A 115,343-nucleotide genomic window follows, 5' to 3' on the forward strand; every position below is an offset into this window, starting at 1 on the left:
GGAACGGACACTTCCTTCGTACTCACCCGAGAGACTCTCTCAGGCTTTCCTCCGGGCGTTTCCCTTCGGTCTTGCGTTTCCGACTCTATCAGACCCTTTCGGGCCTGATTCCCAGTCAGCGGGGTTTGTCTTTGCGGCCGTTGGGCCGTTCCGACGTCTCAAACTTTAGCGGATCCTCGCGGCAGCTCCTAATCGAGCTGTCGCGCCCAAATCGAATTGAATTCGGGCACACCGAATTGAACCCCGGTGGGAGATCGTACTGGTGGTTTGGTTGCCGCTTTTGCGGCGAAGGTGTTACCGCAGAACCGTTACGGCTCCGTGGCAACTCGAAGAACCTTACGCGTCGGGCGTGGGGGTGTCAACCTGCCCTGTCAAGATCTTTAATCCAGGTCGGTGAGACGGCCGCCGGCATCCGGCTGGGCGTGCTCCACACGGCGGAGGAGGCGGGTCAGAACCTCGCCGAGGACACCGCGTTCCTCGGCGGAGAGGTCCTGGAGCAGCTCCTCCTCGAAGCCCGAGGCGAGGCGCATGACCTCCAGCCACTTCTCGCGGCCCTCGTCGGTGAGCTCCACGATGACGCGTACGCGGTTCGACTCGTCGCGCTCCCGGGTGACCAGCCCCTCTCCGACCATGCGGTCGATGCGGTGGGTCATCGCGGCCGGGGTCAGACCCAGCACCTTGGCGAGGTCGCTCGGGCCCATGCGGTAGGGGGCACCGGAAACAACCAGGGCCTTGAGCACCTCCCACTCGGCGTTGCTGATGCCGAGTGCCGCGGTCTGGCGTCCATAGGCGACGTTCATCCGCCGGTTGAGGCGGGAGAGGGCCGAGACGATCTTCTCGACCTGGGGGTCGAGGTCCCGGAACTCTCGCTGGTACGCGGCGATCTGCTCGTCGAGTGTCGGCTCGCTGACGCCGGGGGTGTCGCCCATGGGGCGAAGTATCGCACGGGCTCGCTTGCCGTTGAAGTCCTTCGATGTGTATTGTTTAGATCCTAACTTTAGCTTTGAAGTCTTCAGGTCTGCACCCTTGCACGGTCATGCGCTCTGAGGACCTCACGACCAGGGCAGGTGAAAAGTGACCAGGGCGATGGGCGCAGCGATGCGCCGGATCCATGTGGGCAACGCACTCAGCGCGTTCGGGCTCGGCTTTACCGTCCCCTTCCTCTACGTCTACGTGGCGCAGGTGCGGGGACTCGGCTCCATGACGGCGGGCGTCGTGCTCGCCGTCTTCGCCGTGGCCGCTCTCGTCGTACTGCCGTTCGCCGGGCGGGCCATCGTCCGGCGCGGCCCGCTGCCGGTCCTGCTCGTCGCCCTGGTCACGGCCTCCCTCGGAGCGCTGAGCCTCGGGCTCGCGAACAGTGCCACGACCGTGGTGCTGTCGGCGGCCACGCTCGGTGCCGGCCAGGCCGTGATGTCGCCGGCGCTCGCGACGATGATCGTGGACTGCTCCTCGGCGGACACCCGGTCGCGTGCGTTCGCGACGCAGTTCTTCCTGCAGAACCTGGGACTCGGCGTCGGAGGACTCATCGGCGGCCATATCGTCGACACCTCGCGCGCGAGTTCGTTCACGCTGCTTTTCTCGATCGAGGCGGCGATGTTCCTGCTGCTGGTCGTGATCATGTCGACCGTGCGGTTGCCGCACACACCGAAGATCGAGGGTGCGCCGCAGGCCAGGGGCGGCAGTTGGAAGCAGCTGCTCGGCAACCGGGCCATGGTGCAGCTGTCCGTGCTGGGCTTCGTGTTGTTCTTCGCCTGCTACGGACAGTTCGAGTCGGGGCTCTCCGCGTACGGCGTCGAGGCGGCCGGGATCTCCACCTCCGCGCTCGGTACGGCGATGGCGGCGAACACCGCGATGATCGTGGTCGCGCAGTTCGCGGTCCTCAAGTTCGTGGAGCGCCGGAAGCGGTCGCGGGTGATCGCCGCGGTGGGGCTCATCTGGGCGGTCGCATGGCTGACGGCCGGCTATGCGGGCCTCGGGCACGGCAGCCAGACCATGGCCACCGCCGCGTTCGTCTCGACGTACGCCCTCTTCGGGCTTGGTGAGGCGATGCTGTCGCCGACCGTCGCGCCGCTGGTCGCCGATCTGGCGCCGGCGGGCATGGCGGGGCAGTACAACTCGGCCTTCGCGCTGGTGAAGCAGCTCGCGCTGGCGGTCGGTCCGGCGGTGGGCGGTCCGATGGGGGCCTCGCTGCACGGGCCGTACGTCGTGACGTTTCTACTGTTCTCGCTAGGCATCACCTACCTCGCGATCCGGCTGGGCCGGCAGCTCACGCCCGTACAGAATCAGCCGTCGCTCGCGAGGAGCCGGGTGGTCGCGCAGGGTGGAGTTCCGGCGGAGCCGGTGCGGGCCGCGGCCTGACGGACGGACACACAACGGCCGCCACCACTTCTCGAAGTGGTGGCGGCCGTTTCGCTTGTCGTCAGCGGATCCCGGTCACCAGGTTGGCCGCGAAGGGGAGGGTCGCACTGCCGTCCGGGGCGGTGCGGTCCTTGAGGTGGGTGTGGACCGCTCGGCCTGCCTGTACGAGGGCTTCGTGGCCGCCGTGGTCGACGATCGCCTGGCCCCAGGGCACCGAGGAGAGCTGGCCCGCGGCGTAGTCGGCGAGGGGCGGGAGGGCGATGCCGAAGGTGACCTCGTGGACGGTGACATCGTGGAAGCCGGCCTCGCGGAGGGTGGTGGTGAGGCCGTCGGGGGTGCCGGAGAAGGCGGCTTCGTAGCTCGCGACGACTTCCGGAGCCAAATGTGGAGCCACGTACTTCTTGACCGCTTCGTACTGGGCCACGAAGTACGGGATCAGCTTCCTGTCCGCCCAGGCGGTGGCCGCGAAGTGTCCGCCGGGGCGGGTGACCCGGGCCGCCTCCGTGAGGGCCGCACGCAGGTCGGGGAAGAACTGGACTCCCTGCTGGCAGACGACCGCGTCGAAGGTGGCGTCCTGGTAGGGGAGTTCGTCCGCGGAGGCCTCCGTGAACTCGATGTCCGGGTACATGCGGGGTGCGCGTGCCTTCGCGACCCTCAGCATGCCTTCGTTGATGTCCGCGCCCGAGACGCGGCCGGCGGGGCCGACCCGGGCGGCTGCGGCGCGGGCCACGAAGCCGGTGCCGCAGGCGAGGTCGAGGACCGTGGCGCCCGGGGTCAGGTCCGCTGCGTCGAGGATCGCCGCGACGAAGGGCGCCATGATCGGCGCGGCGTACTGCTCGTATCGCTCAGGCGCGCTGCCGCTGAGCTGAAAACCCGTTTCGTCTGCCATGGGTGAGCTACTAGCACCGGGTGGGGTGGGGGGCTAGGTGGCGCGCAGGGATGGGTGCCGGGGGTGGGTGCCGGGGGTGGGTGCCGGAGGTGGGTGCCGGAGGTGGGTGCCGGAGGTGGGTGCCGGAGGTGGGTTTTTCGCCCCCTCCGCCCCTGCCCGTCCCGTACCTGGGGGCTGCCGCCCCCAGACCCTCGCTTCGCGCTCACGCGCTCGTGCTCAAACGCCGGACGGGCTGACTACTTCAACGCGAACTCGCACCACACCGCCTTCCCCCCGCCCGGGGTACGCCGCGACCCCCAGCCGGAGGCGATCGTGGCGACGATGGCGATGCCGCGGCCTGCCTCGTCGGCGGGTTCGGCGCGGCGGCGGCGGGGGAGGTGGTCGTCGCCGTCGGTGACCTCGATGATCAGGCGGCGGTCGGTGCGGCGCAGCCGCAGGCGCATGGGCGGGGTGCCGTGCTGGAGGGAGTTGGCGACAAGTTCGCTGGCGGCGAGGACGCCGAGGTCCTGGAGGTCGGCCGGGAAGCGCCAGCTCGTCAGGACGCCGGAGGCGAAGGCACGCGCGCGTGGAGCGGCTTCCACGCCGCCGAGCAGCTCCAGGGCGGCGTTGCGGAAGAGGTCGCCGTCCGGGCCCGTACGGGCGGGGTGCTGGAGGACCAGGACGGCCACGTCGTCGTCGTGGTCGGCGGTGACGCCCAACGAGCGGACCAGTCGGTCGCAGACGACCTGGGGGGTGCCGGTGGCACCGGAGAGGGCACGCTCCAGGGAGGCGATTCCCTCGTCGAGGTCCTCGTCGCGGCGCTCGACGAGGCCGTCGGTGTAGAGGACGGCCGTCGAGCCGGGGCCGAGTGGGACCGAGCCGGAGGCGTGCAGCCAGCCGCCGGTGCCGAGCGGCGGTCCTGTGGGTTCGTCGGCGCGCACGACGGTGCCGCTCTCGTCCCGGACGAGAATCGGGAGGTGGCCCGCGGAAGCGTAGATCAGCCGCCCCTCGTTCGGGTCGTGGACGGCGTACACGCAGGTGGCGATCTGGTTGGCGTCGATCTCAGTCGCGAGGCCGTCGAGGAGTTGCAGGACCTCGTGCGGGGGCAGGTCGAGGCGGGCGTACGCGCGTACGGCGGTGCGCAGCTGGCCCATGACCGCCGCGGCGCGCACCCCGCGGCCCATGACGTCGCCGATGACGAGCGCGGTGCGGCCGCCGCCGAGGGTGATCACGTCGTACCAGTCGCCGCCGACCGCGGCCTCCGTGCCGCCGGGCTGGTAGGTGGCCGCGATGCGCAGGTCGTCGGGCTCCTCCAGCTCCTGCGGGAGCAGCGAGCGCTGGAGGGTGACGGCGGTCTCGCGCTGGCTGCGCTCGCTGGCGCGCAGCCGCTCGGCGGCCTCGGCGTGGTCGGTGACGTCGGTCGCGAAGATCAGTACGCCGCCGCCGTGGCCCTTGGGGGAGGTGTCGACGGGGGTGCAGGTGAAGGTGTACGAGCGGCCGTTGGAGGTCTTGCGGGACTTGACCGTGCGGGACTTGGCGCTGCGCAGGACCTGGTCCAGGAGCGGGAGCAGGCCGAGCTCGTCCAGCTCGGGGAGCGCCTCGCAGGCGGGCTCGCCGACCGGTCGTACGCCGAAGGCCGCCGTGTAGGAGTCGTTGACGTACGCGACGCGGTGTTCGGGGCCGTGGACGAGAGCGACGAGGGCCGGGACGCGGTCGAGGACGTCGCGGACCGGCAGTTCGTCGACGGCGGGCACGGGCGGCGCGTCGTCGGTCAGCTGCTCGGCGCGGGCCGCCGGCACGGGAGCGCCTTCCCCTCGCAGGTCCGGGGAGACCGGGTGTTCGGTCTGCGCCGCGGTGCGGCGCTGCGTTCCGGGGAGCCGGGCGCTCCAGCGCGTGAAGTTCACTGTGGGAAGGGCCTCGTGGGTTAGAAGGGCGAGCGGTGGGCCCGCCTGGGTCGTGGACCAGTCTGGCCGACCGGACCGACATCCGTCAGACGCCGGCCTGACCGGTGGAGTTCCAGGGTCCGGTCAGGACGACCCCTTCGGGCCGAGCTTCGGGTCGAGAGGATGCTTTCCACCGGCCGCGAGTTCGAACTCCGCGCGGGGATGTTCGAGCGAACCGAGAGAGACGATCTCCCTCTTGAAGAGCCCCGACAGGATCCATTCGGCGAGCACACGGGCCTTGCGGTTGAAGGTGGGCACCCTGCTCAGGTGGTAGACGCGGTGCATGAACCAGGCAGGATAGCCCTTCAGCTTGCGCCCGTAGACGTACGCGACACCCTTGTGCAGCCCGAGGGAGGCGACCGAACCGACGTACTTGTGGGAGTACGTTTCGAGCTCCTCGCCGCGCAGGGAGTGCACGATGTTGTCGCCGAGGACCCTGGCCTGGCGTACCGCGTGCTGGGCGTTGGGGGCCGTCTCGGTGCCGGGCTCCGCGGTGACGTCGGGGACGGCGGCGGCGTCTCCCGCGGCCCACGCGTGCGTGGTGCCGTCGACGGTCAGCTGGGGGGTGCACTTGAGGCGGCCGCGCTCGTTCAGCGGGAGATCGCTCGCGGCGAGGACCGGGTGCGGTTTCACTCCGGCGGTCCACACGACCGTACGGGTCGGGAAGCGGGCGCCATCGCTGAGGACGGCGATCCGGTCCGCGCAGGAGTCGAGGCGGGTGTCCAGTCGTACGTCGATGTTGCGGCGGCGCAGCTGGGTGACCGTGTACTTGCCCATCTCCTCGCCGACCTCGGGGAGGATGCGGTTCGAGGCCTCGACGAGGATCCACTTCATGTCCTCGGGCTGGACGTTGTGGTAGTAGCGCGCGGTGTAGCGGGCCATGTCCTCCAGCTCGCCGAGGGCCTCCACGCCCGCGTAGCCGCCTCCTACGAAGACGAAGGTCAGGGCCGCGTCGCGGATCGCGGGGTCGCGGGTGGAGGACGCGATGTCCATCTGCTCGATGACGTGGTTGCGCAGGCCGATGGCCTCCTCGACGGTCTTGAAGCCGATGGCGTACTCGGCGAGACCGGGGATCGGGAGGGTGCGCGAGATCGAGCCGGGGGCGAGGACCAGTTCGTCGTACGAGAGGTGTTCCGCGCCGGCGCCCTCTTCCTCGCCGGCGAGGGTCGTGAGGGTCACGGTGCGCTTGGCGTGGTCGATCGACTGGGCCTCGCCGATGACGATCCGGCACCGGTCCAGGACCCGGCGCAGCGGGACGACCACGTGGCGCGGCGAGATCGAGCCCGCGGCGGCCTCCGGGAGGAACGGCTGATAGGTCATATACGGGTCCGGGGTGACGACGGTGATCTCGACCTCGCCCCGTTTAAGTTCGGACTTCAACTTCTGCTGGAGCCGCAGAGCGGTGTACATCCCGACGTAGCCGCCGCCGACCATGAGAATGCGCGCACGTTCCTTCACCACCCCATGACGCACCCGGCACTGGAGTTTGTCCACAGCCTCGACAATTTGTGTGACCGGCCACCGCCGACGCGGAGGGCGGCCCGAATTGCCGACTTATGAGGAAGAAGCGCAGGTCAGCGAGGATGTAAGGGGTACCTGAGGGAGGAGCAATGGGGACGTAAACGACCCGTACTCCGATCGGGGGGCGCTCCGTGCGGAACCTGCCCCTTCTGAATTGACCCCCTCTCAACTATGTTCGTGTGTCGACGGGGTGTAGGGGGATGCGCTCGACGAGTTCGTACGACGGACTCGTGCACACAAGCTTGTTCCGCGCGCTCCGGCTGCCGATGGCGGGGAGAGTCTCCGGGGGGAGACGTCATTACCGGGGGAACGCTTATGCACATTCAGGAATCTCATTGGTCATCCGCGTCTGCCACCGCGTCCGGTGGCATCGTCGGCGCGGCAGCGGGCGGCGACGGCCGCGGTCCGGGCACCGGATCGCGTACGACACCGCTTCGCGTGGACGCACAGCGCAATCTGGAACACGTACTGCGCGCGGCGCGCGAGGTCTTCGGCGAGCTGGGATACGGCGCGCCCATGGAGGACGTGGCGCGGCGCGCCCGGGTCGGCGTGGGCACGGTGTACCGACGCTTCCCGAGCAAGGACGTCCTGGTCCGCCGGATAGCCGAGGAGGAGACCTCCCGGCTGACGGACCAGGCGCGGGCGGCGCTCGGGCAGGAGGACGAGCCGTGGTCGGCGCTCTCGCGCTTCCTGCGCACGTCGGTGGCCTCGGGCGCCGGGCGGCTGCTGCCGCCGCAGGTGCTGCGGGTCGGCGTCGCGGAGGACGGCACGGAGGCGGAGGACGCACGGGTGCCGCAGCAGCGGTCCCAACCCGCCTCCGAACTGCGGCTCGTCGAGCAGCGGCCGGTGCCCGCGGAGGAGGTACTGATCGCGGGGGCGGACGACGCGGGTGCGGCGCAACTGCTGGACGTGGTGGGCCGGCTGGTGGAGCGGGCGCGTGCGGCGGGCGAGCTGCGGGCGGACGTGACCGTGGCGGACGTACTGCTGGTGATCGCGACGGCGGCGCCCTCGCTGCCGGACGCCGCTCAGCAGGCGGCTGCCTCGGCCCGGCTCCTCGACATCCTGCTGGAGGGGCTGCGCTCACGCCCGGCGTGAGCGGCACCAACCACCACCGACCGCCACCACCAACCACCAACCACCACCGACCGCCGCCACCACCAACCACCCACGACCAGCCACTGACCACCAGCCACCACGAGCACCTGGTTCTGTCCGGGCGCGGGTGCTGCGTCACTTCGTCACTCGCGCACCGGGTCCACCGGGTCCACCGGGTCCACCGGGCCCACCGGGCCCACCGGGCCCACCGGGCCCACCGGTCACGCTTCGGACATTCCAGGCGCGGCGCCAACTCCCTGCCGGGAGCCGTTTGTTGACTATTCCCCAAAAGAGTGACGGCTAGTGCTGGCGTATGGGAAGTCCCCACGGACGAGTGGTAGGTCCCCACGGGGGCGTCAAGCCCCTTGTGCCTGTGGCAGTCTTGCCCGTATTCGGGTCCGAGTGTGCAGGCGGGGGCTTTCCGCGATGAGCTTTGACGGGCGGGACGAGTCACTCGGTGACGGTGGCGCGGACGGCGGCACGGAGACCGGCGGGCTGCCGTCGCAACAGGTACCCAGCCAGGGTGGTCCGCAAGATGGTCCACAGGGCGGTCCACAGGGCGGTCCGCAGGGCGGCACTCCGGGTGCCGCGCCCTCGGACAGCGGGACCGATCCCAGCGTTCCGCCGCAGCGGGACCGGTTCGACCGGCGGGACGGCGGCAGCGTCCTGCCCCCTCCGTTCGACCCGCCTCCGTTCGATCCGTCGTCTCCGGCCGATCTCTCTCCGATCGATCTCTCTCCGGCCGATCTGCCGTCGTCCGACGCCGATCTGATCGAGCGGATGCGCGCGGGTGACGACACGGCGTACGAGGGGCTGTACCGGCGCCATGCCGAGGCCGTGCGCCGGTACGCCCGCACCTGCTGCCGTGACACGCACACCGCGGACGACCTCACGGCCGAGGTGTTCGCCCGCATGCTGCAGGCCGTACGCGGCGGCAGTGGCCCCGAGCACGCCGTACGCGCGTATCTGCTCACGACCGTCCGCCGGGTCGCCGCGAACTGGACGAAGACGGCGAAGCGGGAGCAACTGGTCGAGGACTTCGCGGTGTTCGCCGCGCAGGCCGCCCGGAGCTCGGAGGTGTCCGACGACGACACTCTCGACCTCGGCGCGGATGTGCGCGCGATGCACGAGGCCGAGCAGTCCATGGCCATGCAGGCGTTCCGGTCGCTGCCGGAGCGCTGGCAGGCCGTGCTGTGGCACACCGAGGTCGAGGACGAGTCGCCGAGCGATGTCGCCACCCTCTTCGGGCTCGACGCCAACGGCACGCGGGTGCTGGCCAGTCGCGCCCGCGAAGGCCTCAAGCAGGCCTACCTCCAGGCGCATGTGAGCGCCACGCTCACCATGGACGAGGAGTGCGCGCGCTACGCCGACCGGCTCGGCGCCCACGCCCGCGGCGGGCTGCGGATGCGCGCCGAGCGCGGGCTGCGCAAGCACTTGGATGAGTGCGCCAAGTGCCGCCTGGCGGCGGGCCAGATCAAGGAAGTCGCCAGCGGGATCCCGTCGCTCGTGCCGATCGCGGTCATCGGCTGGTTCGGTGCCGCCGGGTACGCAAAGGCCGCCGCGCTCATCGCCGGTGGGGCCGGCGCGGGTGCGGCAGGTGCGGCCGCCGCGGCGGGCGGCAGCTCCGGCGGGGCGAGCGCGGGTGGCGGCGCGGCCGCCTCGGAGGGGCTGGGCGCGCCGGTCAAGGCCGGTATCGCCGCGGGTGTCGTCGCGGTGGCCGCGGCGGCGCTGGCGCTCGCCCTGGCCGGCAACGAGACACCGCCCAAGAAGCCCGAGGCCAAGCCGGCCACCTCGCCCGCCGCCGAGGTACCCCTGCCGTCGCCCAAGCCGCCGAAGAAGGCACCCGCGCCCAAGCCGCCTGTGGTGGCGGCACCTGAACCCACCCCCACTCCGACGCCCACCCCCACCCCGAAGCCCACACCCACGCCCAAGCCGTCGCCCACCCCGGCGAAGCCGAAGCCCACGCCCAGGCCGACGCCTCCCCCGCCCCCCACTCCGACACCGCCGCCTCCGCCCGCGCCGGTCGTCTACCAGTGGAGCGAGCTGGACTACAACGTCAACGGCGACGGCACCAAGCCCGAGATGCGGCTCGGCGAGAGCAGTTGGGTGTGGCAGCGCTTCGGGGTGTCGATCGCGGACAAGCAGTACGTGCACGGGGTGACCGTCCACGGCCACTCCTCCGTCACCATCGACCTCAACCGCAACTGCTCGGCGTACGACGCCGTGGTCGGCATCGACGACATGACACTGGGCCTGGGCCAGGTGCGCTTCTCCGTGTACGCGGACGGCTCCCGCATGTGGCAGTCGCCGCTCGTCAAGGGCGGCGACCAGGCGATCCCCCTCCATGTGAACCTCGCCGGCCGCAAGACCATCCGCCTCGTCGTCGAGCCCCACTCCGTCCTCGACTCGACGGCACTGGCGGACTGGGCGGAGTCGAAGTTCCTGTGCGAGTGAGTTCGGGTGGGTGGGCGGCGCGAACAGGGGTAGCGGTCGGCGAGGTGCTCCGCCCAGCCGCGCGGTCAGGCGTCGGGTGCTCCGCAGAGCCGGCTAGCCACGCGTCGGCGAAGTGCTTCTCAAATCCGCATAGCTAGACGTCGACGGGATACTCCGTCGACGGAATGCTCCTCCGAGCCAGCCAACTAGACGTCGGCGGGATATTCCTTCAGCGCCCCGGCCATGTCCCGCTGGGCGTCGTCCCGGGTGAAGTCGGCGCCCGCGGCGCGCTCGGACCTGTAGCGGACGGGGCCGAGGGCTGTGATCGCGGCGGCCTCCGTGCGCTCGGCCGCCGTACGCTCCTGGGCACACCGGGGATGGCCGCCCCGCCATCGCGTACCGACACCGAGCAGACGGGCCGCACGCGGATGGTCGCCCAGCTCGGAGAGAAGGCCGGCGGCGCAGTCGACGAGGGCGGCCAGCACCACATCGGCGCAGCGTCCGGACACCGCCGCCGGCAGGGCGTCGGACAGCTTCCGCAGACCGTGCTCCGGGCCGCACCGGGCGGCCGTGATGACCGCGTCGACCAAGTCCAGTGCCGCCATGAACTGCGGAGGCGGGGTACCGCGGAAGCCCTCCACGCGTGCCTGCTCGTACATTTCGTGGGCGAGGGCGACCTCCCCGTCGTCCAGGGCGACCTGGGCCCGCAGCAGGTGGACGAACGCACGGGCGTCCGGCACCCCGTACCGATCGGACGCGGCGCTCGCCTCGTCCAGAGCCGCCAGCGCCCGGGAACGATCGCCCTCGCGATAGGCGATCTCGGCCAGCCGCGCCGTGAGGAAGGGCGTCTCGGCGTACGCGCCCACCTCGAAGGAGAGCCGCAGCGCCTCCTCGTACTCCCCCTTCGCCTCGTCGAAGAGACTGCGTGACATGGCCGCCTCACCGGCCGCGCTGCACACCAGGGCCCGCATCCAGCGGTCGCCCACCCGGCGGCTGAGCACGCGCAGCTCGGCCAGGTCGTCGTCCACGCCGGGCATCCCGCCGGGGGCGTCGACGGCCAGGTGCGTACGGAACATCAGGATGAAGCCGACCTCCCACTCACCGCCGTACAGACGGCAGTTGGCGATCGCGGCGTCCATGGCGGGCCGCAGGTCCTCCGTGCTGCCCATGTAGTAGGCGGCCAGTGGCCAGATGATGCCAGGGAGAATTGCCGCTTCCGGGCCACCCTTTTCGAAGACGGACCGCACACGCGCGGTGTACTCCCGCATCGGCCCGTCCTCCTGCCCGGCCAGCGGGTCGATCTCCACCTTCATGAACAGGTACAGCATGCGCAGCCTCATCCGCATGGCGTACAGCGGGTGATGCTCGTCGTGGTCGGGGGCGGATGCGGGGGCTTCGAGGAAGGCCGCCACCGGGTCGACGGCGGCCAGGAAGGCGAGGGGTGCGTCCTGGTCGCGGTCGGGAGAGTCGCCCGGCCTGCCGCACCGACCGGGGGCGGACGGAGTGACGCCGGCGCTGACCGCGCACAGCCGCAGCACCAGGTCCGTCCACTCCGCGCCCTCGCGGCGGAAGTTGCGCAGCCACCAGAACCAGCCCATGGCGAGGACGAGGGCGCCGGCCTCCTCCTCGTCACGGACGAGAACGGTGCGGTAGACGGCCGCCCGGATGTTGTCGAGCTCGGTCTCCAGCCGCCGGATCCACGGCAGTTGCTCGGCGGAGCGCAGCAGCGGCTCGGCCTCCTCGACCAGCGCGCGCACCCACGCGCGATGGCGCCGCTCGGCCTCGGCACGCTGCTCGGGAACCTCGGCGGCGCGCTCGGCGGCGTACTCATGGATCGTCTCCAGCATGCGATACCTCATGCCGCCGCCTCCCCCGCCTTCCTCCCCGCCTCCGTCGTACGCCGTTGCGACGATCAGGGACTTGTCCACGAGCGAGCCGACGAGGTCGGCTGCGGGGCCGGTACACACCGCCTCCGCGGCCACCAGGTCCCAGCCGCCCGCGAAGACGGACGCCTCGCGCAGAACGGTCCGCTCCCGCTCGTCGAGCAGGTCCCAGGACCAGTCGACGACGGCGCGCAGGGTCTGCTGGCGGGGCAGCACCGTGCGGCTTCCGGAGGTGAGGAGCCGGAAGCGGTCGTCGAGCCGGTCGGCGATCTGCCGGGCCGTGAGCAGCCGTAGCCGCGCGGCAGCCAGCTCGATGGCCAGGGGCAGACCGTCGAGCCGCCGACAGATCTCGTCCACCGCCGCCGAGTCGTGGAACTCGGCGTCCGCGTCGGGACGGACGGCCGACGCCCGCTCCAGGAAGAGGCGGCGCGCCGGATCGGGCGGCAGGGGCTCGACCGGGCGCAGCAACTCGCCCGGCACGCCAAGGGGTTCACGACTGGTGGCGAGGATCGTGAGCCCGGGGCAGTGCGTCAGCAGGGTTTCGGCGAGTTCGGCGGCGGCGCCTATGACGTGTTCACAGTTGTCAAGGATCAGGAGCTGGTTGCGCGGCGCGCAGTACTCGACGAGCAGGGCGACCGGGTCGTCCTGAGGTCCCGCCATCTCGTTGGTGATCAGCACGGTTTCGCGCAGACCGAGGGCGCTGACCACGGCACCGGGGACCGCCTCCGGCCGGTCGAGCGGCGCGAGCTCGACCAGCCACGCCTGGGGAAGCCCGGCGGCGGCTTCCTCGGCGAGACGGGTCTTGCCCGAACCCCCCGGTCCGGTCAGTGTGACCAGTCGTGCCCTCTGCACATCCGAACGGATGGCGTCGATTTCGGGTTCCCGCCCCACGAACGAGTTCAGACGCGGACGAATGTTGCCGTTCCGGGCGGAACGCGAGGGGTCGCCGGGCGCCGGATTCTGAGCCACCGCGTCCTGAGCCGTCGGCTGCTGAGCCCGCCGCTCCGCACCCGCCGTCCGGGGCGGTCTCCCGTTCCCCGACCTCACCCCGGCCTCGGCCCCGGATTCCAGCAACTCCCCGTGCAGCGCGCGGAGTTCCGGCCCAGGATCCGTTCCCAGCCCGTCCGTCAGGCGGCGCCGCGTCCTCTCGAACGCGGCCAGGGCGTCCGCGCCACGGCCGGCGTCGCGCAGGGCGCGGATGAGCAGGGCGTGCAGCGCTTCGTCGTACGGGTGAGCCTCCGTCAGTTCCTTCAACTCCGGTACGACGTCATCGGCGCGGCCGAGTCGCAGGTCGGCCTCGACACGGGTCCGGGTCGCCTCCGCGCGCAGGGCTTCCGGGCGGGTCGCGGCGGTGCGGTCGGGGAGGTCCGCGAGGGCGGGGCCCCGCCAGAGGGCGAGGGCGTCGCGCAGGTGGGTGGCGGCGGTCGTGGCGTCGTCGCTTGCGAGTGCGGACCTGCCCTTTGCCACGAGGTGCTCGAAGACGAACAGGTCCACGTCGTCCTTGGCGGCCCTCAGGCGGTAGCCGCCTGCCTCCGAGGTGACCGTGTCCTTGCCGATCGCCCGGCGCAGGCGGCCGACCAGGGCCTGTAGTGCGGCGGGCGCGTCCTGTGGGGGCTCGGCGGCCCACACCTCGTCGATCAGGGTCTCCGGGGTGACCGTGCGGTCGGGGCGTTGGGCCAGGGCTGCGAGCAGTGCGCGGACCCGGGGGCCGCCCACCGCCACCAGGGCCCCCCGGTCGTCCTCCACCTGGGTCACCCCCAGAATCCCGTACCGCACCCACCCATTCTCCCCGCCCCCACCCCTCCGCAGCACCGCCTTTTCTCCGGCGAGCCCCCGAGATACCCCGACGCGGACGACCAACCACAACCTTCTTTCGCCCCCTCCGCCCCTACCCGTCCCGTACCTGGAGGCTGCCGCCCCCAGACCCCCGCATCGCGCTGAACACGCTCGTCCTCAAACGCCGGACAGGCTGAAAATCTCTCCCCGACCCACGACGGCACAGGAAAACTCCCTCAGGTGGGTGGGACCCGGGATGGCACCACCTCGACCTCAAGCTCCGAACCCCGCGGATGGATGGGTGGGTGGAAACGCAAGTGGGGCGGCGATCGGAACCCCCACGGCCCGCAGCCGAACGACGACGGAAGGGGGCGTGCCGGTACGTCCACATGCCCGTCGCGTACGCCCGCGTCACCGGACCCGCCACCCCTTGCCCAACGTCTGATCCGGCGGCGACGGGCGGGACGTACCGGCACGCCCCCGACCCACCCACCAGACGGCACACGCACCCGCACCGGACAGCGCGCACCCACGGGCACCGGCACAAGGCACCGGCCAGCTAACCCCGGCGGGCAGCCCCCGCACCCAACGCCCGCCCCTGCGGCACAATCCCCGCCGGCACCGCCCGCTGCCGAGCGGGCGTCCCCGTCCAACAGGTCCCCCGCCGACCCAGCAACCGCCGCAACCACACCTCAAGGGAGACGAGATCCGCCAGCCCGTCCAAGGGCAGCGGCTCCCCCGAGGCGGCCGCGCGCAGCGCCTTGCGGACGACGCGTGCCTCCACCAGCCCGGCCTGCGCCAGCAGAGGCGTGTCGAACAGAGCGATCAGGGAATCCGCGGCGACCCGCAGCCCCGTACGTGCGGCAGCCGCCGAGGAGGCGTGGGACGGCGCGCCCCATCCGGGCGGCAGATCCCCCACCCCGGCCCCCTCCAGCACCGTACGGAGGATCGCGGCCCGGGCGCCGGGCTGAACCCGCAGTGCCTCTGGAAGGGCACGGCACGCGCGGACGACCTGGTTGTCGAGGAACGGCGTGTGCAGCCGCTGGAAACGGACCTCGGCGGCCTGCTCCAGGACGCGCAGATCGGACGCGTGGCGCGCGAGGGCGGCTCGCGCGCGGAAGTCGCCCGGCCGCTGCCCGGGACCGACGCCGGCCCGGCCCGAGACAACCTGTAGGCGAACCGATACTTCAGCCAGCGCCTCACCGGTGAGCCAGCGCGCGGCGGGCCCGGGTCTGGCCCAGGTGAGCGCCGCGAGCGAGGCCCCGACGGCACCGCCCGGCTCGTCGAACCGGCGCTGCATCAGGCGGTCGGCGAGGACGTCGACCCCGGTGCGGTACGGCGTACGGGCGAGCTTGCGTGCCGCGCCGTACACGCGCGCGGGGACCATGACGGACCCGTCCGCCTTGGTGAGCGCGGCGACGGGCTTCACCAGGTGACGGCGTTTGCGGTCCATCAGGAGGTCGGCGAGCCGGGCCGGGTGGGCGTCCATGACCTGCCGGGCGCCGTACCCCGTGAAGTGATCCGCGCTCCCGGAGGACAGCCGGGCCCGGTGCCGCGCGGCGGTCACGAGGGACGGCCCCGGCTCGTCGGTGAGCGGCCCCTCCAGGTCGGCGTAAGGGAGCGTCTCCTCGCCCCCGGTGACCACCACATGGTGGAGCCGGGGATTCGCGGCCAGCGAGCCCGCCCGTTCCAGCTCCGATTCCCGCCCGCCGACGGCGAGGTCGTTGAAAGTGACCGCCAGGAGACGCTCACCGGCGCCCGTGCCGTGCCCCAGGACTGTCCCGGGCGCCCCAGGGAGCCCCGCCGCGAGCAGCGCCAGCGTGGCCGAGGCAGGCCCTCCGGAGAGGTCGGCGCCGATCCCCGGGACGGGCATCCCGCGCGCGGCCCGCCGCTCGGCGGGCCCCATGCCGGGCACGGGCCCGGGGTCCACATCGGTCCCCGGCACGTGCCGGGGCGCGGCGAGACGGGCGCGTACGGCCTCTACAAGGGCGTCGCGTACGGCGTCCACCGCGCTGATGGGATCGGCCGAGGGGGTGGCGACGGCGAGGGAGGTGGTCTGCTCGTAGCTTGCGATCTCGCGCGCCCCGGCGCGCAGGATCAGCGCATGCCCCGGCGGAATGCGCCGTACGCCCTCGTACGGGGTCGAGTCCTGCACCGCGGCCGGTACGTCGGGGGCGGCCAGCATCGCCGCCAGGTGCCCGAAGTCGAGGTTGGCCTCGATGAGGTCGGCCAGCGGCAGGGCGGCGGTCGCGTACGCCGTACCGCCCGCCCAGGGGGTGTAGAAGACGGGCCTTGCGCCCGCGAGGTCGCCCGCGACCATGAGGCGGCGGCCGACCTGGACGACGGCGGTGTAGCTGCCGGACCAGGCGGTGAGATGGCGAAGTGCGCCGCCGCGCGCGGCGAAGAGTCCCACCCGCAGTTCTTCGTCGGAGGCTCCGCAGACGCCGAGGACGGCCATCCGGTTCTGCTCGTCGGCCTTCACGACGCGGACCTCGTCGGGGCGCCAGTCGCCGACGGCCCAGAGCGGATCGGGGTCGCCCCACAGGAGTTGGGAACCCACCGGGTGAACGGTCTCCCCGTCGCTTCCCGTGGCACCCGCCGAGCCGATTTCAGGCGCTCTGGCGACGGTGCTGCTCCACCCCACCAACCATCGCATCGCCGCCTCCACAGGCTGTGGACAACCAGTGCACCGTACGAACGGGCACCATGCTGCCACGAAGGAGGCACACGGGAGGGCACCTGGGGCGGCTTGCGCTCCCTGAAGTGCGCCCCCGTAGGGGTGTATTGAGCCCGTCAGGAGCAAGTCGACAGCAAGACACCGAGGACATACCGGCACCGAACGATCGACGGACGAGCGACGGACGAGCGAGCGACGGAACGAGGACCGACCCGCGACCGACCGGCAACCGACCAACGACCGACCGCAGCGGACCCGCGACCGTCGGGCAGCAGATCCGCGACCGTCCGGAGACGGACCGATAACCAACCACCACCGAATCTGCGACGTGAATGCGCCCCCGATACACTCCCCAAAAACACCCCGTGCGCCCTCAAGTGACGTGGTAGGAGCGCTAATTGCCCGCAAAGACCACCGTTGATTTTCAGCCAAATCGGCTTTTGGCGGTCAGGTCCGCACACGCTCCGTACAGGCCTTCCGCACCGCTTCGCCAACGCACAGTCCGGGAGGCGGAGTTCGCCTCCCGGACCGGTCCGCCGCCCGCGGGGATGTAGGCGGCGGTGTCCCCCAGCCCACTGGATCCAGTACAGCGGGCCGACCCACGCATCATCCATGGAAGCGCTCCCCCGGTGGCCGGAGAAGAGCGCACGGACGGGCGCACAGCCACACAACGGGAGCACACCGCAACCGTCCGTACTGTCGTACGGACCACAATCCCGCCATCCGGAACTACGCCCCTTAACGCTTGGGATGCAGCGAACTACGCTGGGTTTACGAATGCCGGGTGGTTATGCCAGCGCGGCAGCCGTCTGTGTCGAGGGGTGGCGCATGTCCAGGGAGCAACGCGGGCCGAACGAAAAACTCGGCACCGTTCTCGCCCTCGCGGGAATCAGCAACGCAGGACTCGCGCGTCGCGTCAACGATCTTGGCGCTCAACGCGGGTTGACTCTTCGCTACGACAAGACGTCGGTGGCGCGCTGGGTGTCGAAGGGAATGGTGCCCCAAGGTGCCGCGCCGCACCTCATCGCGGCCGCGATCGGCCAGAAACTCGGCCGTCCCGTGCCGCTCCACGAGATCGGCCTGGCGGACGCGGATCCCGCGCCGGAGGTGGGTCTCGCCTTCCCTCGTGACGTCGGGCAGGCGGTGCGGTCGGCGACGGAGCTGTACCGCCTCGACCTCGCCGGGCGCCGGGCCGGCGGCGGTATCTGGCAGTCGCTCGCCGGATCGTTCGCAGTGAGCGCTTACGCAACTCCCGCTTCGCGGTGGCTGATAACCCCGGCCGACAGCTCGGTGGCGCGCGAGGCGAGCCCCGGTGAGGGCTCCGGAGCGCCGCAGAAAGTCGGCCACAGCGATGTGCTGAAGCTGCGCGAGGCAGCCGAGGACGCCAGGCGCTGGGACTCCAAGTACGGGGGCGGCGACTGGCGTTCCTCCATGGTGCCCGAGTGCTTGAGGGTGGAGGCGGCGCCGCTGCTGCTCGGCTCGTACTCCGACGAGGTCGGCAGGGCCCTGTTCGGGGCGAGTGCCGAACTCACCCGCCTCGCCGGGTGGATGGCCTTCGACACCGGCCAGCAGGAAGCCGCCCAGCGCTACTACATCCAGGCCCTGCGGCTGGCCCGGGCGGCCGCCGACGTGCCCCTGGGGGGCTACGTACTGGCCTCCATGTCCCTCCAGGCGACCTACCGCGGCTTCGGCGACGAGGGCGTCGACCTCGCCCAGGCCGCCCTGGAGCGCAACCGCGGCCTGGCCACCGCCCGCAACATGAGCTTCTTCCGGCTCGTCGAGGCACGCGCGCACGCACGCACCGGTGACGCCCATGCGGCCGGCGCGGCCCTGCGGGCCGCCGAAGGCTGGCTGGAGCGGGCCCGGGACGGTGACAACGACCCTTCCTGGCTCGGCTTCTACTCGTACGACCGTTTCGCCGCCGACGCCGCCGAGTGCTACCGCGATCTCAAGGCACCACGCCAGGTGCGCCGCTTCACCGAGCAGGCGCTGTCGCAGCCGACCGAGGAGTTCGTACGCTCCCACGGTCTGCGGCTGGTGGTCTCGGCGGTCGCCGAACTGGAGTCGGGCAATCTGGACGCGGCCTGCGAGCAGGGCGTCCGAGCGGTGGAGGTCGCCGGGCGCATCTCCTCCGCGCGCACCACGGAGTACGTGAAGGACCTCCTGCACCGGCTGGAGCCCTACGGCGACGAACCGCGCGTGGTGGAGCTGCGGGAGCGGGCGCGGCCGCTGCTCATGGCACCGGCCTAGGTCCTGTGAGGTTGGGGACGCGTCTGCCTGGCTGGTGCCGCCTTCGGAGCGCGGGTGATCAGTGGCTGGTCGCGAGGTTCCCCGCGCCCCTGGTCGCCCCTGCGGGGCTCCTTGGGCCGCCTCCCCTGGTTTGAAGGCATTGTCAGTGGCGCAGTGCACTCTTGAAGCCGGGAGGTGGTGCGGGTGCGGAGCGGGTACGACTGCGATGTGCTGGTGATCGGCGGCGGGATCGTCGGGCTGTCCACGGCGTATGCGATCACGCGCGCGGCGCCCGGCACCCGGGTCACGGTGCTGGAGAAGGAGCGTGCCCCGGCCCGCCACCAGACGGGGCGCAACAGCGGGGTGATCCACAGCGGGATCTACTACCGCCCGGGCTCCCTGAAGGCGCGGTACGCGGTGCGGGGCGCCGCCGAGATGGTCAAGTTCTGTGCGGAGTACGACATCGCGCACGCCGTCACCGGCAAGCTGATCGTCGCCACCGAGAAGGCCGAGCTGCCCCGGCTGCACGGACTGGTCCAGCGCGGCCGGGAGAACGGCATTCCGGTGCGGGAGCTGGGCCCCGCCCAGATAGCGGAGTATGAGCCCGAGGTGCGCGGGCTCGCCGCCATCCATGTCGGCACGACCGGGATCTGCGACTTCGTCGCGGTGGCACGGCAGCTCGCGGAGTCCTCCGGCGCGGAGATCCGGTACGGCGCGGACGTCGTCCGTATCGACCGGCGCTCCGGACTCGGCGCCGCCGTCCGCATGGCCGACGGGGCGGTTGTCCGCGGGCGCGTGCTGGTCAACTGCGCGGGGCTGCACTGCGACGAGATCGCCCGGCTTGCGGGAGACGATCCCGGGATGCGGATCGTGCCCTTCCGTGGCGAGTACTACACGCTGGCGCGGCCCGAGCTCGTCCATGGGCTGGTGTATCCCGTGCCCGACCCGGCGTTCCCCTTCCTCGGGGTGCATCTCACCCGGGGAATCGACGGGGGCGTGCACATCGGACCCAACGCGGTGCCCGCGCTCGCCCGGGAGGGGTACGGGTGGGGTGTCGTACGTCCGCTTGAGCTGGGCGCGACACTGGCGTGGCCCGGGGCCTGGCGGATAGCGCGGCGGCACTGGCGGTACGGGGTGGGGGAGCTACGGCGGTCGGTGTCCAAGCGCGCGTTCACGGGGGCCGTGCGGCGGCTGTTGCCCGCGGTGACCGAGGGCGACCTTGTGGCCGCCCGTGCCGGGGTCCGGGCGCAGGCGGTGCTCCGTGACGGCACCCTGGTGGACGACTTCCTCATCCGGGAGGGGCCCCGGACGGTACACGTGCTGAACGCGCCGTCGCCCGCGGCCACGGCTTCGCTGCCGATCGGGCGGGAGGTTGCCCGGCGGGCACTGGGGGCGCTGGCGGGGACGTGAGGGCGGCCCGGGCCCCGCGGCGGAACCGCTCATGGACGCTGGTTCGCCGCCCGGGCCCTGCGGCGGAACCGCTCATGGACGCTGGTTCGCCCTTCCGCCCCTACCCGTCCCGTACCTGGGGGCTGCCGCCCCCAGACCCCCACCCTCGGCCTGAACGGCCTCGTCCTCAAACGCCGGACGGGCTGAAACCCCCAGCCCCCGCCCCCCGTAAAATGAACCCCACTGTGTCTGAGCCCAACGCCTCCCCCCAAGTCCCCCGCCCCAAGGGCGAGCCCCGTTTCCCCGACGGGCCGAAGCCCGATCCCGCCGGGTCCCACTTCGAGCGGCGGATTCGGAGTTTTCAGCCGCGCCGGAGCCGGGTGACGATCGGGCAGGCGGACGCGTTGCAGCGGCTGTGGCCCAAATGGGGCCTGGATATCGACGGGCAGCGCACGCTGGACCTCGCGGAGCTGTTCGGCGGCGAGGGTCCCGTCGTACTGGAGATCGGGTTCGGGATGGGCGAGGCCACCGCGCAGATGGCGGCCGAGGACCCGGAGACCGGGATCCTGGCGGTCGACGTCCACACCCCCGGCCAGGGCAACCTGCTCAATCTCGCGGACCGGAACGGGCTGTCCAACATCCGGGTGGCCAACGGCGACGCGATCATCCTGCTCAGGGAGATGCTCACACCGGACTCCCTGAGTGGCCTGCGCGTGTACTTCCCCGACCCCTGGCCCAAGAAGCGGCACCACAAGCGGCGGCTGATCCAGCCGGAGTTCCTCGGTCTCGCCGCGACCCGCCTCCGACCGGGCGCCGTGATCCACTGCGCGACCGACTGGGAACCGTACGCCGAACAGATGCTCGAAGTGCTGAGTGCGCACCCCGACTTCGAGAACACCCGGCCCGACGGCGGTTACGCGCCACGTCCGGACTTCCGGCCGCTGACCCGTTTCGAGGGCCAGGGACTGGACAAGGGTCATGTGGTGAACGACCTGCTGTTCCGGCGCGTACAGCACCGGGACCAGCAATCCGTCGGCGACTGATCCCCCAAGACGGCACCGGCCACCACACCGGACACCATGCACCGTCGCGGGCAGCGCCCCTCCCTCGTTAGGGTCGATGCCGTGGCCACCAGCCCTCCGTACCCGACGCACCCCGCCGGCCCCGCCGACGGTGCACCGCGGCAGCGTGCGCACTGGTGGCGGAGAAGGTGGGTGCGTTACGGCGCGCTGGTCACCCTGCTCGCGATATCCGGGCTGGTGATCCTTGCCCTCGTCCGCCAGCAGACCGGCACCGAGGGCTTCCTGGTCGGCCTCGGTCTCGCCGTACTCCCCGTCCCACTCCTGATCGCCGCGTTCCGCTGGCTGGACCGCGTCGACCCGGGCCCCTGGCGGAACCTGCTCTTCGCCTTCGCCTGGGGTGCCTGCGCCGCCGCGCTCATAGCGATCGTCGCCAACAGTTTCGCGACGCGATGGATAGCGACGGCCACCGCCGACCCGACGAATGCCGACACCCTCGGCGCGACCGTCATAGCGCCCATCGTGGAGGAGTCCGCGAAGGCGGCTGCCGTCCTGCTGGTCTTCCTCTTCCGCAGGCGGGACTTCACCGGGATCGTCGACGGGGTCGTCATAGCCGGGGTCACCGCCACCGGCTTCGCCTTCACCGAGAACATCCTCTACCTCGGCACCGCCTTCGGCACCGACCAGCTCAGCGGCGACCGCGGGCTCATGTCGGTCACCGCCGCCACCTTCTTCGTCCGCGTGGTGATGTCACCCTTCGCGCACCCGCTGTTCACGGTCCTGACCGGCATCGGCTTCGGCATCGCGGCCCTGTCCGCCGAACGCCACCATGTGCGCCGCGTCCTGCTGCCCCTCGCCGGGCTCCTGCTCGCCATGGGCATGCACGCTATGTGGAACGGCTCGTCGAGTTTCGGCGAGTTCGGCTTCTTCGCGGTGTACGCCACGTTCATGGTGCCCGCGTTCGCCCTGCTGACCGGGCTGATCATCTGGACCCGGCAGCGGGAACTGCGCACCGTGCGTGCGGAACTGCCCGCGTACGCCGCCGCCGGCTGGCTGTCCGTGCCCGAGCCGTACGCGCTCGGCTCGATGCAGGCGCGCCGGATCGCCCGCAGGTACGCCGCCCGCCATCTCGGCAAGCCCGCCGCCCGCTCCGTCGCCGAGTACGAGGCGTACGCGACCTCGCTGGCGTTCCTGCGGCACCGGGGGCGCGACGGCCGCGCGGGCGCCGACTTCGTCGTACGGGAGCGGGAGTTGCTCCACGAGCTGTGGCGCCGCCGCGAGATCGCCCGCCCGGCCCTGGCGTACGCGGCCCGGGCAGCGGCAGCGGTCCCGCCGCCGCCCTGGCCCACGTACGGGTACGCGCCCGCGCACACCGAGCCCTACTGGCAGCCCTACGGGACGGCGACGCCGTACCCCGCGTACAACCCGTACCGCTCGTAGTACGTCAGGTACCGCGGCGACTGATTACGCCGACGCCTCCGTCAGCCTGCCCAGCTCCGCGTCCGTGAGGACGAGGTCCGCCACTCCCAGCAGTGCCGAAAGCTGCTCCACGGACCGCGCGGAGGCGATCGGCGCCGCGACCGTCGGCTGGGCGGCGAGCCAGGCCAGGGCGACGGTGGCGACCGGGACGTCGTGGGTCTGGGCGACCTCGTCGAGGGCGGCCAGCACACGCGGGCCCCGGTCGGTCTCCAGGTGCTTGGCCGCGCCCGCCGCACGCGGCGAGTCGACCGTCGTACCCGGGCGGTACTTGCCGGTGAGGAAGCCGGACGCGAGGCCGTAGTACGGGACGGCCGCCAGGCCCGAGCGGGAGGCGATGTCGCGGAGCGGACCCTCGTAGGTGTCGCGCGAGACCAGGTTGTACTCCGGCTGGAGGGCGACGTAGCGGGCGAGGCCCTCGCGGTCGGAGAGGTCCAGGGACTCCTGGAGCCGCTCGGGCGAGATGTTGGATGCCGCGATGTTGAGCACCTTGCCGGCCTTCACCAGCTCGTCGAGGGCGCCGATGATCTCCTCGACCGGCACCTCGGGCTTGTCGAAGTGCGTGAAGTAGAGGTCGATGTAGTCGGTGTCCAGACGGCGCAGCGACGCGTCGGCCGCGGCCTTGATGTTGTCGCCGGACAGCCCCGGGTAGTCGGGGTGCTGGCTGACCTTGGTGGCGATCACGATGTCGGAGCGGTTGCCGCGCGCCTTGACCCACTTGCCGATGATGGTCTCGGACTCACCGCCCTTGTGTCCCTCGATCCACGCCGAGTACGAGTCGGCGGTGTCGAGGAAGTTGCCGCCGGCGGCCGCGTACGCGTCGAGCACGGCGAAGGACTGTGCCTCGTCGACGGTCCAGCCCCAGATGTTGCCGCCGAGGGCGAGCGGGAAGACCTCGAGGTCCGACGAACCAAGCTTGCGAAGAGAAGTCATGCCAGGATTCAACGCCCTGAGCGGATGACTGTATTCCGCACGTACCTGACCGGCAGCCCTGACGTCGGGGGGATGACGTCAGGGCTGCCGGGGATCAGGGAACAACGCACGTACGCGCCTGTACGGCACCGTACGCGTCAGGGGTTGAGCCCCTTGCTCTGCAGCCACGCCATCGGGTCGATCCCGGTCTCGGAGCCGTCCGGGTGAACCTCCAGGTGCAGATGCGCCCCGGTGACGTTGCCCGTCGCACCCACGCGCCCGATGACATCACCGGTGGCGACCTTCTGCCCCACGCTGACGCTGATCGACGACTGGTGGCAGAACCACAGCTCCGTGCCGTCGTCGAGGGTGAGGATCGTGCGGTAGCCGTACGACCCGGCCCAGCCCGCCTCCGTGACGGTGCCGCTGTGGACCGCCTTGATCAGCGTGCCCGTGGGAGCGGCGAAGTCGAGGCCGGTGTGGTAGCCGGAGGACCACAGCGCGCCGGCCTGACCGAAGGTCGAGGTGATGGTGTACGAGGAGGTCGGCAGCGTGTAGCTCTTGGCGAGCTCGGCGAGGCGCTCGGCCTCCGCCTTGGCCGCGGCCTCCTCCTCCGCCTTCTTCTTCGCGGCGGTTTCCTTGGCCTCGGCCGCCTTCTGCTCCGCGGCGGCGGCGTCGGCTGCCTTCTTCACGGCGGCTGTCTGGGCGGCCTGCTGGGCCGCGGTGTCCGCCTGGTCCTTCTGGACCTCGGCCTGCTGCATGATGCGCGAACGCAGGACCTCGCCGGCGTCCGTGGCGCCCTGCTCGGTGTCGGCGGTCGTCAGACCGGCGCTGGTGAGCGGGGTGGTGGAGCCCTTGGCCTCGTCGCCGGAGCTGTCGTCCGAGAGGATCGAGCCGACGGACGGCAGGTCGGGTACCGAGATCGACACCGGCGGCTTACCGGGCGCCGCGGTGGCCATGCCGCCCGCGCCGACGGCGGCTATGACGCCGACGCCCAGAACGGTGGAGCTGCGAGCGAGTCCGCCGCCTCCGCGCTGCTTGGAGACGCGGTGCCGGCCGCGGATGGGAGGGAGGGATTCCTCGGTGGGATTCCACTCCTCCCGGGGGCCCTCGTCGTCCATGCCGTAACCGAAGGTGTGCGTTTGGCTCGGCGGGTACGAGGGTGCCTGGGCAGGCGGGTTGGACGCCACGTGGGCGTGCTCCTTTCCTTCCTTCTCGCCTACCGGGTTAGCTGACGGGTTCGGAGCAGGAAGGTCTCCTACGCGCGTCAACCGCTGGTGTTCCCACCGCGGAAGACGCTCGATTCACCCCAAGTTGGTGGTTCCCCGGTTCCCTTGCGGGATTCGGCGCGTGCGCACGGAGCCGACTCTTGTGACGGCTGGGACTACCGCGCTGCGTTATCGAACGTTAATAGACGCGGGCACCGGATTCCAAGCCGTTCTGACTGATCATTAACGCTTCTGGCCAGGACTTACAGGTCATCACCACCGTAAAACGGGCGAGTTGACCATCACTTGTCGGTCACCGGATTTCTGACGGTGTATCAGATGTTATGCGGAGGGACGCCATCCGATCACCCCTGGTGACAACGCGACCGAAGGCTTTCACGGACGCCGTACGGCGAGCAGCGCCATGTCGTCCGTCGTGCCGCCGCCGGAGTGCCGGCGGACCTCCTCGGCAAGGGTGGTCAACAGCGCCTCGGGCGCCGGGAAGGTCCGTCCGGCGAGGGCCGCCGCAGGATCGTAGAAGCGCCCGCGTTCGTCGCGGGCCTCGGACAGCCCGTCCGTATGGAAAAGCAGCATGGCCCCCCGCGGGAACTCCGCCTGCTGCGCGCGGTCGGGCCACATGCCCAACTCGCCCATTCCGAGGGGCAGTGCGGGATCTTCGGCGTCGAGCGAGACGAGCGTGCCGTCCGCGCGCAGGAGCAGCGGCGGGGGATGGCCGCGGTTGACGATCCGTACGATCTCCTCGCCGTGCGGGATCTCCGCCAGCACCGCCGTGGTGAACCCCTCGAAGGCGTCGAGGCTTTCGCGCCGGGTGCCCTCGCGTGCCAGGGCCCGCTCCAGGCGTCCCGCGACCGCCTCCAGCGTCGCCTCCTGCTCGGCCGCCTCGCGGAACGCCCCGATGACGACGGCGACGGCGGCCACCGCACCGATGCCCTTGCCGCGTACGTCGCCCACGATCAGCCGTACGCCGTACGGGGAGTCCTGCACCGCGTAGAGGTCACCGCCGATGAACGCGTCCTCCTGCGCCGCCTCGTACCGCGCCGCGACGTCGAGCCCGTCGATCCGCTCCTCGGGCTGCGGCAGTACGGCGCGCTGGGCGGCCTCGGCGATCTCACGGACGGAGGCGAGCCGCTCGTTGCCGCGCCGGACGACGACGTTGATGAAGGCGGCCAGTGCGGCGGCCGTCGCCACCGTGATCGCTTCGGTGACCGACTCGGCGTGCAGGACCACCCCGAGCTTCATCTGGACCGCGACGGCCCCCACGACGGCCAGGGCTCCGGTCACCACGGTGCGGCGCAGCGAGTAGAGGGGCGCCGCCACGAGCACGGCGGCCGTGAAGAGGGGGGCGCCGGTGAAGTCCTTCGGCGTGAAGTACTCGTAGAGAATCCCGGCGACGATGAGCAGTGCGGGGAACACCCGGACGAACCTCTGGGTGTACGAGACCCTCCGCCCGTCCGTTCCCGCCGGTCCGGGCGGCGCCGCGCCCGCAAGCCCGGGGTCGGGCACGGGATCGCCCGGCAACCGCCCACCGGACCGGTCGTACGACGGGTCGAGCGGCCGGTCGGGCGAACCCTCGTACGGATCGCCGTGTCGGTCGCCGCTCCGGTCGCCGGACGGATTGCTCCGGTCGTGCGGATCCCCCGCCCGCTGCTCGCCTGCTTGCTGCCCCACCCGTCCAGATTTCCCGGAGCGGGGCCGGGGGGCGACCGGTGTGAGCCGACCGGGGGACGCCGGCGTCCCCCGGGGTACAGGAAAACACCAAGGGCCGGAACTCGTGAATCCGAGTTCCGGCCCTTGGCCTTGAGTAGCGGGGACAGGATTTGAACCTGCGACCTCTGGGTTATGAGCCCAGCGAGCTACCGAGCTGCTCCACCCCGCGCCGTTGAATGCAACTATACGCCATCAGCGGGACCCCCAGGACCAGCATGGATGCCCACCCCTCAGGCGGCCGGATTCCCGGCGTGCGTGAGCGTCTCCCAGGACACGAAGAGATCGTCCGTGCCGGCCGGCCGGGTCTGCTCGGCCAGCCGGTGGGCGGCCGGGACGTGCACGTCGAGCCGGTCCTCCAGGTGGTTGAGCGCGACCTCCAGGTCAGGCCCCATGTTCCGGTCGACCCGCCCGCCGCACAGCCACGCGGGCGCCGTCTCCCCCATCTGGTATCTGGAGTGGAAGTCGAGCGCGGCCTTCAGCCGGTCCTTGACGCCGCTGTAGAGGTCGACGCCCTGGTGCCAGGCGGTCTCGGCGATGTGCGCGGTGGCGGCGAGCGAGTACCCGACGTGCTTGAAGTTGCGGCAGGTCTCCTGCGAGACCCCGTCCGTGTAGCGCTGCTGCCCGAACCAGTACGTGGTCAGCTTCTGCGGGGTGTCGACGGTGCTGCCGACGGGTGTCAGCGGCACCTTCCCGTCCTTCGCGAGGTAGAAGTACGCGGGCACGCGCTGGCGGAACCGCTCGACGGCGTCGTCGAAGGCCTTGTGGTCGTCGAGGAACACCGCGATCCCGATGGCGGCGTCGGTCATGACGAGGTCCCAGTTCCCGTTGTAGTCCGGGACCTTCCTGCTGACTTCGGGGAGGTAGGCGGTCCGCAGCATGCCCTGGAACCGTGCCACGCTCGCCGTCGGCCAGGTGGCTCCGGTGTGCCGCACGATCTCCCCGGCCCGCGCCCAGGTGGACCCGGCCCACGCGGTCTGTAGGCCGGCGTTCCCCTCCGTGTGCCTCTTCACCTTCCCCGACCAGGCGTCCATGATCTGAACCGCCTTGTCGGCGTGCTCCTGCTTGCCCGTGATGCTCCACAGCAGCGCCTGCGTGTACGCCGCGATCGCGTCCTCGCGCTCCTCGACACAGCCGTGCCCGGCCCGGGTGCCGGGCGGGCACTCGACGGTGGCGTACGGCTTCGCCTCGTACTTGTACGACCCGTACTTGCTGTCCCGCATGTCCAGGAACGCCTGCAGCCACGGCTGCTCCCCGGCGTCCACATGCCTGCGTACGGCGGTCAACTGGTCCTTGCTGACCAGCACCCCGGGGTGCTCGAACGCCGCGTCCTTCGCCCGCGCCCGCACCGTCCGCCCCTGCGACGACATCCCGCACGACGCCACCAGCCCCACCAACAGCGGCGCCACCAGCACCGCCGCCACCCGCCGCCCCACTGAACCCATCGCTGCTCCTACCTCTGTCCTCTGTGCCGGCTCAGGAGCAGCTTTACGTGTGGGGCGAGGGGGCGCAGGATCTCTTAGGCCGCCTGAGATCTTTTAGCCCGTCCGGCACTTGAGGACGGGGCCGTTCAGGCCGACTGCGGGGGTCTGGGGGCGGCAGCCCCCAGGAAGAAGGAACGGGTAGGGGGCGGCGGGGGCGAAAAAACGCACGGCCGCACCATCCACCCCGCCGCGAGCTACCCCAGCAGATGCCGATTGGGCGCCACCGCGAGCTCCTCGTACTCAGGAAGCACGACGACCTCGGCCCCCGCCGCCGCCAGAACCCCGTTCCCGTCGGCCCCCGCCACGAACGTGTCCGGCTCCCGCCAAGCGGTGACAACCCTCCGCACCCCGGCATCAAGAATGAGCCGCGCACACGGCACGGCCCGCGAAGCCCGCCGAGCACACGGCTCAAGGCTGCTGTACACGGTGGCGGACGCGAGCCGGGGATCGGCAGGATCGACCTTGGCGAGCGCAGCCTCCTCAGCGTGCACCAGGGGATCACCACCCTCCCGGGAGTACCCGCGCGCCAGCTCGGTCCCGTCCGCGGCCACCACGACCGCCCCCACACTGAACGCGCTCTCCGACGCCGGACACAAGGCCGCCAGCTCGCAGGCAACCCCCAGCCAGCGCCGGTCGGCGGCGGAGGCGAGCCCACCGGCTCCGGGCGAGGTGGGAACGTACCGAATGAGTACGACGTCCCCGACGGCCCGCGTCTCCACCATCCTCAGCCGCCCGGCGGGGTACGGGCCGGGCCCGAAGAGCCGGGGCGCGTCCGTCTCCCCGACGAACAGCGGCGCGACGGCGAGCTGGATCTCGTCCGCGAGCCCCTCCCGTACCAACTGCGTGTGCACCCGGCCGCCCCCCTCGACCATGAGGCGCCGCACACCTCGTACGTCATGGAGGTGTGCGAGGACGGCCCGCCAGTCCAGTTCGGCGCCGACCGGGACGACCTCGGTGTCCGGCCCCAGCCCCAGACCGCGCAGCCGCCCGGCGCCCTTGTCGGTCGTGTAGACGACCTTCTCGCCGCCGGTGTGCCAGAACCGCGCGCCGGGATCGAGGTCACCGGACCCACTGACCGTGACCTTCAACGGGTACGCGGAGCGCCCCGCGGCCACCCGGGCCGCGCGCCGCTCGGCCGAGTTGACCAGCAGCCGCGGGTTGTCCGTGCGGAGGGTGCCGGCGCCGACCAGGATCGCGTCACTGGACGCCCGTACCTCGTCGACGCGGTCGAAGTCGGCCGCACCGGAGAGGAGCAGCCGTTCGGGACCGGTGTCGTCGAGGAAGCCGTCGAGGGAGACGGCGGCGGACAACAGGACGTAGGGGTGGGGCATGGGGCGCACACTCCAACTCGCGACAGCTCGATACGACTCAATGGTGGCCTGTGGCCGACCGTCTCCGGTCCGCTCGACTCATGGTGGTTCAACTTTTAAACAATACCTACACTGGCGGCATGACGACCCGCTGGCTCTCCCCCGCAGAACAGCGCGCCTGGCGCTCGTACATCTCCGCGACCTCCCTCGTCGGCGACGCGATCGACCGCGGACTCCAGGCACAGGCAGGCATGCCGCACCTCTACTACTCCATCCTCGCCATGCTCTCCGAGGCGCCGGACCGGCGGCTGCGGATGACCGAGCTCGCGGAGATCCTGAAGATCACCCGCAGCCGTCTGACGTACGCCGTGACCCGGCTGGAGAACGACGGCACGGTACGCCGCGAGGGCTGCCCCAGCGACAAACGCGGCCATGTCGCCGTCCTCACGGACGAGGGCATGACCGTCCTGGAGCGGGCGGCGCCGGGGCATGTGGAGACGGTACGGAGTGCGCTCTTCGACCAGTTGACCGCCGAGGAGGTCGGACAGTTGGAGGAGATCTGCCGGAAGGTCACGCGGGCGATCGAGGGCGAGAATGCCACGGCTTCTCGGGAAGATCTGCCGTGGCGGCGGCGTTCATCCACACCATGAGGCGCGAGACGCGTGAGGCGCGTAGTACCACGAACCCCATTGCTTGAACTTTAAAGCACCATGTAGTGTGCGTTTCCAAGGATATGTTTCAAATCTTAAGCACTGGGCCGATGTACGAACCCGCTGGACCGGACCGGAGAGACAACATGCGCGACTACCCCACCGCCACGGTGCGCACCCGAGTCACCGTGCCCCTGCGTTTCGGCGACGGTTACTCGGTCGACGGGGAACTGGTCACCTTCCACGGCCTCGCCGACGGCCTGGAACACCTGGCCGTAGTCCTGGGCGAACCCGGAGCGGACCCGCTGGTGCGGCTGCACTCCGAGTGCCTGACCGGCGATGTCTTCGGCTCGGCCCGCTGCGACTGCGGCCCGCAGCTGCGCGAGGCGGTGGAACGGATCGCGGACCGCGGCGGTGTCCTGCTCTACCTCCGCCAGGAGGGCCGCGGCATCGGCCTCTACAACAAGCTCGACGCGTACGCCCTCCAGGACCAGGGCCTCGACACCTACGCCGCGAACGCCGCGCTCGGCCTCCCCGAGGACGGCCGCGACTACACCGCGGCCGCCCAGATGCTCCGGGCCCTCGGCATCGACTCCCTGGACCTGCTCTCCAACAACCCCGACAAGGCCGACCAGCTCCGCGACCTGGGTATCACGGTCGCCCACCGCGTTCCCACGGGCGTCTTCACCACCGCCCACAACGTCCGCTACCTCCGAGCCAAGGTCCTCCAGACCCAGCACACACTGCCGCTGACGGAGCTGACGGCGGGCTGACAGCCCCGCCGTCTCCGGCCGACTCCCGAAGTCGCCGCGTCCATGCCCTTGTCCTCAAGGGCATGGACGACCAGGTATGCGGAGACGGAGAGGAGCCCGTCGGCATGGGGGTACCGACGGGCTCCTCGGTCTGCGGTTCTACCGGCTCACCGAGCGCTCCGGCTCACACCGTGGCGCCGGCGAAGGTCCGGCCGAGTGCGCGTACGGTCCACCCCGCCGCCTGCCACCGCTCCACCGGCAACGCGTTGCGGCCGTCGAGGATCCGTGTGCTGCGCACCGTCGCGGCCAGCGCCTCGGGGTCGAGGTCGCGGTACTCCTGCCATTCGGTGAGATGGAGGATCAGGTCGGCCTGTTCGCACGCCTTGTCGACGTCGAGGGCGTAGTCCAGGCTCGGGAACACGGCGCGGGCGTTGTCGATCGCGGCGGGATCGTGGACGCGGACCCGGCCGCCCTGCAGCTGGATCGCGGCGGCGACATTGAGCGCGGGGGAGTCCCGTACGTCGTCGCTGTTGGGCTTGAAGGCCGCGCCGAGCACCGCGATGTTGCGGCCGAGGAAGGAGCCGCCGACGAGTTCGCGGGCCAGGTCGACGGTACGCAGCCGTCGCCCCATGTTGATCTCGTCGACCTCCTTGAGGAAGCCCAGCGACTCCTCTACCCCGAGCTCCTGCGCGCGGGCGAAGAAGGCGCGGATGTCCTTGGGCAGGCAGCCGCCGCCGAAGCCCAGGCCCGCGGAGAGGAAGCGCGGGCCGATGCGGGCGTCGTAACCGATGGCCTTTGCCACGGTGGTGACATCGCCGCCAGCGGCATCGCAGACGTCCGCGATGGCGTTGATGAAGGAGATCTTGGTGGCGAGGAAGGCGTTGGCGGACACCTTGACCAGTTCGGCCGTGGCGAGGTCGGTGGAGATCCACGGTGTGTCGTCGCTGTCCAGAACGGGGGCGTAGACGGCACGCAGGAGGATTTCGGCTGCCGGTGAGGTGACGCCGACGACCAGCCGGTCCGGGTGCAGGGTGTCCTGCACCGCGAATCCCTCACGGAGGAACTCGGGGTTCCAGGCCAGCGCGGCGGCCGCGCCGACCGGGGCGAGGGCGCGGATCCGCTCGGTGAGGCGGGCCGCGGTGCCGACGGGGACGGTGGACTTCCCGACGACCAGCGTGTCGCGGTGCAGGTGCGGGGCGAGGCCATCGACGACGGCGTCGATGTAGCGCATGTCGGCGGCGTTGGACCCGGGCTTCTGCGGGGTGCCGACGCAGATGAAGTGGACGTCACCGAACTCGGCGGCCTCAGTGAGCGAGGTGGAGAAGCGCAGCCTGCCCGCTTCGACGTTGCGGGCCAGTATCTCGTCCAGACCCGGCTCGTGGAACGGGGTCCGGCCGGCGGCCAGTGCTTCGATCTTGGCGGTGTCGACATCGACACCGAGGACGTCATGACCGATCTCGGCCATGCAGGCGGCGTGGACGGCACCGAGATATCCGGTGCCTATGACGGTGAGACGCATGTGGGGGGCCTCCTCGTAATGCGGATCAGACGGTGGGGGAACCGCTGGAGTAGCCGTTGGGGTGGAGCTGCTGGAAACGCCAGGCATCGGCGCACATGGCGGTGAGGTCGCGGGTGGTCCGCCAGCCCCAGGCGCGCTCGACGCGGCCGGGGTCGGCGATGAGGGTGGGCACGTCACCGGCGCGGCGTGCCTGGATGCGGTACGGGATGGGGGCACCGACGGCCTTGGTGAACTCGGCCAGGAGCTCCAGGACCGATGCGCCGGTCCCGGTGCCGAGGTTGAACACCCGCAGGCCCTGCTCGTCGTCGAGGTGGTCGAGGGCGACACGGTGGCCGTCGGCGACATCGGAGACGTGGATGTAGTCGCGTACTCCGGTGCCGTCGGGGGTGGGGTAGTCGTCGCCGAAGACGGGCAGTTCGGTGAGGCGGCCGACGGCGACCTGGGCCATGTAGGGCAGCACGTTGTTCGGTATGCCGGTCGGGTCCTCGCCGATCTCGCCGCTCGGGTGGGCGCCGATCGGATTGAAGTAGCGCAGGGCGATCACCGACAGCTCGGGGTACCTCGCGCACGCGTCGGCGAGCAGTTGTTCACAGAGGTACTTGGTCCGGGCGTACGGGTTGGCGGGGGCGGCGGGGTCGTCCTCGTCCAGCGGGACCTTCGGGGTCTCGCCGTAGATCGAGCAGGACGAGGAGAACACCAGTCGGCGCACTCCGTGCCGGGTCATGGCCCGGAGCAGGGTGACGGTGCCGCTGACGTTGATGTCGTAGTACTCCAGCGGGATACGGGTCGATTCGCCCACGGCCTTCTTGGCGGCGAAGTGGATGACCGAGTCGATCTCGTGGGCGGTGAACACGGCGTCCAGCGCCGCGCCGTCCCGCAGATCGGCCTGGTGGAACACCAGGGGCCGGCCTGCCAGCTTCTGCACCGCGTCCAGGGCCGGGGGCGAGCTGTTGGAGAAGTCATCGACGACGATGACCTCGTGACCGTACTGGAGGAGCTCCACACAGGTGTGGCTGCCGATGAAGCCGGCGCCACCGGTGACAAGGACAGTCTGGGGCACAGGGGTTCTCGCTTTCGTCGGGCGCGGCTACCAGCCGAGGAACGCGCTGGCGTAGGCGGGGTAGCGGGCGATGGCGATGGCGACGGGCACGGCCGCGAGCAGGGCCGCCACCAGCGGGACCGCCACGGTGCTGCGCACCGCGATGCGCAGCCGGACTCCGGCGGCGCGGGCGGCTTCCCCGGCGTGCAGCAGCGGAACGAGGAGTCCCACGACCGTGTAGGTCGTCGATCCCAGCAGGCACAGGAAGACGTAGCCGGCCGCGTGTGTCCAGCTCTCCGCGTAGAGGGCAGCGGCTGCCAGCAGCACGTTCGTCGTCAGGTAGGGGAGCGTCAGCCGCAGGGGGAGGGGTTCCAGGCCTAGGGCGGACTTGGGAGTGACCTTGAAGGTGATCTGCCGGGGCCTGATCCGCTGGAGGACCGCCGCTGTCACTCCCCAGGCGATCAGTGGCCAGCGCGTCAGGCAGTAGAGGTTGTTCTCCCAGCTGATGACAGGAGCGCGCCGGGGACGCAGCAGTCCTCGGCGCCGCAGCAGAAGTGCCAGCGCGAGCACCCAGGCCGAGATCGACCACCAGCGCAGCAGGAACTCGACGTAGTCGACGTGAATCCACGGGGTGCCGGTGACCGCGGCGACGGGCGCCAGAGCCATACCGGCCACCGTGGTCGTCGCCAGCAGCACGTAGTACGACAGGGCGTACAGGAACCGCAGCCGCAGTTTCCACGGCAGCCTGGGCAGGTGCCGGGGAACGAGGTCGAGCAGGACGGTGGTCAGGCTGCGCGACCACTGGAACTCCTGGACCAGCATGGCCGAGAAGGTCAGCGGACCGTCACCGTGCGCTTCGGCGTCGATGGCGAAGGCACCGTGCCAGCCTGCGGAGTTGAGCAGGAAGCTGGTCGAGAAGTCCTCTGCCAGCTCCGGGCCGATGCCGCCGATGGAACGCAGTGCCTGGGTACGCACCGCGTAGTGCGAGCCGATGCACGCCGGCGCCAGCCCCGCACTGTGTCCCAGCTGCGCCGGGCCGTGGAACGTCGCCTCCCGGTGCAGCCGGCCGCGCGCCGCCCAGGACAGCTCGGCGTTGGAGTCGCACACGCTCGGTGCGGCGACGTAGCCGATCGCCTCGTCGGCGAAGGGCCGGACCATCTCGGCGAGGTAGCCGGGCTCGGGGACGTGGTCACAGTCGAGCTGCGCCACCACGTCGTATTCCCAGTAGCCGATCTGGTCGTAGAAGTAGGCGAGGTTGCCTTCCTTGCACCGGGTCCTGCGGGGCCAGGTGGTCCGGTGGTAGTCCGGCACCTCGAAGCGGGTCGCCACGCCGACGTCGTTGTCGTCGCACCAGACACGTATCTCGTCGGTCGGCGACTCGTCGCACAGCCACACGTCGAAGGGGTGGGGGTAGCGCTGGTCGAGCATCGCCCGGAGGGTGGTCCTGGCGACGTCCCACGGTTCGGACGGCGCCCGCGTCACGACGAAGGCCACCCGCAGCTGCGGGATGCCGATCGAAGGGTCCACCCGCTTGAGCCGGTTGACACCGACCATGAAGTAGACGGGCATCACGGACAGGTAGAGCAGCACCGTGCCGTTGATCGCGAGACCCGGCCAGCCGACCCGGTGCGACGGCTGGAGCAGCCAGACCCAGAACAGCCCCAGGCAGGTCAGCCAGCCGGCGGTCAACACGGCGACCACGATCCGGTCGGCACGGCCCAGCACCGGTACGAACGTACTGCTGAGAAGCCGGCGCGGCCGGCCGGAGGAACGGTCGAACACCGGCCCGCTCGACGGGATCCCGACGACGTGGCCGTCGGAGAGTGTGAGCACGGCCTCGGCCAGCTGTTTGCCGTCCAGTGCGGGGGCAACGAGGGAGCTGCCGCCGCGGACCGCGGGGAGGAGGGAAGACGCCGTGGAGGTGGAGGAATCGGTACTGGAACCGGAACTGGAAGGGGACGGTCCGGCGCCTGGACGCAGAACGCTCATCTGCTGGACTCCGAGGATGTCGCTCCCGCCGGCCGCAGGGGGGAGGCGGCCGGCGGGGAAGAAGGGGACGTGAGATGACGGAAGGGCCTCAGGCGGCCTGTACGACGCCGGCCGTGCCCTGCGCGGGAACCACCGCGCCGTCGAGTTGCCCTCCCGCGATCGCCTCGCGAGCGGCCTCGACCTCTTCGGGCCGGCCCTGGAAGTACTGCACGGTGCGGCGGAGCCCGTCCTCGTCGGAGACGACCGGCTCCCAGCCCAGTACTTGCTGCGCCCGGGTGATCAGGGGACGGCGGCGGGCGGGGTCGTCGACCGGCAGCGGGTGGTACTCGATGGTGCTCTCGGCCTTGGTCAGCCGCAGTACCAGCTCGGCGAGTTCGGCCACCGTGCGCTCATGCGGATTGCCCAGGTTGACGGGGCCCGGGTCGGTGGAGTCGATCATCGCGACGATGCCACGGATGAGATCGTCGACGTAGCAGAAACTGCGGGTCTGCGAGCCGTCGCCGTAGATCGTGAGCGGATCACCGTTCAGCGCCTGCGAGATGAAGCTGGTCACCACCCGGCCGTCGTGCGGGCGCATCCGGGGGCCGTAGGTGTTGAAGATCCGGACGATCCCGGTGTTGGCCTGGGAAGTTCGCCGGTGCGCGCTGGTCAGCGCCTCTGCGAAGCGCTTCGCCTCGTCGTAGATGCTGCGTGGACCGATGGGGTTCACATGTCCCCAGTAGTCCTCGGTCTGCGGGTGGACCTGCGGGTCGCCGTAGACCTCGCTCGTGGAGGCCAGCACGAAGCGTGCTCCGCTGCGTTGGGCCAGCGCCAGTCCCTGCTCGGTGCCGCGACTGCCGACCGCCATCGTCTCCAGGGGCATGCGGTGGTAGTCGGGCGGGGAGGCGGGGCTCGCAAGGTGGGCCACGGCGTCCACAGGAACCGTGACGGGTATTTCCTCGGACACATCGGCCATGATGAATTCGAATTCATCATGGCTCATCAGGTGTTCTATGTTTTCGCGCCGACCAGTTGACAGATTGTCGACGCAGATGACCGAATCACCGCGATTGATCAGGGCATCGCACAAATGCGACCCCAGGAATCCGGCGCCTCCGGTGACGACGATACGCACGATTCTCCTCGAAATATGGGGGGAGGGAGGTGTGAGGGCGAGGGTGATTTCCCGTAGCAAAGGAAGCATCTATGCAGGAATGAGAGTTCCCGTGCAGTAATGGAAATACCCGTCGTGCTCGGTAACTATCTCACTCCAAGGAGTTAGTGGTCTAGGCCTTTTCGGGTGTGATGGTCGTCACATTACCCACCCGACTCGGCGCCAACCTCTTGCATTCACTGGACCCGCCATCTATGTTGCGCCCTTGTTTCCGGAGTGCTGCTTTCTGTGCGTACGCTTAGAATTCGAACGGGAGTCCGTCGGCGGTCACGCCGGCCCGCCATCCGGAAATGGTGTCCATTCGCTCCAGAATACGAGGAGGTGTGAAATGGCGCCTTTTCTGCCTGGTCGCCAATCAGGGTGCAGGTGTTGTACCGTTAATGTGGCGGACGGCCGTTGCCGCATTCCCTGTCGTATGGAAACCTTCGGACCGGAGTGAGCGTGCTGTCACGGAGAAGAGTGCTGGCCGCGCTGCCTTTGCTGGCCGCACCGGTGGGCCTCGGTTGCCAGGCGAAGGGTGAGACCGAGCTGGCCCCGATCGCGATGACCTCGCCGGCTCCCCCACTGCGCGGCGTGGACCTGTCCAGCACTCTGCAGGCGGAGTCCGCGGGCCAGAAGTACAAGGACAAGGGGAAGTCCGCTCCGGTGGAGCGCCTCCTCGCCGCTCGCGGCGCGAACCTGATGCGCCTGCGGGTCTGGGTCGATCCCTCGTCCGGCGGCTACGACCTCGCCTCGGCCATCGAGTTGGCCCGACGGGCCCGCAGCGCCGGCATGGGTGTGCTGCTCGACCTGCACTACTCCGACACCTGGGCCGACAACGCCCACCAGAGGACGCCCGCCGCGTGGGCGGGCATGGACTGGCATGCGCTCGCCGCCACCGTCCGCACCTACACGCGCGACACCGTGCGGGCGTTCGCCGCGCAGGGCATCCCGCTGGACATGGTCCAGATCGGCAACGAGGTCACCAACGGCATGTTGTGGCCCAACGGCCGGGTCCGCTACACGCAGGGAGATCACTGGGACGGCTTCGTCGAGCTGCTCCGGGCCGGTCTTCAGGGAGCCGCGGAGGGCTCGTCGTCCGAGCTGCGCACCCTCGTCCACGTGGACAACTCCGGCGCGGGCGTCGACATCTACTCTTTCTACGACCACCTCGCCGCGGCCGACATCCGGTTCGACGTGATCGCTCTCTCGTACTACCCCTTCTGGCACGGTTCGCTGGCCGCCCTACAGACCAACCTGAACGACCTCGCGAACCGTTACGGCAAGGACGTGCTCGTGGTGGAGACGGCCTATCCGTGGAAACTGCCGCCCGAGGGCGACGAGGGACAGCACCTCGTGACGAAGGTCGGCCAGTTGCCGGACGGTGCCCGCTTCCCGCCCACCCCCCAGGGGCAGGCCGCCTTCTTCGACGCCCTGCGCACCGTGATCGCGCGGGTGCCCGGGGGGCACGGCCTGGGCTTTCTGGCGTGGGAGCCCGCCTGGGTACCTGGGGTGCCCTGGACATTCGGCGGGGTGAACCCCTACAGCAACCTCACCATGTTCGACTGGTCGGGAACCGGGCTCCCGTCCCTTTCCACCTTCGGCGGCTGAGTGCCTCGCTCCGGGCGGGCCAGGGAGTGTCGTTCGGATCGCCTCGGTTCAGGCCGCGGCGCCTGGTGCGGTGCATCGCAAGGCGGAGCATGACCCGCGTACTGGGTGTACTCGGGTGATGCGACAACGCAGCGAGGTGCCGTGCCAGGCGCCGCGGGCCCGAGGTGATCCACACGGCGCCCCCTAGCTAGGTGGTGCCAGGTCAGCCGGGGTGGTCCAGGTCGTGGGCGAGCGCCCGCAGGACCGGCCCGTACTCCGGGTGCGACAGGGCGGACGCGAACTGCGCGACCAGGTAGTCGGCCGGGTTGCCGGTGTCGTACCAACGGCCCTGGATGACCTGCCCGTACACCGCGCGGCTGCTCGCGTAGGCGTTGATGGCGTCGGCCAGATACACCTCGCCGGTGCGGTGCTCGTACCAGCGCGCGGTCTGCTCCCGCAGCTCGTCGATGATGCCGGGGGTGATCACGTAGCCACCGATGGCGGCGTACGCGGAGGGAGCGTCCGCCGCCTTGGGCTTCTCGACCAGGCCGACGATCCGCAGCAGTCCGTCGTCCAGGTCCTCCTTGACCACGGGCACGCCGTAGCGCTCGGAGTCCCCCGGGGCGATGGGCAGCAGGGCCAGCACCGGGGCGTTGGTCACCTCGTAGGCGCGGATCAGTTGCTGCGCCCGGGGTACTTCGGCCACGAAGACGTCGTCCGGCCAGAGAACGATGATCGGCTCATCGCCGAAATTCCGGGCGGCGTTCAGAACGGGGGTGCCGTTGCCATAAGGACCGTGCTGGTCGAGGTAGGTGATATGACCTTGCCGGGACAGCTCTCCGACTTCCTCCACGGCGTCCGCGTAGGCGGTCTTGCCGTCGGCACGCAGCCGGTCGACAAGGTCGGGGCTGGGGCGGAAATGGTCCTGGATCACGGATTTTCCGCCGGAGACCACAATGGTGATGTCCGTGATCCCCGACGCCACGAGTTCGCGCACCGTGTGCTCGATCACGGGTTTGTCGCCGACCGGCAGCATTTCCTTGGGTATTGCTTTGGTGAGGGGCAACAGGCGGGATCCGAGCCCGGCGGCAGGGATCACCGCGCGGCGAATGGTGGGGGGCACGGTATCTCTCTCCGTAAAGTGGGATGCCACGCCGAATCGGCCACGGGAATGGCATGGCGTGGCAAGGCTGAAGTACGGCTGACGAACGCGCGGAACAAGTGGGGTGTGCCGCCCGCCGAAGGGAACGTCCATGTTCCCCGGCAGGCCGTTGCGGATCGCAACGGCCGCCCATGACCCGACTGGTCGGCTTTTCGCTGAGCGTCCGTATGTCGGCTGAGCGCGCCTTTGCGTTCATGATCCCGAAGGGGCGATTTTGGTGGGGTACTGATTCGACCCCAGGTATCAATTGAACCGGCGGCCGCAGCGGCCCGTCAAGGGCCTACATCAGATGCGTGGATGGTCGGGAGTGGGGTGAACTGCGCTCTTCACGCCGGGTATACGCCATCGCTGACGGGCCGTTCACTCCGGAGAAGCCGTCCCGGTGACCCGGAGCGTCTCGGGCTGCGGGGGCCTGGCTGCCCGGCTGCCTCGGCCGCTGCGGTGGGGCCTGTGACAGTGCCGGTGCCGCAGTGCGTATCGGGCGATCCGGAGCAGGGCCTCGCTCGTCCAGTGGAGGCACCTCGTCGAGGTCGGGCTCGCAAGGGCCGACGGGCATGAGCAGCACGCGGTAGGAGTGGCAGGACGGCGGGAGCGGCTCCCGCCACCTGCAACGCGTCGCCGACAACGGCACGTACAACGGCGTGCATGCCGCATGCATGCCGCGACTGCCTCAGTTACTTCTCCACGACCCCAAAACATGCAGAAGGCCCAGGCCAGGTCGCCTCTGGCCTGGGCCTTGTCGGTAGACCCTGTGGGACTCGAACCCACAACCAATGGATTAGAGGCGCTGGCGCTGGCCAAAGCTTGCCGGGTGGTTCCGGACGGTTCTTCGGTGTCCGGAACCACCTGGTCAGGGCAGGTGCTACTCCTCGCTCAGTCCACGCCGTGATGACCTCTGCCACATCATCCGCTCACGCATCGCTCACGCACGGCCGGCCGGCCGCTGAGCAGCAGCTTTTCGGTCTACAGGAGAACGACGCAGCCTCGCCGCTCCAGTTCGGCCAGCAGCGACGGCGAGGGCTCGCAGGGGTTCCAGCGCACGTCCAGCTTCTCCAGCGCGGGCATGTCGACGACCCAGTGCGGCAGCCGCGTGAGGCGGTTGCTCCGCACGTCGAGCTGGCGCAGTCGGGGCAGGCCGCCCAGCGTCTCCGGGAGTTCGGTGAGGGCGTTCTCCCTCAGGTCCAGGTGGCGCAGTTCGCGAAGGTCGGCCATGGAGGGCGGCAGGCTTTCGACCGCGTTGCCCCGGAGCCAGAGTTCGCGCAGGTTGCGGAGGTCTCCGATGCTGTCGGGCAAGGTGGTGAGTCGGTTGTGCTGCGTCCGGAGTTCGATGAGTCCGGACATGCGGCCGATGGCCTCGGGCAGGACGGTGAGCGTGTTCTCGCCGACATTGAGGTAACGCAGCCGCGTCAGGTTTCCCAGCGAGTCCGGGATCTCCGACAACTTGTTGTCGTGCAGGTAGAGGCAGCCGCTGAGTTCGGCCAAGTCGCCCAGTTCGGCGGGCACCGAGGTGAGGTGGTTGTGGCCGAGGTCCAGGGTGGCAAGCCGGTGCAGCCGTCCGATCTCGGGCGGGAGGTCGGTGAGCCCGTTGTCCGCGAGGATCAGCACCTGGAGCTCGGTGCGCCGCCAGACAGACTCAGGTACTTGTCCCAGCTGTTGACGCCAGAGGTTCAGCACGTGTGGCACGGCGCGATCCCTTCCCCGGTCCTTCAGTGCCCGTAGGGAGGCTCGAAGCAGCCTGTCTCCAGGTACGGGCCGTTGGTCTGCACGCCGTAGTTGGACTTCTGCACGAACGCGGTGACGCAGGCGTCGGGGTGGACGCGCAGGCCGACCGAGGCCCCCTCGGGGGTGTGGTACTCGTTGTCCTTGAAACGCGGGAGCATCTCCCGGACGGTCAGCGCGTCGTCCCCCTCCTCGTACCCGAGCTCGAGAAGCGCCGTGCGCACGGTCGCGGGGTCCCACTTCCCCTGCTCCCACAGCCGCTTGAGCACCGGCTCGATACGGACGGCCTCCCGCTCGGCATCCCGCTCATGGGCCGGGGACATCTCGCCCGTTCGCCGGTAGGCGTTGTTCTCGTTGTAGTGCGGGGCACCGTCACCGGCCCCCGGCTCCACGTACGGAGAGGCTCCCGGGGCGCTGGGCGAGGCGCTGGAACCGGCCCCGGCTCCAGCCCCGGCTCCAGCTCCGGCCGCCAAGTCCGAGGCCCTCTGCTGACCGCAGGCGCCGAGCGTCAGAATGAGGATCGCACCGACAAGTACCGTGCGCTGGACGGACGTTGAAGTGGGCATGGAGCAACTCTGTCATCCAGGCGGACGGCGGCGGTTGAGTACGCGTACTCAATCCGACAGGTCACGGCGTCTGCGGCCCCTCCCGGGATCCGCCGCCCGGCATCCGGGTCACCGTCCCGGGCGAAAGCTCCGCCGTCGGCCGGCATCCGCCCCCACAGGGCATCGGCCAGGGCCTCACCGAACTCGGCAAGGATGTCGGACTCGGGGAAGACCTGGGAAGCGCCCGGTCGCTCATCGCCGAGGTGGACCGCCTGGAGGAGAGCCATGGCGACAAAGACTGAACCATCCATGATCGCCAGCACTCCGGCTGAGCCAACGATCACCCAGCCCCCGAGAACGACACAAGCCCCAGTCCAGATGTCCTCTGAACTGGGGCTTCCCGGTAGACCCTGTGGGACTCGAACCCACAACCAATGGATTAAAAGTCCACTGCTCTGCCAATTGAGCTAAGGGTCCACGCATCGGTCCACGGGGATCCGGTTGGGGATCCTGTGGCGATGCATCCCCGAGCATAGCCGGACGTGGCCGGGACTCCGATCGGGTATCGGGGCCCGGCCGCGCCAAAAGCGGACACGGCTGGGGATCAACAGCGCACAAGGTTACGGATCGACCGGTTCGGGCGGGCCCTTGCGGGCCGCTTCGCGGGCGAGGGTGCGTTCGTGGGCGGGGTTGAGGAACCAGTGGCGGGCCGAGGCGAGCCACCAGGTGGTGGCGAAGCCGAGGACGACGAGGACGGCGACCGGGGCGTAGTTGAAGGTCTCCCAGGTGACCGGGGAGACCTGGGGGAGCATGAAGAGGATCGTGATGGCCACCACCCAGGCGACGGACACGACGCCGATCGGGCGCGACCAGCGGCCCAGGTGCCAGGGGCCGCGTTCGAAGGCCTCGCCCTTGCGGATCCGCAGCAGGGTGGGGATGACGTACGCGATGTAGAGGCCGATGACGGCGATGGAGGTCACCGCCGCGTACGCCGTGACGTTGATCAGGTACGGGAGGCCGAGGACCAGGGCGCCCAGCGCGGCCAGCCAGACCGCCGCCACCGGCGTCCGCGTGCGCGGGTTCACGGTGTGCCAGAGGTGCGAGAAGGGCAGCGCGCCGTCGCGTGAAAAGGCGTAGATCATGCGGGAGTTGGCCGTGACCGACGCCATACCGCAGAACAGCTGCGCGCCGATCACCACGAGCAGGAGCAGTTTGCCGGTCGTCGCGCCCAGCGCATCTAGCAGGATCTGGGCCGGCGGCACCCCCGTCGGCGACTCGAGGGCACCGTCGTAGGACTGGATCGCGAAGGTGAAGCCGAGGAGGAGGACGAAGCCCGCTATCCACGAGGTCCAGATCGAGCGGACGATGCCCTTGGGGCCGGCCGTCGACGCGTCGTGCGTCTCCTCCGTCATGTGGGCGGAGGCGTCGTAGCCGGTGAAGGTGTACTGCGCCATCAGCAGGCCGAGGGCGACGACGTACACGCCGCTGCCCCAGCCCGTGTTGTTCACGAACTCCGTGAACACGAAGGAGGCGGACTGGTGTTCGTCCGGGACGAAGGTCAGCGCGCCGACGATGACCAGCACGCCCAGTACGTGCCACCACACGCTGACGTTGTTGAGGAGGCCGACGATGCGGACGCCGAAGGTGTTCAACAGGCCGTGCAGGACCAGGATTCCGGCGAAGAGGAGCACGGTGCGGCCGGGGGTGACCCCGAAGTCGAACTGGAGGTTCAGGTAGGCGCCCAGGAAGGACGCGGCGCCGAAGTCGATGCCGGCGGTCACCGCGACCTGGCCGAGGACGTTGAACCAGCCCGTGAACCAGGCCCAGGCGGCGGCCGTACGGGGCGGGGCCAGGCGGTGGGCCCAGAAGTACAGGCCCGCGGACGTCGGGTACGCCGAACAGATCTCGGCCATCGCGAGGCCGACGAACAGCGTCATCAGGCCGACGGCGACCCAGCCCCAGGTGATCACGGCGGGGCCGCCGGTGTTCATGCCGAACAGGTAGAGCGTCAGGCAGCCCGACAGGACCGAGATGATCGTGAAGGAGACCGCGTAGTTGGAGAACGCCGACATGCGGCGGGCGAGAACCTGCGTGTAGCCGAGCTGGGCAAGCCGTTCTTCGTCCGACAGCCCACTCGCTCCGGCATCACGCGCGGATTGCGCGGAGTTTGTCATGCCCCCAGCGATTCCCTCGCCGGGGGCGTGACATGCGTCGGACCGTGGCCGAAAACTGCGCCTAGAAGATCCCCTTGTATCCCTGCCAGCCGGTGGCGATCTTCACGCGCGCGGCGAACGAGCCCTTGCCGTTACCGGTCTGGCGGTAGAGATTGCCCGCGGTGTCCCGCGCGACCAGGTCGTTCTTCCCGTCCCCCGTGATGTCACCGGCACCGACGACCGCGTTGTACGTAGCCCCCCAGTTGGAGAAGACCTTCACGCGCTCCTTCACCTGGCCCGTGCCCGTGCCGTCGTAGCGCCACAGCGTTCCGGCCTTGTCCAGCGCCAGCACGTCCCCGAAGCCGTCGCCGGTCAGGTCACCGGCGCCGACGATCTTCTTGTACGTCGGCCACGTACGGATCTTGACGCCCGCCTTGAGCTTGCCGGCACCGTTGTTGGCGAACAGGTAGATGTCGCCGGTCGACGTCTTGCGTGCCAGCAGGTCGGTACGGCCGTCTCCGGTCAGGTCGCCGGGCGCGGTGAGGACGTTGTACGCGTTCCAGCCCGTGCCGAGTGAGGTGTGGCTGTTCGACGGGGTGTACGCCGCACCGCACCGGCCGGCGTAGCGGCGCAGCTCACCGTTCGGCATCTTGACCAGCATCTCGGCGCACCGGTCGGTCCCCATGTCGCCGAACGGCACGGCAACGGTCCCGGCGGGCCAGCCGGACCCGGACGCCTTCCAGTCGAAGGTGCCCTTGCCCTTGGTGTAGTTCAGGGCCAGGGCGCCCGAAGAGTTGAGCGTGACGAGTTCGCCGTAGCTGTAGCCGCCCTGGTCGTGGTGGCCCTGCCGACCGCCGTTGAGCCCGATCGTGCCGCTCGTGGTGTAGGTGCCCGAACCCTCGGTGGCCTTGGCGGTCAGGGCCCAGGTGAAGCCGCCGTTGTACGCGTACGTGCCCGCGTCCGTCTTCCCGTCCCAGGCGACGTCGATGTCAGCGCCGGTGCCGGTGAGAGTTCGCACGGCCCGTCCCGCGGAGTCCTTCACCGTGAAGGTCCAGGCGGCCTGCTTGTTGAGCTGCCAGGTGCTGTTCCAGAAGTTGTCCTTGGCGTCCAGGTAGGTGTCGTCCACCTCGGACTCGATCGCCCCCAGCGGCTGCGACGGCACCCCGCTCTGCACGATCCGGACCGCCTTGTCCTGGTCGACGTACGCGATGTCGCCGCCGAACTTGTCCACCGACCAGCTCAGCCGTCGCTGGTCGGCCGTGTTCCCGGCGGGCAGGTCGGCGATGGCGCGCGCGGCCGCGGAGGTGCCGGAGTGGTAGTCCGTCAGCATCAGCTTGCCGGCGCCCCGGTCGTGCTGGACGAGGTAGCCGTCACCGACCAGCGCGGGGCCGGAGGGCACCGTGATGTTCTTCTTCGCCGTACGGTCGTACACACCCGCGGCTCCCGTCGGACCGCAGTTCCAGTACATCCAACGGCCGACGACCTGAAGCTCCTTGACCGTGCAGGGCGCGCCCGTGGCGACCGTCTGCACCGTCTTCTTCGTCTCCAGGTTGTACGCCGTGACGACCCCGTTGCCCGAGCCGGGCGTCCACAGCGTCGAGCCCCACACGGAGGCCGCGGTGATGGAACGGGTCAGCCGCACGTCCTCGTAGAAGTACGGGTTGACGGAGTCGACGTACTGCTTGCCGGTGGAGGCCGCGTTGTAGACGTAGAACCGGCCGGTCGCGTCGACGAAACGGCCGCCGGTCACCGCCGGTTCCTCCGTCCCGCTCAGCGAGCTCTCCGTCATGTACAGCTGGGCGACCTGCTTGCCGACGGCGTCCTCCATGAAGTAGCCGACGAACGTGTTGCCGAGGGAGCGCATCGGTACGCAGCCCTCCGCACCCGCGTCGCAGGGCACCCGTTCCACATGGTCGCCGCCCGCGTAGGTCTCGGCATATCCGCGGCTGGTCTTCTCCAGCACCGTGGAGCCGTCGGCCGAGATCCGGCGGCCGATCACCCACTGGTAGCCGCTCGGGGTGTTCTCCACGGTGGTCAGGAAACCGCCCGCGTAGTCGACGCCCCACACGCCGTCCGTCTGGACGGGCATCGGCGTGGTGTCCGCGGACACGGGCGTCGCGGTGGTCAGTGAGCCGGCGGCCAGAGCGGCCAGGCCCACCAGAGAGCGTGCGAAGACACGCCAGGTCAAGGGTCCCTCCCCAGGGAAGTGAGAACGGCATGACGGCCGGAGGCACACACCCCCGGATCTCGTGCGCGGCAACACCGAGTCCCCCTCGACCGCGCCCCTCCATGCAAAGTCAGATATGAACGATCTTAACAACTTCCACACAGGTTTCGGCAGTGAATTGACCGCGAACAGAAGGCCGTTGCGGCGGCGGCGCCCCTGACGCACCGAAACCGCTGAGAACGCCGAACCGGCCGAACCCGCCGAGAACGCCCGGAACACCCGGAACGCCGTAAGGGCTCGTACGACCGGAGTCGTACGAGCCCTTACGGATCAGTTGGTCAAGCGGTGTCAGCCGTTGCGCTTCCAGCGCGGCTTGTCGTCGCGGCGGCCGAAGGAACCGGTGGCGGTACCGGTGCCGGTGCCACCGCGGTGGTCGTCGCGGCGGCCGGTCGGGCGGTCGTGGCCGCCGGCGCGGAGGCCGCCGGTGGGGCGGTCGCTCTGACGGTCACGGTTGAAGGGACGGTCGCTGCCACGGTGGGTGGACGGACGCTCGTCACGACGGTCACGGTTGAAGCCACCCGAACCCGCCGAACCGGCCGAACCACCCGACGGGCGGTCGTCACGGCGGAAGCCGCCCGAGTTGCCCGAGGGACGCTCGTCACGACGGTCACGGTTGAAGCCGCCGGAGCTGCCCGAGCCACCGGACGGGCGGTCGTCGCGACGGAAGCCGCCCGAGGGACGGTCGTCACGACGCTCGAAGGAACGGCCGCCACGGTCGTCACGACGGTCACGGTTGAAGCCACCGGAGCTGCCCGAGCCACCCGACGGGCGGTCGTCACGGCGGAAGCCGCCGGAGGGACGGTCGTCACGGCGGTCGTCGCGACGGAAGCCACCCGAGTTGCCCGAGGGACGGTCGTCACGGCGGAAGCCACCACGGTCACCGCCACGGTCGCGGTTGAAGCCACCCGAGTTGCCCGAAGGACGCTCGCGGCGCTCGTAGCTGCCACGGTCGTCACGGCGCGGACGCTCCTCGCGCACCGGTGCCGCGGCGACAGCCGCCTGCTCCACCACGGCGGCCTCGGCAGCGGCTGCCTCCACGACGAGGGCGGCCTCGGCCAGCGCGACCTCCGGGTCCTCGCCCCGCTCACGCGCGGCACGGGCGACCAGGCGGTCGGCCTCGCCACGCAGCTCGGCGGCACGACGCTGCGCGCGCTCCAGCTCCTTCGTGAGGCTCAAGACCTCACGCTCGGCCTGCTGCGCCGAGTTGCCCGCGGACTCGGCCTGGACCTCGGTCATCGAGCGGGCGCCGGTGATCTCGGCGACCTCGGGCTCGAAGGCCGTACCGGAGTTGATGATGTGACGCGAGGCGTCGACGCCCGCGTCCTCCATCAGCCGGAAGATCTGGCGGCGCTGGTGCGGCAGCGAGAGGGATACGACGGTGCCGCTGCGGCCCGCGCGGGCGGTACGGCCGGAGCGGTGCAGGTAGTCCTTGTGGTCACCGGCCGGGTCCACGTTCAGGACCAGGTCGATGCCGTCGACGTGGATGCCGCGGGCGGCGACGTCGGTCGCGACGAGCGCGTTGACGTGGCCCTTCTTGAAGTCCTCGAGGACGCGGGTACGCGCGCCCTGCGTCATGCCGCCGTGCAGTGCGTCGGCCTTCACGCCGGACTCGCAGAGCTGCTCGGCGATGCGGTCGGCGCCCAGCTGGGTGCGGACGAAGATGATCGTGCGGCCCTTGCGGGAGGCGATCGCGGAGGTGACCGGCGCCTTGTCCTTGGGCTTCACGATGAGGATGTGGTGCGTCATGGTCGTGACGTTGCCCTGGGCGCTGTCGACCTCGTGCGTGACGGGGTTGCTCAGGTAGCGCTTGACCAGCGTGGAGATCTCGTTCTCCATGGTGGCCGAGAACAGCATGCGCTGGCCGCCGCCCGGGATCTGGTCGAGCAGCTCGGTGACCTCGGGCAGGAAGCCCAGGTCGGACATCTGGTCGGCCTCGTCGAGTACGGCGACCTGGACGTTCTCCAGCGAGCAGGCGCCGCGGTTGATGAGGTCGCGCAGTCGGCCCGGGGTGGCGACGAGGACGTCGACGCCGCGCTCCAGGGCGTACATCTGGTTGCTCATGGACGTACCGCCGCAGACGACCTTCATCTTCAGGCCGAGTACGTCGCCGTACGGCTGAAGCGCGTCCGCGACCTGCATCGCGAGCTCACGCGTCGGCGTGAGGATGATGCCGCGGGGCTTCTTCTTGTCGGTGTGACCGCCGGACAGCGACGCCAGCAGCGGCAGACCGAACGAGAGGGTCTTGCCGGAGCCGGTGCGGCCGCGGCCGAGGATGTCCTTGCCGGCCAGGGCGTCCGGGATGGTCGCGGCCTGGATCGGGAAGGGGGCGGTCACGCCGTTCTGCGCGAGCTTGCGGACGATTCCGTCGGGGAGACCGAGGGAGCCGAAGGTGATCGCGGGGGTGCCGTTCTCGGTCGCCCCGGTCTCGGTCTCGGTCGCGTTCTCGGCCTCGGCCTCGGCCTCGGAGGTGTCGGACGCCGCGGACGCCTCAGGCGCCTCGGTCCGCTCGATCTTCTCGGCGGTCTCGGGAGCGATCACGACTGTGGCCGTGACGGTCTCGGGAGCGGACACGACGGTCGTCGTGACGGCCTCGGCCGCCTCGACGATCCGGGCGCCCTCGGTGTCGGCCACGGGGTTCTCGTTGTTCTCGGGCACGACGACGTGATCAGTACTGGAAACAGACATGCGAAATGCGAACCTTCCGGAGTTCTACGGCACGCGCCCAAACTCCGTGAAGTCGCAATCGACCGCCTCTATGCGGTCCGGCCACGGTAAGGGAGAGTACGCGCCACGCGGCGCTCTCTTCATCGGCGCCAGGCAATTGGTATCAAACGATCTACTACCATACGCATCACTGCCCCCTGAAGGCAAACCAGGCGCATAAGCGCAGGTCAGGGGGATCCCGCAGTCCCGTCCACGCCGTCTACACCGGCTCCCCGGCCCGAGGCGCCGGCTCCCGTTCCCTCAGTTGTGTGACCTGCTCGTGCGCCGACGACGACGGCTCAGCCGTGCTCGGCTCGACCACCGGCGGCGTCGAAGCCGGGGGTGGGGGCGGCTCGGGCGTCGGCTCCGCCGTGGTATGCGTGGGACTCGGCTCCCCCTTGGTCGGCGCGGGCTCCACCGGCTTGCCCGGCCCGTCCTTCGCCGTGGCCTTGGCGGACGGCTTCGCGCCCGCGGACGGCGACGCGGACGGAGACGCCGACCCGGACGCGGACTCGCCGGGTTTCGGCGAACCACCGTCCTCCTTGGCCCCTTTCGCCCCGTGGAACCCGGTGCCGCCCCCGCTCACCGCCGTGCCCCCGTCCGGCGCCTCTCCACCCTGCTCCCCCGCCGAATGCGAGGGCGCGGGCCGGTCCGCGTCGTCACCCACGCTCATACAGCCGGCTGCCGCGGCGACGGCCATGACCGTGGCGGCCAGACGGACGGGTACGTACAAGGCGCGCACGGGCAGCCACCTCCGATTGGGGTCTCCCCTCTTCGAACGAAGCCGAGAACTCGGGAATGGTTCGGGGAGTCCCCCTGCCCAACTCCCGCCGCCCGCAAGAGGACACGCGCGGTCTTCGAACGACCTGCCGTTACGTGTCGCCGCCACATATCTACGCGTGGCTCTGCATGTCCCTGCCACATGTGTCCGTCGCGCGTCCACCTATGGCTCCGCATGTATCCGCCACCGGCACGCTGTCCCTGACAATGGCCTTGTGCTGGAGATGACGCGCGAAACCTTCGAAGAGCTCGTGAGCCAGGCCCTCGACCGGATCCCGCCCGAACTGACCCGGGTGATGGACAACGTCGCCGTGTTCGTCGAGGACGAGCCCGCGGCCGACGATCCCGAGCTGCTGGGCCTCTACGAGGGCACCCCGCTCACGGACCGGGGCGAGTGGTACGCGGGCGTACTCCCCGACCGCATCTCGATCTACATGGGCCCCACACTGCGGATGTGCCAGACCCCGGACGAGGTCGTCCACGAGGTCGCCGTGACCGTGATCCACGAGATCGCCCACCATTTCGGCATCGACGACGAGCGGCTTCACGAACTGGGCTGGGGCTGAGCCCGGGGCCCGCCCCCGCATACCCACCCCCGCACTTGGGCATACGCGACCAATGGCCCGCGTCCTCGCTGCCGTGACCACCGCCCTGCACCGCATACGAAAGCTACGAACGACCCGAAGAAGCCAAGGGATCCGAGGGACCCGAGGGACCCGAACGAACCGCATCCGCCGCCCGCGGACGGCACCCCGCGTCCTCGCCCTCACCCGCCGCTACCGCGTCCGCCGCCCCCACCCGGCGTCCGAACTCGTCCACCAGCCCCACCCGTACGCCCGGGTCCTGGGGCTCATGACCGTCGTCCTGTTCGGCGCCTGGCTGGGGCTGCTGATCGTGGGGAACGTACGCGTGCCGGTCGGCCCCATGGACACCACCATGACGCTGCGGCCCTCCCTCGACGGCGGCACGAAGATCAACGTCGCCCCGCTGGGCGCCCTGGAACTGCGCAGCCACGAGGCCCCGCTGCGCCTGGACGTGGACGTGGACCGGCTCGACCCGGTGCGCTCGCAGGCGCTGGTCGATCATCCGGAGCGGATCTCCGGGCTCCAGGACGAGGTCGCGCGGGATGTGGAGCACGGCACGCTCGATCTGGCCGTACGGTCCAGCGTGGCCGTCGTGTCCGGGGCCACAGCACTCGGCCTCGCGGTCTACCGCCGGCCCCGCCGCGCCCTCGCGGCGGGCGGCCTGGCCCTCACCCTCCTCGCCGCCTGCGGAGGGACGGCCTTCGCCACCTGGAACCCCAACTCGGTCCTGGAGCCGAAGTTCTCCGGGCTGCTCTCCTCCGCCCCCTCCCTGGTCGGCAACGCCCGCAGCATCGTCAGCGAATTCGACGTCTACCAGAAGGAGTTGGCGCGCCTGGTGACGAACGTGACGAAGCTGTACGACGTCACCTCCACGCTTCCCGGCTACGAACCGGACCCGACCACCATCCGGGTCCTGCACGTCTCCGACATCCACCTCAACCCGGCGAGCTGGAAGATCATCGCGTCGCTCGTGGAGCAGTACGACATCAATGTGATCGTCGACTCCGGCGACACGATGGATCACGGTACGGCGGCCGAGAACGGCTTCCTGGACCCGATCGCGGACCTGGGGGCGCCGTACGTCTGGGTCCGGGGCAACCACGACTCCCTCATCACCCAGCACTACCTCGAAAAGATCAAGAACGTGCGCGTCCTGGACAAGGGCCGGGCGGTCACGGTCGCGGGCCTGCGTTTCGCGGGCATCGGCGACCCGTCGTTCACCCCTGACCGGGCGGTCGACCCGGGGGGCGTCCAGGCGCAGCAACTGGCGGGCGATCAGCTGGCGTCGGTGCTGCGCGACCAGCGGGTGGCGGGCACGCCCGTCGACATCGCCATCGCCCACGAGCCGGACGCCGCCCGCCGGACGGACGGCGAGGTGCCACTGGTCCTGGCGGGGCATCTGCACCACCAGGAGATGGAGGTCATGAAGGGCGGAACGCGGCTGCGCATCGAGGGGTCGACGGGCGGCAGCGGTCTGCGCGCCCTGGAGGGCAAGTACCCCGACCCCATCGAGGCCTCCGTCCTCTACCTCGACCGGGACACCCGTCGGCTCCAGGCCTGGGACGAGATCAGGCTCGGCGGGCTGGGCCTGACGACGGCGGAGGTCAGCCGCCACCTCCCCGAGGAGAACAAGCCCGGTGCCGCGCCCCCGTCCCCCACTCCCTCCGGGGAAGGCTCGTCCCCCACCCCGCCCGACGAAGGCTCGACCCCGGCCCCCTCGGGGAGCACCCCCTGAAACCGTTTTGGCGATACCTCCCGCCATCCCATATGCTTCGGACGTCCCCGACGCGCTGCAAAGCGCCCAGGCGGGCCGATAGCCCTCATCGTCTAGCGGCCTAGGACGCCGCCCTTTCAAGGCGGTAGCACGGGTTCGAATCCCGTTGGGGGCACCAGCTACTCATAGGTATCGCAGGCCAAAGCATGTCTTTGGCCTGCGATTTCTTTTTGCGCCCAGCGCGTCGAAGATGTCTCGAAGCCGGTTCGAAGACGGTTCGAAGACGAGCTCGGCGATCTCCAGCTTGTCGAGGTGTTCTGCGACTCTCGCCCGGTCGATCGTCACGGTGTGGTACCTGGTTTCGGTCCTTGGTGTGGTTCTGCGGGGCGACGGACGCCGGCGCGGCCGGGGAAGGGCGGCGGGGTCAGGAGTCCGGCCCGAGCGGAAGGGCCGCGACCGACGAGCCGACGAGCAGGCAGGGTTCGCTCGACCTGTTGCTCCAGGCGTGGTTGGTCCCCCGGATCACGACGGTGTCACCCGGCGTGAGCTTGACCTCGTCGACATCGGTCAGGAGGTAGACCTCACCCCGTACGCAGGTGATGCAGTCGAGGGTGTCGGTGCGGTGCATGCTCGGGTGGCGGCTTCGATCCTCGTCGGTGGCCTTGATGGTCTGCCCGGCCTGCGCACTGAGCTCGTCGAAGACCTGCGCGGATCGCGCGGCGTCCGGGTCGTCCGGCTGCAGTTCGAGCGCACGGCACAGCAGGCCGTTGGGCAGCGGTTCGCGGCGCGGGCCGACGAGAGACCTGTCGCCCTCGATCGAGTTGTCGGCAGGCGTCTCCGCGGTGGCCCACAAGGTCGCTCGCCAGAAGTAGCCTTCCCGCTCCTGGACGTTGCTCAGCTTGTCGTCCAGCACGGCCGAGCGCCCGTGCTCATCGCTGCCGATGACGTAGCGATTGATACGCGACATCGCTCTCCCTCTCTGTTGCGGCTCAGCGGGGTTGTGTCGGTTGCGGCTCAGCGGGCGGGGAATCCGCTCGGCGGCGGAGTCGGACGCGAGAGCTTGGACTTCTGCGACGCCGTGTAGAGGTCGTTGACCATTCCCTCGCAGGCACGCCGGAAGGCCATGATGTCGAGTCCGAGGGTGAAGACCTTGACGCCCATCTCGAGTGCGTCGAGGCAGGTTTCCGGAGTCGGATCGAGGTTGGGCCCACCGATCACCGGGACGTCGTACTTGGCCGCGGCGTCCATCACCCGGCGGTAAGCGGCCTGCACTTTGGGGCTGCGCAGCTGCTCGACCCCCTCGCCCATCGCGAAGGAGAGGTCGCCCACGCCGAAGATCACCATGCTCACTTCGGGCAGTGCGCAGATCTCCTCGATGTTCTCGACCGCGTCGGGGTGTTCGATCAGCGGAACCAGGATGGTCGACTCGTTGTTGCGCCGCGCGTACTCGTTGAAGTCGCTGAACGCATAGCCGGTCGCCCGCACGGCCGGACAGATACCGCGCTTTCCCAGCGGCGGGAAGAACGCGGCGTCAGCGGCCGTCCTGATGTCCGCCGCCGACTTGACCATCGGCAGGAAGATGCCCTCGGCGCCGGCTTCGAGAGCACGGCGGATGGAAGCCTCGTCGTCGAAGCTGGGCACCCGGACCACCGGAACCATGTTCACGTGGTTGGCCGCCCGGATGCTGTCCTCGAGCGCTCGCGGATTGTTCGGCGAATGCTCCGTGTCCAGCATGACGAAGTCGTATCCGGTCAGCCCGAGAACCTCGATCAGCGCACCGTTTCCGGTGAAGCACTGCATTCCCAACGGCACGATTCCCTGGTCGACCATTTCCAGCAGTCGATTGCGGTATGCGCTCACGTCATCCCCTTTTCGTTGGCCACCGCGAGCGTAGACCCAAAGGCAACAAGTCAGCAAGTGACTTGGGGATCTGAAGTCTTCCTGTGAGGGCGGGCGACCCCGCCTCACGGTCGACTCCACGGGCTCCCGCCTTGCGGTACGATCCACAAAGAAGACTTTTAGTCACCTGATGAGTTCGAGGCTGATCAGCCGACCCATGAGGTGGCGGACGATGACGAGGAGAGGGCAGACGGTGACGGCGTTTGTTGCAGACGGTGGCTTCGACCGAAACCGCGCGAGTGTCGCCGATCGCGTACTGCGCGACCTGGAGTCGGGCATCCTGTCGGGCCGCCTGAAGCGCGGCTCCAAGCTCCCCTCCGAGAAGGAGCTGGCCTCCTACTACGGCGTCAGCTCACCGACGATCCGCGAAGCCATCCGGGCGCTCAGCGCGATGCGCCTCGTGGAGGTGCGGCACGGCTCGGGGATGACGGTGATCGCGGACTCCTCCACGCTGATGGCCTCGGCGATGCGGTCGGTGGTCGAGCTGGAGAACATCGACCTGGAGAGCATCCTGAAGCTGGCGGAGACGCTGAACCTCCAGGCGGTCGATCTCGCGATCACGACCGCCACTCCCGAGGAGATCGACGCCGTACTCGACACCGCGAAGTCGTTCAACGACTCCATGTCCAGCGAGGAGTTCACGCAGACTCTGCAGGACTTCCTCAGGGGACTCATCGCCCTGTCCCACAACAAGCTGCTCGAAGTGGTGGCGTCCTTCGTCATCTCGACACACCTGTCGCTGGCCCGCCGGATCCGTCAGGGCCCGGAATCGACGTGGGCATCGGACGTCGCGCGGCTGCGTGGCGTACGTATCGCCATCGTGGAGGCGGTCGCCGCACATGACCGGCAGGCAGCGTCCAAGGCCGTACGGGAGTACACCGCGCAGACGCTCGCGATCGCCGGAGCGACCGTTGACGATCAGCGCGTCGGAGTCGACGACCTGCGCTGAATCCGACGGGGGCCGCCCCTGGCGCACGCCTTCGCGGAGGCGTACGGAAACGTCTGCACGGGCCTTGCACCTAAGTCACCTGGTGACCTAATGTGACAGCCGTGTTAAGGGGCCTCGGACATCCGAACGCCTCTCGACACCGCTCGCAGCCACGCAGAACAACGCGGCCAAAAACCGAGGGTGCGCTCCATGGCGGATCACATATACAAAAGCCAGGATTTCCACAGAGTTGAGCGCGGCCGGGTCGCCGACCGCATTTTCGACGACTTGCGGAATCAAATCCTTCACGGAGCGCTGCCCGACGGATCACGCCTCCCGCCGGAACGGATTCTCGCCGAGCGGTACGGCGTCAGCAGCGCCACGGTGCGCGAATCGGTTCGTGCCCTGACGGCCATGGGCCTGGTCAGTGTCCGGCACGGCAGCGGAACATATGTCACCGCTTCGACCGACACCATGATCGCTGTGTCACTCGCTTCGGTGATCAAGCTGAAGGACGTCGGCGCAGTCGAATTCCTCGGCCTCCAGGCCGCGTTGAATGCCTACGCGGTCGAGTTGGCGGCGCGCTGCGCCTCCGACGAGGAGATCGCCTCGCTCAGAGCGGCTGCCGAGAAACTGGCTGCCATCCGGAGTGTGGACCGGGCCGCGGCCGATCTCAGGCACTACCTCCACCGGCTCTCCGAGATCTCCCACAGCGCGCTCCTCGCGTCGTTGTGCGGATTCTTCGCCGACGTCCAGGTGCAGTTGGCGTTCGAACTGTCCGGTGGTCCCAAGCTCGCCGACTGGCAGCGCATCGCGGGCGCCCTCCATCCGCAGCGCATTGCCGTCGTGGAAGCCCTTGAGGCCCGGGACGGCGAGCGGGCGGCGAAGATGGTCCGAATCCACCATGCCCGCGCACTCGAACTGATCACTTCCTCGCCGCGCGGCGCCGAGATCAGAGCCTCGGGCCCCCTCTATTCACAGCTGATCGCATCCCTCCTGAACACCCGGACCGAAGCACATCCGAGTGACGGGGCCCCTGAGCCGCAATAGCGCATGCCCGAGCGAGCCCCACCGAGCCCGAACACCACGGAACTGAGCCCGAATTCAGCAGAAATGGAAAGGGATGACCCATGAGTACTGGTGCGCGCGTCGAGGTCGGCTCGGTTCTTGACACGGGGCGTATGTCACGCCCCACCCTGACCGTCATCCTCCTGTGCGCGGCGGTCGCGCTACTGGACGGGCTCGATACCCAGTTGATCTCCCTCGCGGCCCCCGCCATGGGGCCCGACCTGCATCTGAAGCCCTCGGGATTCGGCACCGTGTTCGGCATCGGGCTCTTCGGCGGACTGATCGGGGCCACGGTGGCCGGAGTGATCGGCGACCGCGTGGGCCGCAGGCCGTTGGTGACCTTCGGGGTCCTGGCGTTCGGCGTCGTCACCCTCGTGACGCCGTTCGTCGGCTCGGTCGGTGCGCTGGAGACCGTTCGGTTCTTCACCGGAATCGGTCTCGGCGCCGCCCTGCCCGGCATCATCTCGCTCGCCTCGGAGTACGCACCCGCGAAGTCCCGGGCGACGGTCGTCGGGCTGATGTTCTGCGGCTTTCCGATGGGCGCGGTGATCGGCGGAGTCCTGGCGAACTGGCTGATCCCCGCGCACGGTTGGCAGAGCGTCTTCTACGTCGGCGGTGTCGTACCGCTGCTGTTGCTGCCGCTGCTTGTGTTCCGGTTGCCCGAGTCCGCCCGGTTCCTCGCCGCACGCGGCGACGGCGTGGCGGCGGCCAGGATCCTGGAACGGCTGGGGATCCCGGCCGACGGCGCCGGCGCGAGGGACGAAGGCCCCGCGGAGAGCCGGTCTCCCGTGGCGGCCCTGTTCAAAGAGGGCAGGGGCCCGGGCACGGTCCTGCTGTGGGCCGCGATGTTCCTGACCTTGCTCATGACGTACTTTCTGGTCACGTGGTTGCCCAGCGTCGCCATCGCGGCCGGGGCGGACAGCGGCCTGCTCGCCGTCTCCACACTGAATCTCGGAGGCATCCTCGGGTGCCTGGTGATCGGCCGGCTCGCGGACCGGGGCCGCCCGCCCCTCGTGATCGGCGGCGCGTACACCCTGGGTGCCGTCGCCGTCGCCCTCATCGGCTGGGCCACCGCGTCGGACGGCATGCTGCTCGTCGTCACCTTCGTCGCCGGTCTGCTCAGCCTGGGCGCGCAGATGTGCACGATTCCGCTGATCCCCCAGTTCTACGACACGGCTCAGCGCGCCACCGGCGTCGGCTGGTCCATGGGCTGGGGGCGACTGGGCGGCATCGCGGGCCCGGTGGTGGGCGGGTGGCTGATCGCCGCGGAGCTCACCACGTCCTCTCTCTTCGTCCTCGCGGGCGGCGTCTCCCTCTGCGCCGCGGCGGTGCTGTTCGGGTTCGGCATGCTCAAGCGGAGCACCGCGGGTCCCGCCACGGTGATCGCTCCCGTCCAGGACGCCGTCGGCCCGGCCTGATCACAGGCTCACCCGCCCGACCGGTGCGCACAGCAAAACCGCATACGGTGCCGTGCCCGCTGTTTGCCCCTCACCACGTCAAGGAACGGAACCATGGAAGTTCTCCTGCTCAAGCACGCCTCGCAGATGGTCGACGGCGCACTGGAACACGGACGCGCCCTGGAGTGCCATCCGCTGACCGTCGCCGTCCTCGACCCAGGGGGTCATCTGCTCGCCCTCAAGCGCGAGGACGACAGCGGGATCCTGCGGCCGGACATCGCCACGGCCAAGGCGTGGGGAGCGCTGGGCATGGGCGCCGGAGGCCGCGATCTGGCGCGGCGGGCCGCCACGGCACCCGCCTTCTTCGAGGCCCTGAGCGCCATCTCCGGCGGACGGATCGCCCCGGTTCCCGGTGGCGTACTCGTCCGCGACGCGGCGGGCCACATCATCGGCGCGGTGGGGATCAGCGGAGATCACCCCGACAAGGACGAGGCGTGCGCGGTGCACGCCATCGAGAGCGCCGGCTTCACAGCAGACTGCGGCTGACAGCTACCTGGGAGTTCGGGAGGCATCTCATGCGGACGGTGCGCGTCGAGCAGGGATCGGTGACGGGCAAGGAGATCGGCGAAGTGCACGCCTTCCTGGGCCTGCCCTACGCGGCCCCACCGGTCGGCGCGCTGCGGTGGCGACCGCCGGCCCCGCCCGCGCCGTGGTCCGGGGTGCGTGCGGCGACGGCGTTCGGCGCGGCAGCGATCCAGACGGCGGGCAACGGGCGCGGGCCCGGCCTGGGCGTCGAGCAGAGCGAGGACTGCCTGTACCTGAACGTCTGGACCCCCGAAGCGGACGGCGCCGCGCGCCTGCCGGTCATGGTGTGGATCCACGGCGGCGGATTCATCGGCGGCTCGGCATCGGATCCGTCGTTCTCGGGCGAGACCCTGGCACGCGGCGGTGTGGTCGTCGTCTCGCTCAACTACCGGCTGGGAGCCTTCGGCTTCCTGACCGATCCGCGGACCGGCACCAACTTCGCGGTGGGCGACTGGGTCGCGGCCCTGACCTGGGTGGCGGACAACATCACCGCCTTCGGGGGCGACCCGGGCAACGTGACCGTCTTCGGCCAGTCCGCCGGCGCCGTCGCGGTGCGCACACTGTTGTCCACGCCTTTTGCCCGGGGCCTGTTCCACCGGGGAATCATCCAGAGCGCGGGCTTCGAGGACTACGCCGTGGTCGCCTCGCCGTCCTACGAGCGTGCCGCGCGGGCGACGCAGGAGGTCTTCGGCCTCCTGGGCAGCCAAGACCCCGACGAGCTGCGGCAGTTGTCCGCCGAGCGGGTGCGTGAGGCTTCCTGGGCGATGGCCGGCACCACGGCGCCCCCTGGCCAGCTGCACACACCCGCGAACCTCGTGTGGTACCCGACGGTGGACGGCGAGGTCGTGACGCGGGACTTCGCCAACTGGCCCGCGAACCTGCCCGTGATGCTCGGCAGCACCCAGGACGAGGCACGGTTCTTCCACCGGCCGGACGGCTTGCACGGCGGCCGCCGCGGTCTCGACCCGGCCGAGGTCTACACACCCCGTACGCTCGCCGCGATGGCCGACAGGCTGGGCGGCTCCCGCGCCGACGACATCCTCGCCCACTTCGACGACAGCGGACTGACGACGTACGAGGCGCTGGCCGAGCTGTCCACCAGCGCCGTCTGGCACGAGCCGGAGCTGGCCTCCTACGAGCGCTTCGCCGCCCTGGGCCGTACGTGCTACTCGTACCGCTTCGCGCGCGTCTCACCGTCCGCCCGCCGCTCGGGCCTGCTCGCCTTCCACACGGCCGAGCTTCCGTATCTCTTCCGCCGGATCGCTCCGGGCGAGGAGTACGACGAGACCGATGCCGGGATCGGCGACGTGATGCGGCACGCCTGGACGGAGTTCGCCCGCACCGGCGTTCCGCGGGGCCCCGACGGCGGGGCGTGGCCGGCCTGGGACACGTCGGCTCCGCGGCAGACGGTGATCGCGGACACCGTACGCAGCGCGGCGCTGCACGTCGGCCCCGTCACCGAGTTGATCCACTCGCTCCGCAAGACGCCCGACGAGGTCACCTTCGCCGACTCCCCGGACGTGCATCCCCGGGCATGATCCATCGGCCGGTGCTCAGCCCAGACCGTCCGCACCGACCTGGACGGCGGACTCGTCGAGCAGTGTCTCGGTGACCGGCTGCGGCGAGCCGTCGAGGCCGAGGACGGGGCTGGCCTCCTTGTACCAGGACTCGATGACCGCGCTTCCCCAGAAGTCGCGGCGGCGGTCGTCGTGGACGTTCCACCGGTAGGTCTCGTGGCCGGGGTCACCGGTGTAGTAGTCGGAGGTGTAGATCTCCACCCGGTGTCCGTCGGGGTCACGCAGGTAGAGATAGAAGGCGTTGGAGACGCCGTGGCGGCCGGGTCCGCGTTCGATGTGGTGCTCCTTGCGGAGCGCACCGAAGATGTCCGCGGTGTGCAGCACGTGGTGGGACTCGTGCGTGGCCACGCCCACGTGGTGCAGCCGCGGACCGGCGCCACCGGTGAAGGCGACGTCGTGGACGGTCTGTTTGCGGTACATCCAGGCGGCGTACAGCTCGTGCTCGTCGCCTTCGATGGTCTCCGAGCAGCCGAAACCGAGCGCCTTGTAGTGCGCGTACGCGGCCGGGATGTCCGGGGTGCAGATGTTGAAGTGGTCCAGGCGGGCGACCTGGGCTCCGCGGTGCAGGTCGTAGCGCTGGATGAGCCGTTCCGCCTGCTCGATGTCGTGGAAGAACTCCACCGGGAAGCCCAGCGGGTCCAGGACCCGCACCGAGTCACCGACACCCTGGGTGCCCGCGCCCTTGGGGACGCGGCGCACCGGGCAGCCGAGGCGGGTGAAGTACCGCTCGGCCCTGTCGACGTCCTCCGGGGTGCGGACGCGGTAGGCGATGTGGTCGAGGGCGGCGACCTCGCCCTGGCGCAGCACGAGCGAGTGGTGGGTCAGTTCGTCGGTGCCGCGCAGGCAGAGGCTCCCGGCGTCCTCGTACTGCACGTGGAAGCCGAGCATGTCCACCCAGAACCACCGGGCTCTGGCCAGGTCGGTGACCACGAGCTGGGCGTAGGCGGAGCGGACGACATCGGGTGCCGGGGTGTTCATGTGGTGGCTCCGAAGCGGGGGGTGTGCACCTCTCCGAGCGCCACGTGCACGATCTTCGACTCGGTGTAGAAGTCGATGCTGTGCGCGCCGCCCTCCCGGCCCAGACCGCTGGACTTGACGCCGCCGAAGGGGGTGCGCAGGTCGCGTACGTTGTGGGAGTTGATCCACACCATGCCGGACTGGACGGCGTGCGCGATGCGGTGACCGCGTTTCAGGTCGGACGTCCATATGTAGGCGGCGAGGCCGTACTGGGTGGCGTTGGCCAGCTCGACCGCCTCGTCCTCGGTGTCGAAGGGGGCGACCGCGACGACCGGGCCGAAGATCTCCTCCTGGAAGATCCGGGCGTCCCGGGAGACGTCGGCGAAGACGGTGGGCTGAAGGTAGTTGCCCTCCGGAAGGTGATCCGGGCGCCGGCCGCCGGCGACCAGGCGGGCCTCCTTCTCACCGACCTCCACATAGTCAAGGACCCGGGCGTAGTGCTCGGGATGGACGAGGGCGCCGACCTCGGTGGCGGGGTCCGACGGCGGGCCGACGCGTACGTTCGCGGCGCGCTCGGCGAGGCGGCGGGTGAACTCCTCGTACACCGGCCGCTGCACCAGCACCCGTGAACCGGCGGTGCAGCGCTCGCCGTTGAGGGAGAAGACGCCGAAGACCACCGAGTCCAGGGCGGCTTCGAGGTCGGCGTCCGCGAAGACGACGACCGGCGACTTGCCGCCCAGCTCCATCGACGTGGTTTTGAGGTGCTGGGCACTTGACCGGACGATGTGGCGGCCGGTGTCCGTGGAGCCGGTGAAGGAGATCAGCGGCACGTCCGGATGGTCGACCAGGGCCTGCCCGGCCTCCTCGCCGATGCCGTGCACGATGTTCACCACACCGGCCGGGACGCCTGCCTCGGCGAGGATCTCCGGCCAGAGGGAGGCCGACAGCGGGGTCCACTCGGCGGGCTTGAGGATGAGCGTGCAGCCGGAGGCCAGCGCCGGGGCGAGCTTCCAGCTTTCCAGCATGAACGGGGTGTTCCACGGCGTGATCAGCCCGGCCACCCCGACCGGGGAACGGACCACGTAACTGAACTGCTCCTCGCCCTGGCGGTACGCCTCCTCGCCGAGGGTCACGATGACATCGGCGAAGTAGCGGAAGTTCTCCGCCGCTCGGCGGGCCTGGCCGCGCGCCTGGGTGAGGGGCAGCCCGGAGTCGTATGACTCGAATGCGGCCAGTTGCTCATGGCGTGCCTCGACGGCGTCCGCGATGCGGTTCAGGGCGGTGGCCCGGGCCCGGTTCGACAGTCCGGACCAGGCGGGGAACGCCGACCTGGCGGCGGCCACCGCACGGTCGATGTCCGGTGGGCCGCCCGCGGCGGCCTGGGCGTACCCGGTGTTCGAGACCGGGTCGGCCACCTCGAAGGTGCGGCCGTCGGCGCTGTCGACGGCTTCGCCGCCTATCCAGTGCCGGATGGTGCCGGGCAGTCCTGCCGGGCGGGTGCGGGGCATGGCTCCTCCGTAGGTTGTTCGGCGGCTCAGACGGGTTGGAGCAGGTCGGTGCCCTCGGCGAGATACGCCCTGATGCGGGCCAGGCCGGGCTCGGTGGGGGTGATGAGCGGTGGCCGTACATGGGCGGAGGCGATGCGCCCCTGCTGGTGCAGCACCCACTTGGCGGGCGCCGGATTGGTCTCGACGAAGAGCAGGTCGACCAACGGATGCAGGCGGAAGTGCAGTTCGCGGGCGGCTGCCTGGCTCTCGGGGTCGCCCGCCTCCCACAGCTCGTACATACGGGCCACCGCGGCCGGAGCCAGGTTGGCCACGGCGCTGACGAAACCCGCCCCGCCCAGCGCCATCAGCGGCAGGCAGAGCAGCTCGATGCCCGACCAGACCAGCAGTTCGGGGCCGCAGAGGTGCAGCACCCGCGAGAAGTGCTCGAAGTCCTTGGTGGTCTCCTTGACGCCGACGATGTTGTCGAAGTCGGCGAAGAGCCGCCCGACGGTGTCCGGCGCGATGTCGACCGCCGTGCGCGACGGCACGTTGTAGACGACCAGCGGCAGGTCGGGGAACTCCCGGGCCACCGTGGCGTACCACCGGTAGAGGGCCTCCTGCGTCGGACGGGCGTAGTAGGGGGTGATGACCAACGCCGCGTCGGCGCCCAACTCCTGGGCCGCGGCGGTGATCTCCAGGGTCTCGTCCAGCTTGTGCGATCCGGTGCCGGGCACGAAGGGCACCCGGTCGGCGATCTCCTCCGTCGCGGTGCGCATGGCGGCGATCCGCTCCGCGGCACTCTGCGCGCTGGGTTCGCCGGTGGAGCCGCCCAGCGAGATGCCGTGCGAGCCCGACTCCAACTGCCAGCGGACCAGGCCGCGCAGGCTGTCGTGGTCGACGGCTCCGGCGTCGGTGAACGGGGTGACGACGGGGACGATGGAACCGCGGATCGCGGCCGGGTCGCTGCGGAACTTCATGTGACCTCTCCCTGCTGGGCGTGCCTGACACGCCACTGCTCATACGGTCCCTGCCAGTCGGGGCCCAGCGGATACAGCCCGTCGACCGACCGGCCGGCCTGCACCTGCTCGGTGATGAAGCGCTCCTGCGACTCCTGCTCGGCGCTGTCGGCGATCAGCTCCTCGGCGAGCGAGGGATCGATGACGACCACGCCGTCGGCGTCGCCGACCAGCAGATCGCCGGGCTGAACGAGGGCCCCGCCGCAGGCGATCGGGATGCCGGTGTCCCAGGGGATGTGGCGGCGGCCAAGGACGGAGGGGTGCGTGCCGCCGCAGTACACCGGCAGTTCGAGCGCGGTGACCGCCGCGCTGTCGCGCAGCGCCCCGTCCGTGACGACCCCGGCGGCCCCGCGCCGCAGGGCGCGCAGGGCGAGGATGTCGCCGAGGGTGCCCGCCGTGGTGTCCCGGCGGGCGTCCATGACCAGGACCTGGCCGGGCCGCAGTTCCTCGATGGCCCGCTTCTGGGCGTTCATGCCGTTGCCGTAGCGCGTGAACAAGTCCTCGCGCAGCGGCAGATAGCGCAGCGTGTGGGCGACGCCGACCATCTTGTCGCCGGGCCGGGTGGGGCGTACCCCGTCGATGCTGCTCTGCGCCAGGCCGCGCTTGCGCAACTGCGCGCTGAGCGTGGCCACCGCGATGCCCCGCAGTCCTTGCTCGATCCGCTTGTCCAGCACCGGTTCGGGTTCGTACGCCGAGCCCCAGGCCGCGGCGCGCTCGGCCTGACCGGCCCGGGGCATCGCACCCCAGGCCTCCAGGTCGTGACCGGCCTCGGCGATCGGGTTGCGCAGCCGTCCGGTGCTGACGGTGCCGTCGCCCGCCTCGACCTCCACCGTGTCGCCGGGCGAGACGACGGACGCGCCGGCCGGGGTGCCGGTGAGGATGACGTCCCCGGGCTCCAGGGTGACCAGTCGCGACAGGTCGGCGATCAGGTCCCCGAACGGGAACAGCAGGGTGTCGGTGGTGTCGTCCTGGACGAGCTCGCCGTTGACCCAGGTCCGCAACCGGAGGGCCGACGGGTCGAGTTGGCGTGCGTCCAGCAGCCGCGGGCCGATCGGGGTGAACCCGTCGGCGCCCTTGGACCGCAGGTTGGAGCCGAGGTCGGCATGGCGCAGGTCGTAGACACCGGCGTCGTTGGCGGCGGTCACGTAGGCGACGTGGCTCCAGCCGTCCTGCGGGGCGACCCGGTGCGCGCGGTCCCCGATCACCAGGGCGATCTCGCCCTCGAACGCCAGCAGTTCGCAACCGCGCGGGCGGTGCACCGGGTCGCCGCTGCCGACCAGCGACGACGGTGGTTTGAGGAAGTACGACGGCTGGTCGGGCACCCGTCCGCGTTCCGCCGCCCTGCTGCGGTAGTTGAGGTGGACGGCGATGATCTTCGACGGTGTCGTACCGAGCGGGTGAGGCATCAGCCGCGCTCCTGATCCGGGTCGAGGCCCTGGTCCGGGTCCTGACCCTGACCCTGACCCTGACCCGGGTCCGGGTCCGGGTCCGGGTCCGGGTGACGGACGCGTTCACGCAGGGACAGCAGACCGTCGACCGCGTCCATGGCCGGGCTGGGGGCGCCGGTGCGCCGGGCGAGTTCGCGTACGGCGCCGAGAATGGCGTCCGTCTCCAGGCGCCGGCCGCGGTCGGAGTCCTGGAGCATCGAGGTGCGGAAGTTGCCGAGCCGGGCGGCGACTTCGAGCCGCTCGTCCGCCGACATGGTGGTCGGGATGCCGAGCCTCGCGCCGACCTCGGCCGTCTCCTTGAAGATGTCCGCACAGAGCTGTCGCAGATCCGGGCTCCGGAGGATTTCGAGCACCGTGCCGCCGGTCAGCGCGCTGACCGGGTTGAGGTTCACGTTGCCGAGCAGCTTCTCCCACATCGCCGTGCGGATGCCCACGCTCACCTCGGCGCGAACCGGGCCCGCGGACAGCGCCTTGGCGCACCGGTCGACACGGGCGGAGGCCCCGCCGAACGGGTCTCCGATGATCAGGCGGTCGCCGCCGGAATGCGTCACATGGCCAGGCTCCGGGACAGAACTGCTGAAGTGGGCGACGCCGGCCATCACCCGGGAAGGCGGCAGCAGGTCCAGCAGACCGCCGTCCGGGTCCACCTTCCGGATCACCTGGTAGCCGAAGCCGTCCACCGTGGCCAGCAACCACCACGGGACACCGTTGGCCACCACGAGCACGTCGGCACCGGCCTCGATCCACGGCCGGACGCGGGCGACGGCCGCGGGCAGGTCCTGGCTCTTGACGCAGATGACCACCAGGTCCGGCTCGGGGAGCAGCGCCGGGTCGTGGGCGGCGACAAGGCCGTACCGGGCGGTGCTGCCCGCGCTGTCCACCAGCAGCCCGTGCTCGACGATGGCGTCCAGATGAGCGCCCGGCGCTCCCAGCAGGGACACCTGCGCGCCGCCCGCGGTGAACGACGCGGCCAGGGTCGCGCCGACCGCGCCGGGTCCGACAATCGTGATCTTCAAGGCCATCCCTCAGCTCTGGTAGGACGGATCGATCAGCTACGTTCGGTCAGCTCTGTTCGATCAGCTCCGGTAGGACGGATCGATGCGGTCGATCTTGCGTCGCAGTGCCTCGAAGAGGACCCGTCCCGCGTCGGTACGGTCCCCCAGCTGGAAGGACTCCCGCGTCGACTGGACCGCTGCCTCGCGGCTGACCTTGGTCAGCGGCCGGCCGGTGGAGGTCGCGGCGAGCTGGAGCTCGCAGGCCCGCTGCAGAGTCCACAGGGCCGAGAAGGCGGCCGGCAGGGTCGGCCCCAGCGCCAGCAGGCCGTGATTGCGCAGGATCATCAGATTGCGCTCGCCCAGGTCCTCGACCAGCCGCGGCCGCTCCTCCGGATTGACCGTGACGCCCTCGAAGTCGTGGTAGGCGACCATCTCGAACAGCTGGGCGGAGTAGAAGTTGTCCGGGTCCAGGCCGTCGCCGATACAGGCGACGCCACTGCCTGCCGTGGTGTGGGTGTGCATGATGCAGTGGGCGTCGGAGCGGCTCGCGTGCAGGGTGGTGTGGATCAGCAGCCCGGCCTCGTTCACCGGCCAGGGCGAGTCGGAGAGGATGTTCCCCTCGTAATCGATCTTCACCAGGTTCGACGCGGTGACCTCGTGGTACATCAGGCCGAACGGGTTGATCAGCAGGCTGCCCTCCTCGTCGGGCACCCGCAGCGTGATGTGATTGAAGATCATTTCGACCCAGCCCAGATGATCGAAAACCCGGTAGCAGGCGGCCAGTTCGAGCCGCGCATGCCATTCGGCGTCGCTCATGGATCCCGGGGTCCGGCCGGTTGAGGGGTGCGTCAGAACGGTCATCGCCGGCTCCTTCGTGTCGCGGCGCACTGGACTTGAGCATGGGGCGACGAACCACCCAGGACAATGTCGAAACGTACACTCGATGACGGGTGTGAATGTCGGACCCGACACTGGTGTGGATGCCGGACCCGACACCACGCGAACCCGTGCGGACGTGAGGAGGACGGATGGCGTCGCTGCCGTTGACCCAGCTGGTCACCTCGATGCCCGAGGACGTGGTGACCGTGCTTGCGGGCGGCGGTCCCCGGGCGCAGGCCGTGGCGGGGGTCGAACTCCTCGACTGCCCGGAGGCGGCCGGTGACCTGCCGCCCGCGCAGTTGCTGCTCGCCGTGGGACTCGATCCGGCCGATGACACGGCAGGCAGAGCCGCACTGCGCACCGCCGCCGATCACCGGAGTGTTCTTGCCGTGAAGTGCGCGCTCCCCGCGCCCACCGCCTTCGTGGAACGGGCGACGGAGCAGGGAGTCACCGTGCTGGCGGTGGACCCACGGGTGCCCTGGACCCGTATCCAGCACCTGGTGGCCGCGCTGCTCGCCGCACGCCCCGGCGACCCGGAGGCCCGCGATCGCCGGCTCCCCGGCGGTGACCTGTTCGCCCTGGCCAACGCGGTCGCCACGATCGTCGGCGGTGCTGTCGCGGTCATGGACACCCAGCAGGTCCTGGTGGCCTACTCCAACCTGCCGGACCAGCCCATCGACGAGACCCGCAGACGCGGGATCCTGGGCCGCCGGGTGCCGAAGGACGCCGTGGCCGACCACCTGGACAGGGAACTGTGGGGCAGCGACGCGGTGATCCGGCACAACAGGCCCGGCGACCTGCCGCGGCTGGCCGTGGTGATCAGGGCCGGCCAGGACGTGCTCGGCTCGCTGTGGGTGGCGTTCGCCGACGCCGACCGGCCGCCGGCCGACGACCACGAGGCGACCTTGCGCGAAGCTGCCGCGGTCGCGGCGCCACACATGCTCACGCTGCGCAGGCAGGCCGACGACGACCGGGACAGCCGCAACCGCGCGCTGCGGTCCGCCCTCGAGACAGGCGCGGCGCCGGACCACCGGACCGGGATCCGGCTGCCCGCCGTCCTGCTCGGCCTGGCCGAATCGTCCCGGCCCCTCCACCAGGCAACCGCCGGGGAGGTGGACGAGGACATGCGGCTGCGCGCCGACCTGATGAGGATGCTCGACCTGATCGCCCTGGACGGAAGGTCGCTCGGGCACCAGCCGGTCGCCACCCTCATCGGCGACCGGCTCTACGCCCTGCTGCCGACCGCGTCCCCCGCCTCCGTCCCGGTGGACCACCTGCTCGACCACCTCATGGACCGCGCACGCCGGTCGCTGGGCCGGACCTACACGCTGGTGCGCTCGGGCGACGTCGCCTCCCCGGCCGGTCTGCGCGAGGCGCGCCAGGACATCGACGCCGCGCTCGACCACCTCCACGACGAACGCGCGGCACCCGGTGTCTATCGCACCCACGAACTGCACGCCGAGCTGGTGCTGCGACGCCTGCTGGCCACCGTGCGCGACAACGCCGACCTGCGGACCGGGACCGCCGAACGCATCGCGGCGCACGATGCGGAGCACGGCACCGACTACCTCGCGACACTCGGCGCGTATCTACGGCACTTCGGCGAGGTCGTACCGGCCGGCGCGGCGCTGCACATCCACCAGAACACCCTCCGGCAGCGGTTGCGCAGGGCCGAGCAGACCTTCGGCCTCTCGCTCCGCGACCCGGCACAGCGTCTTCTGCTGTCCGTGGAGATCGCCGCCATGGGGAAGCCGGGGAATTGACTTGCTCCTCGGGCTGAAGCCCGAGGATTAGCGACACCTTCCGCGCGGGTCGGCGCGTGGTGAACCTTCCGTTGCGTACATCCGTCGTGCCTGCGCAGGCGATCACTGGGTCGCCGATCCGACGCAAGCCCGACTGGAGAGGCATGTTGTATGCGTGTACGGGCACTTCTCTTCGCCTTCTTAATGGTTGTTGTCGGCGTGTCAGCCACCGCCGCGGTGTTCCAGGCCCGTTCCGGCAACTCCGCTGACGGCTTCACCGAGGCGGCGGCCGCAGCCGAGCACACCGTCACTTTCCAGAACCAGACGGACAGCCGTATCTGGGTCGGTGCCACGGTCAACGCCGACGGCTCGACGCCGCTCGCCGGGCTGCCGACGCTGGACCCCGGCCAGTCCGCCACCATCACCGTTCCCGAGCGCTCGGGGGCCGGGCACTGGCGCGGCAAGTTCTTCGCCCGGCAGGGGTGCAGCGGTGAGGCAGGCAGTACGTTCCACTGCGCCGTCGGCGACTGCGGACCCTTCGCCGACCGATGCTCCGTCGGTGAACAGCCCGCCAGCCTCGCCGAGTTCAACTTCGACACGGCCGACGCACTGGCGCCCTGGTACAACGTCAGCTACGTCAACGCCGTCTCGGTGCCCATCACCATCACTCCCGATGGTGTGGCGCCCCCCGAGAACGGCGGCGCGTGCGCCGAGATGGGCTGCCCCGGTGATCTGCTGTCCGTCTGCCCGCCGGAGAACCTGACGAGGGAGCAGGGCACGAACAAGCCGTTGCTGTGCGTCAACCCGAACCGGGACGCGAAGACCGCCTACAGCAACGCGATCAACCAGCAGTGCCCCAAGGCGTACGCGTGGTCCAAGCAGGACGCCGAGGCGGGCAACCAGACCGTGCGTCAGTGCAGCAGTTGCAGCGGCCTGACCGTCGCCTTCCACGGCACCGCCACCGCCGGCGCCGGAAATCCCGACCCCGTCCCCACCGTCGTCGAGCGCAAGAACGACAACAACCAGTCCGCCGCGCCCCACAAGGGTGTCGCCCTGAACCCCTTCCCCGGTACAGCCCAGGCGCTGACCGACTCCGGCTCGACCTGGTACCACAACTGGGCCTCCTCCAGCGGTGAGGTCGGCAAGCCGGCCGGTACCGAGTTCGTCCCGACGATCTGGGGCCCGGGCTCGGTCACCGACGCCGAACTGGGCAACGCAGCCCGGGAGGGCAAGAACCTGCTCGGCTTCAACGAGCCGGACTCGCCCACACAGGCCAACATGAGCCCCGAGCAGGCGCTGGACCTGTGGCCACGGCTACAGAGCACCGGCCTGCGCATGGGCGCCCCGGCAGTCGCCACCGGCGCCGACGTCCCCGGCGGCTGGCTGGACCGCTTCATGCAGGGAGCCGCCCAACGCGGACTGCGCGTCGACTTCATCCCCGTGCACTGGTACGGCGCCGATTTCGGCCCCGCGGCCGCCGGTCAACTGGCCGACTATCTCAAGCGCGTCCACGACCGCTACCAGAAGCCGGTCTGGCTGACGGAGTACGCCCTCATCGACTGGTCCCAGGGCGCTCCCCGCTACCCCAGCGACCAGGAGCAGGCAGCCTTCATCCAGTCATCGACAACCATGCTGGACGGCCTGGACTTCGTAGAACGCTACTCATGGTTCGCCCTGTCCACCCAGACCAGCCCGACCGGCCTCTACAACGGCACATCCGCGAACGCCAGCGGCAACGCCTATCGTGCCGCGCACTGAGGCGGGGATATCGCTCGTCGGGGGTTCTTGACGGGTGGGCATCAGCAGGTAATGGGGCGGGCCGCACCGGAAAGAACGGTGCGGCCCGTGTCGTTGGTGGCGGTGGCGGTGCTCGAGAAGACGCGGTTGCGACGACCGCTGCGCGGAACGTACGAGGCGGTAGGGCCCTACTTACCGCCGCCGCGCCCCCTCCCGCCGGGCTGCCGCGGTGGCGTCTGGACGGCGGGCATGACGTACGGCGCCTTGTCCTGCCCGCCATGCTGTGACCCAAGGGTGATGTCGGGAGGCAGGATCGCGATATGGTCCGCAACCGGGTTCTGCCGACCGGGCTCGCTCACCGAGCTGGAGGGATCCGGCGACGGGCTGTTCTGTTCTCTTGACTGCCTCATCTGCTCGCTCCGTTGCTGGAACCTGGTGAGTTGGTCCAGGAACTTTATGGACGACGGGTCCAGGAGGGGACGTGATTCGGCGGCGTCGCTCAGAGAACTCGTATCCGACAGCGAGTCCTTGTCCGACGTCTGTGACTTGGTCGTGCTGTCGGACGCCTGTGCCTCACGGCTGAAGCGTTGTGCGGCGGATGGGGTCGGCACCGCTCTCTCTGCGAACGGGGTCATCGACATCTCAGGAGGCCGCTGACTCTTCGAGGAGGGCCTGTCGGCCAGACCTTTCAGTTGCTCCGCCAACGGCAATCGCTTTTCCAGGTACGCCTGCTGGTACTTGGGGTTGTTGTCGATCAACTTCCACATCGCCGTCGCGACCTCGCGGACGCCTTCCGGAGAACGACCCTGCAGCGCCCGTAGCGCCTCCGAAGGCGGCTTCTGCTGCTGGGAACGTGGTGCGTCACGCTGCGCCTGTTCCTCGCCCACCCGCGGATTCGGCTCGCCGTTACCCTGCTCAGCCGAGGACGACTCACCTGTATCGGACCGCCGGAACAGTGCCTTCAGGGCGTTCCACAAATTGCGCCGGCGGGAGCTCTCCTTGAGCTGCTCGCTGGAGCTCTCCCTGAGCGACTCATCTATCAGGGTCTGGGCCAGTCCATTGGCGTCGTCGTACTTGGCGCCCGGGGGCGGCTTGCTCAGATGGTTGCGGTCACGAGAAGAACCATCGCGTCGGCGGGAGTCCCTGAGTTGCTCGTCGAGCAGGGCCTTCGCCAGCACCGTGTGGTCGTCGTACTTGCCGCCCGGAGGCTGCTTCCTCAAGCGGTTCGGCCGAGGAGGCGGGCTGGTACCGGCCATGACGCCCCTCTTTCAAGTCGGAGATCCTGCAAGGGACAACGGGGTGCCTGGGCGAACGGTTCAACACCCGCTGCCGGAGTGCTCCGCGTCAATGGTTCCCTTCGTTTCGCCGAGGACGGGGACGATGGCGATGGCGACCGCGGCGGAGAACAGAAGTTGAACCGTTTGGGTCTTCAGCACGTTTCGGGTTGCGACTCGTCGCGTTTCAATCGGGGGGCACGACGAGGCCACAACTGGAGGTCCTTCTGATGAGCGGTGCCCGCGGGTCCGCGAAAACGGACGTGATCTGTCTCGCGGCGATGACCCTCGTGGGCCACGGATTCGGGAGCGGGAGCGGGAGCGGGAGCGGATTCGGGATCGGCATCAGGATCGGGATCGGGATCGAGGGATGACATACCCGGCGTCACCCCCCGGTCGTGGGATTCGTTTCCCGGCCGGCGGCGGGGTCCGGCCGTGTGCCGGGCCGACCGTCGGGGGCGTCTTCGTCGAGGCTGCCGACTCTCCGCCGCATCTCCTGGGCGTCCGGGTGGTCGAACTCTTCGAAGATCGCCAGCGCCTGCTTCCAGGTGGTGCGGGCCGACTCGAGCCGGCCCGCCGCCAGATAGACCTCGCCGACATGGCCGAGAGTATGGCCCTCCCCCCAGCGGTTGCCGACGTCACGATGCGTCTCCAGGGCCCGGCGGTAGTGCTCCAGCGCCTCGTCGTTGTGCTGGAGACGGTGATGGACCGTCCCGAGGATGTCGAGCGTGACGCCTTCGACCCAGCGGTTGCCGATGGTACGGAGGACGCTCAGCGCCTGCTCCAGGCAGTCGATGGCCTCGTCGAACCGGCCGACCCGCTGGTAGGCGTCACCCAGGTTGGCCAGCACGATCCCCTCCGACCATGCGTTTCCGATGACCCGGTCGACGGCCAGCGCCCGGCGCGTGTACTCGATGGCCTTGTCGATCCGGCCGCTCTGAAGGTAGGCGTTGCCCAGGTTGCCGAGGCACTGTGCTCTGCCGTGCGCGTCCCGGAGCTCCCGCCACCGGGCCATCGCCTGCCGAAGGTGGTCGATGGCCTCGTCGAACCGGTACATCTGCGCCAGGGCGGCGGCCACGTCCACGAGGCTCCAGGCCTCGCCCCTGCGGTCGCGGGTGGAGCGGGCGGCGTCGAGGCCCGTCAGGGCGGCGTCGAGCCAGTCGTGCAGATGGCTGCGGAGATAGAAGAACCCCCAAAGGGCGCCGGTCAGCCGCCACGCGATGCCCGGCCGGCCGGAGGTCGCGGCCTGGTGCACGGCGGCGACGAGGTGGGTCCGCTCAGCCTCGCACCAGTTCAGGGCCTGCTCGTGAGTCGTGAATGCCAGAGGCTGGCAGGCGGGGGGCAAGGGCTCGAGCGGGACCCGTCTGCGATGCGGGGTGAGGAACGGGTAGGCGGCGTCCGCGGTGTGCAGGTACCAGGAGAGGAGCCGCTCCACGGCCCCGTCCCGCTCCCGTCGTGTCTCCTCGGCGTGGACGCGTTCACCGGCGTACACGCGCAGCAGGTCGTGAAGGGTGTAACGGCCGAGTTGGTGCTCTGCCAGCAGGTGGGCGCGGGTGAGCTCGACGAGCAGCCCGCGGGTCTCACGGAGCGGGAGTCCGGCGAGGGCGGCCGCGGCGGGCGCGGTGATGTCGGGCCCGGAGTGCAGGCCGAGCAGGCGGAACAGTCGGGCGGACGGGGCGGACAGAGCCTCGTACGACCAGGAGAAGACAGCTCGTACGTCACTGGTGAGGTCGCCCCCCGCGAAGGCGTCGAGGCTGCCGTGGCTGTCGCGCAGTTCGGTGGCGACGGCGCTGAGCGGGAAACCGGGGTTGGTGGCGGCGCGGGCGGCGACGATGGCCAGGGCCAGCGGCAGCCGGGCGCAGTGGGCGATGAGTTCGTGAGCCGCCTGGGGTTCGGCAGCCAGCCGTCCCGCGCCGAGGCGGTTGGCCAGGAAGTCGTGTGCCTCGGCGGGCGCCAGCGGGTTCAACGTCAGTGGAAGCGCACCGTCGTTGACGACGAGGCCGCTGAGCTGGTTGCGGCTGGTGACGATGACCAGGCAGCCGGGGGTGCCGGGCAGCAGGGGGCGGACCTGATCGGTGTCCTGGGCGTTGTCGAGAAGGATCAGTATTCGGCGGCCGGCGAGCAGGCTGCGGTACAGCGCCGCCTGGGCGTCGAGACCTGCGGGCATCCGGTGCGGGGGGACACCGAGCGCGTCGAGGAAGGTGCGGATGGCCTCGCTCGGCGGCACGATCGTGCCGGTCGGGTCGAAACCACGCAGGTTGATGAAGAGCTGGCCGTCGGGGAAACGGTGGGCGATCCGGTGGGCCAGGTGCACCGCCAGGGTGGTCTTGCCGATGCCGGCCATGCCGCCGATCGCGCTGATCAACACGGTGGCGGGGTAGTTCCCGTCGTCGGGCAACAGGGCCTGGGCCTGCTCCAGTTCGGCGCGGCGTCCAGTGAAGGTGGCCAGGTCGGCGGGCAGTTGGGAGGGTCCTGCCGGGGACGCGGAGGGCAGGGCGGCCGGGGCCGCCGGCGGATCGGCTCCCTTTGCCGACGGCGAGAGCTCCAGGGACGAGTCGGCCGCAAGGATGCGCTCGTGCAACTCCCGCAGGGCGGCGCCGGGTTCGATGCCCAGCTCGGCCACCAGGGTGCGCCGCGTCCTGCGGTAGGCCGCCAGCGCGTCGGCCTGCCGACCGGACCGGTACAACGCCAGCATGAGCATCCGGCACAACTGCTCCCGCAGCGGGTGCTCGCCGATCAGCGCGGTCAGCTCGGCGATCACGTCACCGTGGCGTCCGAGCCGTACGTCGAGATCGAGGCGGTTCTCCAGTATGTTCAGCCGCTCCTCGTGCAGCCGGGAGCGTTCGGCCTCGGCCAGCGGACCGGGGAGTCCGGCCAGCGGTGTGCCCTCCCACTCGTCGAGCGCGGAGTGCAGCAGGTCCGCCGCGGCGGGCACCTCGCCCGCGGCACGCAACCGCTTCGCCTCGGCGACCCGGCGCTCGAACACCCCCAGGTCCAGGGCGTCCTCCGGGACGTGGGCCAGATATCCGTCCGCGGCCGAGATGACCACCTGGGGGGAGTCGCCCGCGTCCCGCGCGGGCTCCAGCACCTTGCGCAGCCGCGACACATAGGTGCGCAGGACGGACACGGCCGCGGTCGGCGGCTCCTCGCCCCAGACGGCGTCGACGAGTTCGCCGACCGTGACGGGGCGCCCGCGCCGCAGCAGCAACGCTCCCAGCACGGCCCGTTGTTGTGGTGAACCGAGGTCTAGTTCCTGGTCACCGCGCCATGCCCTGATCGGCCCCAGCACAGCGAATCGAATGGAATCAGTTAAGCGTCCAGGGTGCTCGTAAGCTGTGTTCACACCTTGAACGATGGGACCAGATGGCCTCGGGGTTCCGCTGTTGCACGGAACCTGCCCTTCCGTTACATGTAACAGGCCCTTAAATACAGGTAGTTGATGCCCTGTCGTGCTGGTGGGGAGGTCCCTGAGGGAACGTCAGGGGCCTTAAGGGCACGAAGGTCTGCCCGGAAGTACCGGCTGGGGCGGCTGTGTTGGCCCAGCCGGCCGTGCAGGGCATGCAGGCCCGTCGACCGCGTTGCCGAACGCCGCCGAACGCCGCCGCGAGGGAGACCTGGGTGCTGCCATCGGCGTCGCCGCCCCCACGACGGTCTGAACGGGCATACGGTTCACCGCTGTTCGCGGAACGAGGGAGCGGACTCCGCTTCCGGAACCGCGCCCGCTGGGGACCGGAGTTGAACTGTTTCCCTCCGGAGCCCGTTGCGGGGTGAGGGGGTCGCTGTGTCGCCCGGTCTGTGGCCGCTCGCGGGCCGCGGCGGCCCCTGACCGAAGCCGCGCGGACACCACGCAAGGGAAGGGGTGGGCATGAGCCTGGGCGAAGAAGACGACGAGCCGAACCGGGGGGCCAGGCCCTTCGCATCCGGGGAGCCCATGGCCCCCGGCCTGCAAGGTCCCGCAGGGAATACGTCAGGGCCGTCCATCATCCCGGTGATCGTCTCCGCTGACGGTTCCGCCTCCATCGACGGCATTCCCGTGCCCGTGATGGGAGGCGAGTCGGTCGACGTCGCGATCCTCGACACGCTCCACGGATACGCCCGCAACCGCAACTCCACCGTAAGAGCGGCGATTTCCGACCCGTCCGCGGGATACGTCGCCATCGTCGAGGTCGCACCCGACGGCTCCAGCAAACTGGTCGAACAACGCCAGGAAGACTCCGCCGAGGACGCCGGGTTCGACCCGTCGGTGGGACTCGCCGGGTCCGTCGCGCCGATGGAGTCCGTGGGGAACGCCGGCCCGACCGGTCGGCCGCCCAGGTTCGAACAGCCGCTGGAGCAGCCCGACTTCTCCGACATCGACGACGATGACTCTGACGATGCCGATGCCGATGCCGACGATGGCTACGACATTGCTCACGACGATGACGCTGACGATGAGGACGCGGTGGCCGTGGTGCCGGAGCGGGCGAGGCCGAGGATCTCAGCCCCCGCTCTCAGCGTCCCGAACCTCGGCCTGGGCAACGTCCGGAGGAAAATCCTCCGTCAGTCGGACGACGAATACGAACCGCCCGCCTTCCTCAAACGCCCCCTGGGCATAGGGGTGGCGGGCGTCGTCGCGGCGGCGGTCGTCATCGTTCCGCTGATCATGCTCGGCAGCAGCTCAGGGAGCGGTGGCGAGAGCGGTCAGGGCCAGAACCAGGCGGCCGAGTCATCCACCGTCAAGGACAAGACACCCCCGACCCCGCTCGAACTGACGCCGAGTTACTCGCCCTCCCCCAGCCCCTCCCTGTCCCCCTCGCCATCCCGCTCCCCCTCGCCTTCGGCCTCCCCCTCGGTGTCCGCCTCACCAAAGGCGAAAACGAAACCGAAGGCGACCTCCAAGCCGACGACGAAGGCCAAGCCGAAGGCGACCCCCAAAGCCAAAGCCAAAGCCACGCCCGTTCCCGGTATCCCCACCGGCAGGGTGCTGCTCAAGAACAAGAAGTACGGCTTCTGCCTCGATCTTCCGGGCGAAGGCTCGGTCGGGGTGGACACCCGGGTCCAGGACTACCGCTGCAAACCATCGGGCGACAACCAGGACTGGGTCCTGGACCTGGTCTCCAAGGGCGGCGGCACCGGCGGAGCCAACCTCTACCTGATCCGCAACGTCAGCTCCAACCTCTGCCTGGACCTGCCGAACTACGGCACCGTCCTGGCACAGACCCCGGTCAGCGTGTACCACTGCCGCCCCGGCCGCGAGACGGACAACCAGCTCTGGTGGTTCCAGAAGCGCCCCAACGGCACGTACTGGATCCGCAATCAGAAGAGCGGCGACATGTGCCTCGACGTGGCCCGCACGAACAAGACGGCCGAAACCACCAGCGCCACGGTCTACCCGTGCAATGCCCGCGACGACCACGAGTGGAGCTTCCCGAAGAGCTGAGGGAGCCGGCCGGGCGGCGGGCAAGGACGAGCGGATGTGCGCGTAGGGCGCACATCCGCTCGGTTGTTGGGCGGCGGCCCGCGGTGCCTCAGTCAGGCCTGGGTGGGAGGCGGGGGCGACCCGGGCGGCGGGCCGAACGGGTCCTTGGCGTCGACGGGCGGAACCTCCTTCACCCGGTGGCCGCCGGGCTTGCAGCCGGCGAACGGGCCCATGGGATCCCGCAGGGAGTTCATCACCGGTCCCAGGTGGTCGCGATGCCAGTTCGCGGGCCCGCTCATCCCGGAGCCGGGGCCGGTCAGATCGGCCCAGGCCAGCCACAAGCCGTGGAGTTGGGCCACCGCTTCGGGGTGTTCCCACCATCGGGAGCACCAAGGGGCCGAGGAGGTGACTTCCCTGCCGTAGACCGGCAGGAGTACGTGGTGGGTCCACAAGGTCAACTGCCTTAGCGTCTGCCCGTATTCGGGCCCCTCCAGGTAGAGGATGAAGCGTGGCGGGGTCGGAGGTTTCTCCTGAGGAGCCGCGCTTTCCGTCTTCGCGTCGGCCTCCTCCGCAGGAGCGGCGCCCTGCTCGGCTCCGGTGAGCTCGGCGGTCTCAGTGGACATGACCGTCCTGCTTTCTCTCGGCTGCGCTTTTTCTGTTCGGCCGGGGGAGAGGGAAGGCACCGTTGCTCCTCCAGGGCTCCCAGCTCTGCGATGTGCACCCCCGGATCCGTCGCCACCACGTAGGCGAGCGACGAATGGTTCACAAGGTGGTGTGGGGAGACGTGCTGCGTCCCGTATCCAGGCCTTTGAGAAGCGATCTTGTTTCGGGATATTTTGTCCCGACGTCCGTTGAACCGCCCGAGCTCCCAGCCCGTTGTGCTTCCCAGCAAGCAGATCTCTGGCTCTGCGAAAGGAAACCCACCATGGCAGGCCGCGACAAACAGACGTCGTCGCACCACCATTCCAAGGGCAAGGGCAGAAGGTACCCGGACGGAGCCTTCCAGGCCCCATCCAACCCAGCCGATGCCTACATGTCCGGCGGCAACAACGAAACCACAACCGATACGGCCGCAACCGAACCGGTAGTCCGCCGCAATTCATCCACCGTCAGCGTCTTCCGCGGCCGATCGTCCTTCAGCGGCAACCAGTCAAAGAACCCCGGTCGGGCGACGTATGTCGGCGACGTCACCATCGAGATGCCGAAGGACCCGCCCACAAACACCTCCGCGCTGATCCAAGACGGCGCTTCGAAGAAAATCTACGCAGCCGTCGCGACGCCCGGCCACAAGGGCAAGACCGACTGGTCCGTGAAGAGGTGGAGCGAAAGCACGCAGAAATGGCTGCAGGAGAACGAAGCAGGCATTAAGGCGTTCGTAAAGGGAGCTGCCCTGGCGATTCAAGGGGCGGGGAAGTTGGCCCAGTCTTACGGGAATGCCAACGGGAACCCGCAGATGGAGTACTACGGGAATCTTGCGCAGCAGGGCGGGGCCCACCTCGAAACGTACATGGGCATCCAGGACACGATCAACTACGGCTCAGCCGCCTGGAACAACCCCAACCCTCGGGACGTGCTCAAGACGGTGGCCTCCGTAATCAACGTTGCCGGAGGAGGCTTGGCCGCCGACGGCCAAAGCGCGCGGTACACCACGGACGAGCAGAACATGCGGCAGGGGATCGGACAGCTACTCCAAGGCGCCGGCCAGTACGCCTACGGCCCGACGCAGGAGCAGCAGCTGGCAGCGACCCAGCAGCAGCTCAACGACTTCACGTTCCACGACAACGCGCACATCAACAACGACCACCGAGACTCAGACCTCAGTTACACATCCCCGTCGCCGAACCAGCCCGACGGCGCGTCGTACTTCGACCCCCACCGGAGGGGCTCGTACACGTCTGGCTCGGCATTCCCCATGCAGCCACTGGCGCAGCGGAACACTCTGCCCATGATTCCGGCAGGCGCCGAGGTGCACCACACAGGGAGCGGCAGCGGCAGCGGCAGCGACACCGACAACTCGCAGCAGCGTGGCAGGGGGCAGCAGCAGGGTGAGCAGTCGAGGCAGAGGTCCCGGTCCCGCTGATCCGGACTGCGAAGCCGTCGCCTATCGGTAATCCGATCCGCACGGGTTGAGTAAAGGCGCCCGGCAGTCCGAGTTGGCCCGTCGCAGACCGGCCGACACCGCGACCGCCGGGCGACCGCCTGTACCCACCGGGGGCAACCCTCGCAATGGGTGAAGCGCCGCAGTGGCTATCGCGCTCGAAGAGCCAGAGGGCCACGCGAGCCGGGGCCGAACCGGGAACCGTGTCGACCGAGAACCCTCAGCGCAGCCTCCAGCCCCTGCGTTCGACTTCCACTACGAACGCGCGCTCCGTCCCCCGCGACTCGTCCGCAGGTCCACCCATCAGGCCACTCTGTCAGCGCCGATCACACGCCCTGTGGTGTTCCCGGCCGGGCGGTCGGTGCTTCTCCTGCTGCCCTCGACAGCCGATCGCCCCGTCCGTCGAGCCCCGCCCAAACCCGCTACGTGAAAGAACCGTTCGTGGGTTCTGGACGTGGCGCTTGCGTCGGCCGTCGGGGCCGTGCCAGGTCCGGCGGATTAGTTCGGCAGGAGGGGGCGGCTTCGAGGCGTGCCCGGGTCGTGTCCGGGCCGTGTGCGAAGGACGAACCCGTCCCCCTGCCCTCACCACAGGACCAAGGAGTGACGTCCATGACGTTCAACACCACCCGCCTCAGCGGGCGTTCCCCTGGACGTCGCCTTCGCGTCGGGCTCAGTTCAGGTGTCGTGTTAGCCGCCGTTGCCGCCACGTTGTTCACCGTCGGGCCCGTCAAGTTGGGGCTGGCCTCCGAGGCCTCCGCCCCGGCCGGGCCGATCACCGGGCTGGCCGGCAAGTGTGTCGACGCGGATCGGTCGAGCAGTGACAACGGCACCCCCGTTCAGCTCTACGACTGTCTCGCGAACTCCGCGCAGAGTGTGTCGAACCCGGGGGACGGGACCCTGCGGATACTCGGCAAGTGCCTGGACGCCGTCGACTTCGGTACCGCTGACGGGACGGCGGTCCAGTTGTGGGACTGCCATGGCGGTCCCAACCAGCAGTGGGTGGTCAACGGGGCCCACGACATCGTCAATCCGGCCGCGAACAAGTGTCTGGACGTGCGGGACAACCTCAGCACCAACAAGACGCGCCTGCAGATCTGGACCTGCACCGGTGCCGCGAACCAGAAATGGGTCGCCACGGCGGCACTGGTGCAGGACAAGGGCGAAGCCCCGTCCGGATTCGTGGTGAGTGAGGCGCAGTTCAACGAGATGTTCCCGGACCGGAACTCCTTCTACACGTACAGCGGGCTGATCGCGGCGTTGAGCTCCTATCCCGGCTTCGCCACCACTGGTGAAGACATCGTCAGGAAGCAGGAGGCCGCCGCTTTCCTCGCCAACGCCAACCACGAGACCAACGGCCTGGTGGACATCATCGAGGACGACTTCACCGCGTACACCTCGTACTGCGACCAGAGCAAGCCCTTCGGCTGCCCGGCCGGCATCGACGCCTACTACGGCCGCGGCCCCATCCAGCTCAGCTGGAACTACAACTACAAGGCTGCCGGAGAGGCCCTCGGCCTGGATCTGCTGAACGACCCCTTCCTGGTGCAGAACGACTCCTCCGTCGCCTGGAAGACCGCCCTTTGGTACTGGAGCACCCAGTCGGGGCCCGGCACCATGACCCCGCACGACGCCATGGTGAACAAGGCCGGCTTCGGGCAGACCATCCGCTCCATCAACGGCGACCTGGAGTGCGACGGCAAGAACCCTTTCGCGATCGATCGCCGGGTGGATTCCTACCAGCGCTTCACCGCGAGGCTCGGGGTCCCGGCAGAGGGCACCCTCGGCTGCTGAGGCGGACAAACTCCGCTCACCGCAAGGCTGTTGGGGTGTGCGTCGGCACGCACGATGCGTTACGTCCGGCGCACGCCCCTTCGTATTCCGCACGCCCCTTCGTACTCCGCACCTCGTACGGCTGTCTCGCCCCCGGCGGGGTGAACCAGAAATGGTCCATCGACACCGCGCACGACATCGTCAACCCGCAGGCGGGCAAGTGCCTCGACCTGACCGATGGAGCCTTCGACCGGCTCGGCGGCGTCCTCAATCCCGACGCCGGGCACATCGTCGTCACGCAGCAGGTGTTGAACTGAGCGTGCTGTGGGGGGTGCCGCTGGCGTGGGGTCCGGAACTCATTTTCCGCGACTGCGTGGGCGGCTCCGTTCACGGGACTCCTCGCGCGGGCGCCCCGCATGGGAATCTCCACGTGGGCGCGACTCCCTGTCCGTGGAGAAACCGTTGGGCATCATCCCGGCTATGTCCACCGAATGCCTCGGTGTCGGCGTCGGTGGCACTGACTGCGACCGATCGGTATCGGTATCAGTACGCGAGTTCTCCGGCCACGGATTCTGGCGTGAATCGGGAGCCGTGGACTGGGAAGCCCTGGTCCACCTACTCCGCTGCTGGAACTCCTGGAACCTCTGGGACTCTTCGAGATCCTTTGGCTGCTTCGGCTCCTTGAGCCCCTGGTCAGGTTCCGGGAGTTGCGCCTGCTTCGACGAGTTCGTGGCTTCCTGTGCCTGCAACGCTGCCCTCTCCCGCAGCTGCCCCGTCTTCCGCCTCATCCCCATGGAAAGCCCGAGCGCCGCCCCTCCCCCAGCGCCCAGCGCGGCCGCCAACGGCAGCGCCAGCCCCAGCCCCAGCGGCCCTGCCAGCGCGAATCCCACGGCTCCCAGGACCAGCGCCGGCCCCCAGATGCCCTTCGTCCGCCATATCTGCCGCCCGATCCACCGTGCCGCCCGTCCGACAGCTCTCAGAATTCCCACAGCTGCGGCTCCGGATCGTTGCGTCGGTGAGGAATCGGATGCGGCAGGAGTCCGTCTCCAGAGGACCGGACCCGGCGGCGTCACATAGGAGCCGCCGGGTCCGGTGCCGACAGGGAGGCCGCCGGGGGATCGCGTCCTCGCCACCTCCACGGGAAAGGGACCCGACTGGTTCACTGCGCGGCCTCGGTGAGATCGGTCGCGACCGCGGATTGAACTGTTTACCCTCGGGCCCCGTTGCGGCGTTGTGCAGGGACCGCGCCCGTGTTCTGGCCGGGCGGTTCGGGTTCGTCGAGAATCCGGATCGGGGCCACACGGGCGGCAACGTCAGGAGGGGATAGGCATGGGCCTGGGTGAAGAAGAGGACGAGCCGATCTCGGGGGACAAGCACCTCGCACCCGGGGAACCGGTGGACGGCGGCTCACAGAGTGCCGCCCAGGAGACGCCCGGGACCATTCCCGTGATCGTCGCCGGCGACGGCTCCGCCTCCATCGACGGCATTCCCGTACCCGTGATGGGAGGCGAATCGGTCGACGTCGCGATCCTCGACACGCTCCACGGATACGCCCGCAACCGCAACACCACCGTAAGAGCGGCGATTTCCGACCCGTCCGCGGGATACGTCGCCATCGTCGAGGTCGCACCCGACGGCTCCAGCAAACTGGTCGAACAACGCCAGGAAGACTCCGCCGAGGACGCCGGGTCCGAACAGCCCGCGGACCAGCCCGACTTCTCCGACATCGACGACGATACCGATACCGGTGTTGATACCGATGCGGATGCGGATGCGGATGCGGATGCGGATGCGGATGGCTACGACGCCGCCGGTGACTACAACGCTGCCTATGGCTACGCCGCTACTGACGACAACGACCACAATGATGGCGACGACGATGACGCGGTGGCCCTCGTGCCGGAGCGGCCAAGGCCGAGAATCTCAGCCCCCGCTCTCAGCGTCCCGAACCTCGGCCTGGGCAACATCCGGAAGAAGATCCTCCGCCAGTCTGACGACGAGTACGAGCCGCCCTCGTTCCTCAAACGCCCCCTCGGCGTAGGAATAGCAGGCGTCGTAGCAGCCGCAGTCATCGTCGTCCCCCTGGTCATGCTCGGCAGCGGCTCGGGCGGCGGCGAAGGCCAGGATGGTCAGAACCGGGCCGCCGACTCCACAGCCGCCGACACCACCTCACCCACGCCAGTCGAACTCACACCGAGCTACTCCACCTCCCCCAGCCCATCACCATCCCTGTCACCCGCACCGTCACGCTCCCCCTCACCGTCGCGCTCCCCCTCTCCCTCAGCATCCACCTCGGCAAAACCAAAACCGGAGACGAAGACGAATCCGAAGACCACGGCGAAGCCGAAGGCGCCGACAACGCCCAAGCCCCACAAGGAGACCGCCGCGGAGGCCGTCATGAAGTTGGCGGCGAGGGACCCCGGGCGGCACATCTGCTACCGCGTGTACCTCGACAAGGACGGCTGGCAGAAGCCGGCGTGCGACGGCACCACGGCCGGACGTGTGGGCACCAGCCAGAAGATCAAGTCGATCAACACGGCGACGGCGGGTACGAAGGGCACGGCCTCCAGTGCCTGGGTCCACATCGAGGAATGGAAGGCCCCCTGGAACGGGGCGGTCGATGGCGTCGACAACTACATCGGCTCCACCAAAGCGAGTTACCCGTACATCCTGGGCTTCGTCATCAACGTGGGTGACGGCGCGGTTTGCCAGAACGCGGCCGTCAACGGCCGTTGGGGCGGGCTGGGATGCGACCAGCCCACGGGCCAGGCGCCGGGCAACTTCATCTGGGGCGGCACCCAGGACAACTCCCTCTGGCTGCAGGCCGTCAGGTTCACCGTGTGAGCGGAAGGGACGGTGCCGGGCCGCGTTGACGCCGCCCGGCACCGTCCCTCGGCGCACCGAGACCGCTCTACTTGTTCCACCTCTTGTTCGTGTTGTTGACCTCCAGCTCCGCCGCCGTCAGGTCCACGTGCAGGGGGATGCCGGGGCGGTTTCCGACCTTGATCAGGAAGTTGCCGAGGCCGGGCGGGTCGGTACGGCGGCCGTTGGCGCCGTCCCATGCCGGCGGGGTGGACCAGTCGACCAGGAGACGCTTCTCCGGCTCGGTCAGCTCGACGATCTGGGCGAGCTGCGGCATCTCGGCCGGGGGCAGGCCCGCGCAGATCACCATGCCCGCGCGTTCGACGAAGCCCTTGGCCTTGGTGCGGTCCTCCTCGGTGGGGAGGGCGAGCAGGTCGTCGAGGCTGTGGGTGATCATGGCCAGGCCGACTCCGCGCTGCCGGTCCAGGCGGGTGAGGGCGTTGACCCGGTCGACGAGCCCCCGGCCCGCCTGGAGGACCCGCCACAACTCGTCCATGACGAGGAAGTAGTTGCGCTGCGGCTCCAGTCCCGCGTCCGCGAGCGCGTGCGCCGCGGAGACCGCGCCGAAGCCGTAGGACCAGCAGGACAGCAGCGCCGCGGCCTGGAGCAGGACCTCGCTGTCGTCGATGCCGCTGATGTCGAAGCAGACCGGCCGGTCGAGCTTCATCGGCTCGGTGGTCTGCTGGGCGAAGGTGCCGCCCAGCCGGCCGTCACCGAGCAGCGCGGTCAGCGACGCCTCCAGGTTCTCGGTGATGTCCTGGTAGCGGGTGATGTCGCCACGGTCCAGGGCGACCGCCCGCACCGACTCCGGGGCCTCCTTGATGACCCGCACCAGGTCGCCGAGTACGGGTATGTCGCCCGGTCCGTGCCGGTCGTCGAGGACGTTCAGCGCCGCCGAGATGATCGTCTCCTCACGGTCGGTCGGCGGTGCCGAGCGCAGGATGGTGATCAGCGCGGAGACCATGTGGAGACGCCGGCCGTGGATGTCGGCGAGGAGCCGGTGACGTGCGTCGCCGGTGAGCCGGGACGCGGCTTCGATCGACGCGCCGGGGTCCAGGACGTTGAGGTTGCCGCGGCCTCTGCCCAGGCTGATGACCTGTCCGCCGATCGCCCTGATCAGGTCCACATAGTCGGGCTTGAGGTCGCCGAAGATCAGCGGGTGGACGCCGTAGCCGGAGAGGCCAAGTGCCATACGTCGTACGATCGTCGACTTGCCGAGGCCCGGGCGGCCCAGCACGAACATCGAGGGGTTGGCCAGCAGGCCCGTACGCGTGAACCATGACACGGGGTCGCAGCACACCGTGGCCCCCGAGTCGAGGTCGCGGCCCAGCGGTACCCCGACCATGGGCGTCCCCGCACCCGCGCCGAACGGCCACAGCCCGCACACCTGCACCGAGGTGCCGCGCCATTCCGGGGCGGGATCCACGTACCCCACCATGCCGCCGCCATGGCCGGGCCAGCCCCGGGACGTGGCGCGCGGCGTTCGGGGCTCCCTGGTCGTGCGTGCCATTGAACTTCCCCTGTACTGAATCGAGTTGTTCCTGGATTGAGTTGTCCTGGATCGAGCTGTCGTGGATCGAGGCACGCGCCGCGATCTACATCGAATCCCGCACCGTCTGCGGCAACGCAGTGTGCAGCGGCAGTACCAGCCCCAGCGGCAGCGCCGCGGCGAACGCCGCCGCCTGCGAGCCGTAGACGGGCCGCACCGCGATGCGGGCGGCGGGTGCCAGGTTGTCCACGGTGGCGGCGGCCGTCGCCAGTTCGTCGGCGGAGTTGACGGTCGCCGTGAAGAGCAGTCCGAAGCGGATCACCCCGTGGCCCTGGGCCTGTTCCTCGGTGGTCCTGCGTGCCGCCGTCAGTTCCGCGTCGTCGCGTGCCTGACCGACCTGCGACTGCTGGGCGGTGAACAGGGCGTTCTTGTAGTCCTGTTGGACGACCCGGGCGCCCTCGGCCCGGGTGTGCGGGCGGTAGAGCAGGGTGACCCGCTTGCGGGCGATGTCGCGGTTGGGCTGTACGAGGGCGGTGAGGACGTTGGAGAACACCTCGCCCTGCGGAGCCTCCGTCATGGCCCAGGTCACGCTGAACACCCCGTCGTGCCGGTAGTGGTCCCAGGATTCCTGGGCCGCCATGGGTCCGGCCTGGTCCCAGGTCAGCCCGCTGCCGCCGGAGCCGCGCGCCTCCTCCACCAGGGACGCCACAGTGGGGTCGTAGGCGACGCGTACCGCCTCGGCGAGCTCGGTCGCGGTCATCGGCACGGCCGTGCCGGCGCCGGTCATGGACAGCCCGGCGGTCAGACCGGGCAGGCGGGTGCCGATGTGCAGCGCCATGTCCTCGACGCTGCGGCGGGATGTGCCCTCGCGAGCGGCGCCGGAGTAGGTCAGCGCGATCCGCGTGGCGATCTGCGCCGAACCGGCGGGATAGGCGGCCAGTACCTCCCGCAGCATCGACCTGGCCAGGTCGGGGGCCCCGAGGACGGCGTTGGCCGCGATCTCCTGCTGGAGTCGTACGCCGGAGTCGGGGGCCGTCTCCACGGTGACGCTCGCGGCGACGAGGCCCGGCTCGGCGCCCAGGGCGGACAGCCACTGGCCCCAGTGGGCCACCCAGATGTCGACCTGCTGCTCGTCGACGAGGGCGGCTCCGTCCGCGTCGCAGGAGATGACGACGGTGTGGTGGCCGGTCGCCGGAATCGTGATCACGGCGAACGGGCGTCCGTAGCCGTCCCGCGCCTCCGTCAGGGTCGACTCGGCCGCCAGGCCCGGGAGTTGGCAGGTGCCGTAGCCGGTCAGGCCCAGCGGACCCGAGCGGTACTGGTGACCGCCGGACGAGGTGGTGCGCCGCCAGGCCAGCCGGACCGCGCCGCGCTGCATCAGGGTGCGGCCGTGCCGGTCCCGCAGCGCCAGCGGGGCCAGCACCGTCACCAGCACCAGCGCCAGGACCAGCGCGGCCCACACGGAGACCAGCGTGGCCAGGACGACGGCGATCAGCCCGGCGAACAGCAGCAGGGTCGCCCCGAGGGACAGACCCCGCAGGCCGGAGGTACGGGGCTTGCGGAAGTTGCCGTACGTGCGGGGTTGGGTCGCCTCAGTGACTGCCACGGGACTCCTCCTGCTGGTCGGGGGTGTGCGGCCCGGCGGGCAACAACACGGGCGCCGTCGCCTCCCACCGGTGCTCGGGCTCTGTCTCTCCGCTGTCCTGCGGACGTACGGGCCGGGCGGCGTCGCCCGCGGTCTGCTCGCCGTCCGGTGCGCCGCGCGCCCCGTCGGCGCCCCGTGGCGGCACCGGGCCGCCCGCCTTCGCGGCCGCCGTGGCGCGCGCGCCGGTGGTTCTCGTCCCGTCCGGGTTCACGGCGGCCCCGGACACCGACCGCCCGGCGGCCGGGCCACGCAGCATGGGAACCGGCAGCGCCCCGGTGGCCACGGCCGCGCCGCCGGCACCGGCGGACGCCCTTCCCGCACGGCCCGTCCCGGACACCGCCGCCTGTACGACGGGGGCGGCGAACCGCATCAGCGCGGGCAACGTGAAACAGGCCAGGACGATCAGGACGACGCCGGAGACCATCGAGACGACGTCGTTGTCCTGCGTCTGGCCGGACATCGAGAACGCGGCCGCGTACACGACGGCCGCGGCCGGTTTGTACAGCACGAAGGCGAGCAGCCAGCCCACGGACCTGCGGAACCAGACCCGGCCGGTGGCGGTGGAGCTGGCCGCCGCCGCCAGCGGCAGCGTGCCGGTGAGGATCACCAGCATGGCCATCCGTACGATCATCAGCGCGATCTGCGCCACACTGCCGGCGATCACCAGAATGGCCATGATCAGGACGAGGAACGACGAGTCCGCCTCGCCCAGCGCCAGCATGGCCGAGGTGCGTTTCTCGAACTCGGCCACGCAGCTCGCCACCGGTTCGCCGGTGGCGCTGATCTGCCCGCAGCCGGTGGACCTGTCGATGATCCAGACGCTGAACTTGTCTCCCGCCTCGGCCAGCAGATTGACCGTGGCGACCCCGGCGGAGGAGACGACCACCAGGTTGAGCAGCCCCTGAAGGGCCTGCCGGGCGGGCTCGCCGCGGCGCTGCCAGGCGAGGTGCCCGGCCGCGACGAGCAGACACAGTACGGCGGTGAACGTGGTGAACCAGAGCGTGGAGCCGCGCAGGAACGCCACCGGGCCGCCGTCCTCGCCCAGGTCGGGACTGCCCAGGTCCATCCAGGCGCTGCCGAGTGCCTTGACGGTGGTGCTCGCCGCCTGCGCGGCGCTCTCGGCTATGTCGTCGAACCCGGTGTCGCCGAGGTCCTTCGGGGCCGTCCCGGTTCCGTTCCCCACGCAGTAACCGCCGACCGTGGGCGGTATCCAGCCGAAGTCGCAGCCCGCCATCAGACGCCTCCCCACTGGGTGTATCCGGCGAGCGAGTCGACCGGGGCGGGGTCGGCCGGGGCGGCCGGGTACTCCAGCCGCCAGTCCCCGTCCTGCCACAGCACCGTCGTGGTGGCGGCCTGCATCTGCCCGTCCGGGAACCGCCACACGGTCTGGATCACCGCGGTGGTGTCGTTGTAGGTGACGAACCTGAATCCGGCGATCTGCCCGTGGGAGCCGCCGTCTCCGACCGGGGCCGCCGTCTCCTCCGCCTCGGTCCGGTCGGTGATGTAGGCATCGCGGCCCGCGCCCACTGTCTGGGTGCGGGTCACCTTCAGCCAGTCGTCGGCGGCCAGATAGCGCACGCTGATCTGGCTGGTGGCCAGCAGGGCGCCGACGGGGGTGTGCGCGTAGCAGCGCGCCACGTCCTTGCCGGCTGCGGCGGGGCCCGCCTCCTTCGAGGAGGGGAGGGCGACGCTGCCGTACAGGGTCCAGGTCACGTCCGTGGGGGCGGACGTGGGCAAGTCCTGCTCGTTGTCGGCCAGTTCGGGGCACGCGGCGCCGTCGGTCACGGATCCGGACGGCAGGCCCGCGGCACGGGCGGCGGGTGTCTCCGCCGTGCCTGAGCCGCCGCTCGCGGAGGTGTCCGAGGTGACGGCGAGCACTGTCCCGATGACGGCGATGAAGCCGATGAACGCGGCGGCGAGGACAAAGCCGGTACTCAACCACGGACTGCGCGGCTCACCGACCACCGCGCGGTCGCCGGACTCTGCCATTTTCCCTCCCTCATCCTCGTGGGTTGTGGGGTGACGACTGACGGGTGGTGGGGGACGGGGGGCGGGTGGTGGGGGACGGGGGGGCGAGTTGTCGGGTGATGGGTGGTCGGGTGTCGGGCGCTCGGGGGACGAGTAGGCGGACAGCGGTCAGCCGGGGACGAGTAGCCGGGTGACGGGGGTCGGGGACGAACTGTCGGGGACGAGTCGGGGACGAGCAACCGGACAGCGGGTGGCAGGGGACGAGTAGCCGGGGACGGGCTGCCGGATGACGGGTGGCCGGGGACGAGTAGCCGGGTGACGGGAGTCGGGGACGAACTGTCGGGGACGAGTCGGGGACGAGCAGCCGGACAGCGGGTGGCAGGGGACGAGTAGCCGGGGACGAGCTGCCGGGTGGCGGGGAGTCGGGGGACGAGCAGCCGGATGACGGGTGGCCGGGGACGAGTAGCCGGGTGACGGGGAGTCGGGGGACGAGCAGCCGGATGACGGGTAGTCGGGTGGCCCGGTCGCCGGAAGGCGGGATCGCCGTACGGGCTTTCAGCTCGCGTCGGCTCCTGGCCGACCCCCGGGCCCCTAGACGAGCGCGCCGACAATGCCGGAGGCGGAGCCGACGAGCAGGCAGGCGCCCAACACGAACCCGAGGCCCCTGGCGTGCTCGCGGGCGCCGCCCCGGGAGTGGTCGAGGGCCATCCTGGCGGCCACGCCGAAGATGCCCGCGACGCAGAGGGCGGTGACGCTCCAGGCCACCCACTTCAGCACGGTGAGCAGTCCTTCGGCGCCGGGTGGCGCCTCGCCTCCGCCGACGTCCGGCGGCCCCGAGGGCACGGGGGTCGCGGCTGCCAGGTGGGCAAGTGGGGCCATGTGCGGTGAGGCGTCCAGAACGACCGCCAGCAGGCTGGACAACGGGGTTCTCCCTAAGCGGGTCGGGCTAAGCGGGTCGGGTGAGTCGGGACAGGTCGCGCGCCAGCGGCGCGCACTCCTTGGGCAGGTGCTCCGTGGGCGATTCGCCGAGCCGCCAAGGCTCAACCCACGGGACCTCCCACAGGCGGGGCACGGCGCCGGAGACCAGCCGCACCAGGTTCTGCAGCACCCGGGGGCGCCGACCGGGGGCGTCGGCGACGACGACCAGGCCGAGCAGGTCGACGCCGGGGACCATGCCCGAGGCCCACTGCCGCGCGGCGTTCTGCGCGGCTTCGATGCCGTTCGCGCCGGAGCGGGCGACGAGCACGACCGACGGGGACTCCACGGACACCGGCCAGGCGAGGCCCGCGTCCCGGCCGCCGGGCACGGCCCGCTCCAGCGTGGTGACACCCGCGCCGCCGTGCACGCCGAGCCACCACCAGCCGTGATCGGTACCGGGCCGCGGCCGGGCGACAGGAAGCGCCCGGTCGGGCCGCGGCACTCCCGCGCCCTGGGGTGCCAACGGGCCGGTGAGCCCTGTCGACAACTCCTGAACCGATCGCAGGGATTTCCCGTTGCTGCCCCCGGAAGGGCGTGACTGCGGCAACCAGGGATTGATGACCGGTACCTCACCCGCCACGGCAACTCCTTCCACTGCTGACTCGACTGACCCAACACGCCGATAGTACACATAAGTTAGCAATACAACACAAGTAATGACTTATCAGAAATGCGAAGTTCAGGGCGAGTTGAGGCTCTCTCAGAGCGCGCTTCGTGGCGCCTACCGGAGCACTCGGCTCCGGGACCGCAGGTCTATTCGGGGGGATGCAGATGACCGGCCATACCGCGCAGGCCCGATCGACCCTGCTGGTGACGGGTTGCAGTGTCCTGGCGTTGATCGGCTCGCTCGTCGGCCTGTCCGTGCTGGGCTCCGTGGACCAGGAACAGGCCGCCGCACCCGCGGGGTTCGCCACCACGCTCGACGCCAAGGGCGTTCCGGCGCAGTACGTGACGTGGATCGAACGGGCCGGCCGGCAGTGCGAGGAGGTCAGCGCTCCTCTGGTGGCCGCACAGATCAAGGCGGAGTCCAACTGGGACCCGACCGCGGTGAGTCCCGCCGACGCCCAGGGGCTCAGCCAGTTCGTCCCCGGCACCTGGGCGACCTGGGGCGTGGACGCGGCCAGCCGGGACGGCGGCCCCCAACCGGATGGCGTGGCCGACCCGTTCACCCCGGGCGACGCCATCATGACGCAGGCCCGCTACGACTGCTGGCTCGCCGACAAGGTCAAGGCGATGGGCGCGCAGGGCGACCCGACCCGGCTGATGCTCGCCGCCTACAACGCGGGCCCCGGCTCGGTCCAGCAGTACGGCGGCGTGCCTCCGTACCCGGAGACCCAGGCCTATGTCGCCAGGATCATCGAGTCGATGGCCGACTTCACCGGCGCCCAACCGGCCGAGCAGGGCGGCGCGTTCGGTGACCGCGTGGTGGCGGCCGCCGAGAAGTGGCTCGGCACGCCGTACTCGTGGGGCGGCGGCGGGCCGGAGGGCCCCGGGCGCGGATTCGCCCAGGGCGCGAACACGATCGGGTTCGACTGCTCCAGCCTCGTCCAGTACGCGGTCTACCAGGCCAGCGGCGGCGAACTGCTCCTGCCGCGCGTCTCCAGCCTCCAGGTCGGCGCGGGCAAGGCGGTGGCACGCGACGACATGCGGCCCGGCGACGTGATCGGTTTCAAGCTGAACGGCAGCTACGACCACATCGGCATCTACCTCGGCCACGGGCAGTTCATCCACGCCCCGAAGACCGGAGACGTCGTCAGGATCAGCAACCTCGACGACCCCTACTACACCTCGAAGAGCCAGAAAGTGAGGCGGTTCGGATGACTCCGCCCAGCACGCGGGACAGCGCCGCCACGACCGTGAAGGTGACAGTGACAGTGACAGTCACCGTGCTCGCGCTCGCTCTCACCCTGGGTGGGTGCGGCTCCGGCGGCGACCAGGGTCCGGCCGACCACCCGTCGGTTCCCGCCGCGACCGGCACCGGCCCGTATCCGACCCCGTCCGACGCCCGCGAGGCCGCACCCCTGCCCGTGGGCGCCAAGGGCACCCCCAAGGGAGGCGTCACCCGGCCCGCCGACGTCGACCAGCGGGACGCCGACGCGGTCGGCCGGGGTGCGCTCAAGGTGATGTGGACCTTCGACGCCGACATCGACAGCGGCCCGCAGGACGCCATGGTGCGCGCCGCGGACGCGGGCTGGCTGACCAAGGCGTACGCGGCACGGCTGCGTGCGTACCGGCCCCGTTCGGTTCCCGGCGCCCAGTGGCGGGAGTGGGCGGGCCACCGCGCGTACACCGTCGTCACGGTGCGGAACGCCGAGGACGCCGCCAAGCCCGGCGACACCGGCACCGAGGCGTGGCGGCAGTGGACCGTCACCGCCGCCCCGTTCGGCCGCGACGGGTGGGCGGGCAGCGCCACCACCGTCGTGGCGTATGTGCACCTCACCCGCACGGCAGCCGACGACGCGTGGCGTATCGCCGACGTCAATGTCCCCTAGCCCGGAGGGATTTCATGCCCACGACGTATGAGGACGCGGAAGTGCCCGCGTGGCCGGTCTACGCCCTCACCGTGCACGACGGCGGCCAGGTCGAAGCCTCCGGCCCGTCGGTGCCCGCGCACGGGCATCCCGACCGCGCCTCGGCCATCGACACCGTGGCCGCGGCGGCCACCCGCCTCGGCCGTCCCGTACGGGCCGAGGCCACCGAACCGGACGGCACCGTATGGCATTTGGTCATTTCGCCCGAGGGAGCGGTGGGGGAACTCCCGGGCGGCGGACAGCGCGCCAAGGCCAAGGCGACGAAGAAGCGCCACGACAAGTCCTCGGCCCGGCCCGCGGAGTCGGCTGCGCCACGGCTGTCGGCAGAGACCGGCGGGGGCACGATCGCCGTACGGAACTCACCAGGGCCTCCGTCGAGCGGGCACCCCGTGACGGCCGTGCCGATCCGGCCGGGACCGAGTACGGCGGTGGTGGTCGCTTCGCGTCGGCTCGGTCCGGCGGGGGCCCATGTCGGCCACGTCGGCCACGAGCCCGAAACCGACCCGCGAACAGATCCCGTGGAGTACGCCGAGTCCCTGGCCCTCGTCACGAAGCTTCTTCGGACAGGGCGCGTCGGGAAGGCCGCCTCGCTCGCCTCGCGGCTGGACGAGCAGGCCGCCGGCACTCTCGGGGTCTCCCACCCCGACGCCCTGCGCATCCGCGAGATCCGGGCCCGGGTCACCGCCCTGTCCGGGAACGCCCTCGGCGGCGTACAGCTGTTCCGCGACGTTGCCGAGCGCTGGCACTACCAGGGGGACGGCGAGCGGGCCGAGGCCGCGGCGGCCCGCGCCCAGGCGCTCTGGCTACAGATCACCGACCTGGACCCCGCGCTGTCCGCCGCCGTCGCCGTGGTCCGGCTGCGCAACCAGATCCCAGGTGAGGGCGGCGCGGCGCTCACCGCCGCCGTACAACACCGGGCGCGGCTGGAGGCGTCCCGCGTCGCGGGCGGACAGCCGCTGCGGGAGATCGCCCCGGCGGGCCCGCCCGGCAGGGTGCGGACCCGGCGTCCGATGCCGTCCTGGGAGCGCCCCGCGCAGGAGACGCAGGAGACGCAGGAGACCCGGACGGCCAGGTGAGACCGGGGTCGTTCGGTGGTCCGCCGAAGCGGGCCGGACCGGTCACGCGGCAGGCGTGTGCCACTGGGCCGGGTGCTTCCCTGCGACCACTTCGTCGGGGGTCTCCACGATGCCCAGGGCCATGCGCAGCGCCCGTACCGCGTGGTATAGGCGGGACTTGACGGTGCCCGGCGGTATGCCGAGCGCGAGGGAGACCTCGCGTGTCGACCTGCCGGTGTAGTAGGTCTCGTACAGCACCTGTCGGTGCTTGGACGAGAGCGACTTGAACGCCTGCTGGAGGATCATCGAGGAGAGCAGCCGGTCGACGTCGTCGGACTTCGCCAGCAGCTCGTCCAGCCAGGCGGTGCCGTCGACCTCCTGGGGGCGGGCCATCCGCAGCCGGTACTCGTCGATGACGAGGTTGCGGGCGACTCTGAACAGCCATGGCCGCAGGGGCTGGTTGTCCTCCATGCTCTGCGTGCGCCAGCAGCGCAGCAGCGTCTCCTGCACCACGTCCTCGGCTCTGTGCCGATCGCCTCCCAGCAGCCGCAGGACATAGTGGTACAGGTCCCTCGCGTGGTCGTCGTACAGCGTGCGCATCGCTCGTTCCCGGGCAGCGACGGCTCCGTTGGATCCCATCACGGTCCAACTCAAGGTCGTACTCCCTCGTTCTGTGACCTCGTGGCGAAGGTCGGGCGTCGAGGCCGGGTTCAACAGCCCCGATCACCGGGAGTCTCGCGAGCCGTGTTCCACGTCGAGTTGACGAGCGATTTACGTGCGGCCGTTGGATCCCGCCGGAACCGGAGGCCGCGCATCCGTAGCGGCGGGGGCGCCCCCACCGGGCCCTCCCCGCCGCTGTCACACCGTTGAGCTGGGCTTTTCCCCTCAGGCCGCTCCGGTTACGCGGGTGTCCGACGCCTCGGTGAGGGCGCGCATACGACGATTGACGAGCCGCGGCAACGCGGCGTCCACCACGGTCCGGCCGCCCTGTTCGCCACGCGTGGACGACACGGCGAGCAGTACGGCGAGCAACGCGCGGCCGTGGTCGACGGCGGACGGCACGTCCTCGACCAACAGCCACGCGGCGGCCGCCCGGGTCAGCTCCTCACGTACCCGGGGGTCGCCCTGCCGGTGGCGGATCCGGGCGAGCTCGATACAAGTGGCCGCGGCGAGACGGTGGTTGTCGCTCCGGTGGGCGACGAATGCCTCCAGCGCGTGGGCCTCAAGCGTGTAGGGGTGTTCGCGGCCGAAGGCGCGCGCGGTGTGTTCCCGCAGCCGGAAGGCGAGCGCCGCCGCCTGCTCCAGCGCACCGGCGTCCACGGAGTGGCGGACGAGCGCGACGAGTTCGGCGAGTTCCTCCGGAACGGCCTGCGGAACCCGTCCCGGGATCGCTTCCGGGGCCGATTCCGGGGCCGATTCCAGAACCCCTTCGGGGATGGCCTCCGGAACCGCCTCCGGAACCGGCCTGTCCACGACCGGGGGATGTGTTCGGCCGGAGCGGGGAGGCTCGGGGACCGGCGGCCGCCCGGCTCCGGCGGGCGCCGGCCCGGTCTGCGGGACCACGACCGGAGACCGGACGGCGACCGGCGGGCGGACCGCGACCGGCGGCGGAGCAACTGCCGCGGGCGGAGCGGCAGTCGGGGGCGGAGCGACAGTCGGAGGCAGGGCGGCGGCCGACGGCGGAGCGGACATCGGCCCGGGAGCAGCGGCCGAAGGCGGAGCGACAGCCGGAGACGGGACGGCAACCGACGGCGAAGCAACGGCCGCAGACGGGACGGCAGTCGGCACCGGAGCAACCGCCGGAGCTGGCACCGCAGTCGGCAGCGCAGTCGGCGGCGAGACAACGGCCGAAGGCGGAGCGGCAGCCTGAGGCGGCGCGGCAGCTGACCGCGGGGCCTCCGAACGGGGTTCCGGCTCCCCCGTCTCGTCGTGTTTCTCGTGCAGCAGGACCCGGCTCGAACCGTCGGGTGCGACCTCGACGAGGGTGACTTCACCTCCCTGCCTGTCGAAGATCACCGCCTCGACGCACTCACCCCGGGCCTGTGCGTGACGGTGCATCATGTCCAGCACCACGATGTGCACCGGCTCGCCCTCCGGCACCTGGAGGGGTTCGCCGTCGACCGCCGTACTGCCGTCGTGGTCGATGAGTACGTCGAAGGGGGACGCCGTCGGCGCGGGGTCGTCCGGTGTGTGGTGGTCCTGTGCGGTGGGGTCCGGTAGGTCCTGACGAATGCGCTTGCTGAACACGTCGTGCCTCCCTGCTGTGCTGGTCAGTAACTGGGCATGGGACGCGGGCTGAAGGTCGGGTACTCCTCCCCGTCCGTCAGGTCGACGTCCGCGGAGTACAGGGCGAACGACGACCTGACGCTGACGATGTAGCTCTGCGCCCGCGAGTTGTCCGGCACGCCCTTCGCCTGCTTGACCGCGTCCAGACCCCCGTCGTACGCCGCCAGCATCAGGTCCAGGCGATCGCCCGTGACCTCGTTGTTGGCCATGAGGGTGTCGATCTCGTCCGCCAGCGAACACATGTACCGGCCCTGAGCCATGATCGAGTCGGCGGCGTCCAGGGCCGAGGTCTTGTCGTTGTCGTTGTCGTCCTTGCCGAACTCCTTGAACTTGTCCGGCGGCAGCTGGGAGATGCCCTCGGCGCCGTCGGGACCGATCAGCTTCTCGTTGAACTGGGACTCCGTCTGGATCTGCGCGGCGATCACCATGGCGCCCATCTGGTGGCACTCCGCCCCGGCGTCCTCGATGCGCGCGAGGTACTCCGGCGGCACGGCACTGTCGTTCAGCGGGCCCCGCCCGTTGCTGGAGTACGCCGACACGACCTGCGCGGTGTCCACGGGGCTGCCGCCGCCGCTGTCGTCGCCGCAGTGCAGGATGCCGATCTTGCAGAGCAGCATGAGGGGCCAGAAGATCCACCCGAGGGCGCACGCGACGAGCGTCCCGGCGATGATCAGCAGCAGGAGCACGAAGGCGATGACGCAGCCCACGGTCCCGCCGCCGATGCCGAGGGCTATGTAGGTGGCGTACTTCTGCGCGTCGGCGGAACTCCCGGAGTCCCCACCCCCACTTGCGGCCACGACCCGTCACACCCCTTGTCCTCGTCTGCCGGACATGCGTCCCCGGACCCCTTGAACCAGGTCGCCCGATTTCCCGTAGTCGCTGCCCGACGGATCACCGCGGGCACGCACGCCGCAACGGACACGACGGCCCATCAGTTCAATCCGGGATCCGTCGCAGTACGCGACATGAGGGAAGGGGTGGATGCGCATGGGTGTTCCTTCGGCAACGTCCGCCGGTTCGCAGATGTGGGTCCGCGGGCCGACCACACAACAGGCGGCACAGCAACAGGCGGCAGAGGCAACACAGGTACAGGCAGTACAGGCGCAGGCCGTACCTACGGCACCAGCGCAGGCGCAGGCGCAGCCGCAGGCGCAGGCCGTACCTACGGCACGAGCACCAGCTCAGGCACAGGCACAGGCACAAACAGCACCGACTCCCGCCGCGTCCCCCAGACCGGTCAGGCCGGCGCGGCCCGCGGCCCGTACGGCGCTGCCCAAACCCCCCGCGCCGGCCGGTAGTTCGCCGTCGCGGCACCAGGGTCAACAGGTCGCCTGGGTCACCACGCACGGCGGGGCCGGGGCGAGCACGCTCGCCCGGGTGCTGGGCGGCGCGGACGTCGGCCACCGGTGGCCCGACCCGGCCAAGGGCGAACCCGGCCAGGTGCTGCTGGTGGCCCGCACCCACAACACGGGCATGCGGGCGGCGTCCCACGCCCTGAACGCACTCCGCAAGGGGGACCACCCCGCCGGAGTGGAGCTCCTCGCCATCGTGCTGGTCGCCGATGCGCCGGGACAACTGCCGCGCGCGCTCGGCCGGCGCGTCCGCGTGCTGCGTTCGGCGGCCGAGGTCCACCGCGTTCCGTGGGTGCCGGCCTGGCGCCTCGGTGAGGACGTCGACCAGTTGCCGCGGGCGGTCCGGGCGCTGGCCCGACGGCTCGTCCCGGCTCCGGCCGGTCGTACGAGGAGGTCGCGATGATCTTCTCGGCCGACGAGGACCCCACCTCCAGCCCCACCCCCACCAGAGAGCTCATCGACCCCGCGACCTTCGGACCCAACGGCGCCTTCGACCCGACCGACCAGACCAAGATCCTGCTCGGCAACCTCACCTGGATCGTGACGGCCTGCGCGGTGGCGGGCCTGATGACCGTGGGCATCCAGATGGCCATGCAACTGCGCCGTGGCGAAATGGGCGAAGGTGCGACCTATTTCAGGGGCGCGTTCTTCGTCGTCGGCGCCTGCGTCATCGGGAGTACTGCCGGACCGCTCGTCAATTTCGTGTTGGTGCCACTTCTCTGACAGCCAGACAAATCCTTGTTGGTCGCAATAACTGGAGAATCCCGATGAAGGACACCCTGCTCTCCCTCTACGTAAACGGCCAGACCTTCCTGGCCTCCACAGGTGGCACCGCCGATGCCACCGGAGTCCCCGACCCGGAGATGAAGGCTCCAGGGGACCTCGCCAACGCGGTCAACACCGTACTGGGCATCGCCGCGTGGGCCGGCACCGCCGCCGGCGTGGGCGGAATCATCATCACCGGAATCATGATGGCCGTCTCCATGAAGCGCGGCGAAGGCTCCGAGCACTTCAGCCGTCTCGGCATGGTCCTGGGCGGCTGCGTCCTCGTGTCCACCGCCGGGCCCACCGTCGAATTCCTCTTCTAACAGAGTCCGACAAGAGTCCGACCGCAGGAGAGGCCATCGACGTGTTCGGCACAGAACGAAAAAAGGACCCGGTCGACGGGCCTTTCTACAAACAGCCTGGATGGATCAACTCAGCCCTCTTTCTTGGCTTTTTCGTCGTCATGTCGTTGGTGGCCCTCGTGGTCGACCCCAAGGGTGCCGAGGTCACGGCGAGCAGCGAGGAGACCCTCAACGGCCTCGGCGGCCCGCTGTCACCCGGCGACCCACAGCATGTCCGGACGGGGCCGGGCGGCCGGCCGGAGAACTGCCGTACCGACGACCGGGACACCGCCCGGCCGACCACGGCCCCGACGGATCTGAAGTGGCAGCAGCTCCTCGCCATCATGGCGCCCACCTCACCGTCGGCCGGGCCCCTCCACACCGACGCCACCATGTGGTGGTGCTTCGCCCACACGCCCACCGGGGCGGTGCTCGCGGCGCACGTCATTCCCGTCGAACTGAGCGGCGTCTCCTGGCGCATCGTCGCGGAGCAGCAGGTCGTGCCCGGGGAGGCGCGCGACTCGTTCGTCGCCAACAAGGCCCAGGCCGAGGAGAAGAACCTGGAGGAGAGCGCGGTCGGAAGGTTCGTGGGCTTCTCCGTGGCGTCCTACTCGGGCGACTCCGCGACCGTACGGCTGCTCCTCACCAATCCCATGGGCGGCTACCTGTCGACGTCGGTGTCGGTCCGCTGGCGGGACGGCGACTGGAAGGTGGCGCTCCTGGACGACGGGTCCCTCTACCCGTCCGTGAAGAACCAGGCGACGCCCAACGGCTTCATCATGTGGGGAGCGTGACATGTTCCTGGCCGCAGCAGGCGAAGGATGCGACGGGGGTCTCGACTTCTTCGGGATGTTCACCGACCCCATCGGCTCGATGATCAGAATGGTCGCCAAGATCATCATCCAGGGCGCCATCGGGATCTTCATGTCCGTGGGAGGCATCGCCTCGACCAACGAAGCGGCGTCGGGGACGATCAGCAACCAGACGCGGTGGATCACCGTGTACCTCGCGTGCGGCTCGATCCTCTTCGCCTCCGCCAAGATGGCCCTTGACCGGCGCGGCGAATCGGGCCAGACCGCGCTCAAGGGCATCCTGCGCATCATTCTGGTCAGCACCGCCGCGACCGCCATGATCGGCACGTTCGTCGACCTCATGGACCGGTACTCCCAGCACCTCCTCAGGGGCAGCCTCCTCAACCTGATGGAGGGCATCGACTGCAACGGCGGCATTCCGGACATGCTGCTGCTGGTCATCGGGTGCCTGCTGATCATCGCCGGCATCATCCACGCGCTCCTGATGTGGGTTCGGCTCGGCGTGATGATCGTCCTGATGGGCACGCTCCCGATGGCCGCCGCCGCCTCCATGACGGACTGGGGCGGCACGTGGTGGCGCAAGCACATCGGCTGGATGACCGCCTGGCTGCTGTACAAACCCACGGTCGGTCTCGTGCTGTACTCCGGCGCCATCATGGTCGACTCGTCGGAGGCCCACAGCACCACCGACACACAGATCGCGGGAATGGGCCTGCTGCTGCTCTCGGCCGTCGCGCTGCCGGCGCTGATGAGAATCATCGTCCCCGCGACGGCCGCCCTCGGCGGTGACTCGGTCGGGGACGCCACCATGGGCGTCGCCGGCGGCCTCGCCTCCGGAGCGAAGAGCCTGGCCGACGCGGCCGGCAGAAACGGCGGAGGAGACTCCGGCTCCAAGGGACCCTCCGGCGCCAAGGAGAGCGGCCCCTCCGGCGCGAGCGGCGACGGAGGCGGGGGCGGCGGCGCGAAGGGCAGCGGGTCCTCGACGGAGGGAGGCGGAGGAGGCGGCTCGGCAGGAGGCGGAGGAGGCGGCAGCGGCGGAGGCGGCGCCGGCAGGGCAGCCGGAGCGGCGAACCCCGCCCTCGCCGGAATGGTCGCCGCCGCGGAAGTGGCCGGCAAGATCGCCGGCGGAGCCGTGAACGTCATGAAGAGCGGGGTCGAGAGCGGCAACCAGGGAGACGGCAACTGACCGTCCCCGACCGGGTACGGCGTGAGCCTCCCCCTGGCCGCCTCCGCCGCACACGGTATGTGCGGCGGAGGCGGCACCCCGGGCCACACGAAGCCCGCACCCCGGGACACACCAAGGCGCCCCCCTGACACAGGGGCCGCACCCCGCACTTCACTCCACTTCACCCAAGCCAAGCTGACGCAGCGTCAACTCTCCCACCCCACACCCGAGTTCCCCCCCAAAGGAAAGGAACCAGGTACCCCATGTCCATTCAAGCCGCTGCCGTCGACCCCACGTACGGGAACTGGCGCAGGCCGAGGCGACCCGGCTTCGGACCGTTCGGTCTCCTCGGCACCATCGTGCTGTTCGGCGGGCTCGTCCTCGACCTGATGGTGTCGCTGATCTCGCTACAGTTCACGCTGGTCGTCATCGTCATCCAGAGCCTCTTCCTGGTGCCGCTGGCCGTGCGTACGCAGGACGGGCGCAACGTCTACCAGCTCTTCGCCGTGCGCATCAGCTGGTTCCGGCGCAAGGCCAAGGGCTCGAACGCCTACCTCTCCGGTCCGCTGTCCCAGCGCCCCGGCGGCAAGTTCCGCCCGCCTGGGCTGCTCAGCCAGGTCAAGGTCATCGAGGGCACGGACGCCTACGACCAGCCGTTCGGCGTGCTGCACCACCGCAGCCGCAACCTCTACACCATCGTGCTCGGCTGCGAACCCGACGGCGGATCCCTGGTCGACCCCGACCAGATAGACAACTGGGTGGCGTCCTGGGGCCAGTGGCTGGCCCGGCTGTCCAGCGAACCGGGTCTGCGCGGAGCCTCCGTGGTGGTGGAGACCGCCCCGGACACCGGCACCCGGCTGGCCAACGAGGTACTGCCGCGCATCACCCCCGACGCCCCGCCGGCCGCGCGGGCCGTGATGGAGGAGGTGGTGCAGCGCTACCCGAGCGCGTCCTCGGAGATGCACACCTACCTTGCCCTGACGTACGGCATTCCCCCGGGGCAGAAGCGCAGGACCGAGGACATCCTCACCGACCTCGCCATCCGCATCCCCGGCCTGCTCGCGGGAGTGGTGGGCGCGGGCGGCGGCCCCGCCTCCCCCTTGTCGGCCGAGCGCATCGCCGAGGTCGTACGCGTGGCCTACGACCCGGCCGTGGCCGCCGATGTCCTGGAAGCCCGCGCCCTGTACGGCGGGACCGGCCTGGAATGGGAGGACGCCGGCCCCTCGGCGGCCGTCGAGAAGGTCAACGCCTACCAGCACGACTCGGGGGTGTCGCGTACCTGGATGCTCACCCTCGCCCCGCGCGGCACGGTGCGCGCCCAGGTGCTGCGCGCCCTGCTGGAGGACGCGCCCGGCACCCGCCGCAAGCGGGTGGCGCTGCTCTACCGGCCCATCGACCCGGCGACCTCGGCGCGCATCGTCGAGGCCGACCGGCGGGCCGCGCAGTTCATGGCCACCTCCAAACGCGGCATGGTGCAGGCGCGTGCCGCCAACGAGGTGCGTGCCGCCGAGCAGACGGCGGTGGAGGAGGCCACCGGCGCCGGCCTGGTGGAGTTCTCGCTGATGGTCACGGTCACGGTCGACTCCGACGCCGACCTGGGCGACGCCAACGTGACCGTGCGCAACCTGCTGGCCGGAGCACGGCTGTTGATGCGCCCGGCCGACCGGATGCAGGCGGCCGCGTTCAGCTGCACGCTGCCGGTCGGAATCCTCCCGTGGGAACACACCCTGGTGCCGCGCGAACTGAAGGAAGCCCTGTGAGGACCAAGAACACGCGCGCCGGAAACAAGGGCGCGTACGAGGACGACGACGCCCCGATCACGTACAAGGACGAAGGCCCGGACCTCACCCCGAGGAAGAACGACCGGAAGAACGACAGGAAGAAGGCGGAGGCCAGGAAGAAGCCCAGGGAGGCGAAGGAAAAACTGGCGCCCCCGCGAGGCTGGTACGGACCCGGCGGCGGCCAGGTCGCCAACATGGACCCGCCGACCATGTGGCGGGCCACCACCGTCCAGGCCTGCGGACTGTGGCCGTTCGCGGCAGGCTCCGGCGCCCCCATGACCGGCGTACCGCTGGGCCAGCACCTCTACACCGGGGCCACCGTCTGCGGCGACCCGCTGTCCTGGTTCACCCGCGCCCACTACATCTCCAACCCGTCCCTCTTCATGCTCGGCATGCCGGGCCTCGGCAAGTCCACCCTGATCAACCGCATGCTGATCGGCCTGGCCGCCACCGGAGTCGTACCGCTGGTCCTCGGCGACCTCAAGCCCGACTACGCCGACACCGTGCGCGCCCTGGGTGGCCAGGTCATCTCCATCGGGCGCGGTGTGGGCGGCATCAACGTCCTGGACCCCGGTGCCATGGGCGCCGCCGCCCGGCGTATCGGCGGCGAGGCCGGACGGGTGCTGCACGCCGAGACCCACGGCCGCGTCCTCAACATGGTCGCCGCGCTCATCACCATCGTGCGCGACCGCCCCATGGACGACCACGAGCAGTCCGTCCTGTCCGCCGCCCTGCACCATCTGCGCGAACGCACCCCGCCGGACCGCGCACCGCTGCTGCCCGACCTGGTGAAGATCCTCGTCGAAGGTCCTGACCGGGTACGGGCGGTGACCCTGGACCGCGGCGACGAGACGCGTTACCGCGACGCCGTGGACCCGCTGCACCGCTCGCTCCTCGGCATCCTTGACGGGCCGCTGGGCGACACCTTCGCCTCCGAGACCTCCACCCGCATCAACCTCAACTCCTCCGCCGTGTGCATGGACATCTCCCGGATCGGCGAGGCCGACACCCAGCTCACCGCGGCGGCGATGCTGGCGGCGTGGTCCGACGGTCTGGGCACGGTGGCCGCCTCGCACGCCCTCGCGGACGCCGGACTCGCCCCCCGGCGCTGGTTCTTCACGGTCCTCGACGAGCTGTGGCGGCCACTGCGCGCGGCCTCCGGCATCGTCGACCGCATCGACGCGCTGACCCGCCTCAACCGCACCCTCGGCCTGGGCGACGCCAAGATCACCCACACCCTGAAGGACGCCGAGTCGCTGGGCAGCGACACCGACCGCGTCAAGGCACGCGGCTTCGTCGAACGCGCCGGCATGGTGGTGGTCGCCGGGCTGCCGCGCCAGGAGATGGAGGAGCTCGGCCAGATCGTGGGCCTGTCCCGCCGGGAGATCAACCTGGTCTCCTCCTGGTCCTCACCGCCCGGCTGGGCCGCGCACGGGGACCGCGAGGAGCCGCCCGGCCGCGGCCGATTCCTGATCAAGGTCGGTGGCCGCCCCGGCATCCCGATCCAGGTCGCCATCACCGACACCGAACGGCACCTGCACGACACGAACAAGCGCTGGGTGGCGAACAAGCCGGCCAACGAGGGCGGCTTCGAGCACATCCCCGACGACCCCTACGGACATCTCCCCGACCTCTCCAGAACCGCGACGGACCGGAGGTGAGCCGCGTGACCACGAACGCGGTCGCGGCCAGGAGGTACTTCGCCATGGCGGATACCGCGGCCGAAGCCAGGAAGTACCTCCCCATGACAGACACCGCGGCCGAAGCCACGAGGCACTTCCCCATGACCGACACCGCGGTCGACGCCAGGAGGTACTCCCCCATGACCGACACCGCGGTCGACGCCAGGAGGTACTCCCCATGACAGGCAGCTCACCCAGGGGCCAGTCGTACGGCAGCGAGCTGCTGCCGTGGGCGATCGTGCTGGTGGCCGGCGGGTTCCTGGTGATGTTCGGGGGCGTCTGGCTCGGCGGGTCGCTGGGCGCCGCCATGACCGGCTCGGGCTGGAACCCCCCGCCGTTCGACCTGAGGACGTTCGGCACCTTCCTCACCGGCGGCCCGGGAACGCTGTGGCCGGGCGCGTCACCGACCGGCGTACTGACCGGGATCGGCCTGCTCTACGGCGCTGTCGTGGTCCTCGGCATCCTGGCCGGACGCCAGGTGATGCGCCACCTGTCCCGGCCCAAGGGCCTTGCCGGACGGCGGGAGTTGGCCGGCATGGCGCCGAACGGCATCGCGGCCCGCGCCCGCGAGCTGCGCCCCTCGCTCAAGGGCCGGGAGCACCTCCATCCCGACGAGACCGGCAACCTCCTCGGCGACCTCGCCCCGGACGGCCCCGAACTGCGCTCCTCCTACGAGGACGTCGAGCTCGACCTGATGGCCCCGCGCGCCGGCAAGTCCACGGGCATCGCCGTCCCCCGCGTCCTGCGCGCCCAGGGAGCGGTGCTGCTGACCTCCAACAAGTCCGACGTGTACGCCGTCACCCGCGCCGAACGCGAGAAGGCCGGCACGGTGTGGACCTTCGACCCGCAGGGCATCGCGCACGCCCCGCGCGAGATGTGGTGGGACATCCTCGCCGACTGCCACACCATCGAGGGCGCCCGCCGCCTTGCCGGGCACTTCGTGGCCTCCGTCAACGACGACCAGTCCAAGAAGGACTTCTGGATCTCCGCGGCCCAGAACACCCTCACCGCCCTGTTCCTGGCCGCGGCCCGCGGCGGGGCCTCCGTCCTCGACCTGCTGGCCTGGCTCGCCGACCCGGCCGACCGCACCCCGGTGGACCTGCTGCGGGACGTCGACATGGTCGCCATGGCCGAGCAGTTGCAGGGCACGGTCCGCGGCGCGGTCGAGACCCGCGACGGCATCTACGAGACCGCCCGGCAGTGCGTGGCCTGTCTGCTCGACCCGGAGATCGTGGCCTGGGTGACATCCGACCCGCACCTTCCGCAGTTCAGGCCGGACGTGCACGTCCTGGGCCGGGACACCCTCTATCTGCTGTCCAAGGACGGCGGCGGCTCGGCCGCGGGCGTGATCGCGGGTCTCGCCGACGCGACGCTGCGCGCCGGGGTGGTCGCCGCCGAGCGCACCGGCGGCCGGCTCGACCCGCCGATGACGGCCGTCCTCGACGAGGCCGCCAACGTGTGCCGCATCTCCGACCTGCCCGACCTCTACAGCCACCTCGGCTCACGCGGGATCAACGTCGTCACCCTGCTCCAGAGCTACCGCCAGGGCAGCCGGGTGTGGGGCGAGGCCGGCATGGACGCCCTGTGGAGCGCCGCCACGATCAAACTCCTCGGCGCGGGCCTGGACGACGCCGACTTCGTGGAGAAGATCTCCAAGCTCGTCGGCAACCAGGACATCCGCACCCCGTCGATCTCCCGGAGCAAGGAAGGCACCTCCCGCTCCTACTCCTACCGGCTGGACCCGGTGCTGCCCGCCGACAGGATCCGCGCCCTGCCCAAGGGCACCGCCCTGCTCCTGGCCACCGGCGTACGGCCCGCGCTGATCCGGCTGCGCCCCTGGTACAAGGAGCCCAACGCGGGCCCGATCTCGGCGGCGGCCAAGGCGGAAGTGGCCGCCATCACCGAACGGGCCGCCCGCTCGTGGGCGGGAACCCCCGGGGCCCGGATCACCGAGGGCCTGTCCAGATGGCAGCGGGAAGCGGTGACCCTGCGCAAGGGCACCGACAGATAGCGGGCTCCAAAGATCCCCACCGAACCGGCCCGCGGAACCGGCGCACCTGCCGGACCCCGCGGGCCCCCGCTTCCCTCAGGGCCTCCGCCCCAGCGTCGCGGTGCGCAGCAGCCACTCGACCGGCCCGTACCGGAAGCGCCGCGTCAGCCACCGACTGAACGCGAGCTGAGCCGCGTACAGGACGAGGCAGCCGCCCAGGACCACCACGGTGCCGAACCGGCCGTACCAGGCCGCCCCGTATCCGGTCAGGACCAGGGCCATGACCAGCGACTGGGTCAGGTAGTTGGTCAGCGCCAGCCGGCCGGCCGGGGCCAGCGCGTCGCCGAGCAGTCGGCCGGGGCGGGTGGGCAGCAGGAGCAGGAGTCCGCAGACGTACGCGGCGGTCAGCGCCGGAGCGGTGAGCACACCGGCGGCCGAGCCGACGTAGTACCAGCGCGGGTCCAGCGGCCCGTTGCGGCAGATCGCCATGAACACGCTGCCCGCCAGGCCGATCGGCAGGCAGCGGACGATGACCGGCACCAGCCGCGCGCGGTGGCGGCCGGGGTCGGCGAGCAGCCCGCGCCGGCCCGCGGCCAGGCCCACCAGGAACGCCGCCAGCATGTCGGCGGCGTAGACGATGTTCCAGCCCAGCGAGTCGCCCAGCCGGCGCACGTTGTCGCCGACGACCGAACCGGGATCGCCCCGCCGGGCCGCCACCATGTCGTCGACCGCGGCCGTGACCTCCTGCGGGAGTACGGGAGCCGCGTAGGCGACGGTGACCAGCCCCCAGGCCAGCAGGCACGCCGCGGTAGCGGCGACCAGCCAGAGCGCGGCCCGTACCGCCGTACGCGGCGCGAGGTCCCGGCAGGCGAACAGCGGCAGGCTCAGCACCGCGTAGACCATCAGGACGTCACCGGAGAACAGCAGCACCCCATGGGCGAGACCGAGCAGGAAAAGGCAGGTCAGTCGGCGCAGGTGGCGGGGTGCGAAGGCCGCTCCGGCGCGCTCGGCCGACGCCCTCTGGAGGGTGAAGCTGTAGCCGAACAGGAAGGAGAAGAGCAGATAGAACTTGGCGCTGACCAGGGCGGTGACCAGCCAGCCGGCCACGTGGTCGACCCGTGACCCGACCGCCCCCACGTGCGGCCCGGCCATCAACAGCGCGTTGACCATGAGGATGCCCAGCAACGCGAACCCGCGCAGGACGTCGACCTCCCGGACCCGGTCCTGCCCCGGCATCCGGTCGAGCGCGGGCCCGGCGGCGGCAGGTGTCGGTGTGCGGGGCGGGAAGGGCAAGGCGGACCTCCGTGGTCGGTGCCGCGTGGTGGCGAACGGGTCCGCGACGGGCACCTCCCGCGGGCTCCACCGCCGACCACGGTTCGCAGGGCCACCACGGGACACGTACGGGGACGGTTCAGTCGGGGTCCGGCCAAGGAGTCCCATGCACCCGGCGCACCCTGCGCGACACGGAACGCCCCGCCCTCCGAACGCCTCTTCCAAGGCGGCGCGCAGGCGGCCGGACCGTTTGAACCCTCTCGCGACAGCTCACGTTGTGCCCTGACAGCAAGGGACTCGATCACCTCGTCGACCCGACCGGAAAGGCCGCCGTATGTGGATCTTTCATCGCTCGCCGGAACGTGACCGCCGTGACGTCTCCCGTGACGCCGAGTACCCCTTCTTCTCCGTCGACGAGGGTGCGCACTTCCGGGCGCAGGTCCGTGAGGCCTTCGCCGAGCAGGGGCTGGAGGTCACCCTCCACGCGGGCGCGGTGAGCGACAGCGCGGGGCGCCCGTTCGGGCTGGGCAACATCGCGGCGATCTGCCACAACGACCCCCGCGGGCGGCGGTGGTGGCCCCAGCTGATCCGCGGGCATGTCGGCCGCATGGTGCGGGTGCTGGACGGACCGTCCCCGCTGCATCACCTCACGGCCGACCAGCTCCTCGCCCGGCTGCGCCCCTGGGTGGTGACGCGGGACGTCCTCGAACCGAACCCGGCCCGGTACGTCCATGCCCGCGTCGTCGCACCCGGCCTGTGCGAGGTCCTCGCCCTGGACCTGCACGAGAGTGTGATGACGCTCCCCGACGACCTGCTGGAACCGCTGGGCGGCATCGTCGACCTGCGGATCCGTGCGCTGCGCAACCTCCGTGAGCTTCCGGTGGAGACCCACACCGTCCTGCACGGACCGCAGGACATGCGCTTCGACGTGGTGACGGGGGACTCCTTCTTCACCTCCAGCCGTGTCCTGGCGACGGACGAGCTCGCCCGGAACCTCACCGGGCGCGGCCTCGGTCCGGACGGAGCCCTGGTGGCCATGCCGAACCGCCACCAACTGGCGCTCCGCCCCATCGCCGCCGGCCGGGACGCCACCCTGCTCCCGACGCTCTACGGCATGACCGTCTTCGCCGCCGCCAACTTCAAGGACGCCGCGGGCCCGGTCAGCCCGGACGTCTACTGGTGGCACGCGGGGACACTCACCCGGCTGGTCCGCAACGACGGGGGGGAGCCCGAGTTCACGCCGGACGTCGAGTTCGAGATGTTACGGAGGCGACTGGGCGCCGACGACGTCGGCAGACGCTCCTGACAGCGGCTCACCGAGGGCGGCGCGGCCGGGCGATCCGCCGCGCTGTGAGCCTGCTCTCACGGTGGTGGTGCCCGAAACGTCCCTCCGTCACGAGTCACCCGATACCGATTGGACACCGCTGGTCAGACCTGCAACCATCTGCGTGTGCGCCAATTGGGGGCATGCAAAACCGTGTGCGACACTGTCTTACGCAGCCGCACACAACAGCTTGGTCCTGTGGAGCAGCTTGGAGTGCTCGCCACCCTGTCAAGGTGGAGGCCGCGGGTTCAAATCCCGTCAGGACCGCTGAAGTTCCGCAAGGAACTTCGTGGCTGGGTAGCTCAGTTGGTACGAGCGATCGCCTGAAAAGCGATAGGTCGCCGGTTCGATCCCGGCCCCAGCCACTTCCCCGAAGACCCCGTCCTCACAGGCGGGGTCTTCGTCGTTTCCCGGCCGCTCAAGCCCGTGGCGTGCGTCGGCTCGGCCGTACGCCCTCCGGGGTGCCCGCCGAGGGCGCGTCCGGCGTCCGGCACACAAAAGCGTTCGCCAGTCATTTCGTCGAGGTGAGATCCTGGACGGCGTATGTCTACACACCCCGCCCCCGCCCTCGGCGATCTCGCCGCCCGCCTGGCCGAGCTGTCCCTGCGCGACGCGCACCGGCTCGGGCGCAGGCTCGAAGGCGCGCGCAAGATCCACAAGCCCGAAGCCCGGTCCGCCGTGCTCGCCGAGATCGACGCGGAGGCCACCAAGGCCGAGGCCCGGATGGCCGAGCGCCGCGCTCGCGTGCCCGCGATCACCTATCCCGAACAGCTCCCGGTCAGCCAGAAGAAGGACGACATCGCGGCCGCCATCCGTGATCACCAGGTCGTCATCGTGGCCGGTGAGACCGGTTCCGGTAAGACCACCCAGATCCCCAAGATCTGTATGGAGCTCGGCCGCGGCGTCCGCGGCATGATCGGGCACACTCAGCCCCGCCGTATCGCCGCCCGGACCGTCGCCGAGCGGGTGGCGGACGAGCTCGACGTCCCGCTGGGCGAGGCCGTCGGCTGGAAGGTCCGCTTCACCGACCAGGTGAACCCGGACGGCACCTTCGTCAAGCTGATGACCGACGGCATCCTGCTCGCCGAGATCCAGACGGACCGCGAGCTGCGCGCGTACGACACGATCATCATCGACGAGGCCCACGAGCGCTCCCTCAACATCGACTTCCTGCTGGGATACCTGGCCCAGCTGCTGCCCAGGCGGCCCGACCTCAAGGTCGTCATCACCTCCGCGACCATCGACCCCGAGCGCTTCTCCCGGCACTTCGGCGAGGCGCCGATCGTCGAGGTCAGCGGCCGTACGTATCCGGTGGAGGTGCGCTACCGCCCCCTCCTCGAGGAAGAGGGCGACGATTCCGACCGCGACCAGATCACCGCGATCTGTGACGCCGTCGAGGAGCTCCAGGGCGAGGGCAAGGGCGACATCCTCGTCTTCCTCTCCGGCGAGCGCGAGATCCGTGACACCGCGGACGCGCTCAACAAGAAGAACCTCAGGTTCACAGAAGTGCTCCCCCTTTACGCCCGCCTCTCGCACGCCGAGCAGAACCGCGTCTTCCAGCAGACACCTCATATTCAAGCGGGCGGGCGCAGGATCGTTCTGGCGACCAACGTCGCCGAGACCTCGCTCACCGTCCCGGGCATCAAGTTCGTCATCGACCCGGGCACCGCCCGTATCTCCCGGTACAGCCACCGCACCAAGGTCCAGCGACTGCCCATCGAGCCGGTCTCACAGGCCAGCGCCAACCAGCGCAAGGGCCGCTGCGGCCGTACGTCCGACGGCATCTGCATCCGCCTGTACTCCGAGGACGACTTCCTCGCCCGCCCGGAGTTCACGGACGCCGAGATCCTCCGTACGAACCTCGCCTCCGTCATCCTGCAGATGACCGCCGCCGGTCTCGGCGACATCGAGAAGTTCCCCTTCATCGACCCGCCGGACCACCGCAACATCCGCGACGGCGTCCAACTCCTCCAGGAACTGGGCGCGTTGGACCCGGACCAGAAAGACCCGCGCAAGCGGCTCACAGAGAGCGGCCGCAAGCTCGCCCAGCTGCCCGTGGACCCGCGGCTTGCCCGGATGGTCCTGGAGGCCGACAAGAACGGCTGCGCACGCGAGGTCATGGTCATCGCCGCCGCGCTGTCCATCCAGGACCCGCGCGAGCGCCCCGCCGACAAGCAGGCGCAGGCGGACCAGCAGCACGCCCGCTTCCGGGACGAGACGTCCGACTTCCTCGCGTACCTGAACCTGTGGCGTTACGTCCGCGAGCAGCAGAAGGAGCGCGGCTCGTCCTCGTTCCGCCGGATGTGCAAGCAGGAGTACCTGAACTTCCTGCGCATCCGCGAATGGCAGGACATCTACACGCAGTTGCGGACCGTCGCCAAACAGATGGGCATCCATCCGAACGAGGAGGACGCGGCCGGCCAGAGCGTCCACATCTCCCTGCTCGCCGGACTCCTCTCGCACATCGGCATGAAGGACGTGAAGGAGACCGGGGGGGAAGGCGGGAGAAACACCGGAAAGAACGAGTATCTGGGCGCCCGCAGCGCCAAGTTCGCGATCTTCCCAGGCTCGGCCCTCTTCAAGAAGCCCCCGCGTTTCGTGATGTCCGCCGAGCTGGTGGAGACCTCACGGCTGTGGGCCCGCGTCAACGCGAAGATCGAGCCCGAGTGGGTCGAGCCGCTCGCCGGACATCTCCTCAAGCGGACGTACAGCGAACCGCACTGGGAGAAGGACCAGGCCGCGGTGATGGCGTACGAGAAGGTCACGCTGTACGGCGTACCGATCATCGCCCAGCGCAAGGTCAACTACGGGCGGATCGACCCGGAGGCCAGCCGCGAGCTCTTCATCCGCAACGCGCTCGTCGAGGGCGACTGGCGTACGCACCACAAGTTCTTCGCCGACAACCGCCGACTCCTCACCGAGGTCGAGGAGTTGGAGCACCGGGCGAGGCGCCGCGACATCCTCGTCGACGACGAGACGCTCTTCGACTTCTACGACCAGCGGGTGCCCGAGCACGTGGTCTCCGGGGCGCACTTCGACTCGTGGTGGAAGCACCAGAAGCATGAGGAGCCCGAACTCCTCGACTTCGAGCGGTCGATGCTCATCAACGAGCGCGCGGGGGACGTCAGCAAGGACGACTACCCCGACTCGTGGCGCCAGGGTCCCCTCAAGTTCCCTGTGACCTACCAGTTCGAGCCGGGCGCGGACGCGGACGGCGTCACCGTCCACATCCCGCTGCACGTCCTGAACCAGGTCACGGACGAGGGCTTCGACTGGCAGATCCCGGGGCTGCGGGAAGAGGTCGTCACCGAGCTCATCCGCTCGCTCCCGAAGCCGATCCGGCGCCACTACGTGCCCGCGCCCAACTACGCGACGAAGTTCCTGGAGCGGGCCGTGCCCCTCCAGGAGCCCTTGCCCGTGACGATGGCGCGCGAGCTGAAGCGCATGGTCGGTGTTCCGGTGAGCGCCGACGACTTCGACTGGTCCCGGGTCCCGGACCACCTGAGGATCACCTTCCGGATCGTCGACGAGCGGCGCCGCAAGCTCGCCGAGGACAAGGACCTGGAGGCGCTGAAGCTCCAGTTGAAGCCGAAGGCGCGGCAGGCGATCTCGCAGGCCGCGGCGGCGACGGCGGAGCGCGAGGGCGGGCAGTCCCTGGAGCGCAAGGGCCTGACCGACTGGACGATCGGCTCGCTCACGCGGGTCTTCGAGACGCGCCGGGCCGGTCAGCCGGTCAAGGCGTATCCGGCGCTGGTGGACGACGGCGACACCGTCTCCGTACGGCTCTTCGACACGGAGGCCGAGCAGGCGCAGGCGATGTGGAAGGGCACGCGGCGGCTGATCCTGCGCAACATCCCGGTGAACCCGGGCAAGTTCGCCTCGGACAAGCTGACCAACGTCCAGAAGATCGCCCTGTCCGCGAACCCGCACGGCTCCGTCCAGGCCCTCTTCGAGGACTGCGCGACGGCGGCGGCCGACAAGCTGATCGGCGACTTCGGGGGCCCGGCGTGGGACGAGGAGTCGTACCGCAAGCTCTACGACAAGGTGCGCGCCGAGATCGTCGACACGACGGTCCGTACGGTCGGCCAGGTACAGCAGGTCCTCGCCGCCTGGCAGGCCTGTGAGGGCCGCCTGAAGGGCACCAGGAGCCCGACGCTGCTCGCGAACCTCACGGACGTACGGACGCAGCTGGACGGCCTCGTGAAGCCCGGCTTCGTCACCGGGACGGGGCTGCGCCGTCTCCCGGACCTGATGCGCTATCTGGTCGCGGCCGACCGCCGCCTCCAGCAGATGCCGACGAGCGTCCAGCGGGACACCTCCCGCATGGAGAAGGTCCACGAGATGCAGGACGAGTACGCCTGGCTCCTGGAGCAGCTTCCGCAGGGCCGACCGGTCCCCCAGCCGGTCCTGGACATCCGCTGGATGATCGAGGAGCTCCGCGTCAGCTATTTCGCCCACGCGCTCGGCACGGCGTACCCCGTCTCCGACAAGCGCATCGTGAAGGCGATCGACGCGCTGGCCCCGTAACGGCGTAGGTACGGTGGGTGAGTTCGACCCCGGGCCCGCCCCTCCTGTACAGTCTCTTTTCGCAGCCCAGCGCACCAACAAGTGGCTGCGAAACCTGGTCCTGTGGAGCAGCTTGGAGTGCTCGCCACCCTGTCAAGGTGGAGGCCGCGGGTTCAAATCCCGTCAGGACCGCAGTGAACAAGAGGGCCCGCGCCGGCAAGGTGCGGGCCCTCTTGCCATGCGGGCGAAGACCCTCGCCACCCCGTCGAGGCGGAGGCCGCGCCCGCGGCGCAGCCGCAATCGGATGCAGCAAATCCCGTCAGGACCGCAGTGAACGAAGGGCCCCGCATCCTTGCCGGATGCGGGGCCCTTCGCGTTCTGGGGGCCCGGAGCTTCACGCTCCGGGCCTTTCGTATGTCTTGACGTCGTCACATTCCGCCGGTACCCAGAAACCAGGGCCCTCGCCCCCGTGAGGCCCCCTGGAGGTGCGTATGGCGGCAACCGCCCGGCACGAGACGCGCGCTCTGCTCCGCGCCCATCTGGCGGCCGCCTCCGAGTACCGCCATCTGACGCGCCACTGCCCGATCTGCCACCGGCTGCTGCGGCTGGCCATGGAACCGGCCCCCTACGGCGAGGAGGACGCTGAGGGCGTCGAGGGCGTCGAGGGCGTCGCCGAGGACGAAGCCGCCGGGGAGCCCCAACTCCCTTAGCGCAGAAGCAGCGCAGGCGACAAGGACTGTGGCATGTGACGGGTGTCACCGCATAAGTTTTTGAAACATCGGAACTTACGCCTCACCTACAACTGGTCAATTTAATATGTGCAATTGCACTGCCCTGAGGGGCCACCCACAGGAGATCCGACAGCCCTCCCCAGACTCCGACAAGGTCACGCACAGACCCCCCACGCGACCCACAATCAGCGCACAAAAAAGATCGCGCTGGACCCGGCGGAGTCCAGCGCGATCTACGACGCACCCTTGTCGCTTGTTCAATTGGGTCGGGCGTGGGTCCCGTTGGGGCAGGACCCGCGTCGCTTGGAGCTGTGGTTCGGACACAACGGCAGATTGGGGGGCCTGCCGAATTGCCCGGCTATGCGCTTGTTCAGGCCTCGCTGCGCTGCTGCGGGATACCCGCGAGTAGCGCGCGGACCTCAGCTTCGCGGTAGCGGCGGTGCCCGCCGAGCGTGCGGATGGACGTGAGCTTGCCGGCCTTCGCCCACCGCGTGACCGTCTTCGGGTCCACGCGGAACATCGTGGCGACCTCAGCCGGGGTCAGCAGCGGCTCGGCATCAGGGGTGCGAGCGGTCATGAGCGGCCTCCTCGGGAGAACCGAACCTTCTCGGTTCATTCCTCTAAATTCTGCACCTTGACCCGCGTTGCCCGAAATGGCGGACGCGGGCCGAGTCGGTTATAGGACGAACGGCTTGTCCTCGGCACTACAACTACACCATCCGTCCAGCCACGTCGGCCAAACCGATGGAATTGCCCTCCCAGGTGTTCATCAGCGACGGAAGCCGATGGACCATGCCATAGCGGACAGTCACGCCGCTGTGACGATCAGTCACAGGACGATCAGGAGTCAACAGACCCCCCATAGCGTGCAATGCTGAGATTCCACCCATACGTGGGCGGACGGAGCCCTCCCCCGGGCTCCTTGTCCTATTTTGGCACGAGGAGGGGTAAGGGGCGCAAGGGCCAGGAAAGTGCCATCCGTCACGCTTGACACGCCGTTGACGCAAAAGCCCGGATCGGGACTTACGTCCCGTAGTGAGCGTTCATCGGTGCGTGACGACGCCGTAGTCGTCCGGCATGTGACGACAGCATGCCCCGACGGTGCGTCAGTTCGCGGACTGCCGGTCGCGCACCGACCGCCAGCGTTCCACCAGCCGCCCGTACGCCTCGCCCGCCGCGGCCCCGTCCCCGGTACGCAGCGCCTCGATGCCCTCGTGGACGTCCGCGGCCGAGTGGTCGCCCTCGAGCTCCCCGGCGGGCAGGACGTGCACGAGGCCGCCGTAGTCCAGCTCGACCAGCGAGCGCGGGTGGAACTCCTCCAGCCAACGCCCCACCTCCAGCAGGCCGTCGATGAGCGGCCCGTCCTCGATGGTGTCCTTGAGCGTCTTCAGGGCCCGCGCGGTCCGCCGCCGCGCCTGCACCATCGGCGTCCGGTACCTGAGCGCCGGCGCGGCTCCGTCGGGCGCCGCGCCCTTCTCGTACAGCCGCTCCTCGTCGGAGACGAGCACGAACCAGTTCAGCGGCACCTGCCAGGTCGAGGTGCGGATCCACGGGCGGGCGTCGGGGTTGCGCTCCAGCCAGCGTTCGTAGTCCAGGGCCGCCTGGCGGCGTACGAGCGGGGGCAGGACCGCGTCCAGGACCGGCTCCGGCAGTTCCTCGCCGAGCTCTCCCAGGGCCTGCCAGCCGCGCAGCCGGGTGCGCCAGGGGCACACGCAGACCACCCCGTCGACCTCGACCACGAAGGCGTCGCCGCTCTCGTGCACCGGCACGGCGATGGGCGGGGTGGGCAGCAAGTCGGCCAGGGAGCGGCGCAGTTCGTCCTGGTACGAGGGGCGCTCGGGGCGGCGGGCGTACCGCGCCCAGTGGCCGCGCTCCGGCTCGGGGAAGGCGGCCAGCGGCTCGTACACGCGCAGATAGGTCGCGTACGGGACGATCACCGAGGACACCTTGGGCACGCCTGCTCCCTCCCCAACCGGCCGGACGTGAAACCCGGGCTCGAAACCCGCTCAACCCACGCACAAGCGACCGGGAAACCACGGCAAATCGTGCCACGGCCGAGGAGGACCGTACTCCGGGCGAGGGTGATCCTGAACACTGCGCGGATGACGGCCCCGCCCAGGCTCTAGTCTCATGCCCACGGGCGCCCGCCACCCGTACGGGACCCGCACGTCAACCGCCGCTCTTTACCTTGGAGTCACCACCGTGACCGACGTATCCGGCGCTCCTGCTGATGTACTGCACACCCTGTTCCATTCGGACCAGGGCGGTCATGAGCAAGTAGTGCTCTGCCAGGACCGCTCCAGCGGCCTCAAGGCCGTCATCGCCATCCACTCCACCGCTCTGGGCCCGGCCCTCGGCGGTACGCGCTTCTACCCGTACGCGAGCGAGGCGGAGGCCGTCACCGACGCCCTGAACCTCGCCCGCGGGATGTCGTACAAGAACGCCATGGCCGGTCTCGACCACGGCGGCGGCAAGGCCGTCATCATCGGCGATCCCGAGACGCTCAAGAGCGAGGAACTGCTCCTCGCGTACGGCCGGTTCGTGGCCTCGCTCGGCGGCCGGTACGTCACGGCCTGCGACGTCGGCACGTACGTCGTCGACATGGACGTCGTGGCGCGCGAGTGCCGCTGGACGACCGGGCGCTCCCCGGAGAACGGCGGCGCGGGCGACTCGTCCGTGCTGACCGCCTTCGGCGTCTTCCAGGGCATGCGGGCCTCCGCACAGCACCTGTGGGGCGACCCGTCGCTGCGTGACCGCACGGTAGGCGTCGCGGGCGTCGGCAAGGTGGGCAACCACCTGGTCGGGCATCTGCTCGACGAGGGCGCGCGGGTCGTGATCACGGACGTGCGGGACGAGTCCGTCCGGCGGATCGTCGAGCAGCACCCGTCCGTCGCGGTGGCGGCGGACACCGAGGCGCTGATCCGCGGCGCCCATCCCTTCGGGGCACTCGACATCTACGCCCCCTGCGCGCTCGGCGGGGCACTGGGCG

The 115,343-nt window shown here is 70.2% G+C and carries 85 protein-coding genes, 6 tRNA genes and 1 riboswitch (1 of these 92 running past the window's edge); of the genes, 44 read left to right on the top strand and 47 right to left on the bottom strand.

The features are described 5' to 3' along the window. Positions 1 to 380 precede the first annotated feature (380 nt). Positions 381 to 929 (bottom strand): MarR family winged helix-turn-helix transcriptional regulator, encoded by a 549-nt coding sequence (locus ACIPC1_RS36505; RefSeq protein ID WP_402525196.1) that lies wholly within the window; start codon positions 927 to 929, stop codon positions 381 to 383. 157 nt (positions 930 to 1,086) lie between these two features. Here ACIPC1_RS36505 and ACIPC1_RS36510 point away from each other — a divergent pair, with 157 nt between their 5' ends. After that, positions 1,087 to 2,358, top strand: coding sequence for an MFS transporter (locus tag ACIPC1_RS36510; RefSeq protein WP_402525198.1), 1,272 nt, complete (start codon positions 1,087 to 1,089; stop codon positions 2,356 to 2,358). Between the two features lie 61 nt (positions 2,359 to 2,419). Here ACIPC1_RS36510 and ACIPC1_RS36515 read toward each other — a convergent pair whose 3' ends face one another. The 3 genes from ACIPC1_RS36515 to ACIPC1_RS36525 form a co-directional block, all read right to left on the bottom strand. Further along, positions 2,420 to 3,247 carry a class I SAM-dependent methyltransferase gene (locus ACIPC1_RS36515; protein WP_402525200.1) on the bottom strand — a complete coding sequence of 276 codons (828 nt, stop codon included), beginning with the start codon at positions 3,245 to 3,247 and terminating at the stop codon, positions 2,420 to 2,422. A 236-nt stretch (positions 3,248 to 3,483) separates the two neighbouring features. Further along, positions 3,484 to 5,130 carry a SpoIIE family protein phosphatase gene (locus ACIPC1_RS36520; protein ID WP_402525203.1) on the bottom strand — a complete coding sequence of 549 codons (1,647 nt, stop codon included), beginning with the start codon at positions 5,128 to 5,130 and terminating at the stop codon, positions 3,484 to 3,486. Positions 5,131 to 5,253: 123 nt separating this feature from the next. Further along, positions 5,254 to 6,630, bottom strand: coding sequence for an NAD(P)/FAD-dependent oxidoreductase (locus tag ACIPC1_RS36525; protein WP_402525205.1), 1,377 nt, complete (start codon positions 6,628 to 6,630; stop codon positions 5,254 to 5,256). Positions 6,631 to 7,005: 375 nt separating this feature from the next. On the opposite strand from ACIPC1_RS36525, the gene ACIPC1_RS36530 reads away from it, so the two are divergent. Both ACIPC1_RS36530 and ACIPC1_RS36535 read left to right on the top strand, forming a co-directional pair. Further along, positions 7,006 to 7,785, top strand: coding sequence for a TetR/AcrR family transcriptional regulator (locus ACIPC1_RS36530; protein ID WP_402525208.1), 780 nt, complete (start codon positions 7,006 to 7,008; stop codon positions 7,783 to 7,785). Positions 7,786 to 8,211: 426 nt separating this feature from the next. Then, positions 8,212 to 10,239, top strand: a complete 2,028-nt coding sequence (locus ACIPC1_RS36535; protein WP_402525210.1) for a sigma-70 family RNA polymerase sigma factor — start codon at positions 8,212 to 8,214, stop codon at positions 10,237 to 10,239. A gap of 185 nt (positions 10,240 to 10,424) precedes the next feature. On the opposite strand, the gene ACIPC1_RS36540 is transcribed toward ACIPC1_RS36535, so the two are convergent. Together ACIPC1_RS36540 and ACIPC1_RS36545 are read right to left on the bottom strand one after the other, a co-directional pair. After that, a complete protein-coding gene (locus tag ACIPC1_RS36540) occupies positions 10,425 to 13,877 on the bottom strand; it encodes an AfsR/SARP family transcriptional regulator (protein ID WP_402525213.1) in 3,453 nt (1,150 codons plus the stop codon). Positions 13,878 to 14,436: 559 nt separating this feature from the next. Beyond that, positions 14,437 to 16,533 (bottom strand): asparagine synthase-related protein, encoded by a 2,097-nt coding sequence (locus ACIPC1_RS36545; protein WP_402525216.1) that lies wholly within the window; start codon positions 16,531 to 16,533, stop codon positions 14,437 to 14,439. A gap of 849 nt (positions 16,534 to 17,382) precedes the next feature. Here ACIPC1_RS36545 and ACIPC1_RS36550 point away from each other — a divergent pair. The 4 genes from ACIPC1_RS36550 to ACIPC1_RS36565 all read left to right on the top strand — a co-directional run bounded on the left by ACIPC1_RS36550 (position 17,383) and on the right by ACIPC1_RS36565 (position 22,631). Then, positions 17,383 to 18,804 (top strand): MFS transporter, encoded by a 1,422-nt coding sequence (locus tag ACIPC1_RS36550; protein ID WP_384387746.1) that lies wholly within the window; start codon positions 17,383 to 17,385, stop codon positions 18,802 to 18,804. A 174-nt stretch (positions 18,805 to 18,978) separates the two neighbouring features. Further along, a complete protein-coding gene (gene lhgO, locus ACIPC1_RS36555; protein WP_402525219.1) occupies positions 18,979 to 20,193 on the top strand; it encodes an L-2-hydroxyglutarate oxidase in 1,215 nt (404 codons plus the stop codon). Between the two features lie 212 nt (positions 20,194 to 20,405). Continuing rightward, entirely contained in the window at positions 20,406 to 21,215 is an 810-nt protein-coding gene (gene trmB / locus ACIPC1_RS36560; RefSeq protein ID WP_402525221.1) for a tRNA (guanosine(46)-N7)-methyltransferase TrmB, read from the top strand. Between the two features lie 81 nt (positions 21,216 to 21,296). Then, on the top strand, positions 21,297 to 22,631 hold the full coding sequence (locus ACIPC1_RS36565) for a PrsW family intramembrane metalloprotease (RefSeq protein WP_402525223.1): 1,335 nt from the start codon (positions 21,297 to 21,299) through the stop codon (positions 22,629 to 22,631). 24 nt (positions 22,632 to 22,655) lie between these two features. Here ACIPC1_RS36565 and ACIPC1_RS36570 read toward each other — a convergent pair whose 3' ends face one another. The 6 genes from ACIPC1_RS36570 to ACIPC1_RS36595 all read right to left on the bottom strand — a co-directional run bounded on the left by ACIPC1_RS36570 (position 22,656) and on the right by ACIPC1_RS36595 (position 29,327). Beyond that, complete coding sequence (locus ACIPC1_RS36570) at positions 22,656 to 23,600, bottom strand: aldo/keto reductase (protein ID WP_402525226.1); 945 nt, start codon at positions 23,598 to 23,600, stop codon at positions 22,656 to 22,658. Positions 23,601 to 23,737: 137 nt separating this feature from the next. Next, the gene (locus ACIPC1_RS36575; RefSeq protein ID WP_402525229.1) at positions 23,738 to 24,769 is read right to left on the bottom strand and encodes a M23 family metallopeptidase; all 1,032 of its coding nucleotides are present in this window, start codon (positions 24,767 to 24,769) and stop codon (positions 23,738 to 23,740) included. 11 nt (positions 24,770 to 24,780) lie between these two features. Further along, a riboswitch (cyclic di-AMP (ydaO/yuaA leader) is annotated at positions 24,781 to 24,938 on the bottom strand. A 245-nt stretch (positions 24,939 to 25,183) separates the two neighbouring features. Further along, complete coding sequence (locus ACIPC1_RS36580) at positions 25,184 to 26,476, bottom strand: PP2C family protein-serine/threonine phosphatase (RefSeq protein ID WP_402525232.1); 1,293 nt, start codon at positions 26,474 to 26,476, stop codon at positions 25,184 to 25,186. A 134-nt stretch (positions 26,477 to 26,610) separates the two neighbouring features. Beyond that, positions 26,611 to 26,684 (bottom strand) — tRNA-Met (locus ACIPC1_RS36585). A gap of 61 nt (positions 26,685 to 26,745) precedes the next feature. Then, the gene (locus ACIPC1_RS36590; RefSeq protein WP_402525235.1) at positions 26,746 to 27,957 is read right to left on the bottom strand and encodes an alginate lyase family protein; all 1,212 of its coding nucleotides are present in this window, start codon (positions 27,955 to 27,957) and stop codon (positions 26,746 to 26,748) included. 233 nt (positions 27,958 to 28,190) lie between these two features. Next, on the bottom strand, positions 28,191 to 29,327 hold the full coding sequence (locus ACIPC1_RS36595) for a dihydrofolate reductase family protein (protein ID WP_402525238.1): 1,137 nt from the start codon (positions 29,325 to 29,327) through the stop codon (positions 28,191 to 28,193). A 119-nt stretch (positions 29,328 to 29,446) separates the two neighbouring features. Between ACIPC1_RS36595 and ACIPC1_RS36600 the strand changes: the two genes are divergently transcribed. Both ACIPC1_RS36600 and ribA read left to right on the top strand, forming a co-directional pair. Next, entirely contained in the window at positions 29,447 to 29,956 is a 510-nt protein-coding gene (locus ACIPC1_RS36600; RefSeq protein ID WP_384387724.1) for a MarR family winged helix-turn-helix transcriptional regulator, read from the top strand. Positions 29,957 to 30,102: 146 nt separating this feature from the next. Next, complete coding sequence (gene ribA, locus ACIPC1_RS36605) at positions 30,103 to 30,729, top strand: GTP cyclohydrolase II (protein WP_384387721.1); 627 nt, start codon at positions 30,103 to 30,105, stop codon at positions 30,727 to 30,729. Between the two features lie 163 nt (positions 30,730 to 30,892). Here the strand turns inward: ribA and ACIPC1_RS36610 are convergent, their stop codons facing one another. From ACIPC1_RS36610 to ACIPC1_RS36625, 4 genes are all read right to left on the bottom strand, one after another. After that, positions 30,893 to 32,227 carry a UDP-glucose dehydrogenase family protein gene (locus ACIPC1_RS36610; RefSeq protein ID WP_402525242.1) on the bottom strand — a complete coding sequence of 445 codons (1,335 nt, stop codon included), beginning with the start codon at positions 32,225 to 32,227 and terminating at the stop codon, positions 30,893 to 30,895. Positions 32,228 to 32,252: 25 nt separating this feature from the next. After that, positions 32,253 to 33,287 (bottom strand): UDP-glucose 4-epimerase GalE, encoded by a 1,035-nt coding sequence (gene galE, locus ACIPC1_RS36615; RefSeq protein ID WP_402525245.1) that lies wholly within the window; start codon positions 33,285 to 33,287, stop codon positions 32,253 to 32,255. Positions 33,288 to 33,314: 27 nt separating this feature from the next. After that, positions 33,315 to 35,255: a glycosyltransferase family 2 protein gene (locus tag ACIPC1_RS36620; RefSeq protein ID WP_402525248.1), complete on the bottom strand. Its 1,941-nt coding sequence runs from the start codon at positions 35,253 to 35,255 to the stop codon at positions 33,315 to 33,317. 88 nt (positions 35,256 to 35,343) lie between these two features. Further along, positions 35,344 to 36,369 (bottom strand): UDP-glucuronic acid decarboxylase family protein, encoded by a 1,026-nt coding sequence (locus ACIPC1_RS36625; protein WP_402525251.1) that lies wholly within the window; start codon positions 36,367 to 36,369, stop codon positions 35,344 to 35,346. 480 nt (positions 36,370 to 36,849) lie between these two features. Here ACIPC1_RS36625 and ACIPC1_RS36630 point away from each other — a divergent pair, with 480 nt between their 5' ends. Beyond that, positions 36,850 to 37,998 carry an arabinogalactan endo-beta-1,4-galactanase gene (locus ACIPC1_RS36630; protein ID WP_402525253.1) on the top strand — a complete coding sequence of 383 codons (1,149 nt, stop codon included), beginning with the start codon at positions 36,850 to 36,852 and terminating at the stop codon, positions 37,996 to 37,998. Between the two features lie 202 nt (positions 37,999 to 38,200). Here the strand turns inward: ACIPC1_RS36630 and ACIPC1_RS36635 are convergent, their stop codons facing one another. From ACIPC1_RS36635 to ACIPC1_RS36670, 8 genes are all read right to left on the bottom strand, one after another. Next, positions 38,201 to 39,100, bottom strand: a complete 900-nt coding sequence (locus ACIPC1_RS36635) for a UTP--glucose-1-phosphate uridylyltransferase (RefSeq protein ID WP_402525255.1) — start codon at positions 39,098 to 39,100, stop codon at positions 38,201 to 38,203. Between the two features lie 1,002 nt (positions 39,101 to 40,102). After that, positions 40,103 to 40,822, bottom strand: a complete 720-nt coding sequence (locus ACIPC1_RS36640) for a leucine-rich repeat domain-containing protein (protein ID WP_402525258.1) — start codon at positions 40,820 to 40,822, stop codon at positions 40,103 to 40,105. Between the two features lie 23 nt (positions 40,823 to 40,845). Beyond that, positions 40,846 to 41,424: a hypothetical protein gene (locus tag ACIPC1_RS36645; RefSeq protein WP_402525261.1), complete on the bottom strand. Its 579-nt coding sequence runs from the start codon at positions 41,422 to 41,424 to the stop codon at positions 40,846 to 40,848. A gap of 383 nt (positions 41,425 to 41,807) precedes the next feature. Beyond that, positions 41,808 to 41,880: transfer RNA gene (locus ACIPC1_RS36650), tRNA-Lys, on the bottom strand. 143 nt (positions 41,881 to 42,023) lie between these two features. Next, entirely contained in the window at positions 42,024 to 43,577 is a 1,554-nt protein-coding gene (locus ACIPC1_RS36655; protein WP_402525264.1) for an amino acid permease, read from the bottom strand. A 61-nt stretch (positions 43,578 to 43,638) separates the two neighbouring features. Next, the gene (locus tag ACIPC1_RS36660) at positions 43,639 to 45,744 is read right to left on the bottom strand and encodes an FG-GAP-like repeat-containing protein (RefSeq protein ID WP_402525266.1); all 2,106 of its coding nucleotides are present in this window, start codon (positions 45,742 to 45,744) and stop codon (positions 43,639 to 43,641) included. A gap of 327 nt (positions 45,745 to 46,071) precedes the next feature. Continuing rightward, entirely contained in the window at positions 46,072 to 48,468 is a 2,397-nt protein-coding gene (locus ACIPC1_RS36665) for a DEAD/DEAH box helicase (RefSeq protein WP_402525269.1), read from the bottom strand. A gap of 238 nt (positions 48,469 to 48,706) precedes the next feature. Then, positions 48,707 to 49,228, bottom strand: a complete 522-nt coding sequence (locus ACIPC1_RS36670) for a hypothetical protein (RefSeq protein ID WP_402525272.1) — start codon at positions 49,226 to 49,228, stop codon at positions 48,707 to 48,709. A 253-nt stretch (positions 49,229 to 49,481) separates the two neighbouring features. Here ACIPC1_RS36670 and ACIPC1_RS36675 point away from each other — a divergent pair, with 253 nt between their 5' ends. The 3 genes from ACIPC1_RS36675 (at position 49,482) to ACIPC1_RS36685 (ending at position 51,742) form a co-directional block, all read left to right on the top strand. After that, positions 49,482 to 49,832: a metallopeptidase family protein gene (locus ACIPC1_RS36675; protein WP_384387674.1), complete on the top strand. Its 351-nt coding sequence runs from the start codon at positions 49,482 to 49,484 to the stop codon at positions 49,830 to 49,832. Positions 49,833 to 49,884: 52 nt separating this feature from the next. Further along, entirely contained in the window at positions 49,885 to 51,585 is a 1,701-nt protein-coding gene (locus tag ACIPC1_RS36680; RefSeq protein ID WP_402525275.1) for a metallophosphoesterase, read from the top strand. Between the two features lie 81 nt (positions 51,586 to 51,666). Further along, positions 51,667 to 51,742 (top strand) — tRNA-Glu (locus ACIPC1_RS36685). 246 nt (positions 51,743 to 51,988) lie between these two features. Here ACIPC1_RS36685 and ACIPC1_RS36690 read toward each other — a convergent pair. Together ACIPC1_RS36690 and ACIPC1_RS36695 are read right to left on the bottom strand one after the other, a co-directional pair. Then, complete coding sequence (locus ACIPC1_RS36690; RefSeq protein WP_384378584.1) at positions 51,989 to 52,531, bottom strand: cupin domain-containing protein; 543 nt, start codon at positions 52,529 to 52,531, stop codon at positions 51,989 to 51,991. Positions 52,532 to 52,578: 47 nt separating this feature from the next. Beyond that, on the bottom strand, positions 52,579 to 53,424 hold the full coding sequence (locus ACIPC1_RS36695; protein WP_402525280.1) for an HpcH/HpaI aldolase/citrate lyase family protein: 846 nt from the start codon (positions 53,422 to 53,424) through the stop codon (positions 52,579 to 52,581). A gap of 232 nt (positions 53,425 to 53,656) precedes the next feature. On the opposite strand from ACIPC1_RS36695, the gene ACIPC1_RS36700 reads away from it, so the two are divergent. The 5 genes from ACIPC1_RS36700 (at position 53,657) to ACIPC1_RS36720 (ending at position 58,979) form a co-directional block, all read left to right on the top strand. Further along, entirely contained in the window at positions 53,657 to 54,412 is a 756-nt protein-coding gene (locus ACIPC1_RS36700) for a FadR/GntR family transcriptional regulator (RefSeq protein WP_402525283.1), read from the top strand. 189 nt (positions 54,413 to 54,601) lie between these two features. Next, positions 54,602 to 55,441: a FadR/GntR family transcriptional regulator gene (locus tag ACIPC1_RS36705; RefSeq protein ID WP_402525285.1), complete on the top strand. Its 840-nt coding sequence runs from the start codon at positions 54,602 to 54,604 to the stop codon at positions 55,439 to 55,441. Between the two features lie 80 nt (positions 55,442 to 55,521). Further along, positions 55,522 to 56,877 (top strand): MFS transporter, encoded by a 1,356-nt coding sequence (locus ACIPC1_RS36710; protein WP_402525288.1) that lies wholly within the window; start codon positions 55,522 to 55,524, stop codon positions 56,875 to 56,877. A gap of 93 nt (positions 56,878 to 56,970) precedes the next feature. Continuing rightward, positions 56,971 to 57,402, top strand: coding sequence for a heme-binding protein (locus ACIPC1_RS36715; protein WP_402525290.1), 432 nt, complete (start codon positions 56,971 to 56,973; stop codon positions 57,400 to 57,402). A 29-nt stretch (positions 57,403 to 57,431) separates the two neighbouring features. After that, complete coding sequence (locus ACIPC1_RS36720; RefSeq protein WP_402525292.1) at positions 57,432 to 58,979, top strand: carboxylesterase/lipase family protein; 1,548 nt, start codon at positions 57,432 to 57,434, stop codon at positions 58,977 to 58,979. Positions 58,980 to 58,994: 15 nt separating this feature from the next. Here ACIPC1_RS36720 and hpaD read toward each other — a convergent pair whose 3' ends face one another. Genes hpaD through ACIPC1_RS36750 form a run of 6 tightly spaced genes read right to left on the bottom strand, consistent with a single transcriptional unit; the run spans position 58,995 to position 65,782 of the window. After that, on the bottom strand, positions 58,995 to 59,996 hold the full coding sequence (gene hpaD / locus ACIPC1_RS36725; protein ID WP_402525294.1) for a 3,4-dihydroxyphenylacetate 2,3-dioxygenase: 1,002 nt from the start codon (positions 59,994 to 59,996) through the stop codon (positions 58,995 to 58,997). Next, positions 59,993 to 61,483, bottom strand: a complete 1,491-nt coding sequence (hpaE, locus tag ACIPC1_RS36730; protein WP_402525297.1) for a 5-carboxymethyl-2-hydroxymuconate semialdehyde dehydrogenase — start codon at positions 61,481 to 61,483, stop codon at positions 59,993 to 59,995. The genes hpaD and hpaE overlap by 4 nt, the downstream gene beginning before the upstream one ends. 26 nt (positions 61,484 to 61,509) lie before the next feature. Next, on the bottom strand, positions 61,510 to 62,439 hold the full coding sequence (gene dapA, locus ACIPC1_RS36735; protein ID WP_402525299.1) for a 4-hydroxy-tetrahydrodipicolinate synthase: 930 nt from the start codon (positions 62,437 to 62,439) through the stop codon (positions 61,510 to 61,512). Beyond that, positions 62,436 to 63,884 (bottom strand): fumarylacetoacetate hydrolase family protein, encoded by a 1,449-nt coding sequence (locus tag ACIPC1_RS36740; protein WP_402525301.1) that lies wholly within the window; start codon positions 63,882 to 63,884, stop codon positions 62,436 to 62,438. The genes dapA and ACIPC1_RS36740 overlap by 4 nt, the downstream gene beginning before the upstream one ends. Continuing rightward, on the bottom strand, positions 63,884 to 64,942 hold the full coding sequence (locus ACIPC1_RS36745) for a ketopantoate reductase family protein (protein WP_402525304.1): 1,059 nt from the start codon (positions 64,940 to 64,942) through the stop codon (positions 63,884 to 63,886). The genes ACIPC1_RS36740 and ACIPC1_RS36745 overlap by 1 nt, the downstream gene beginning before the upstream one ends. 60 nt (positions 64,943 to 65,002) lie before the next feature. Then, complete coding sequence (locus tag ACIPC1_RS36750; RefSeq protein WP_402525306.1) at positions 65,003 to 65,782, bottom strand: class II aldolase/adducin family protein; 780 nt, start codon at positions 65,780 to 65,782, stop codon at positions 65,003 to 65,005. A 167-nt stretch (positions 65,783 to 65,949) separates the two neighbouring features. Between ACIPC1_RS36750 and ACIPC1_RS36755 the strand changes: the two genes are divergently transcribed. Continuing rightward, positions 65,950 to 67,563 carry a PucR family transcriptional regulator gene (locus ACIPC1_RS36755; protein ID WP_402525308.1) on the top strand — a complete coding sequence of 538 codons (1,614 nt, stop codon included), beginning with the start codon at positions 65,950 to 65,952 and terminating at the stop codon, positions 67,561 to 67,563. Positions 67,564 to 67,761: 198 nt separating this feature from the next. Beyond that, positions 67,762 to 69,300: a glycosyl hydrolase gene (locus ACIPC1_RS36760; RefSeq protein ID WP_402525310.1), complete on the top strand. Its 1,539-nt coding sequence runs from the start codon at positions 67,762 to 67,764 to the stop codon at positions 69,298 to 69,300. Between the two features lie 167 nt (positions 69,301 to 69,467). Here the strand turns inward: ACIPC1_RS36760 and ACIPC1_RS36765 are convergent, their stop codons facing one another. Both ACIPC1_RS36765 and ACIPC1_RS36770 read right to left on the bottom strand, forming a co-directional pair. Beyond that, the gene (locus ACIPC1_RS36765; RefSeq protein WP_402525312.1) at positions 69,468 to 70,535 is read right to left on the bottom strand and encodes a hypothetical protein; all 1,068 of its coding nucleotides are present in this window, start codon (positions 70,533 to 70,535) and stop codon (positions 69,468 to 69,470) included. Between the two features lie 403 nt (positions 70,536 to 70,938). Continuing rightward, positions 70,939 to 73,896, bottom strand: a complete 2,958-nt coding sequence (locus ACIPC1_RS36770; RefSeq protein WP_402525314.1) for an AfsR/SARP family transcriptional regulator — start codon at positions 73,894 to 73,896, stop codon at positions 70,939 to 70,941. A gap of 522 nt (positions 73,897 to 74,418) precedes the next feature. On the opposite strand from ACIPC1_RS36770, the gene ACIPC1_RS36775 reads away from it, so the two are divergent. Further along, complete coding sequence (locus ACIPC1_RS36775; RefSeq protein WP_402525317.1) at positions 74,419 to 75,972, top strand: RICIN domain-containing protein; 1,554 nt, start codon at positions 74,419 to 74,421, stop codon at positions 75,970 to 75,972. A 92-nt stretch (positions 75,973 to 76,064) separates the two neighbouring features. Here ACIPC1_RS36775 and ACIPC1_RS36780 read toward each other — a convergent pair whose 3' ends face one another. Beyond that, positions 76,065 to 76,574, bottom strand: a complete 510-nt coding sequence (locus ACIPC1_RS36780) for a DUF4913 domain-containing protein (protein WP_402525319.1) — start codon at positions 76,572 to 76,574, stop codon at positions 76,065 to 76,067. A 302-nt stretch (positions 76,575 to 76,876) separates the two neighbouring features. On the opposite strand from ACIPC1_RS36780, the gene ACIPC1_RS36785 reads away from it, so the two are divergent. The 4 genes from ACIPC1_RS36785 to ACIPC1_RS36800 all read left to right on the top strand — a co-directional run bounded on the left by ACIPC1_RS36785 (position 76,877) and on the right by ACIPC1_RS36800 (position 82,663). After that, positions 76,877 to 78,031, top strand: coding sequence for a hypothetical protein (locus tag ACIPC1_RS36785; protein ID WP_402525321.1), 1,155 nt, complete (start codon positions 76,877 to 76,879; stop codon positions 78,029 to 78,031). 702 nt (positions 78,032 to 78,733) lie between these two features. Next, entirely contained in the window at positions 78,734 to 79,840 is a 1,107-nt protein-coding gene (locus tag ACIPC1_RS36790; protein WP_402525323.1) for a glycoside hydrolase family 19 protein, read from the top strand. Between the two features lie 140 nt (positions 79,841 to 79,980). Then, the gene (locus ACIPC1_RS36795) at positions 79,981 to 80,136 is read left to right on the top strand and encodes a hypothetical protein (protein WP_402525326.1); all 156 of its coding nucleotides are present in this window, start codon (positions 79,981 to 79,983) and stop codon (positions 80,134 to 80,136) included. Positions 80,137 to 81,148: 1,012 nt separating this feature from the next. Beyond that, on the top strand, positions 81,149 to 82,663 hold the full coding sequence (locus ACIPC1_RS36800; protein ID WP_402525329.1) for a hypothetical protein: 1,515 nt from the start codon (positions 81,149 to 81,151) through the stop codon (positions 82,661 to 82,663). Between the two features lie 67 nt (positions 82,664 to 82,730). On the opposite strand, the gene ACIPC1_RS36805 is transcribed toward ACIPC1_RS36800, so the two are convergent. From ACIPC1_RS36805 to ACIPC1_RS36830, 6 genes are all read right to left on the bottom strand, one after another. After that, positions 82,731 to 84,191, bottom strand: coding sequence for an ATP/GTP-binding protein (locus ACIPC1_RS36805; protein WP_402525331.1), 1,461 nt, complete (start codon positions 84,189 to 84,191; stop codon positions 82,731 to 82,733). An 85-nt stretch (positions 84,192 to 84,276) separates the two neighbouring features. Next, the gene (locus ACIPC1_RS36810) at positions 84,277 to 85,776 is read right to left on the bottom strand and encodes an SCO6880 family protein (protein WP_402525334.1); all 1,500 of its coding nucleotides are present in this window, start codon (positions 85,774 to 85,776) and stop codon (positions 84,277 to 84,279) included. Continuing rightward, positions 85,763 to 87,049: a hypothetical protein gene (locus ACIPC1_RS36815; RefSeq protein WP_402525336.1), complete on the bottom strand. Its 1,287-nt coding sequence runs from the start codon at positions 87,047 to 87,049 to the stop codon at positions 85,763 to 85,765. Before ACIPC1_RS36815 ends, ACIPC1_RS36810 begins: the two co-directional genes overlap by 14 nt. Beyond that, the gene (locus ACIPC1_RS36820; protein ID WP_402525338.1) at positions 87,049 to 87,804 is read right to left on the bottom strand and encodes a hypothetical protein; all 756 of its coding nucleotides are present in this window, start codon (positions 87,802 to 87,804) and stop codon (positions 87,049 to 87,051) included. Before ACIPC1_RS36820 ends, ACIPC1_RS36815 begins: the two co-directional genes overlap by 1 nt. 570 nt (positions 87,805 to 88,374) lie before the next feature. After that, positions 88,375 to 88,704, bottom strand: a complete 330-nt coding sequence (locus ACIPC1_RS36825; protein WP_384378503.1) for a hypothetical protein — start codon at positions 88,702 to 88,704, stop codon at positions 88,375 to 88,377. A 25-nt stretch (positions 88,705 to 88,729) separates the two neighbouring features. After that, positions 88,730 to 89,341, bottom strand: coding sequence for a DUF6668 family protein (locus ACIPC1_RS36830; protein ID WP_384378501.1), 612 nt, complete (start codon positions 89,339 to 89,341; stop codon positions 88,730 to 88,732). 191 nt (positions 89,342 to 89,532) lie between these two features. Between ACIPC1_RS36830 and ACIPC1_RS36835 the strand changes: the two genes are divergently transcribed. The 3 genes from ACIPC1_RS36835 to ACIPC1_RS36845 are packed head-to-tail and all read left to right on the top strand — an operon-like array spanning position 89,533 to position 92,368. After that, positions 89,533 to 90,582 carry an NlpC/P60 family protein gene (locus ACIPC1_RS36835; RefSeq protein ID WP_402525340.1) on the top strand — a complete coding sequence of 350 codons (1,050 nt, stop codon included), beginning with the start codon at positions 89,533 to 89,535 and terminating at the stop codon, positions 90,580 to 90,582. Beyond that, on the top strand, positions 90,579 to 91,253 hold the full coding sequence (locus ACIPC1_RS36840) for a hypothetical protein (protein ID WP_402525343.1): 675 nt from the start codon (positions 90,579 to 90,581) through the stop codon (positions 91,251 to 91,253). Before ACIPC1_RS36835 ends, ACIPC1_RS36840 begins: the two co-directional genes overlap by 4 nt. Before the next feature lie 14 nt (positions 91,254 to 91,267). Beyond that, positions 91,268 to 92,368 carry a hypothetical protein gene (locus ACIPC1_RS36845; protein ID WP_402525346.1) on the top strand — a complete coding sequence of 367 codons (1,101 nt, stop codon included), beginning with the start codon at positions 91,268 to 91,270 and terminating at the stop codon, positions 92,366 to 92,368. Positions 92,369 to 92,410: 42 nt separating this feature from the next. Here the strand turns inward: ACIPC1_RS36845 and ACIPC1_RS36850 are convergent, their stop codons facing one another. The 3 genes from ACIPC1_RS36850 to ACIPC1_RS36860 form a co-directional block, all read right to left on the bottom strand. Beyond that, entirely contained in the window at positions 92,411 to 93,001 is a 591-nt protein-coding gene (locus tag ACIPC1_RS36850; protein ID WP_384378489.1) for a sigma-70 family RNA polymerase sigma factor, read from the bottom strand. A gap of 231 nt (positions 93,002 to 93,232) precedes the next feature. Further along, the gene (locus ACIPC1_RS36855; protein ID WP_402525349.1) at positions 93,233 to 94,594 is read right to left on the bottom strand and encodes a hypothetical protein; all 1,362 of its coding nucleotides are present in this window, start codon (positions 94,592 to 94,594) and stop codon (positions 93,233 to 93,235) included. Between the two features lie 23 nt (positions 94,595 to 94,617). After that, entirely contained in the window at positions 94,618 to 95,430 is an 813-nt protein-coding gene (locus ACIPC1_RS36860) for a lytic transglycosylase domain-containing protein (protein ID WP_402525351.1), read from the bottom strand. Between the two features lie 580 nt (positions 95,431 to 96,010). On the opposite strand from ACIPC1_RS36860, the gene ACIPC1_RS36865 reads away from it, so the two are divergent. The 9 genes from ACIPC1_RS36865 (at position 96,011) to ACIPC1_RS36905 (ending at position 104,542) form a co-directional block, all read left to right on the top strand. Then, on the top strand, positions 96,011 to 96,388 hold the full coding sequence (locus ACIPC1_RS36865; protein ID WP_384378477.1) for a hypothetical protein: 378 nt from the start codon (positions 96,011 to 96,013) through the stop codon (positions 96,386 to 96,388). Then, positions 96,385 to 96,708: a hypothetical protein gene (locus ACIPC1_RS36870; protein ID WP_402525353.1), complete on the top strand. Its 324-nt coding sequence runs from the start codon at positions 96,385 to 96,387 to the stop codon at positions 96,706 to 96,708. Before ACIPC1_RS36865 ends, ACIPC1_RS36870 begins: the two co-directional genes overlap by 4 nt. A 140-nt stretch (positions 96,709 to 96,848) precedes the next feature. Continuing rightward, positions 96,849 to 97,073: a hypothetical protein gene (locus tag ACIPC1_RS36875; protein WP_384378688.1), complete on the top strand. Its 225-nt coding sequence runs from the start codon at positions 96,849 to 96,851 to the stop codon at positions 97,071 to 97,073. Positions 97,074 to 97,213: 140 nt separating this feature from the next. After that, the gene (locus tag ACIPC1_RS36880; RefSeq protein WP_402525355.1) at positions 97,214 to 97,885 is read left to right on the top strand and encodes a hypothetical protein; all 672 of its coding nucleotides are present in this window, start codon (positions 97,214 to 97,216) and stop codon (positions 97,883 to 97,885) included. Position 97,886: 1 nt separating this feature from the next. Further along, positions 97,887 to 99,089, top strand: a complete 1,203-nt coding sequence (locus ACIPC1_RS36885; protein WP_402525357.1) for a hypothetical protein — start codon at positions 97,887 to 97,889, stop codon at positions 99,087 to 99,089. 242 nt (positions 99,090 to 99,331) lie between these two features. Further along, positions 99,332 to 100,828 carry an SCO6880 family protein gene (locus ACIPC1_RS36890; protein WP_402525359.1) on the top strand — a complete coding sequence of 499 codons (1,497 nt, stop codon included), beginning with the start codon at positions 99,332 to 99,334 and terminating at the stop codon, positions 100,826 to 100,828. 215 nt (positions 100,829 to 101,043) lie between these two features. Then, the gene (locus tag ACIPC1_RS36895; RefSeq protein WP_402525534.1) at positions 101,044 to 102,510 is read left to right on the top strand and encodes an ATP/GTP-binding protein; all 1,467 of its coding nucleotides are present in this window, start codon (positions 101,044 to 101,046) and stop codon (positions 102,508 to 102,510) included. Between the two features lie 5 nt (positions 102,511 to 102,515). Continuing rightward, positions 102,516 to 102,713, top strand: a complete 198-nt coding sequence (locus ACIPC1_RS36900; RefSeq protein WP_402525362.1) for a hypothetical protein — start codon at positions 102,516 to 102,518, stop codon at positions 102,711 to 102,713. Continuing rightward, complete coding sequence (locus ACIPC1_RS36905; protein WP_402525364.1) at positions 102,710 to 104,542, top strand: type IV secretory system conjugative DNA transfer family protein; 1,833 nt, start codon at positions 102,710 to 102,712, stop codon at positions 104,540 to 104,542. The genes ACIPC1_RS36900 and ACIPC1_RS36905 overlap by 4 nt, the downstream gene beginning before the upstream one ends. 75 nt (positions 104,543 to 104,617) lie before the next feature. On the opposite strand, the gene ACIPC1_RS36910 is transcribed toward ACIPC1_RS36905, so the two are convergent. Next, positions 104,618 to 105,814, bottom strand: a complete 1,197-nt coding sequence (locus ACIPC1_RS36910) for a DUF418 domain-containing protein (RefSeq protein WP_402525367.1) — start codon at positions 105,812 to 105,814, stop codon at positions 104,618 to 104,620. 313 nt (positions 105,815 to 106,127) lie between these two features. On the opposite strand from ACIPC1_RS36910, the gene ACIPC1_RS36915 reads away from it, so the two are divergent. From ACIPC1_RS36915 to ACIPC1_RS36940, 6 genes are all read left to right on the top strand, one after another. Then, on the top strand, positions 106,128 to 107,099 hold the full coding sequence (locus ACIPC1_RS36915) for a hypothetical protein (RefSeq protein WP_402525370.1): 972 nt from the start codon (positions 106,128 to 106,130) through the stop codon (positions 107,097 to 107,099). Between the two features lie 210 nt (positions 107,100 to 107,309). Further along, positions 107,310 to 107,384, top strand: a tRNA-Asp gene (locus ACIPC1_RS36920). Between the two features lie 24 nt (positions 107,385 to 107,408). Continuing rightward, positions 107,409 to 107,482, top strand: a tRNA-Phe gene (locus ACIPC1_RS36925). Between the two features lie 178 nt (positions 107,483 to 107,660). After that, entirely contained in the window at positions 107,661 to 111,644 is a 3,984-nt protein-coding gene (hrpA, locus tag ACIPC1_RS36930; protein WP_402525372.1) for an ATP-dependent RNA helicase HrpA, read from the top strand. A gap of 96 nt (positions 111,645 to 111,740) precedes the next feature. Beyond that, positions 111,741 to 111,815, top strand: a tRNA-Asp gene (locus tag ACIPC1_RS36935). Between the two features lie 299 nt (positions 111,816 to 112,114). Next, a complete protein-coding gene (locus tag ACIPC1_RS36940; RefSeq protein WP_402525374.1) occupies positions 112,115 to 112,333 on the top strand; it encodes a DUF6274 family protein in 219 nt (72 codons plus the stop codon). A gap of 391 nt (positions 112,334 to 112,724) precedes the next feature. On the opposite strand, the gene bldC is transcribed toward ACIPC1_RS36940, so the two are convergent. Both bldC and ACIPC1_RS36950 read right to left on the bottom strand, forming a co-directional pair. Next, positions 112,725 to 112,931, bottom strand: a complete 207-nt coding sequence (gene bldC, locus ACIPC1_RS36945; RefSeq protein ID WP_003949541.1) for a developmental transcriptional regulator BldC — start codon at positions 112,929 to 112,931, stop codon at positions 112,725 to 112,727. Positions 112,932 to 113,460: 529 nt separating this feature from the next. After that, positions 113,461 to 114,309, bottom strand: coding sequence for a hypothetical protein (locus ACIPC1_RS36950; protein ID WP_402525376.1), 849 nt, complete (start codon positions 114,307 to 114,309; stop codon positions 113,461 to 113,463). Between the two features lie 247 nt (positions 114,310 to 114,556). On the opposite strand from ACIPC1_RS36950, the gene ACIPC1_RS36955 reads away from it, so the two are divergent. Beyond that, on the top strand, positions 114,557 to 115,343 hold the 5' portion of the coding sequence (locus tag ACIPC1_RS36955) for a Leu/Phe/Val dehydrogenase (RefSeq protein WP_402525378.1). Its footprint extends 317 nt past the window's final position; 787 of the gene's 1,104 nt are visible here — the first part of the coding sequence; its start codon is at positions 114,557 to 114,559; its stop codon lies beyond the right edge, outside the window.

The organism is Streptomyces sp. NPDC087263, assembly GCF_044744645.1.
Taxonomy (GTDB): Bacteria; Actinomycetota; Actinomycetes; order Streptomycetales; family Streptomycetaceae; genus Streptomyces.

What these genes read in the sequence shown, in the direction of transcription:
- ACIPC1_RS36505 (WP_402525196.1), bottom strand. Translation starts at nt 929, where the DNA reads ATGGGCGACACCCCCGGCGTCAGCGAGCCGACACTCGACGAGCAGATC.
- ACIPC1_RS36510 (WP_402525198.1), top strand. Translation starts at nt 1,087, where the DNA reads ATGGGCGCAGCGATGCGCCGGATCCATGTGGGCAACGCACTCAGCGCG.
- ACIPC1_RS36515 (WP_402525200.1), bottom strand. Translation starts at nt 3,247, where the DNA reads ATGGCAGACGAAACGGGTTTTCAGCTCAGCGGCAGCGCGCCTGAGCGA.
- ACIPC1_RS36530 (WP_402525208.1), top strand. Translation starts at nt 7,006, where the DNA reads ATGCACATTCAGGAATCTCATTGGTCATCCGCGTCTGCCACCGCGTCC.
- ACIPC1_RS36535 (WP_402525210.1), top strand. Translation starts at nt 8,212, where the DNA reads ATGAGCTTTGACGGGCGGGACGAGTCACTCGGTGACGGTGGCGCGGAC.
- ACIPC1_RS36545 (WP_402525216.1), bottom strand. Translation starts at nt 16,533, where the DNA reads ATGCGATGGTTGGTGGGGTGGAGCAGCACCGTCGCCAGAGCGCCTGAA.
- ACIPC1_RS36550 (WP_384387746.1), top strand. Translation starts at nt 17,383, where the DNA reads ATGTCCAGGGAGCAACGCGGGCCGAACGAAAAACTCGGCACCGTTCTC.
- trmB (WP_402525221.1), top strand. Translation starts at nt 20,406, where the DNA reads ATGAACCCCACTGTGTCTGAGCCCAACGCCTCCCCCCAAGTCCCCCGC.
- ACIPC1_RS36570 (WP_402525226.1), bottom strand. Translation starts at nt 23,600, where the DNA reads ATGACTTCTCTTCGCAAGCTTGGTTCGTCGGACCTCGAGGTCTTCCCG.
- ACIPC1_RS36590 (WP_402525235.1), bottom strand. Translation starts at nt 27,957, where the DNA reads ATGGGTTCAGTGGGGCGGCGGGTGGCGGCGGTGCTGGTGGCGCCGCTG.
- ACIPC1_RS36595 (WP_402525238.1), bottom strand. Translation starts at nt 29,327, where the DNA reads ATGCCCCACCCCTACGTCCTGTTGTCCGCCGCCGTCTCCCTCGACGGC.
- ACIPC1_RS36600 (WP_384387724.1), top strand. Translation starts at nt 29,447, where the DNA reads ATGACGACCCGCTGGCTCTCCCCCGCAGAACAGCGCGCCTGGCGCTCG.
- ribA (WP_384387721.1), top strand. Translation starts at nt 30,103, where the DNA reads ATGCGCGACTACCCCACCGCCACGGTGCGCACCCGAGTCACCGTGCCC.
- ACIPC1_RS36610 (WP_402525242.1), bottom strand. Translation starts at nt 32,227, where the DNA reads ATGCGTCTCACCGTCATAGGCACCGGATATCTCGGTGCCGTCCACGCC.
- ACIPC1_RS36620 (WP_402525248.1), bottom strand. Translation starts at nt 35,255, where the DNA reads ATGAGCGTTCTGCGTCCAGGCGCCGGACCGTCCCCTTCCAGTTCCGGT.
- ACIPC1_RS36645 (WP_402525261.1), bottom strand. Translation starts at nt 41,424, where the DNA reads ATGCCCACTTCAACGTCCGTCCAGCGCACGGTACTTGTCGGTGCGATC.
- ACIPC1_RS36655 (WP_402525264.1), bottom strand. Translation starts at nt 43,577, where the DNA reads ATGACAAACTCCGCGCAATCCGCGCGTGATGCCGGAGCGAGTGGGCTG.
- ACIPC1_RS36665 (WP_402525269.1), bottom strand. Translation starts at nt 48,468, where the DNA reads ATGTCTGTTTCCAGTACTGATCACGTCGTCGTGCCCGAGAACAACGAG.
- ACIPC1_RS36680 (WP_402525275.1), top strand. Translation starts at nt 49,885, where the DNA reads ATGGCCCGCGTCCTCGCTGCCGTGACCACCGCCCTGCACCGCATACGA.
- ACIPC1_RS36690 (WP_384378584.1), bottom strand. Translation starts at nt 52,531, where the DNA reads ATGTCGCGTATCAATCGCTACGTCATCGGCAGCGATGAGCACGGGCGC.
- ACIPC1_RS36705 (WP_402525285.1), top strand. Translation starts at nt 54,602, where the DNA reads ATGGCGGATCACATATACAAAAGCCAGGATTTCCACAGAGTTGAGCGC.
- ACIPC1_RS36710 (WP_402525288.1), top strand. Translation starts at nt 55,522, where the DNA reads ATGAGTACTGGTGCGCGCGTCGAGGTCGGCTCGGTTCTTGACACGGGG.
- ACIPC1_RS36715 (WP_402525290.1), top strand. Translation starts at nt 56,971, where the DNA reads ATGGAAGTTCTCCTGCTCAAGCACGCCTCGCAGATGGTCGACGGCGCA.
- ACIPC1_RS36720 (WP_402525292.1), top strand. Translation starts at nt 57,432, where the DNA reads ATGCGGACGGTGCGCGTCGAGCAGGGATCGGTGACGGGCAAGGAGATC.
- hpaD (WP_402525294.1), bottom strand. Translation starts at nt 59,996, where the DNA reads ATGAACACCCCGGCACCCGATGTCGTCCGCTCCGCCTACGCCCAGCTC.
- hpaE (WP_402525297.1), bottom strand. Translation starts at nt 61,483, where the DNA reads ATGCCCCGCACCCGCCCGGCAGGACTGCCCGGCACCATCCGGCACTGG.
- dapA (WP_402525299.1), bottom strand. Translation starts at nt 62,439, where the DNA reads ATGAAGTTCCGCAGCGACCCGGCCGCGATCCGCGGTTCCATCGTCCCC.
- ACIPC1_RS36740 (WP_402525301.1), bottom strand. Translation starts at nt 63,884, where the DNA reads ATGCCTCACCCGCTCGGTACGACACCGTCGAAGATCATCGCCGTCCAC.
- ACIPC1_RS36750 (WP_402525306.1), bottom strand. Translation starts at nt 65,782, where the DNA reads ATGACCGTTCTGACGCACCCCTCAACCGGCCGGACCCCGGGATCCATG.
- ACIPC1_RS36755 (WP_402525308.1), top strand. Translation starts at nt 65,950, where the DNA reads ATGGCGTCGCTGCCGTTGACCCAGCTGGTCACCTCGATGCCCGAGGAC.
- ACIPC1_RS36765 (WP_402525312.1), bottom strand. Translation starts at nt 70,535, where the DNA reads ATGGCCGGTACCAGCCCGCCTCCTCGGCCGAACCGCTTGAGGAAGCAG.
- ACIPC1_RS36775 (WP_402525317.1), top strand. Translation starts at nt 74,419, where the DNA reads ATGAGCCTGGGCGAAGAAGACGACGAGCCGAACCGGGGGGCCAGGCCC.
- ACIPC1_RS36780 (WP_402525319.1), bottom strand. Translation starts at nt 76,574, where the DNA reads ATGTCCACTGAGACCGCCGAGCTCACCGGAGCCGAGCAGGGCGCCGCT.
- ACIPC1_RS36785 (WP_402525321.1), top strand. Translation starts at nt 76,877, where the DNA reads ATGGCAGGCCGCGACAAACAGACGTCGTCGCACCACCATTCCAAGGGC.
- ACIPC1_RS36800 (WP_402525329.1), top strand. Translation starts at nt 81,149, where the DNA reads ATGGGCCTGGGTGAAGAAGAGGACGAGCCGATCTCGGGGGACAAGCAC.
- ACIPC1_RS36805 (WP_402525331.1), bottom strand. Translation starts at nt 84,191, where the DNA reads ATGGCACGCACGACCAGGGAGCCCCGAACGCCGCGCGCCACGTCCCGG.
- ACIPC1_RS36815 (WP_402525336.1), bottom strand. Translation starts at nt 87,049, where the DNA reads ATGGCGGGCTGCGACTTCGGCTGGATACCGCCCACGGTCGGCGGTTAC.
- ACIPC1_RS36820 (WP_402525338.1), bottom strand. Translation starts at nt 87,804, where the DNA reads ATGGCAGAGTCCGGCGACCGCGCGGTGGTCGGTGAGCCGCGCAGTCCG.
- ACIPC1_RS36835 (WP_402525340.1), top strand. Translation starts at nt 89,533, where the DNA reads ATGACCGGCCATACCGCGCAGGCCCGATCGACCCTGCTGGTGACGGGT.
- ACIPC1_RS36840 (WP_402525343.1), top strand. Translation starts at nt 90,579, where the DNA reads ATGACTCCGCCCAGCACGCGGGACAGCGCCGCCACGACCGTGAAGGTG.
- ACIPC1_RS36845 (WP_402525346.1), top strand. Translation starts at nt 91,268, where the DNA reads ATGCCCACGACGTATGAGGACGCGGAAGTGCCCGCGTGGCCGGTCTAC.
- ACIPC1_RS36870 (WP_402525353.1), top strand. Translation starts at nt 96,385, where the DNA reads ATGATCTTCTCGGCCGACGAGGACCCCACCTCCAGCCCCACCCCCACC.
- ACIPC1_RS36875 (WP_384378688.1), top strand. Translation starts at nt 96,849, where the DNA reads ATGAAGGCTCCAGGGGACCTCGCCAACGCGGTCAACACCGTACTGGGC.
- ACIPC1_RS36880 (WP_402525355.1), top strand. Translation starts at nt 97,214, where the DNA reads ATGTCGTTGGTGGCCCTCGTGGTCGACCCCAAGGGTGCCGAGGTCACG.
- ACIPC1_RS36885 (WP_402525357.1), top strand. Translation starts at nt 97,887, where the DNA reads ATGTTCCTGGCCGCAGCAGGCGAAGGATGCGACGGGGGTCTCGACTTC.
- ACIPC1_RS36890 (WP_402525359.1), top strand. Translation starts at nt 99,332, where the DNA reads ATGTCCATTCAAGCCGCTGCCGTCGACCCCACGTACGGGAACTGGCGC.
- ACIPC1_RS36895 (WP_402525534.1), top strand. Translation starts at nt 101,044, where the DNA reads ATGGACCCGCCGACCATGTGGCGGGCCACCACCGTCCAGGCCTGCGGA.
- ACIPC1_RS36905 (WP_402525364.1), top strand. Translation starts at nt 102,710, where the DNA reads ATGACAGGCAGCTCACCCAGGGGCCAGTCGTACGGCAGCGAGCTGCTG.
- ACIPC1_RS36915 (WP_402525370.1), top strand. Translation starts at nt 106,128, where the DNA reads ATGTGGATCTTTCATCGCTCGCCGGAACGTGACCGCCGTGACGTCTCC.
- hrpA (WP_402525372.1), top strand. Translation starts at nt 107,661, where the DNA reads ATGTCTACACACCCCGCCCCCGCCCTCGGCGATCTCGCCGCCCGCCTG.
- ACIPC1_RS36940 (WP_402525374.1), top strand. Translation starts at nt 112,115, where the DNA reads ATGGCGGCAACCGCCCGGCACGAGACGCGCGCTCTGCTCCGCGCCCAT.
- bldC (WP_003949541.1), bottom strand. Translation starts at nt 112,931, where the DNA reads ATGACCGCTCGCACCCCTGATGCCGAGCCGCTGCTGACCCCGGCTGAG.